Annotated in this window: 110 protein-coding genes, 1 pseudogene and 1 riboswitch (2 of these 112 only partly in view); of the genes and pseudogenes, 47 read left to right on the top strand and 64 right to left on the bottom strand. The window is 66.4% G+C overall.

Annotated elements, in window-relative coordinates:
- The 3 genes from AX767_RS10710 to AX767_RS10700 all read left to right on the top strand — a co-directional run.
- On the top strand, positions 1-2,167 hold the 3' portion of the coding sequence (locus AX767_RS10710) for an NADP-dependent malic enzyme (RefSeq protein WP_068631170.1). 182 nt of this gene lie to the left of the window's left edge; the window shows 2,167 of its 2,349 coding nt (coding positions 183-2,349); its start codon lies off the left edge, out of view; its stop codon occupies positions 2,165-2,167.
- A 205-nt stretch (positions 2,168-2,372) separates the two neighbouring features.
- Positions 2,373-2,786 (top strand): ribonuclease domain-containing protein, encoded by a 414-nt coding sequence (locus AX767_RS10705; RefSeq protein ID WP_068631168.1) that lies wholly within the window; start codon positions 2,373-2,375, stop codon positions 2,784-2,786.
- 86 nt (positions 2,787-2,872) lie between these two features.
- Positions 2,873-3,274 carry a barstar family protein gene (locus tag AX767_RS10700; protein WP_443082747.1) on the top strand — a complete coding sequence of 134 codons (402 nt, stop codon included), beginning with the start codon at positions 2,873-2,875 and terminating at the stop codon, positions 3,272-3,274.
- A 242-nt stretch (positions 3,275-3,516) separates the two neighbouring features.
- Here AX767_RS10700 and rsmA read toward each other — a convergent pair whose 3' ends face one another.
- Genes rsmA through AX767_RS10685 form a run of 3 tightly spaced genes read right to left on the bottom strand, consistent with a single transcriptional unit; the run spans position 3,517 to position 7,829 of the window.
- On the bottom strand, positions 3,517-4,290 hold the full coding sequence (rsmA, locus tag AX767_RS10695; protein ID WP_068631166.1) for a 16S rRNA (adenine(1518)-N(6)/adenine(1519)-N(6))-dimethyltransferase RsmA: 774 nt from the start codon (positions 4,288-4,290) through the stop codon (positions 3,517-3,519).
- Positions 4,291-4,294: 4 nt separating this feature from the next.
- Positions 4,295-5,401: a peptidylprolyl isomerase gene (locus AX767_RS10690; RefSeq protein ID WP_068631164.1), complete on the bottom strand. Its 1,107-nt coding sequence runs from the start codon at positions 5,399-5,401 to the stop codon at positions 4,295-4,297.
- Positions 5,402-5,417: 16 nt separating this feature from the next.
- Positions 5,418-7,829 carry an LPS-assembly protein LptD gene (locus tag AX767_RS10685; RefSeq protein WP_156481025.1) on the bottom strand — a complete coding sequence of 804 codons (2,412 nt, stop codon included), beginning with the start codon at positions 7,827-7,829 and terminating at the stop codon, positions 5,418-5,420.
- A gap of 94 nt (positions 7,830-7,923) precedes the next feature.
- Here AX767_RS10685 and AX767_RS10680 point away from each other — a divergent pair, with 94 nt between their 5' ends.
- The 5 genes from AX767_RS10680 to AX767_RS10660 all read left to right on the top strand — a co-directional run bounded on the left by AX767_RS10680 (position 7,924) and on the right by AX767_RS10660 (position 12,914).
- Entirely contained in the window at positions 7,924-9,003 is a 1,080-nt protein-coding gene (locus AX767_RS10680) for an aminoglycoside phosphotransferase family protein (RefSeq protein WP_068631162.1), read from the top strand.
- Positions 9,003-9,719: a 16S rRNA (uracil(1498)-N(3))-methyltransferase gene (locus AX767_RS10675; protein WP_068631160.1), complete on the top strand. Its 717-nt coding sequence runs from the start codon at positions 9,003-9,005 to the stop codon at positions 9,717-9,719. The genes AX767_RS10680 and AX767_RS10675 overlap by 1 nt, the downstream gene beginning before the upstream one ends.
- Before the next feature lie 40 nt (positions 9,720-9,759).
- Positions 9,760-11,118 carry a M20/M25/M40 family metallo-hydrolase gene (locus AX767_RS10670; RefSeq protein ID WP_068631158.1) on the top strand — a complete coding sequence of 453 codons (1,359 nt, stop codon included), beginning with the start codon at positions 9,760-9,762 and terminating at the stop codon, positions 11,116-11,118.
- Positions 11,119-11,214: 96 nt separating this feature from the next.
- Positions 11,215-11,679: a YidB family protein gene (locus tag AX767_RS10665; RefSeq protein ID WP_068633580.1), complete on the top strand. Its 465-nt coding sequence runs from the start codon at positions 11,215-11,217 to the stop codon at positions 11,677-11,679.
- Positions 11,680-11,744: 65 nt separating this feature from the next.
- Complete coding sequence (locus AX767_RS10660) at positions 11,745-12,914, top strand: MFS transporter (RefSeq protein WP_068631156.1); 1,170 nt, start codon at positions 11,745-11,747, stop codon at positions 12,912-12,914.
- A gap of 21 nt (positions 12,915-12,935) precedes the next feature.
- On the opposite strand, the gene AX767_RS10655 is transcribed toward AX767_RS10660, so the two are convergent.
- Positions 12,936-14,438: a M20 family metallopeptidase gene (locus AX767_RS10655; RefSeq protein WP_068631153.1), complete on the bottom strand. Its 1,503-nt coding sequence runs from the start codon at positions 14,436-14,438 to the stop codon at positions 12,936-12,938.
- 91 nt (positions 14,439-14,529) lie between these two features.
- Here AX767_RS10655 and AX767_RS10650 point away from each other — a divergent pair, with 91 nt between their 5' ends.
- Complete coding sequence (locus AX767_RS10650) at positions 14,530-15,309, top strand: DUF72 domain-containing protein (RefSeq protein WP_068633577.1); 780 nt, start codon at positions 14,530-14,532, stop codon at positions 15,307-15,309.
- Here the strand turns inward: AX767_RS10650 and AX767_RS10645 are convergent.
- Complete coding sequence (locus AX767_RS10645; protein WP_068631151.1) at positions 15,306-15,833, bottom strand: bactofilin family protein; 528 nt, start codon at positions 15,831-15,833, stop codon at positions 15,306-15,308. The two genes, AX767_RS10650 and AX767_RS10645, sit on opposite strands and share 4 nt — an antisense overlap.
- Positions 15,834-15,967: 134 nt before the next feature.
- Between AX767_RS10645 and AX767_RS10640 the strand changes: the two genes are divergently transcribed.
- Positions 15,968-16,882 (top strand): ion transporter, encoded by a 915-nt coding sequence (locus tag AX767_RS10640; RefSeq protein ID WP_068631149.1) that lies wholly within the window; start codon positions 15,968-15,970, stop codon positions 16,880-16,882.
- On the opposite strand, the gene AX767_RS10635 is transcribed toward AX767_RS10640, so the two are convergent.
- The 5 genes from AX767_RS10635 to AX767_RS10615 form a co-directional block, all read right to left on the bottom strand.
- A complete protein-coding gene (locus AX767_RS10635) occupies positions 16,827-17,414 on the bottom strand; it encodes an IMPACT family protein (RefSeq protein WP_068631146.1) in 588 nt (195 codons plus the stop codon). The genes AX767_RS10640 and AX767_RS10635 overlap by 56 nt on opposite strands.
- A gap of 16 nt (positions 17,415-17,430) precedes the next feature.
- The gene (otnI, locus tag AX767_RS10630; protein ID WP_068631144.1) at positions 17,431-18,237 is read right to left on the bottom strand and encodes a 2-oxo-tetronate isomerase; all 807 of its coding nucleotides are present in this window, start codon (positions 18,235-18,237) and stop codon (positions 17,431-17,433) included.
- A 24-nt stretch (positions 18,238-18,261) separates the two neighbouring features.
- Positions 18,262-18,846 carry a methionine biosynthesis protein MetW gene (gene metW, locus AX767_RS10625; RefSeq protein ID WP_068631142.1) on the bottom strand — a complete coding sequence of 195 codons (585 nt, stop codon included), beginning with the start codon at positions 18,844-18,846 and terminating at the stop codon, positions 18,262-18,264.
- Positions 18,843-19,994, bottom strand: coding sequence for a homoserine O-succinyltransferase MetX (gene metX, locus AX767_RS10620; RefSeq protein ID WP_068631140.1), 1,152 nt, complete (start codon positions 19,992-19,994; stop codon positions 18,843-18,845). Before metX ends, metW begins: the two co-directional genes overlap by 4 nt.
- A 112-nt stretch (positions 19,995-20,106) precedes the next feature.
- Positions 20,107-20,670 carry a TMEM165/GDT1 family protein gene (locus AX767_RS10615; protein ID WP_068631138.1) on the bottom strand — a complete coding sequence of 188 codons (564 nt, stop codon included), beginning with the start codon at positions 20,668-20,670 and terminating at the stop codon, positions 20,107-20,109.
- A gap of 11 nt (positions 20,671-20,681) precedes the next feature.
- Positions 20,682-20,864: riboswitch (yybP-ykoY riboswitch) on the bottom strand.
- A gap of 193 nt (positions 20,865-21,057) precedes the next feature.
- Here AX767_RS10615 and AX767_RS10610 point away from each other — a divergent pair.
- A complete protein-coding gene (locus AX767_RS10610) occupies positions 21,058-21,681 on the top strand; it encodes an RNA recognition motif domain-containing protein (protein WP_068631136.1) in 624 nt (207 codons plus the stop codon).
- A gap of 72 nt (positions 21,682-21,753) precedes the next feature.
- Here AX767_RS10610 and AX767_RS10605 read toward each other — a convergent pair whose 3' ends face one another.
- From AX767_RS10605 to AX767_RS10590, 4 genes are read right to left on the bottom strand one after another with little or no spacing between them, the layout of a single operon-like run.
- Positions 21,754-22,530 carry an SDR family oxidoreductase gene (locus AX767_RS10605; RefSeq protein ID WP_068631134.1) on the bottom strand — a complete coding sequence of 259 codons (777 nt, stop codon included), beginning with the start codon at positions 22,528-22,530 and terminating at the stop codon, positions 21,754-21,756.
- Between the two features lie 14 nt (positions 22,531-22,544).
- A complete protein-coding gene (lptC, locus tag AX767_RS10600; protein ID WP_068631132.1) occupies positions 22,545-23,186 on the bottom strand; it encodes an LPS export ABC transporter periplasmic protein LptC in 642 nt (213 codons plus the stop codon).
- A complete protein-coding gene (locus AX767_RS10595; RefSeq protein WP_068631130.1) occupies positions 23,183-23,731 on the bottom strand; it encodes a KdsC family phosphatase in 549 nt (182 codons plus the stop codon). Before AX767_RS10595 ends, lptC begins: the two co-directional genes overlap by 4 nt.
- Complete coding sequence (locus tag AX767_RS10590; RefSeq protein WP_068631128.1) at positions 23,731-24,732, bottom strand: KpsF/GutQ family sugar-phosphate isomerase; 1,002 nt, start codon at positions 24,730-24,732, stop codon at positions 23,731-23,733. The genes AX767_RS10595 and AX767_RS10590 overlap by 1 nt, the downstream gene beginning before the upstream one ends.
- Before the next feature lie 66 nt (positions 24,733-24,798).
- Between AX767_RS10590 and AX767_RS10585 the strand changes: the two genes are divergently transcribed.
- Positions 24,799-26,784, top strand: a complete 1,986-nt coding sequence (locus tag AX767_RS10585; protein ID WP_068631127.1) for a monovalent cation:proton antiporter family protein — start codon at positions 24,799-24,801, stop codon at positions 26,782-26,784.
- A 5-nt stretch (positions 26,785-26,789) separates the two neighbouring features.
- On the opposite strand, the gene AX767_RS10580 is transcribed toward AX767_RS10585, so the two are convergent.
- From AX767_RS10580 to rpmH, 8 genes are all read right to left on the bottom strand, one after another.
- On the bottom strand, positions 26,790-27,509 hold the full coding sequence (locus tag AX767_RS10580; RefSeq protein ID WP_068631125.1) for a hypothetical protein: 720 nt from the start codon (positions 27,507-27,509) through the stop codon (positions 26,790-26,792).
- 113 nt (positions 27,510-27,622) lie between these two features.
- Positions 27,623-28,138 carry a hypothetical protein gene (locus AX767_RS10575; protein ID WP_237288611.1) on the bottom strand — a complete coding sequence of 172 codons (516 nt, stop codon included), beginning with the start codon at positions 28,136-28,138 and terminating at the stop codon, positions 27,623-27,625.
- 372 nt (positions 28,139-28,510) lie between these two features.
- Entirely contained in the window at positions 28,511-28,978 is a 468-nt protein-coding gene (locus AX767_RS10570; RefSeq protein ID WP_068631121.1) for a Crp/Fnr family transcriptional regulator, read from the bottom strand.
- 86 nt (positions 28,979-29,064) lie between these two features.
- The gene (gene mnmE, locus AX767_RS10565) at positions 29,065-30,471 is read right to left on the bottom strand and encodes a tRNA uridine-5-carboxymethylaminomethyl(34) synthesis GTPase MnmE (RefSeq protein WP_068631119.1); all 1,407 of its coding nucleotides are present in this window, start codon (positions 30,469-30,471) and stop codon (positions 29,065-29,067) included.
- Positions 30,472-30,547: 76 nt separating this feature from the next.
- The gene (yidC, locus tag AX767_RS10560) at positions 30,548-32,284 is read right to left on the bottom strand and encodes a membrane protein insertase YidC (protein WP_068633575.1); all 1,737 of its coding nucleotides are present in this window, start codon (positions 32,282-32,284) and stop codon (positions 30,548-30,550) included.
- A 2-nt stretch (positions 32,285-32,286) separates the two neighbouring features.
- A complete protein-coding gene (gene yidD, locus AX767_RS10555; RefSeq protein WP_068631117.1) occupies positions 32,287-32,547 on the bottom strand; it encodes a membrane protein insertion efficiency factor YidD in 261 nt (86 codons plus the stop codon).
- A complete protein-coding gene (locus AX767_RS10550) occupies positions 32,544-32,936 on the bottom strand; it encodes a ribonuclease P protein component (RefSeq protein ID WP_068631115.1) in 393 nt (130 codons plus the stop codon). The genes yidD and AX767_RS10550 overlap by 4 nt, the downstream gene beginning before the upstream one ends.
- 26 nt (positions 32,937-32,962) lie before the next feature.
- A complete protein-coding gene (gene rpmH, locus AX767_RS10545) occupies positions 32,963-33,097 on the bottom strand; it encodes a 50S ribosomal protein L34 (protein ID WP_007834827.1) in 135 nt (44 codons plus the stop codon).
- Between the two features lie 296 nt (positions 33,098-33,393).
- On the opposite strand from rpmH, the gene dnaA reads away from it, so the two are divergent.
- The 3 genes and pseudogenes from dnaA to gyrB form a co-directional block, all read left to right on the top strand.
- Complete coding sequence (dnaA, locus tag AX767_RS10540; RefSeq protein WP_068631113.1) at positions 33,394-34,773, top strand: chromosomal replication initiator protein DnaA; 1,380 nt, start codon at positions 33,394-33,396, stop codon at positions 34,771-34,773.
- A 50-nt stretch (positions 34,774-34,823) separates the two neighbouring features.
- Entirely contained in the window at positions 34,824-35,930 is a 1,107-nt protein-coding gene (dnaN, locus tag AX767_RS10535) for a DNA polymerase III subunit beta (protein WP_068631111.1), read from the top strand.
- Positions 35,931-36,044: 114 nt separating this feature from the next.
- Positions 36,045-38,564 (top strand): annotated as a pseudogene (gyrB, locus tag AX767_RS10530) (DNA topoisomerase (ATP-hydrolyzing) subunit B); the annotation flags it as partial.
- A gap of 27 nt (positions 38,565-38,591) precedes the next feature.
- Here gyrB and AX767_RS10525 read toward each other — a convergent pair.
- On the bottom strand, positions 38,592-39,518 hold the full coding sequence (locus AX767_RS10525; RefSeq protein WP_068631106.1) for a universal stress protein: 927 nt from the start codon (positions 39,516-39,518) through the stop codon (positions 38,592-38,594).
- Positions 39,519-39,614: 96 nt separating this feature from the next.
- Positions 39,615-40,016 (bottom strand): GreA/GreB family elongation factor, encoded by a 402-nt coding sequence (locus AX767_RS10520; protein ID WP_068633574.1) that lies wholly within the window; start codon positions 40,014-40,016, stop codon positions 39,615-39,617.
- A 684-nt stretch (positions 40,017-40,700) separates the two neighbouring features.
- Between AX767_RS10520 and AX767_RS10515 the strand changes: the two genes are divergently transcribed.
- The 6 genes from AX767_RS10515 to AX767_RS10490 all read left to right on the top strand — a co-directional run bounded on the left by AX767_RS10515 (position 40,701) and on the right by AX767_RS10490 (position 46,432).
- A complete protein-coding gene (locus AX767_RS10515) occupies positions 40,701-41,582 on the top strand; it encodes a universal stress protein (RefSeq protein WP_068631104.1) in 882 nt (293 codons plus the stop codon).
- Positions 41,583-41,693: 111 nt separating this feature from the next.
- Entirely contained in the window at positions 41,694-42,827 is a 1,134-nt protein-coding gene (locus tag AX767_RS10510; protein ID WP_068631102.1) for an HPP family protein, read from the top strand.
- A gap of 167 nt (positions 42,828-42,994) precedes the next feature.
- Positions 42,995-43,501 carry a hypothetical protein gene (locus AX767_RS10505; RefSeq protein WP_237288610.1) on the top strand — a complete coding sequence of 169 codons (507 nt, stop codon included), beginning with the start codon at positions 42,995-42,997 and terminating at the stop codon, positions 43,499-43,501.
- A gap of 70 nt (positions 43,502-43,571) precedes the next feature.
- Positions 43,572-44,558: a magnesium and cobalt transport protein CorA gene (locus AX767_RS10500; protein WP_068631100.1), complete on the top strand. Its 987-nt coding sequence runs from the start codon at positions 43,572-43,574 to the stop codon at positions 44,556-44,558.
- Between the two features lie 75 nt (positions 44,559-44,633).
- The gene (locus AX767_RS10495) at positions 44,634-45,086 is read left to right on the top strand and encodes a hypothetical protein (RefSeq protein ID WP_068631098.1); all 453 of its coding nucleotides are present in this window, start codon (positions 44,634-44,636) and stop codon (positions 45,084-45,086) included.
- 89 nt (positions 45,087-45,175) lie between these two features.
- Complete coding sequence (locus tag AX767_RS10490; protein ID WP_068631096.1) at positions 45,176-46,432, top strand: metallophosphoesterase; 1,257 nt, start codon at positions 45,176-45,178, stop codon at positions 46,430-46,432.
- Positions 46,433-46,444: 12 nt separating this feature from the next.
- Here AX767_RS10490 and AX767_RS10485 read toward each other — a convergent pair whose 3' ends face one another.
- From AX767_RS10485 to AX767_RS10445, 9 genes are all read right to left on the bottom strand, one after another.
- The gene (locus tag AX767_RS10485) at positions 46,445-46,951 is read right to left on the bottom strand and encodes a polyhydroxyalkanoate granule-associated phasin (protein ID WP_068631094.1); all 507 of its coding nucleotides are present in this window, start codon (positions 46,949-46,951) and stop codon (positions 46,445-46,447) included.
- 139 nt (positions 46,952-47,090) lie between these two features.
- Positions 47,091-48,599 carry a UdgX family uracil-DNA binding protein gene (locus tag AX767_RS10480; protein ID WP_068631092.1) on the bottom strand — a complete coding sequence of 503 codons (1,509 nt, stop codon included), beginning with the start codon at positions 48,597-48,599 and terminating at the stop codon, positions 47,091-47,093.
- 74 nt (positions 48,600-48,673) lie between these two features.
- Positions 48,674-49,951, bottom strand: a complete 1,278-nt coding sequence (locus tag AX767_RS10475; RefSeq protein ID WP_068631089.1) for a putative DNA modification/repair radical SAM protein — start codon at positions 49,949-49,951, stop codon at positions 48,674-48,676.
- 60 nt (positions 49,952-50,011) lie between these two features.
- A complete protein-coding gene (locus AX767_RS10470) occupies positions 50,012-50,896 on the bottom strand; it encodes a 2-hydroxy-3-oxopropionate reductase (RefSeq protein ID WP_068631087.1) in 885 nt (294 codons plus the stop codon).
- A gap of 12 nt (positions 50,897-50,908) precedes the next feature.
- Positions 50,909-51,706, bottom strand: a complete 798-nt coding sequence (locus AX767_RS10465; RefSeq protein WP_068631086.1) for an HpcH/HpaI aldolase family protein — start codon at positions 51,704-51,706, stop codon at positions 50,909-50,911.
- 36 nt (positions 51,707-51,742) lie between these two features.
- Positions 51,743-53,074: a glucarate dehydratase gene (gudD, locus tag AX767_RS10460; protein WP_068631084.1), complete on the bottom strand. Its 1,332-nt coding sequence runs from the start codon at positions 53,072-53,074 to the stop codon at positions 51,743-51,745.
- A 55-nt stretch (positions 53,075-53,129) separates the two neighbouring features.
- On the bottom strand, positions 53,130-54,146 hold the full coding sequence (locus tag AX767_RS10455) for a lysylphosphatidylglycerol synthase transmembrane domain-containing protein (RefSeq protein WP_082754979.1): 1,017 nt from the start codon (positions 54,144-54,146) through the stop codon (positions 53,130-53,132).
- Positions 54,143-55,384, bottom strand: coding sequence for a cardiolipin synthase ClsB (gene clsB / locus AX767_RS10450; RefSeq protein WP_068631081.1), 1,242 nt, complete (start codon positions 55,382-55,384; stop codon positions 54,143-54,145). Before clsB ends, AX767_RS10455 begins: the two co-directional genes overlap by 4 nt.
- 9 nt (positions 55,385-55,393) lie before the next feature.
- Positions 55,394-56,122 (bottom strand): endonuclease/exonuclease/phosphatase family protein, encoded by a 729-nt coding sequence (locus AX767_RS10445; protein WP_068631080.1) that lies wholly within the window; start codon positions 56,120-56,122, stop codon positions 55,394-55,396.
- 207 nt (positions 56,123-56,329) lie between these two features.
- Here AX767_RS10445 and AX767_RS10440 point away from each other — a divergent pair, with 207 nt between their 5' ends.
- The gene (locus AX767_RS10440; protein ID WP_068631078.1) at positions 56,330-56,680 is read left to right on the top strand and encodes a hypothetical protein; all 351 of its coding nucleotides are present in this window, start codon (positions 56,330-56,332) and stop codon (positions 56,678-56,680) included.
- A gap of 75 nt (positions 56,681-56,755) precedes the next feature.
- Here AX767_RS10440 and AX767_RS10435 read toward each other — a convergent pair whose 3' ends face one another.
- From AX767_RS10435 to AX767_RS10385, 11 genes are all read right to left on the bottom strand, one after another.
- The gene (locus AX767_RS10435) at positions 56,756-57,343 is read right to left on the bottom strand and encodes a Spy/CpxP family protein refolding chaperone (RefSeq protein WP_068631076.1); all 588 of its coding nucleotides are present in this window, start codon (positions 57,341-57,343) and stop codon (positions 56,756-56,758) included.
- Positions 57,344-57,456: 113 nt separating this feature from the next.
- On the bottom strand, positions 57,457-58,188 hold the full coding sequence (locus AX767_RS10430) for an aspartate/glutamate racemase family protein (RefSeq protein ID WP_068631073.1): 732 nt from the start codon (positions 58,186-58,188) through the stop codon (positions 57,457-57,459).
- An 18-nt stretch (positions 58,189-58,206) separates the two neighbouring features.
- Positions 58,207-59,097: an ABC transporter permease gene (locus AX767_RS10425; RefSeq protein ID WP_068631071.1), complete on the bottom strand. Its 891-nt coding sequence runs from the start codon at positions 59,095-59,097 to the stop codon at positions 58,207-58,209.
- A gap of 3 nt (positions 59,098-59,100) precedes the next feature.
- Complete coding sequence (locus tag AX767_RS10420; RefSeq protein WP_082754977.1) at positions 59,101-60,018, bottom strand: ABC transporter permease; 918 nt, start codon at positions 60,016-60,018, stop codon at positions 59,101-59,103.
- A 7-nt stretch (positions 60,019-60,025) separates the two neighbouring features.
- A complete protein-coding gene (locus AX767_RS10415) occupies positions 60,026-61,306 on the bottom strand; it encodes an ABC transporter substrate-binding protein (protein ID WP_068631067.1) in 1,281 nt (426 codons plus the stop codon).
- A 65-nt stretch (positions 61,307-61,371) separates the two neighbouring features.
- Positions 61,372-62,463: an ABC transporter ATP-binding protein gene (locus AX767_RS10410; protein WP_068631065.1), complete on the bottom strand. Its 1,092-nt coding sequence runs from the start codon at positions 62,461-62,463 to the stop codon at positions 61,372-61,374.
- Positions 62,464-62,526: 63 nt separating this feature from the next.
- Positions 62,527-63,279: a GNAT family N-acetyltransferase gene (locus tag AX767_RS10405; protein ID WP_068631062.1), complete on the bottom strand. Its 753-nt coding sequence runs from the start codon at positions 63,277-63,279 to the stop codon at positions 62,527-62,529.
- Positions 63,276-64,523 carry a biosynthetic peptidoglycan transglycosylase gene (locus tag AX767_RS10400; protein WP_068631060.1) on the bottom strand — a complete coding sequence of 416 codons (1,248 nt, stop codon included), beginning with the start codon at positions 64,521-64,523 and terminating at the stop codon, positions 63,276-63,278. The genes AX767_RS10405 and AX767_RS10400 overlap by 4 nt, the downstream gene beginning before the upstream one ends.
- Before the next feature lie 12 nt (positions 64,524-64,535).
- Positions 64,536-65,105: a hypothetical protein gene (locus tag AX767_RS10395; protein ID WP_068631058.1), complete on the bottom strand. Its 570-nt coding sequence runs from the start codon at positions 65,103-65,105 to the stop codon at positions 64,536-64,538.
- Positions 65,086-65,955 (bottom strand): exosortase Q, encoded by an 870-nt coding sequence (gene xrtQ, locus AX767_RS10390; RefSeq protein WP_068631056.1) that lies wholly within the window; start codon positions 65,953-65,955, stop codon positions 65,086-65,088. The genes AX767_RS10395 and xrtQ overlap by 20 nt, the downstream gene beginning before the upstream one ends.
- 10 nt (positions 65,956-65,965) lie before the next feature.
- On the bottom strand, positions 65,966-68,053 hold the full coding sequence (locus AX767_RS10385) for a VIT and vWA domain-containing protein (protein ID WP_068631054.1): 2,088 nt from the start codon (positions 68,051-68,053) through the stop codon (positions 65,966-65,968).
- A gap of 188 nt (positions 68,054-68,241) precedes the next feature.
- Between AX767_RS10385 and creD the strand changes: the two genes are divergently transcribed.
- Positions 68,242-69,735 (top strand): cell envelope integrity protein CreD, encoded by a 1,494-nt coding sequence (creD, locus tag AX767_RS10380; protein WP_068631051.1) that lies wholly within the window; start codon positions 68,242-68,244, stop codon positions 69,733-69,735.
- 14 nt (positions 69,736-69,749) lie between these two features.
- Entirely contained in the window at positions 69,750-72,092 is a 2,343-nt protein-coding gene (locus tag AX767_RS10375) for a penicillin-binding protein 1A (protein WP_068631049.1), read from the top strand.
- Here the strand turns inward: AX767_RS10375 and creC are convergent.
- The 4 genes from creC to AX767_RS10355 all read right to left on the bottom strand — a co-directional run bounded on the left by creC (position 72,089) and on the right by AX767_RS10355 (position 75,412).
- A complete protein-coding gene (gene creC / locus AX767_RS10370; RefSeq protein ID WP_068631047.1) occupies positions 72,089-73,552 on the bottom strand; it encodes a two-component system sensor histidine kinase CreC in 1,464 nt (487 codons plus the stop codon). The genes AX767_RS10375 and creC overlap by 4 nt on opposite strands.
- Positions 73,549-74,313, bottom strand: a complete 765-nt coding sequence (gene creB / locus AX767_RS10365) for a two-component system response regulator CreB (RefSeq protein ID WP_068631044.1) — start codon at positions 74,311-74,313, stop codon at positions 73,549-73,551. The genes creC and creB overlap by 4 nt, the downstream gene beginning before the upstream one ends.
- Before the next feature lie 473 nt (positions 74,314-74,786).
- Positions 74,787-75,143, bottom strand: coding sequence for a MerR family DNA-binding protein (locus AX767_RS10360; RefSeq protein ID WP_237288639.1), 357 nt, complete (start codon positions 75,141-75,143; stop codon positions 74,787-74,789).
- Between the two features lie 68 nt (positions 75,144-75,211).
- On the bottom strand, positions 75,212-75,412 hold the full coding sequence (locus AX767_RS10355) for a heavy-metal-associated domain-containing protein (RefSeq protein ID WP_068631040.1): 201 nt from the start codon (positions 75,410-75,412) through the stop codon (positions 75,212-75,214).
- Between the two features lie 124 nt (positions 75,413-75,536).
- Here AX767_RS10355 and AX767_RS10350 point away from each other — a divergent pair, with 124 nt between their 5' ends.
- The 3 genes from AX767_RS10350 (at position 75,537) to AX767_RS10340 (ending at position 80,260) form a co-directional block, all read left to right on the top strand.
- A complete protein-coding gene (locus AX767_RS10350) occupies positions 75,537-77,744 on the top strand; it encodes a heavy metal translocating P-type ATPase (protein WP_068631038.1) in 2,208 nt (735 codons plus the stop codon).
- Between the two features lie 67 nt (positions 77,745-77,811).
- Positions 77,812-79,146 carry a HipA domain-containing protein gene (locus AX767_RS10345; RefSeq protein WP_068631036.1) on the top strand — a complete coding sequence of 445 codons (1,335 nt, stop codon included), beginning with the start codon at positions 77,812-77,814 and terminating at the stop codon, positions 79,144-79,146.
- Positions 79,147-79,219: 73 nt separating this feature from the next.
- On the top strand, positions 79,220-80,260 hold the full coding sequence (locus tag AX767_RS10340; protein WP_068631035.1) for an aldo/keto reductase: 1,041 nt from the start codon (positions 79,220-79,222) through the stop codon (positions 80,258-80,260).
- Between the two features lie 10 nt (positions 80,261-80,270).
- On the opposite strand, the gene AX767_RS10335 is transcribed toward AX767_RS10340, so the two are convergent.
- The 4 genes from AX767_RS10335 to AX767_RS10320 are packed head-to-tail and all read right to left on the bottom strand — an operon-like array spanning position 80,271 to position 83,793.
- Positions 80,271-81,401: a sterol desaturase family protein gene (locus AX767_RS10335; protein ID WP_068631033.1), complete on the bottom strand. Its 1,131-nt coding sequence runs from the start codon at positions 81,399-81,401 to the stop codon at positions 80,271-80,273.
- A gap of 7 nt (positions 81,402-81,408) precedes the next feature.
- Positions 81,409-82,641, bottom strand: coding sequence for a beta-ketoacyl-[acyl-carrier-protein] synthase family protein (locus AX767_RS10330; protein WP_068631031.1), 1,233 nt, complete (start codon positions 82,639-82,641; stop codon positions 81,409-81,411).
- Positions 82,638-82,928, bottom strand: a complete 291-nt coding sequence (locus AX767_RS10325) for a phosphopantetheine-binding protein (RefSeq protein ID WP_068633568.1) — start codon at positions 82,926-82,928, stop codon at positions 82,638-82,640. Before AX767_RS10325 ends, AX767_RS10330 begins: the two co-directional genes overlap by 4 nt.
- A gap of 25 nt (positions 82,929-82,953) precedes the next feature.
- The gene (locus AX767_RS10320; RefSeq protein WP_068631029.1) at positions 82,954-83,793 is read right to left on the bottom strand and encodes an alpha/beta hydrolase; all 840 of its coding nucleotides are present in this window, start codon (positions 83,791-83,793) and stop codon (positions 82,954-82,956) included.
- A 132-nt stretch (positions 83,794-83,925) separates the two neighbouring features.
- Between AX767_RS10320 and AX767_RS10315 the strand changes: the two genes are divergently transcribed.
- Positions 83,926-84,615: a response regulator transcription factor gene (locus AX767_RS10315; RefSeq protein WP_068631027.1), complete on the top strand. Its 690-nt coding sequence runs from the start codon at positions 83,926-83,928 to the stop codon at positions 84,613-84,615.
- A complete protein-coding gene (locus AX767_RS10310) occupies positions 84,612-85,970 on the top strand; it encodes a sensor histidine kinase (protein WP_068631025.1) in 1,359 nt (452 codons plus the stop codon). The genes AX767_RS10315 and AX767_RS10310 overlap by 4 nt, the downstream gene beginning before the upstream one ends.
- A 17-nt stretch (positions 85,971-85,987) precedes the next feature.
- Here AX767_RS10310 and AX767_RS10305 read toward each other — a convergent pair whose 3' ends face one another.
- Both AX767_RS10305 and AX767_RS10300 read right to left on the bottom strand, forming a co-directional pair.
- On the bottom strand, positions 85,988-87,091 hold the full coding sequence (locus AX767_RS10305) for an alkene reductase (RefSeq protein WP_068631023.1): 1,104 nt from the start codon (positions 87,089-87,091) through the stop codon (positions 85,988-85,990).
- Between the two features lie 259 nt (positions 87,092-87,350).
- Positions 87,351-88,091: an SDR family NAD(P)-dependent oxidoreductase gene (locus tag AX767_RS10300; RefSeq protein ID WP_068631021.1), complete on the bottom strand. Its 741-nt coding sequence runs from the start codon at positions 88,089-88,091 to the stop codon at positions 87,351-87,353.
- Between the two features lie 112 nt (positions 88,092-88,203).
- Between AX767_RS10300 and AX767_RS10295 the strand changes: the two genes are divergently transcribed.
- Complete coding sequence (locus tag AX767_RS10295; protein WP_237288609.1) at positions 88,204-89,085, top strand: LysR family transcriptional regulator; 882 nt, start codon at positions 88,204-88,206, stop codon at positions 89,083-89,085.
- An 8-nt stretch (positions 89,086-89,093) separates the two neighbouring features.
- Complete coding sequence (locus AX767_RS10290; protein ID WP_335338853.1) at positions 89,094-90,629, top strand: cryptochrome/photolyase family protein; 1,536 nt, start codon at positions 89,094-89,096, stop codon at positions 90,627-90,629.
- Here AX767_RS10290 and gstA read toward each other — a convergent pair whose 3' ends face one another.
- Positions 90,630-91,238, bottom strand: coding sequence for a glutathione transferase GstA (gene gstA / locus AX767_RS10285; protein WP_068631014.1), 609 nt, complete (start codon positions 91,236-91,238; stop codon positions 90,630-90,632). It lies immediately after the preceding gene.
- Between the two features lie 168 nt (positions 91,239-91,406).
- Here gstA and AX767_RS10280 point away from each other — a divergent pair, with 168 nt between their 5' ends.
- The 10 genes from AX767_RS10280 (at position 91,407) to AX767_RS10235 (ending at position 100,040) form a co-directional block, all read left to right on the top strand.
- Complete coding sequence (locus AX767_RS10280) at positions 91,407-91,592, top strand: DUF1328 family protein (RefSeq protein ID WP_068631012.1); 186 nt, start codon at positions 91,407-91,409, stop codon at positions 91,590-91,592.
- A gap of 12 nt (positions 91,593-91,604) precedes the next feature.
- The gene (locus AX767_RS10275) at positions 91,605-92,525 is read left to right on the top strand and encodes a transglutaminase-like domain-containing protein (RefSeq protein WP_068631010.1); all 921 of its coding nucleotides are present in this window, start codon (positions 91,605-91,607) and stop codon (positions 92,523-92,525) included.
- A gap of 168 nt (positions 92,526-92,693) precedes the next feature.
- Positions 92,694-94,640, top strand: coding sequence for a tRNA uridine-5-carboxymethylaminomethyl(34) synthesis enzyme MnmG (gene mnmG / locus AX767_RS10270; RefSeq protein WP_068631008.1), 1,947 nt, complete (start codon positions 92,694-92,696; stop codon positions 94,638-94,640).
- Complete coding sequence (rsmG, locus tag AX767_RS10265; RefSeq protein ID WP_068631006.1) at positions 94,637-95,302, top strand: 16S rRNA (guanine(527)-N(7))-methyltransferase RsmG; 666 nt, start codon at positions 94,637-94,639, stop codon at positions 95,300-95,302. The genes mnmG and rsmG overlap by 4 nt, the downstream gene beginning before the upstream one ends.
- Positions 95,278-95,970, top strand: coding sequence for a hypothetical protein (locus tag AX767_RS10260; protein ID WP_156481024.1), 693 nt, complete (start codon positions 95,278-95,280; stop codon positions 95,968-95,970). Before rsmG ends, AX767_RS10260 begins: the two co-directional genes overlap by 25 nt.
- Positions 95,971-96,060: 90 nt before the next feature.
- Positions 96,061-96,675 carry a LysE family transporter gene (locus AX767_RS10255; RefSeq protein WP_068631002.1) on the top strand — a complete coding sequence of 205 codons (615 nt, stop codon included), beginning with the start codon at positions 96,061-96,063 and terminating at the stop codon, positions 96,673-96,675.
- Between the two features lie 16 nt (positions 96,676-96,691).
- On the top strand, positions 96,692-97,564 hold the full coding sequence (locus AX767_RS10250) for a ParA family protein (protein WP_068631001.1): 873 nt from the start codon (positions 96,692-96,694) through the stop codon (positions 97,562-97,564).
- Positions 97,554-98,090, top strand: a complete 537-nt coding sequence (locus tag AX767_RS10245; RefSeq protein WP_068630998.1) for an RBBP9/YdeN family alpha/beta hydrolase — start codon at positions 97,554-97,556, stop codon at positions 98,088-98,090. The genes AX767_RS10250 and AX767_RS10245 overlap by 11 nt, the downstream gene beginning before the upstream one ends.
- A gap of 3 nt (positions 98,091-98,093) precedes the next feature.
- On the top strand, positions 98,094-99,038 hold the full coding sequence (locus tag AX767_RS10240; protein ID WP_068630996.1) for a ParB/RepB/Spo0J family partition protein: 945 nt from the start codon (positions 98,094-98,096) through the stop codon (positions 99,036-99,038).
- 105 nt (positions 99,039-99,143) lie between these two features.
- A complete protein-coding gene (locus AX767_RS10235; protein ID WP_068630993.1) occupies positions 99,144-100,040 on the top strand; it encodes a peptidoglycan-binding protein in 897 nt (298 codons plus the stop codon).
- A 43-nt stretch (positions 100,041-100,083) separates the two neighbouring features.
- On the opposite strand, the gene AX767_RS10230 is transcribed toward AX767_RS10235, so the two are convergent.
- Positions 100,084-101,508, bottom strand: coding sequence for an FAD-binding oxidoreductase (locus AX767_RS10230; protein WP_068630991.1), 1,425 nt, complete (start codon positions 101,506-101,508; stop codon positions 100,084-100,086).
- A gap of 60 nt (positions 101,509-101,568) precedes the next feature.
- Between AX767_RS10230 and AX767_RS10225 the strand changes: the two genes are divergently transcribed.
- A complete protein-coding gene (locus tag AX767_RS10225) occupies positions 101,569-102,144 on the top strand; it encodes a cob(I)yrinic acid a,c-diamide adenosyltransferase (protein WP_068630989.1) in 576 nt (191 codons plus the stop codon).
- A 9-nt stretch (positions 102,145-102,153) separates the two neighbouring features.
- Here AX767_RS10225 and AX767_RS10220 read toward each other — a convergent pair whose 3' ends face one another.
- Complete coding sequence (locus AX767_RS10220; protein ID WP_068630988.1) at positions 102,154-103,371, bottom strand: D-amino acid dehydrogenase; 1,218 nt, start codon at positions 103,369-103,371, stop codon at positions 102,154-102,156.
- Between the two features lie 105 nt (positions 103,372-103,476).
- On the opposite strand from AX767_RS10220, the gene AX767_RS10215 reads away from it, so the two are divergent.
- The gene (locus tag AX767_RS10215; protein ID WP_068630986.1) at positions 103,477-104,370 is read left to right on the top strand and encodes an amino acid ABC transporter substrate-binding protein; all 894 of its coding nucleotides are present in this window, start codon (positions 103,477-103,479) and stop codon (positions 104,368-104,370) included.
- A gap of 116 nt (positions 104,371-104,486) precedes the next feature.
- Positions 104,487-104,942: an RcnB family protein gene (locus AX767_RS10210; protein ID WP_068630984.1), complete on the top strand. Its 456-nt coding sequence runs from the start codon at positions 104,487-104,489 to the stop codon at positions 104,940-104,942.
- 47 nt (positions 104,943-104,989) lie between these two features.
- Here AX767_RS10210 and AX767_RS10205 read toward each other — a convergent pair whose 3' ends face one another.
- The 4 genes from AX767_RS10205 to minC form a co-directional block, all read right to left on the bottom strand.
- Entirely contained in the window at positions 104,990-105,247 is a 258-nt protein-coding gene (locus tag AX767_RS10205) for a hypothetical protein (RefSeq protein ID WP_068630982.1), read from the bottom strand.
- A 91-nt stretch (positions 105,248-105,338) separates the two neighbouring features.
- Positions 105,339-105,623, bottom strand: a complete 285-nt coding sequence (minE, locus tag AX767_RS10200; protein WP_068630980.1) for a cell division topological specificity factor MinE — start codon at positions 105,621-105,623, stop codon at positions 105,339-105,341.
- 3 nt (positions 105,624-105,626) lie between these two features.
- Entirely contained in the window at positions 105,627-106,442 is an 816-nt protein-coding gene (minD, locus tag AX767_RS10195; RefSeq protein WP_068633566.1) for a septum site-determining protein MinD, read from the bottom strand.
- A 24-nt stretch (positions 106,443-106,466) separates the two neighbouring features.
- Entirely contained in the window at positions 106,467-107,225 is a 759-nt protein-coding gene (minC, locus tag AX767_RS10190) for a septum site-determining protein MinC (RefSeq protein WP_068630978.1), read from the bottom strand.
- 201 nt (positions 107,226-107,426) lie between these two features.
- Between minC and AX767_RS10185 the strand changes: the two genes are divergently transcribed.
- Complete coding sequence (locus AX767_RS10185) at positions 107,427-107,756, top strand: hypothetical protein (protein WP_068630976.1); 330 nt, start codon at positions 107,427-107,429, stop codon at positions 107,754-107,756.
- A 19-nt stretch (positions 107,757-107,775) separates the two neighbouring features.
- Here the strand turns inward: AX767_RS10185 and AX767_RS10180 are convergent, their stop codons facing one another.
- Positions 107,776-109,062 (bottom strand): solute carrier family 23 protein, encoded by a 1,287-nt coding sequence (locus tag AX767_RS10180; RefSeq protein ID WP_068630974.1) that lies wholly within the window; start codon positions 109,060-109,062, stop codon positions 107,776-107,778.
- Between the two features lie 40 nt (positions 109,063-109,102).
- Complete coding sequence (locus AX767_RS10175; RefSeq protein WP_068630972.1) at positions 109,103-109,528, bottom strand: hotdog fold thioesterase; 426 nt, start codon at positions 109,526-109,528, stop codon at positions 109,103-109,105.
- A 100-nt stretch (positions 109,529-109,628) separates the two neighbouring features.
- Here AX767_RS10175 and AX767_RS10170 point away from each other — a divergent pair, with 100 nt between their 5' ends.
- Positions 109,629-110,933 (top strand): hypothetical protein, encoded by a 1,305-nt coding sequence (locus AX767_RS10170; protein ID WP_068630970.1) that lies wholly within the window; start codon positions 109,629-109,631, stop codon positions 110,931-110,933.
- Between the two features lie 16 nt (positions 110,934-110,949).
- On the opposite strand, the gene AX767_RS10165 is transcribed toward AX767_RS10170, so the two are convergent.
- Positions 110,950-111,657 (bottom strand): glutathione S-transferase N-terminal domain-containing protein, encoded by a 708-nt coding sequence (locus AX767_RS10165; protein WP_068630968.1) that lies wholly within the window; start codon positions 111,655-111,657, stop codon positions 110,950-110,952.
- A 101-nt stretch (positions 111,658-111,758) separates the two neighbouring features.
- On the opposite strand from AX767_RS10165, the gene AX767_RS10160 reads away from it, so the two are divergent.
- Positions 111,759-112,416, top strand: partial view of an acetoacetate--CoA ligase gene (locus AX767_RS10160; protein ID WP_068630966.1) — the start only. Its footprint extends 1,346 nt past the window's final position; only the first 658 of its 2,004 coding nucleotides appear in the window; its start codon is at positions 111,759-111,761; its stop codon lies off the right edge, out of view.

Genomic DNA, 112,416 nt, shown 5'->3' with positions numbered 1-112,416 from the left:
GCCCTGCGAAGAAATCGTCAAGGACCCACTCAACGCGTTCAAGTACACCTCGCGCGGCAACCTCGTGGGCGTCATCACCAACGGCACCGCGGTGCTCGGCCTCGGCAACATCGGCGCGCTGGCCTCCAAGCCGGTGATGGAAGGCAAGGGCGTGCTGTTCAAGAAGTTCGCCGGCGTCGACGTGTTCGACATCGAGATCGACGAGCAGGACCCGGCCAAGCTGGTCGAGATCATCGCGTCGCTGGAGCCGACCTTCGGCGCCATCAACCTCGAGGACATCAAGGCGCCTGACTGCTTCTATGTGGAGCGCGAACTGCGCAAGCGCATGAAGATTCCGGTGTTCCACGATGACCAGCACGGCACCGCGATCACCGTGGCGGCCGCGATGGTCAACGGCCTGAAAGTGGCCGGCAAGGACATCGCGAAGGTCAAGCTCGTCACGTCCGGCGCCGGCGCGGCCGCGCTGGCTTGCCTGAACCTGTTGCTCAAGGTCGGCCTGCGGCGCGAAAACGTGTTCGTGACCGACCTCGCCGGCGTGGTTTACGAAGGCCGCGAAGAGCTGATGGACGACGACAAGCGACAGTACATGCAGAAGACCGACCAGCGCAAGCTGGCCGAGGTGATCGAGGGCGCAGACGTGTTCCTCGGCCTCTCGGCCGGCGGCGTGCTCAAACCCGAGATGGTGTCGAAGATGGCGGCCAACCCGGTGATCTTCGCGCTGGCGAACCCGAACCCGGAGATCGCACCCGAAGACGCCCATGCGGTGCGCGGAGACATCATCATGGCGACGGGTCGCACCGACTACCCGAACCAGGTCAACAACGTCCTGTGCTTTCCCTACATCTTCCGCGGCGCGCTCGACTGCGGCGCCACGACGATCACCGACGAGATGGAGATCGCGGCGGTCTACGCCATCGCCGACCTGGCGCAGGCCGAGCAGAGCGAGCGGGTGGCCGCGGCCTACGTCGGCGAAAAGCTCAGTTTCGGTCCCGAATACCTGATTCCGAAACCCTTCGATCCGCGTCTCATGATGAAGATCGCGCCGGCTGTGGCCAAAGCGGCCGAGGAGAGCGGCGTCGCCATGCGCCCGATCAAGGACCTCGACGCCTACCGCGACAAGCTGCAGAGCTTCGTCTACGCATCGGGTACGACCATGAAGCCGATCTTCGACGCGGCAAAGCGCGCGACGAAAAAGCGCGTGGCCTACGCCGAAGGCGAAGAAGAGCGTGTGCTCCGCGCCGTGCAGATCGTGGTCGACGAGGGCATCGCCCGGCCGACGCTGATCGGCCGTCCGGCCATCATTGCGCAGCGCATCGAGAAGTTCGGCCTGCGCCTGAAGGAAGAGCTCGACTACGACATCGTCAACGTCGAGCAGGACCATCGCTACCGCGACTTCTGGCAGACCTACCATCGCATGACCGAGCGCATGGGCCAGACGGTGCAAACCGCCAAGATCGAAATGCGTCGCCGGCTCACGCTGATCGGCGCGATGCTTCTGCACAAGGGCGAGGTCGACGGCTTCATCTGCGGCACCTGGGGTACCACGCACACCCACCTGCACTACATCGACCAGGTCATCGGCAAGCACCCCGGCGGGGCGGACAGCACCACGCAAAACGTGCCGGTGTATGCCTGCATGAACGGCCTCCTGCTGCCGGATCGCCAGGTCTTCCTGGTCGACACGCACGTCAACTACGACCCGACGCCCGAACAGCTGTGCGAGATCACGGCGCTCGCTGCCGAGGAAATGATGCGTTTCGGTCTGAAACCCAAGGCCGCGCTGCTGTCGCACTCGAACTTCGGCACCAGCAATGAGCCGAGCGCGCTGAAGATGCGCCAGACGCTGGCGCTGCTGCGCGAACAGGCGCCCTGGCTGGAAGTCGACGGCGAAATGCACGGCGACGTCGCGCTCGACGGCAAGCAGCGCGGCGCGGTCATGCCGCACAGCGCACTGGCCGGCGACGCCAACCTTCTGGTTTTTCCGAACATCGATGCGGCGAACATTTCCTACAACCTGCTCAAAACGGCAGCAGGCGGCAACATCGCCATCGGCCCCGTGCTGCTCGGGGCGGCCAAACCTGTGCACATTTTGACGGCCAGCGCCACCGTGCGCCGCATCGTGAACATGACGGCGCTCACGGTCGCGGACGCCAACGCCGATCGATAAAGCGTTCAGCGCAAAGCGGGCGCTAACTCTGACACTTCTCTGCCAAGGCAGCGCATGCTCATTTCTTGAGCACGTCGCTTGCTATTCGCGCGCATGTGGTGCACACTGGCGGGCTTGAATTTTCGGGTTAACCCCAAGGGCAATGCCGGGGTTAACCACCGGATTATTCCGGTTTCGACTCCCGTTCTTTTCTGTCTGGTGCCCCATGGCGGCTTACGCCTCACTCACGTCTTTTGCCTCCAAGTTAGCGCTCACCAGCCTGTTGCTGGCCGTTCTGACTCCCGGCGCGGAAGCACGCGAATGGTTCGGACACCGTGACAGTCAATCGGCGAAAGAGTCGATTTCGCTGGCCGAACTGCCTCAGCAGGGTCGGCGAACCTACGAAGCGATTTTGAACGGCGGCCCGTTTCCGCATGAAAAGGACGGCTCGGTTTTCGGCAATCGCGAACGCCAGTTGCCCAGCGAGCGGCGGGGCCACTACCGCGAGTACACGGTCGATACGCCCGGTTCGCGAGACCGTGGTGCGCGGCGCATCGTGTGCGGCGGCGAGCGCCGGGCACCCGACCGGTGTTGGTACACGGCGGACCACTACGCAAGTTTCAGGCGCATCGCCCCATGAGCGATGAACTGATGACGGGAGCGGCGCCTCGCAGCGCCCCGACGAAAGAAGAGATGTTGATGACAACTTTGGAAAGACCCGCGGAGATGACCTTATCCCTTCGTTCCGTGCGACCGAACATCGTGCAGTCGATTCGCGCTTTCCGCGTGAACGACCTGCAGGAAGCGGCGCACGCGGCCAACCAGCACTTCTTGTATGCGAACCTGGGCAACGCCCAGACCAAGCAGGACATTCTGGATCTGATCGCCCAGCAGTTCACGTTCCCTGCGCACTTCGGCAAGAACTTCGATGCGCTGTACGACTGCATGACCGACCCGTTGCACAAGTCGGGCCCGCAGCCTGGCTTCGTGATCGTGCTCGAGCAGATTCCGGCCAACGCCAAATTCGACAAGGAAGCGCGCGAGCAGCTGCTCGACATCTTCCGTGACGCCTCCGACTACTGGGGAGACCGGAAGATACCGTTCAGGTGCTTCTATTCTTTTCTGTAGCCCGTTCTGCATCCACCAGCCAAGCAGAACGGGCGAATGAGGCTTCGCAGGGCACTGACGTGCTCGCAGGGATCGACTTGAGTGCCGATCCCGCCGCCGAAAAAATGCCGACCGATAAACTGGTCGACGTCTCGCCGTTGGCGCTGCGCATGAGCAGCCCCTTCAACGCCGGGTACTGGCTGGCCGCAGCCTGAGGTTGCGCCCCGCCGGAAATTAAAAAGCCCGTCGACGACGGGCTTTTTTCATGGGGGAACAGCCTGGGCAAGTGCGACGTATTCAGCCACCGGCACTTCTTCGGCACGGCGCTGCACGTCGAACCCGCCGGAAAAGCCGTGCGCCTCGAGCCATTTGCCGAGCGTGTGCCGCATGATCTTGCGGCGTTGGCTGAACGCCACCTGCACGATTTCGCCGAGCCGCGCTGCATCGACTTTCGGCGGCACCGCCAGCGGCACCATGCGCACCACAGCACTGTCGACCCGCGGCGGCGGCTCGAAACTTTCGGGCGGCACGAAGAGCACGTTGGCCATCGTGTAGCGCCACTGCAGCATCACGCTAAGCCGGCTGTAATCCGACGTCGACGGGTGCGCGACCATGCGGTCGATCACTTCCTTTTGCAGCATGAAGTGCTGGTCGGCGATGAGGTGCGCGAAGCTCAGCAGGTGAAACAGGATGGGCGTGGAGATGTTGTACGGCAAGTTGCCCACGACGCGCAGGGCGGTCGCAGGCGGCACCACCAGCTTGGCGGCGAGTTCGGCGAAATCGACCCGCAGCACGTCGGATTCGATCACGTCGAGCTGGCCGTGACCGCGCAGGCGCTGCGCCAGATCGCGGTCCAGTTCGATCACGGTGAGCCGGCCCAGCCGCTCAACCAGCGGCTGCGTCAGCGCCGCGAGCCCCGGCCCGATCTCGACCATCGCATCGCCCGGCTGTGGCGCGATCTCCCGCACGATCGCGTCGATGATGCCGCCGTCGGACAAAAAATGCTGTCCGAAGCGCTTGCGCGCGATGTGCTTCACGCGATCAACTCTGGGGGGGTTCGCGGTATTCGACGTAGGCGCGTGCGCGCGTCTCCTGCGCCCAGGTCTGGAAGGCGTCCTCGGTCTTCTTTTCCTTGAGTTCGACGCGCGCGGCATCGCGCTGCTCGGCCTGACTCAGCTTGGTGTCGCGGCGCGCGACGACCTGGATCAGATGGACGCCGAAACGCGACACGACGGGATCGCTGATCTCGCCGGGCTTCAAGCGGTCCAGCGCTTCCTCGAACTCGGGCACGAACTGGCCGGGGCTGGTCCAGCCGAGGTCGCCGCCGTCCTTGGCACTGCCGTCCTGCGAGTTGTCACGCGCCAAGCCTACGAAGTCGGAACCGCCCGCCTGAATCCGCTTCTTGAATTCGGCCAGCTGCGCAACGGCTTCGGCGGTCGTGCGCTTGGGGTCGTTGCGCAGCAGAATGTGACGCGCCTGCGTCTGGGTGACCGTGGCTTGCACGTTCTTGTTGGCAGTGGGCAACTCGCGCTGTTCGCGGATGTACTGGTCCACTTCGGTGTCACTGACCTTGACCTTGCTGTCGACTTCCCGGTCGCGCACCTTGGTGAGCGTGAGCTGGTCGCGCAGGTCGCGGCGGAAGTCGGCCAGCGCGATGCCTTCAGCGGCCACGCGCCGACGCAATTCGACCAGCGTGATCTGGTTTTGTCGCGCCACGGTCGCTTCGGCCTGATCAATGGCGACATCGTCGATGTCGATGCGGTAGTCCTTGGCGATCTGCAGCTGGGCACGCTCGGAGATCAGGCGCTCCAGCACCAGCCGCGTGAGCTCGGGACGGGGAATCTTGGTCGCCTCGGCGCCGTTCTCCCGGACGATGCGCTCCACACGCGATTGCACGTCGCTGTTGGTGATCGGCTCGGAATTGACGAGTGCCACGATGTACTCCGCCGACCGCTGCACGGCCGGACCGGCCGTCGCCGGGCGGTTCGAAGGCACGGCGGGCGGGGCCGTGACGCCGCCGCGAACGATGTCGGTGATACCCCGGCCGCTGCCCGTCCGGAAACCCTGCGCCTGCGCATGCACCGCGGAGGCCGCGGCGAGCGCCGCGACACAGGCCAGCGTCAGGGTGGTGATACGGAAGTGTTTCATGGGCATGTGCTCTGTCTCAGTCGTAATTGGTGAAGCGGCTCGCGCCGGCATAAGGCTGGCGCAGCGGCTGGTAGCGCTGGATGTTCTGGGTGAGCGTGCGCTGGGGATTGGTCCCGATGCTCGCGAAGCCGACGAATTCCAGCTGGAACATGATCCGCTTGTTGGCTGTGACCTGGCCGGTGCTCAATTGTTCCAGCACGACACGGCCGATCCAGCAGCAACCGTCGTACTCGATGCCGAGCACGCCGTCGGTCAGCTTGCGGTCTTGCATGCTGTAGTTCAGGCGTCCGACGGCATACCAGCGGCCGCCGCCCGCGCCGCGACCCGGGCCGAGGTCCTTGCCCTTGTCACCCCACAGGTCGTTGAGCGGCCACTGCCATCCGAAGTCGATCGACTTGTTGCCGTCGGTGCCGCCGGGCAGCGTCGGTGCCTGGTAGCGATACGACGCGGTGAAGTTGTGGTACGGCTCCGGGCTGTACCGGCCGGTGACCGCGCTGCGCACCGAGCGGCGCGTGTCGGGGTTGTACTGGAAGGTGGTGTCCACGCTCCACTTGGACGTCCAGTTGATCTGCGCGCCGAGCAGCAGATCGCTGACCCCTTCCCTGGCCACAGCCGTCGCGGCGGTTTGCCCGGTGGTGGGCAACGTCACGTTCTGGTCCTTGAGGCGGTAGCGTTGCGCGATGCCGAAGCGCGCGGCCTGCTCGCCCGTCTCCGAGTCGTACAGCCGGGTGGAGACGCCGACCGTCAGTGCGTTCGTCGCCGAAATGCGATCGTGGCCGGAGAATTCGTTTTCGTTGTAGACGGTCGCGAAATTGAAGTCGTTGGCTGCGGTGTCGTAGACCGGCAGGTTGCTCTGGTTGCGGTACGGCGTGTTGACGTAGTAGGCGCGCGGCTCCAGCGTTTGCCGGAACGCGCGGCCGAAATAATTCGCGTCGCGCTCGAACACCATGCCGCTGTCGAGACTGATGGTCGGGATCGTGCTCGTGGCGCTCGTCGCACCGTTGGCCAGCGGCCCGTCGAACTGGTAGGTCGCCGTGTGCAGCTTGAGCTTCGGGATGATGAAGGTGCCCGGCGTGAGGAACGGCCGGCTGATCTCCGCCTGCGCAAACACGCGATCGCCATTCGGCTGCAGCTGGACCGTCGGGTCCGCCCGGAAGCGCGAATAGTCGGTGTTGAACGCGATGTCGAAGCCCTTCCAGTCGTACTTGGCGTAATTCGCAGTGATCTGCGGCAGCCGGTCGTACGGCGGAATGACCGGCGCCTGGTCGTACTGCAGCGTCTGGTATTTGGTCGCGCCGAAGAAGCCGTTCCAGTCGCCGGTGGCCCAGTTGAGCGAGCCGTTGCTGTTGAGCAGACGCGTGGTGAGCGACGGCGTGCGCGTGAAGTCGCGCCAGTAGTCGTTGTCGCTCACGCGGTTGATGTTGAGCGTGGCGCTGAGCGAATCGAGGCCGAACGGCTTCGGATCGAAGGTCTGCTCGTGGTGCGTCCACGCGCCCCAGCGGCTGCGATCGCGCAACGAATCGCTCGGCATGTAGTCGAAGCGCGCGGTGCCGTTGTATTTGTCTTCGAGGTACCGGAACTCGCTGCCCAGGTTGATGCCGCGCTTGCTCATCAGGTTGGGGTAGAAGGTCGCGTCGCGATTGGGCGCGATGTTCCAGTAGTACGGCACCGTCACGTCGACGCCGTTCACGTTGTCGATGCCGATGGTCGGTGGCAGGAAGCCGCTCTTGCGGTCGTTGTTGAGCGGGAAACTGATGCTCGGGAACGCCGGCGTGCTGATGCCCATGAAGGTGAGGCGCGCGTCGGTCGCGACGCCCACGTTCTCTTCGGTGTCGGTGGTCAGCGTGGCCGCACTCAGCAGCCAGGCGGGCATCCAGCCCGGGAAATCTTCGCGGCGGCAGGTGGTGTAGGTGGCGCGCCGCGCGACCGACACGTTGCTGTCGACGAAATCGATGCGGTCGGCGTCGCCATGGCCGCCGGTCGCGAGAAAGCGATAGCGCACGTTGTTGAAGAAACCCTCAAAGCTTTCGAGCTTCAGCTCGAGCTCGGGGCCCTCGTACACATTGCCACCCTGGTTCACGCGCACATTGCCGCGGGCCTTCGCCAGGTCGTCGGGCTGGTAGTACTCCAGCCGGTCGGCATTGATGACCGTGTCGCCGCGGCGCAACGAGGCGTTGCCTTCAACGATGGTTTCCAGATCGGGACGCCCCGAAATCCGGTTGCCGTCCACGAAGCTCGGCAACTGGCCCCGCAGCTCGGGCGGAATCGTTTCGGTGAGTTCGGGCGTGCGCTTGAGGATCAGCGGGGCATCGACAGGCGCGCCCTGGGCCGCAGCGCCCTGCGCGTGCAACAACGCCAGCGACAATGCGGCCAACGGCAGCGGCGCGCGGCACCGCTGCCACCACAAGGCTCGGTTCAGTTCAGGCATCGGCAAGGGACAAAGTTCTTGGGGAAGCGGCGCAGCGGGCCGGGGGGGGTTTGCAGGGGAGCAGCGCCAGGCGCGTTTGTAGAATCGATTATCCATGACAGCCTCCCTGCCACCGGCCTTGACGGCCCCTCTCTGGGCCGATCCCGCCCGCGCCGAAGCATTCGAACGCTGGCTGACCGGCATCGCAGGCCCGCAACGACTTCGCCCCGAGACGGTGCGACTCGCTTCGGCAGACGCCAGCTTCCGCCGCTACTTCCGTGTCGACACCACCGATCCCGGGCTCGCCCGCATCGTGATGGACGCGCCGCCGGACAAGGAAAACAGCGCCCCGTTCGTGCAGATCGCCCAGCTGATGGCCGAAGCCGGCGTCAGCGCGCCACAGGTGCTCGACTGGGACTCGGCGCACGGCTTTCTGCTGCTCGACGACCTCGGTCACCAGACCATGCTCGACGTCATCGACCCGACCGACGCCATGGCCAACCGCCCGCTGTACGACGAAGCGATCGACGCGCTCGTCCGCTGGCAACTCGCCTCGAAGCCCGGTGTGCTGCCGCCCTACGACCGTGCACTGTTGACGCGCGAGCTGGCGCTGTTTCCCGACTGGTACATCGCGCAGCACCGCGGCATCGCCGTCGAGGGCAAGTTGAAAGACCGGCTGGACCGCGCCTTCGGTCTGATCGTCGAGAACAACCTCGCCTCGCCCAGTGTCTACGTGCACCGCGACTTCATGCCGCGCAACCTGATGGTGAAGGAGGGAACTTCCACGCTCGGCGTGCTCGACTTCCAGGACGCTGTCTACGGACCGATCACGTACGACATCGCCAGCCTGATGCGCGACGCCTTCCTGAGCTGGGACGAGGAGTTCGTGCTCGAGGTCACCGTGCGCTATTGGCTGGCCGCTCGCAAGGCAAAGCTTCCGGTCGACGCCGACTTCGGCGCTTTCTACCGCGCGGTCGAGTGGATGGGCCTGCAGCGCCACCTCAAGGTCGCCGGCATCTTCGCGCGCTTGACCCTGCGCGACGGCAAGCCGAAATACCTGGCTGACGCCCCCCGCTTCATCGCCTACATCCGCGCCACCGCGGGCCGCTACATGGAGCTGACGCCGCTGGTCCGCGTGATCGACGAGATCGAAGGCAACACCGCGCCCGGCGGCTTCGCCTACGGTCGGGTCTGATGCCGCGTTTCCACTGCGCCATTCCGCTTTCTGCCGGCACGTCGCTCGCGCTGCCACCGGGCGCGGCGCGCCATGTCCAGGTGTTGCGCCTGCAACCGGGCGATGCGATCACGCTGTTCGACGGCGCAGGCGGCGAATACAACGCCACGGTCGAGCGCATGGGCCGCAGCGACGTTGATGTGGTCGTGGGCGCGCACCACGCGGTCGAGCGCGAAGCGGCGCGCGCGGTGCACCTCGCGGTCGGCATGCCGGCCAACGAGCGCATGGATTGGCTGGTCGAAAAGGCCACCGAGCTCGGCGTCGCGAGCATCCAGCCGCTGATGACCGCGCACGGCGTGCTGCGCCTCGCCGGAGAGCGCGCCGACAAGAAACGCGCGCATTGGGAAGCGATCGCGATCGCTTCGTGCGAGCAGTGCGGCCGCAATCGCGTGCCGGCGATCCATCCGGTGCGGCCGTTCGCGGGCTGGCTCGCCACCGCCGACGACAGCCACGCGCGCCTGATCCTCAGCCTGGCCGACGGCACCGCATCGGTGACCGAGGTGGCCGCCACGCTCGGCGAGCGCAGCGTGCAGGTCCTGAGCGGGCCTGAAGGCGGCCTCAGTCCGGGCGAAGAAAAAGACGCCGTGGCGCGCGGCTTCGCCCCGCTCACGCTCGGCCCGCGCGTGCTGCGCGCCGAAACCGCCGCACTGTCGACGCTGATCTTGCTGGGCCGTTAGTTCGTCCTTTCGGTTTACCCTTTTTTTCGACTTCACGTCCATGAAACCACTCCCACGCCTCGCTGCCATCACCCTCGCCATGCTTTGCAGCGCCGGTGCCGCCCACGCCCAGGGCTTCAACGCCGTCGCGCCGACGCCGTCCCAGGTGCAGCCCGCGGTCGACAAGGCCTACACGCAACTGATGGCCGCACCGGACATCCAGAAGCTGCTCGAGGCGGTCAAGGCCGACCACGCCCGCGCCATCGACGACCTGAAGCTCCTGACCGAGATCGAGGCGCCGCCGTTCAAGGAACAGAAGCGCGCCGAAGCCTTTCTCGCGCGCATGAAGGCGCTCGGCCTGGCCGACGCGAAGATTGATGCCGAGGGCAATGTGGTCGGGCTGCGCAAGGGCACGGGCAACGGGCCCAAGCTGCTGATTTCCGCGCACCTCGACACCGTGTTCCCGACCGGCACCGACGTGAAGGTCAAGGAGCGCGACGGTCGGCTCTACGCGCCCGGCATTTCCGACGACACGCGCGGCCTCGCGGTACTGCTGTCCTGGCTCAAGGTGCTCAACGATCAGAAGGTTCAGACCGTCGGCGACCTGCTGTTCGTCGGCAACGTGGGCGAAGAAGAGCTCGGCAACCTGCGTGGCATGAAGAAGATCTTCGCCGACCACCTCGACCTCGACGGCATGGTCGGAATCGAGCCGGCACCCGATGGCGCGGTGCTGGTGCTCGGCACCGCCAGCCATCGCTACGAAGTGACTTTCAAGGGCCCCGGCGGCCACAGCTACGGCGCCTTCGGCCAGGTGCCGAGCGCGATCCACGGCATGGGCCGCGCTATCGCGAAGATCGCCGACGTCAAGACGCCGAGCTTTCCCAAGACCACCTTCACCGTCGGCACGGTCGGCGGTGGCACATCGGTCAACACCATCGCGCCGGACGCGCGCATGGCGGTCGACATTCGTTCCGACGAAATGCAGCCGCTGCTCGATACCGAAAAGAAGATCCTCGCCGCGATCGACGAAGCCGTGGTCGAGGAGAACAAGCGCTGGGGCGTGGACACGCTCAGCGTGTCGACCAAACTCATCGGCGACCGGCCGGGCGGCCGCACACCGTCGGACTCGGTCATGGTCGAAGCGGCCGTGCGCGCCAACACCGCGTTCGGCCACAAGACGCTGATGAGCGGCGCGAGCACCGATGCCAACGTACCGATGTCGCTGGGCATTCCGGCCATCATCATCGGTGGCGGCGGCAAGACCGGCGGTTTCCACGCGCTCAGCGAATGGATCGATCTGACCGATGCCTGGAGGGGCGCGCAGAACTCGCTGGTCACGGTGCTGGGCCTGGTGGGGGTGCAAGGCGTGAGCGAGCCGCTGCTTCCCAAACGCGCACCGCGCGCGCAAACTGCGAAGTAATTCTTCACGACGCCACCGGAAAACAAACGGCAGCGTATTGTTTATTCCGCCCACCGTTCGAGAATGGTGGCTCTGTCACACATCAAGGGAAAAACCATGGGATTGCTCGATTCGGTTCTCGGTCAGGTGATCGGCGGTCTGGGAACGCAGCAATCACCGCAAGGCGGCGCTGCGGGACCCGCCGGGGGTCTGGGCGACATGGGTGCCATCGCCGGCGCGCTGGGCGGGCTGCTGGCCAACAACGGCTCGCAGGGCGGTCTTGGCGGCCTGGTCAGCAAGTTCGAGCAGGCCGGCATGGGCGACGTGATCGGCTCGTGGATCGGCAAGGGCGACAACGCGCCGATCTCGGGCGGCCAGTTGGGCAACGTGCTCGGCAGCGACGCGATTTCCAGCATCGCAAGCAAGCTGGGCGTCAACGCCACGACGCTGTTGCCGATGCTCGCGGCCATGCTGCCGCAGCTCATCAATCAGCTGACGCCGCAGGGCAAGGCGCCCGAAGGGGGGCTTGGAACGCATGACGACCTGCTGGCTTCGCTGAGCGGTCTGCTGCAAAAAGGTTAGTCTTTTTTCATCGCAAGTTGGGCGCCCCGCAAGGGCGCCTTTTTTTTGCCCGTGACAATACGCGGATGAACCGCAACCTCTGGCTGCTCGCCCTGTGTCAGGGGCTTTTTCTCACCAACAACGTCACCTTCATCGCGATCAACGGGCTTGTGGGTTTCAGCCTCGCGCCACGCGGCTGGATGGCGACCTTGCCGGTGATGGGCTACGTGATCGGCGGTGCGCTGTCGACCGGGGTGGTCGCGCACACCCAGCGGCGCTTCGGTCGACGCGGCTCCTTCCAGCTCGGACTCGCGGTTGCATTCGGCTCCGCGCTGTTGTGCGCCTGGGCCGCTTTTACCCAGAACTTCTGGCTGTTGTGCTTCGCCACGGTGGTGGCCGGCTACTACGCAGCCAACGCCAGCCTCTACCGGTTCGCGGCGGCCGAGCTGGCCGCACCGACCTGGCGCGAGAAGGCGGTGTCGGTCGTGATGGCCGGCGGGCTGATCGGTGCGGTGGTCGGGCCCAACCTCGCGGCTGTCACGCGCCAGCTCTTCGTGGTGCCATTTGCCGGCGCCTACCTCGCGCTTGCGGCGATCGCGTTGCTCGCCATGACCTTGATGCGCTTCATCGACTTTCCACCACCGCTCACCAAACAGCAGGCTGCTGGCGGGCGACCGCTGGGCGAGATCATGCGGCAGCCGGCTTTCATCGTCGCCGCCGTCGCGGGCTCGCTCGGCTACGGCGTGATGAACCTGCTGATGGCCGCAACCCCGCTCGCCATGCAGGTGTGCAGCCTGCCGTTCTCCGACATCGCGCTGGTGCTCGAATGGCACGTGATCGGCATGTTCGCGCCCGGCTTTTTCACCGGGCACCTGATCCGGCGCTTCGGCACGCTGCCGGTGATGGGCGTGGGCCTCGCGCTGGAGCTGGGCTGCATCGCCGTGGCGCTGACGGGGGTCGACCTGCACCAGTTCCTGATCGCGCTGACGCTGCTCGGCGTCGGCTGGAACTTCCTTTTCACCGGCGCGACGACGCTGTCGCTCTCGGCCTATGCGCCGGAAGAAAAGGACCGCGCGCAGGGCGCGTTGAACTTCTGCATGTTCGCGACGCTGGCCGTCACGTCCTTCGCTTCGGGCGTGCTGGTGACGACGCAGGGCTGGCGGCTGCTCAACCTGGGGTCGCTGGTGCCGGTGGCGCTGACGGGCATCGCGTTGCTGTGGTTGGCAGCGCGGCAACGGCGCGTGACGCCGGGCTGATCACCCGCGCTTCGACGCCTTTCAGGCCGTTGCCGCTTCGGCCGCGTGCGCCACCGGCAGCGCGGCGATCACCTCGGCCACGGCCGCCGTCAGCTTCTTGGCATACGGCACATGCAGGAACTCGTTCGGGCCGTGCGCATTGCTCTTGGGGCCGAGCACGCCACACACCATCATTTGCGCGGTTGGGAAACCGGCGCTCAGCATGTTCATGAGCGGGATCGTGCCGCCCTGGCCGATGTAGCCGCAGGGCGCGCCGAAATGCGCCTGCGATGCCGCGTTGAGCGCGCGCTCGAACCACGGGGTGATCGTGGGCGCGTTCCACCCGGTCGCGCCGCCGCCGTGCTCGAAGGTCACGCGCGCCTGGTAGGGCGCGTTGTCTTCCAGCAGCTTCTTCATCTCGGCCACGGCCGCATCGGCCTCGACCAGCGGTGGCAGGCGCAGCGACAGCTTGAAGGCGGTGTAGGGACGCAGCACGTTGCCCGCATCCTTCAGCGCCGGAAAACCCTCAGCCCCGGTGACGCTGAGCGTGGGCTTCCAGGTGCGGTTGAGCAGCGCCTCGACCGGATCGGTGGTGGTCGGCAGCGCGAACTGGGTCGAGCCGCCGCAGTCGTAGTGCGCCCACGGGAAGCGCTTGTAGACCTCGTCGCCGAGGATCGCGGCGGTGGCTCTGGCTTGCGCGAGGCGATCGGCCGGCACTTCGCAATGAAAGCTCGCCGGCAGCATGCGGCCGGTGGCGCTGTCTTCGAGGCGGTCGAGCACCTGCCGCATGATCCGGAAACTCGAAGGCACAAGCCCCGACGCGTCGCCCGAATGGATGCCTTCGGTGAGCACTTCGACCTTGAGCGTTCCGCTGGCCATGCCGCGCAGCGACGTGGTGAGCCAGAGCTGGTCGTAGTTGCCGGCACCGGAGTCCAGGCAGATCACGAGGCCGACGTCGCCGAGGCGGTCTTTCAGCGCAGTGACGTAGGGCAGCAGGTCGTACGAGCCGCTCTCCTCGCAGGTTTCGATGAGTCCGACGATGCGCGGATGCGCGGCGCCCTGCGCCTTGAGCGCCTGCAGCGCAGCGACGCTCGCGTAGACCGCGTAGCCGTCGTCCGCACCGCCGCGGCCGTAGAGCAGGCCGTCCTGGTACTTGGGCGTCCACGGTCCGAGGTCGTTGCGCCAGCCGGTGAACTCGGGCTGCTTGTCGAGGTGGCCGTACATGAGCACGGTGTCGGTCATCGCGGTGCCGGTGGCGGGCACTTCGAAGAACAGCACCGGCGTGCGGCCTTCGAGGCGGACGATCTCCAGCTTGAGGCCCTCGACCTTCTGCGCCTCGACCCACACGGCCGCGTTACGCAGCACGGTCTCGAGGTAGCCGTTGGCCGACCAGTCCTTGTCGAAGCCGGGCGACTTGGCCGGGATCTCGATGTAGCGGGTGAGTTGCTTGACGATGTCGGTGTCCCATTGCGTGGTGACATCGGAGAGGGCGCGTTCGGCGTCGAGGACGCCGGCCGGGATCTCTCGGTGCAGGGGAGCATTCATGGTGTGGGGTTCTCCGCAGGTGAGGAAAAAAGCATTTTGCGCTCGCAGGCCGGGCTGCGTAGAGTGCGTGGACATCAACCCGGAGACTGACGTGAGCAAAGCATCGGCGAGCAACATTCGCGTGGGCGTGGGCGGCTGGACCTTCGCGCCCTGGCGCGACAATTTCTATCCGAAGGGCTTGTCGCACGCGAAGGAGCTGGGCTACGCGAGCCGGCAGCTGAGCGCCATCGAGGTCAATGGCACCTACTACAGCACGATGAAGCCAGAGAGCTTCAGGAAGTGGCATGACGAGACGCCCGACGACTTCGTCTTCTCGCTCAAGGCCTCGCGCTATGCGACCAACCGCAAGGTGCTGGCGGAGGCCGGCGATTCCATCGCACGTTTCGTCGGCAGCGGCCTGGCCGAACTCGGCGACAAGCTCGGGCCCATCGTCTGGCAGTTCATGCCGACCAAGCCGTTCGATGCCGAAGACTTCGAGGCCTTCCTCGCGCTGTTGCCGAAGAAGGAAGGCAGCCGCACCTTGCGCCACGTAATGGATGTGCGGCACGAAAGCTTCATCGTGCCGGCCTATCAAAAGCTCGCGAAGAAGTACAAGGTGTCGACGGTGTTCACCGATTCCGACAAGTTTCCCTCGTTCGACGAGCCCGAAGGCGAGGTCGCCTATGCGCGCCTCATGATGGCCGACGCGACAGTCCAGACGGGCTACGCGCCCAAGGCGCTCGACGCGTGGGCCGAACGCGGGCTGGCGTGGTCCACGGCGCCGAAGAAGCGCGACGTGTTCATGTGCTTCATCAACGGCGCCAAAGAAAAAGCACCGGCCGCGGCCGGTGCTTTGCTGGAACGGTTGGGCTGGAAGCCCGAAGCGGCTTAAGCGGCGGCTTGCAGCGCCGGCTTGCTGTCGCTCTTGTTGCTGGTGCCGAAGCTGACTTCGCCCGAGAGCTGGCCGCCTTCTTCGATCACGATCTTGCTGTAGCGAATCTTGCCGGTGACCTTGCCGGTGCCGTGGATCACGAGCTTCTCGCGCACCGTGAGGTTGCCGTCGAACACACCGCGAATTTCAGCGATGTCGATTTCGGCAGACCCCTTGAACGCGCCCTGCTCGGCGATCTGCATCAAGCGCGAGTCCATCGTCGCTTCGACCAGGCCCTCGACGATCAGCGTATCGCAATCGGTGATCTCAACGCCCTTGAGCTTGATGTTCGGGCCGACCGTGAGCTTGCTGCCGCCTTCCTTGACGGGCGCGACCGCAATGGGCGCGGCCGAGGTGGTCAGAGACGAGGGATTCACGGGACTACCCGACAGATTGGTGGGCGAGCCGGCCAGCGGGGCGGGGCGGGACGTGAGGGAGTCGGAGTCGCTGGTGCGCTTGCCGAAGAAAGGGGACTGTGTGGCCAAAGGGGAGCTCCTCAAGAAAGAGGACTATCGTAAGAACGCACTTACGGCCCGCGGCACTTCATTGCGCAAGAAGAGTAACCGAATAAATCGGTTCGCCGCAGTGTTGGTACTTTCGATTGAGACAATGGCTACCCATGCATTCCAACGACCCGCGAATTCTCGACACCCCTGAAGACGACGCTCGTTTCGGCAAGCCGACGCACGGCTGGCGACGCACGCTCTTCACAGTGATCTTCGAATCGGAAACGCGTGCAGGCCTGCTGTTCGACCTGGCCTTGATCGCTCTGATCGTGGCCAGCGTTGTGGTCGTCATTCTCGACAGCGTACAGTCGATCCGCGCGCACTTCGGCAATGTGTTCGGCGTGCTCGAATGGGTCTTCACCGCGCTCTTCACGCTCGAATACATCGGTCGGTTGTTGTGCGTGCGGCGCCCGCTGCACTACGCGTTGAGCTTCTATGGCGTCATCGACCTGCTCGCACTGCTGCCGACCTTCCTGATCCTGCTGGTGCCGGAAGCGGCCGCGCTGATCGACGTGCGCATTCTGCGGCTCTTGCGCGTGTTCCGCATCTTCAAGCTGTCGCGCTATTCGGAGGAGTACCGCACGCTGGTCGGCGCGGTCGCGGCGAGCCGCCGCAAGATCACCGTGTTCGTCGGCTTCGTGATGCTCGTCGTGCTGGTGATGGGCACGCTGATCTACGTGGTCGAAGGGCCGCAGCACGGCTTCACCAGCATCCCGGTCGCGGTGTACTGGGCGATCTCGACGATGGCGACGGTCGGCTTCGGCGACCTGGTGCCCAAGACCGACCTGGGCCGGCTGATTGCCTCCGTGATGATGCTGCTCGGCTGGGGCGTGCTCGCCGTGCCGACGGGCATCGTCACGGCCGAGATGGCGCGGCGCGGACCGGACGATGCGCCCTTGCCATTCGCGGCGCGCGGCGTGCTCGGGCTGACCGTCGCCGAGCCGCCGGCGCCCAAGGCGCCCGCCAGGCGGCTCACGCCTGCTGCCAGACGACGCGCCCTTGCGCAGCGTTCCCGATCGACTCGATGAGCCCGGCGGCGGCCGGCTCGGGCACGGTGAACGCGACGTGCACATCGGTCTCGTGGCGCACATCGCCCAGCGCGGCACCGACCGCCGCAAGCTCGCGTCGCACCGCGCCTTCGAGCGCATACGGCACGCTGCACGCCAGGGCGCGCTGGCGCACCTGCGCGATCGTCGTGGCCCCGAGCAACGCTTGCGCGATCGCGTCGGTGTAGGCGCGCACCAGGCCGCCCGCGCCCAGCTTCACGCCGCCGAAGTAGCGCACCACGGTCGCGAGCACGCCGTCGAGGTGCTGGTGCCGGAGCACTTCGAGCATGGGGCGACCGGCGGTGCCACCGGGTTCGCCATCGTCGTTCGCCGCCGACTGGCCGCCGGCCATGAGCGCCCAGCACACGTGCGCGGCACCGGGGTGTTCGGCGCGCAAGGCGTCGACGACCAGCAACGCCGCCGCACGGTCAGCGACCGGTTGCACGCATCCGATGAAGCGACTCTTCTTGATGACACGCTCGCTGTGCACGGCAGCGCCCAGCGTGAAATTCATGGATGCAGTGCGGTCGCTAGCGCGTCGACAGGAAGTCGTGCGCCCAGCCGAGACCCTCGTGTGCGGTGCCGCGCGGGCGGTACTCGCAGCCGATCCAGCCGTCCCAGGCGCCGTTGGCCGACAGTTCGTCGATCAACGCGAAGAGATAGCCGTAGTTCAGCTCACCGCCATCGGGCTCGTTGCGCTCGGGCACACTGGCGATCTGCAGGTGACCGACGCGGCCGGTCGGCAGGTACTGGCGCAGCTTCATCGCCACATCGCCTTCGACGATTTGGCAGTGGTAGAGGTCCATCTGCACCTGCAGGTTGAGCGCGCCGACGGCCGCCACGATGTCGTGCGCCTGGTCTTGCCGGTTGAGAAAGAAGCGCGGGATGTCGCGCGTGTTGATCGGCTCGATCAGCAGGCCGACGCCTTCTTTCGCGGCTTGCACGGCGGCCCAGTGGAGGTTCTCGACATAGGTCGGCTGCAGCGTCTCGCGCAGCGTGCCGTCGTCGGGCACCAGGCCCGCCATCACGTGCACGCGCGGGCAGCCGAGCGCTTTCGCATAGGTGAGCGCCTTCTCGATGCCAGCGCGGAATTCCTCTTCGCGACCGGGCAGGCAGGCGATGCCGCGATCGCCCTGGTCCCAGTCGCCGGGCGGCGCGTTGAAGAGCACTTGCTGCAGGCCGTTGTCCTTCAACCGCTTGACGATTTCTTCGGCCGGCCAATCGTAGGGAAACAGGTACTCGACCGCCTCGAACCCGTCTTTGGCGGCCGCTTCGAAGCGATCTAGAAAGGGCAATTCGTGATAGAGAAAACTCAGGTTGGCGGCAAACTTCGGCATGGCGGTTTCCTGTCTCAGTGGCGGTCAGGCGCGTTCGAATTTGAAGACCGCCGTGCTGGCGCGCGCGTTGGGCAACCAGCGTACCTCACGGTCGTCCTGCACGCCGAAGGCGTCGAGCACACGCAGCTTGTTCTTGCCGGCCAGCACCTCGAAATCCTTGAAGGTGCCCACGCGGATGTTGGGCGTGTCGTACCACTGGTACGGCAGGCGCCTCGTGACGGGCATCCGGCCGCGCGCGATGCTCAGGCGGTTGGGCCAGTGCGCGAAGTTCGGGAACGCCACGATGCCGATGCGCCCGACGCGCGCGGTCTCGCGCAGCATGACTTCGGCATTGCGCAGGTGCTGCAGCGTGTCGATCTGCAGCACCACGTCGAAGGTGGCGTCGTCGAACATCGCGAGGCCTTCGTCGAGGTTGAGCTGGATCACGTCGACGCCGCGGCGGATGCACTGGAGCACGTTGCCGTCGGCGATCTCCACGCCGTATCCGGTGCAGCCGCGCTCGCGCTGGAGGCGGTCGAGCAGGGCGCCGTCGCCGCAGCCGAGGTCGAGCACGCGTGCCCCTTCGGGCACCAGTGCGGCGATGAGTTTCTGGGTGTCGACATCGCTCACTGCGAAAGCTCCTTGGCGACGCGCTCGAAGTACGAGGCGACCACGCCGGTGTAGCGCACGTCATCGAGCAGGAAGGCATCGTGGCCGTGCGGCGCGTCGATCTCGGCGTAGCTCACGTGGCGACGGTTGTCGAGCAGCGCCTTCACGATCTCGCGGCTGCGCGCGGGCGAGAAGCGCCAGTCGGTCTTGAAGCTCACGAGCAGGAATTTGGCCGTGGCTTTCGCCAGGGCAGCGCTGAGGTTGCCGCCGTGCGCACGCGCCGGATCGAAGTAGTCGAGTGCTCGCGTGATCAGCAAGTAGGTGTTGGCATCGAAGTATTCGCTGAACTTGTCGCCCTGGTAGCGCAGGTAGCTCTCGATCTGGAACTCGACCTCCTGCGTGGAGTAGCGGTAGCCGCTCCGTTCGGCCTCGCCTTCCACTGCACTCCGGAGCATGCGGCCGAACTTCTCATTCATCACATCGTCGCTCAGGTAGGTGATGTGGCCGATCATCCGCGCGATGCGCAAACCCCGCTTGGGGATGACGCCGTGTTCGTAGAAGTGGCCGCCGTGGAAGTCGGGATCGGTCACGATGGCGCGGCGCGCGACCTCGTTGAACGCGATGTTTTCGGCCGTGAGGTTCGGCGCGCTTGCGATGACCACCGCATGGCCGACGCGCTCCGGGTACTGCAGCGTCCAGCTCAGCGCCTGCATGCCGCCGAGGCTCCCGCCCATCACGGCCGCAAGGCGCTCGATGCCCAACGCGTCGAGCAGCACCGCTTGCGCATCGACCCAGTCTTCTACCGTCACGACCGGAAAATCGGCGCCGTAGATGCGGCCGGTGTCGGGGTGGGTGTGCATCGGGCCGGTCGAGCCGAAACAGGAGCCGAGATTGTTGACCCCGATGACGAAGAAGCGGTCGGTGTCGAGCGGCTTGCCCGGCCCGATCATGTTGTCCCACCAGCCCTCGGATTTCGGTTGGCCCGCGTACACGCCCGCCACGTGGTGCGACGCGTTGAGCGCGTGGCACACAAGCACCGCGTTGCTCCTGGCGGCGTTGAGCGTGCCGTAGGTTTCGTAGGCAAGCGCGTAGTCGCGGATCGACGCGCCGCTGCGCAAGGCCAGCGGCCCCGCGAAGGACATCGATTGGGAAACGACTTCAAAAGACATGAAAAAACCCGGCCTCGCTAAAAAACGAGCCGGGTTCGGCCACGGTCTTTAGCTGAATTTATAGAGCGCCCGCAAGCTGTAGCAAATCGGCGCCGGGCGAGTATAGCCCCGCCTACCAGCCGGCGATCATGACCGCGCCTAGCACCAGGAAGATCGCCGCCGAGATGCCGTGTACCCGCTTGATGGGCACGCGCTTGACGAGCTTGTCGCCCAGCCAGACCACCGGCGCGTTGGCCAGCATCATGCCGAGCGTGGTGCCCGCCACCACCCAGACATAGTCGCCGACGAAGCGGGCCGCCAGCATCACCGTGGCGATCTGGGTCTTGTCGCCCATCTCGGCCAGGAAGAACGCGATGACCGTGGTGCCGAAGACGCCGAAGTGCGACGACTTCGGCGCATCGTCGTCGTCCAGCTTGTCGGGAATGAGCATCCAGATCGCCATCGCGATGAACGAGCCGCCGAGGATCCAGCGCAAGGCGGTTTCGCCCAGCATGTGCGTCACCCAGGCGCCGACCGCGCCCGCGAGCGCGTGGTTGACGATCGTCGCCGTGAAGATCCCGAGCACGATCGGCCAGGGTTTGCGAAATCGTGCGGCGAGCAAGAGCGCAAGCAGCTGGGTCTTGTCGCCCATTTCGGCAAGCGCGACGATGCCGGTTGAAACGAGAAAGGCTTCCATGGTGAAACGGGGAGTTCCTTGGGCCGAAGGACGCAATTGACCGTGCAACACCTTCGGCCATCTTCCGAAGTTGCACGGTCAAAGGTCTCGCCAGGTGAAACACTGCGCACGCCATGTCCCGTGTGGGGCAGGACAAGTCTGTTGACGTGAGCCCTTCTCTCGACGGAAGGCGGCTACTCCCCAATGACGGCGCGATTCTAGCGGGGCCGCCGCCCACCCGAAAATCCGGTTTGCGTTCGTGATATTTCACCCATAATAAATGGGCCTCCCTTCAAATTCTGGAGGCGCATTCGGTGATCGGTCAGTTTCGCGCAGCAGGGCGGGGTCCGTCCGGAAGTGCTATCGGGACTCCATCGCTTTTCTTGATGTGTTTTGAGGAGTCCCTTGATGGGCAACAAACTGTACGTCGGCAACCTGCCTTATTCGGTACGCGACGGTGACCTCGAACAGGCCTTCGGCCAGTTCGGTTCGGTGACCAGCGCCAAAGTCATGATGGAACGTGACACGGGCCGCTCGAAGGGCTTCGGCTTCGTCGAAATGGGCGACGACGCCGAAGCGCAAGCCGCCATCAATGGCATGAACGGTCAGCCTCTGGGCGGTCGCAGCGTGGTCGTCAATGAAGCGCGTCCCATGGAAGCACGTCCGCCCCGCAGCGGCGGTTATGGCGGCGGCGGGGGTTACGGCGGCGGTGGCAGCGGTGGTGGTGGCTACGGCGGCGGTGGTGGCGGCAATGGAGGCGGAGGCTACGGCGGCGGGGGAAGTGGTGGCGGCGGCTACGGCGGTGGTGGTGGTGGCCGCAGCGGTGGCGGTGGCGGCGGCTACGGCGGCGGTCCTGGCGGCGGCGGTGGCGGCGGCGGCCGCAGTGGGGGTGGCTACGGTGGCGGCGGCGGTGGCGGCGATGGCGGGTTCCGCAGCCCTTACGGCGCTGGCCCACGCGGTGGCGGTCGCAGCGGCGGCGGTGGTGGTGGCTATGGCGGTAACAACAATGGCGGCGGCAATAGCGGCTATTGAGCGTCGGGCGCACAGCACCCCAAAAACAAAGGCTCCTCGCGGAGCCTTTTTTCATGCGTCAGAGGCCGAAGCTCAGCTGCCGTCGCTGCGCTTCTTGCGGGCGCGCCCTTGCATGGCGCGGTCGAACAGCGCATTCGGCATCAGGCGCATCAGCTTGGCGACCACGCCCATCTGCCACGGAATGACCCGGTAGCTGGCGCCGGCTTCGATCGTGCGGAACGCCTGCTCGGCAAAGTCGTCCGGCTGCATCAGGAACGGCATGCCGTAGCGGTTGCCTTGCGTGAGCGGTGTGTCGATGTAGCCGGGGCACACGGTCACCACCTTCACGCCGCTCGCCCGCAATTCGCCGCGCAGGCTTTCGCAGTACGCGACCACGCCGGCCTTGCTCGCGCAATAGGCGCCGTGACCGGGGAGGCCCCGGATCGCAGCCACACTGCCGATGCCCACCAGCCGTCCGCTGCCGCGCTTGGCCATGGCCGCGACAAATGGATGAAACGTCGCGGCCAGGCCGATGTTGTTGGTCGCCAGCGTGCGGGCCAGCACATCGAGGTCGGCGCGCACGGCCGTGTCGATACCGATGCTGACACCGGCATTCGCGATCACCACATCGGGCAGGCCCTGCTGCGCAATGCACGCGGCGCCGGCGGCCACGATGCTCTCGGTGTCGGACACGTCCGCACCGTAGATCCGGTAGCGATCCGCGCCGATGCCCCGGCCCTGGGCCCACGCGTCGATCTCGGCCGTGCGGCGCGCCACGAGGGCGAGGTCGTAGCCGGCGTCGTGAAAACGCGCTGCCAGGGCCTGCCCGATGCCGCTCGATGCGCCGGTGATGAAAACGAGGGATGCCATGCGTGGTTCCGGTCTCAGCGTTTGCCGCCCGGTTGTGCGACGCCCGGCACCAGCTGCCCCCGCACCCGGCCCTGCAGGTTGGCCACGCCGGACAGGTTGTCGTAATCCAGCGTGTCGGCCGTGAAGCGGTCTGCACCGCGTATCAAGGTCACCGGCTTGTTCGACGTCACGCGTTCGGTGTCGACGAAGGCGTGCAGAAACTCGCCGCGAAATTCGAGCCGGGGCACCGGCTGGCCGTTGCGTCCGGGAGACGCTTGGCGCGTGACGACGGCGTCGCCGAACAGCTGCACCTCGCTGCCGTCGGCATTCGACAACCCACGGTTGGCAGTGGCGCGTGTCGTCAAGCCTTGCGGATTGATGGCGCGCAGCCGGACCCCGTCGACTTCGAGCGTGTCGGTGTCGGGATAGTGACGGCCTTCCTTGCCGAAGAGCTCGCTGCGCAACTCGCCGTTGGCCAGGAAATTCCGGATCACGAAGTCGCGCATGAAATAGTCCGGCTCGTGCACGGCCGCCGTCTTGGCGGTCGGCCCGACCAGCTTGGGCGCGTTGCGCACGAGCCAGTAAGTGCCCAATGCCAGCACCGCCACCACGATGATCGGCAGGTAGATCGTGATGCGGTCGAACACGTCGCGCACCGTATTCAAGGGGGACTTCATGCCACTGGCCCCCGCGCGGCGTCGAGCAGCCGGCGGTAGTGGCCGCCTGCCGTGAGCAGCAAGTCGCAGAACTCCCGCGCGGCGCCTTCGCCGCCGCGTGCCTGCGTCACGTAGTGCGCGATCGCGCGCACCTCGTGGTGCGCATTGGCCGGGGCCACCGCAAGCGCGGCGCGTGCCAGAACGGGCAGATCAGGCCAGTCGTCGCCGATCGCTGCGGCTTGCGACCACGCCAGATTCAGCGCACCAAGGATCGCCTCGGCCGCGGGCAACTTGTCTTCGGTGCCGTAGCGCACATGCTCGATCCCGAGCGCCGCGAGTCGCACCCGCAGGGGCTTCGAATCGCGCCCGGTGATCACCACCGGCGTGATGCCCACGCTGCGCAGCAGCTTGAGTCCGTAGCCGTCGAGGATGCTGAAGCGCTTGAGCGTTTCGCCCTGCTCGCTGAAGTAGACGCCGCCGTCGGTGAGCACACCGTCAACATCGAAGAAAGCCACCCGGATGTCCTGCGCGGCCAGCAGGGTCTCGGCCTCGAACGCCATCGGCATCAGATGACCTTCGCGCGCATGAGGTCGTTGATGCTCAACGCGCCGATGAGCACACCCGATGCGTCGACCACCAGCACGCTGGTGATGCGGGCGAGCTCCATGAGCTCGGCCGCCTCGACACCCAGCGCGTCGGCGCGAATGGTGCGAGGGCCGGCGTGCATGACGTTCGCAGCGGTCAGTGCCCGGAGGTCGGCGCCGGTTTCGATGAGGCGACGCAGGTCACCGTCGGTGAAGACGCCGATCGCGCGGCCCTCCGCGTCGACCACGGCCGCGGCGCCGAGGCCCTTGGAACTCATCTCGCGCATCAGCGCACTCATGCTGGCCTCGCGCGTGACGCGCGGCACGCCGTCGCCGCTGCGCATCAGGTCGCTCACATGCGTGAGCAGCTTGCGGCCGAGTGCGCCGCCCGGATGCGAGCGCGCGAAGTCTTCGGTGCCGAAACCACGCGCGTCGAGCAGCGCGACGGCGAGCGCATCGCCGAGCGCCATCTGCGCGGTGGTGCTGGCGGTCGGCGCGAGGTTGAGCGGGCAGGCTTCCTTTTCGACACCGCTGTCGAGCACGAGATCGGCATGGCGCGCCAGCATCGAGTCGCGCCCGCCGGTCATGGCGATCAGCGGCACGCCCTGGCGCTTGACCACCGGCAGGATGGCGGCGAGTTCGTCGCTCTCGCCGCTGTTCGAAATGGCAAGCACCAGGTCGACCGCCTTGATCATGCCGAGGTCGCCGTGGCTGGCTTCGGCCGGATGCACGAACATCGCCGGCGTGCCGGTGGATGCCAGCGTCGCGGCGATCTTGCGACCCACGTGGCCGCTCTTGCCCATGCCCATGACGACCACGCGGCCGCGCACGTTGAGGATCTTTTCGACCGCCGCGACGAAGCTGGGGCCCACGCGGTCCTTCAGGCCGAGCACGGCGGCGGCTTCGATGTCGAAGGTCGTGCGGGCACGCGCCAGCAGCTTGTCGGGATCGACCACGGGGGCCAGAGGAAGGCGGGAGCTCATCGTGCGATTTTATGGCGCGTGGATGCCTGCCCCTGCCGTGCGCATGGTGCTTGCTAGCATCAACCCATGTCTTCCTTCGAACTCACGCTGCTTTACCTGCTCGCTGCAGTGATCGGCGTGGTGGGTTGCCGCATGCTGAAGCTGCCACCGATGCTCGGCTATCTGGTCGCCGGCGTGCTCATCGGCCCACACGCGCTCGCTTTGGCGCAGAACTCCGAAGGCATCCAGCATCTGGGCGAATTCGGCGTGGTATTCCTGATGTTCGTGATCGGGCTGGAATTCAACCTGCCGAAGCTGCGGGCCATGCGCAAGCACGTGTTCGGCCTCGGGCTGCTGCAGGTGCTGCTCACGATGACGATCGCCACCGCCGGTGCGCTGACGATCAGCACATTGCTGCCGGCGGCCTGGCATCTCGGCTGGCAAACGGCGCTGGCGCTGTCGGGCGCGCTCACGATGAGCAGCACCGCCATCGTCGTCAAGCTGATGGCCGAGCGCCTCGAGATGGAAAGCGAGCACGGCAAGCGCGTGATGGGCGTGCTGCTGTTCCAGGATCTCGCGGTGGTGCCGCTGCTGGTGCTGATCCCGGCGCTCGGCGCGCCGCCCGAAGCGCTGGCCAAGGCGCTCGGCATCGCGCTGCTGAAGGCGACCTTCCTGATCGGCGTGCTGCTCTATGGCGGGCCGCGCGTGATGCGCTGGTGGCTCACCATCGTGGCGCGGCGCCGCAGCGAAGAGCTCTTCATCCTCAACGTGCTGCTGGTCACGCTCGGGCTGGCGTGGCTCACCGAGCTCGCCGGCCTGTCGCTCGCGCTCGGCGCCTTCATCGCGGGCATGCTGATCTCCGAGACCGAATACAAGCACCAGGTCGAGACCGACATCCGCCCGTTCCACGACGTGCTGCTGGGCTTGTTCTTCATCACCATCGGCATGTCGCTCGACTGGCACATCGTGGTCGACCGCTGGATGCTGGTGGCGGTGCTGCTGGTGATGCCGCTGCTCTTCAAGCTCGGGCTGGTGATGCTGCTTGCGCGCCTGCTGGGCGCGACGGCCGGCGTGTCGCTGCGCACCGCGCTTTATCTGGCGCAGGCCGGTGAATTCGGCTTCGTGCTGCTGACGCTGGCGCAGGGCCGCGACCTGTTGCCGGCGTGGCTGGCCAGCCCCGTGCTCGCGTCGATGGTGTTGTCGATGCTGGCGACGCCTTTCATCATTCTTTACAGCAACGCCATCGTGCGAAAGCTGGTGGCGAGCGACTGGATGCAGCAGTCGCTGCAAATGACCAGCATCGCGCGCAAGACCATCAACACCGCAAAGCACGTGATCATCTGCGGCTACGGCCGCTGCGGGCAGAACCTGGCGCGCATCCTCGAGCGCGAAGGCATTCCCTACATGGCGCTCGACCTCGACCCCGATCGCGTGCGGCAAGCCGCTGCCGCCGGCGACTCGGTGGTGTTCGGCGATGCGGCGCGGCTGCAGGCGCTGATGGCGGCCGGCCTCGCACGCGCGAGCGCGGTCGTCGTGACGTACCTCGACGTGCCCGGCGCACTCAAGGTGCTGGCCAACACGCGCACCCACGCGCCGCAGGTGCCGGTGATCGTGCGCACGCAGGACGACCACGACCTCGAAAAACTGCAGGCCGCCGGTGCGACCGAAGTGGTGCCCGAAGCGATCGAAGGCTCGTTGATGCTGGCGAGCCACGCGCTGGCGCTGGTCGGCGTGCCGATGCGGCGCGTGATCCGCGTGGTGCAGGACCAGCGCGACGCGCGCTACAACCTGCTGCGCGGCTACTTCCACGGCGCCGACGACGACAACGCCGACGAGATCGACCACGAGCGGCTCAACTCCTTCACGCTGACACCGGGTGCCCGTGCGATCGGCCAGCCATTGGCCCGGCTGGCGCTGCACGCCCTCGGCGTGCGCGTGGCGAGCCTGCGGCATCAGGACGGGAAGGCGAGCGCACCGGCCGACGACCTGGTGCTGGCCGATGGCGACACGCTCGTGCTGTCGGGCAAGCCCGGCGCGCTGGCGGTCGCCATCGACAAATTGCAGAAGGGCTGATCCCGCTACATCGCGGCCGGGCGCGACGGCGGTCGGTCGGCCAGATCGCCGGGCACCCAGCGCTTGTCGATGTGCACGAAATTCTTGCGCTGCGTGAGGCGCCAGCCGTCGGCCGCCGTTTGCCACCGCGCACTGCGCCAGCTCGGCAGTTCGCGCACCAGCGCCTCGCTGACCTCCGGCTTGGCGAGCCAGGGCGCCGGCTCGTCGAGCACCCAGCGCACGTCGGCCGGCACGCCGGTGTAGCGCTTGCCGCGCAACCGCATGTCTTCCACGCGGCCGACGTTGCCCACGTCCACCAGCTTGACGCCCTTGGCGATGCACAGCCGCCGCGCGCCGCCCCATTCCGCGAGCAGAGGCAAGGGCTTGTAGACCAGGATGGGTTGCGACGTGAGGCCACCCGACACGCTGTTTTCGGGCGGTTCGTACAGCTTCGCCTCGACCAGCACGTTCATCCACGAGACCGTGACGGCGTTGTCGGCCTGCACGTTCACCGGCTCCTGGTCGTAAGCCAGGCCGTTCGCGACGCAAACGGGGTCGCGCCCCGGAAGGTCGCCGCCCGCCATCGCCTGGCGCATGGCCGCCTGCAATGCATCGGCCGTGACGGAAGGCCGCGACGGCCACCAGATGAGGCCCGCGGTGATGACGAGGAACACCGCGGCCGCGCCGGCAAACAGGACGCGCCGCGACCATGTCGACGAGAACCGCTCGGGCTCGATCGCGGCCAATTGAGACGGCGACGCGCACTGCGCGGCCCCGCACTGATCGCAGTACGGTGCATTGGCATCCGTCTGCCGGGAACAGGCTGCGCACCACACGGTCGTTTTGCCTTTGAGGTCGGTCAATAGAGATTGCGACGCTCGTCTTCACGCCGCTGCTGCTGGCGCACCGCTTCGCATTGCGGGTGTGCCATGAACTCGGCCTTCAGACATTGCGCCGCCATGCACTGGGCCATTGCAATGAAATTGCGCCCGGCGCAGGCGGCTTGCGGCACGACGGGCGGTGCGGGTTCCGGCACGGGTGCGGGAACAGGTGGCGGTGCCGGTGGCACGACGGCGACGGCAGCAGGCGCGGCGACTTTGCGCACTTTCGGCGCGGCGGGCGCTGCCGTTGCGCGCGTGGGTGCCGCGGGCGCCGCCGGCGGCAGCGGCGGCGCGGCGGCGATGGGCGCCGACACCGGCGGCGTCGACGGCGTCACGGGCTCGGGCGGCACCGCGGGCACAGGCGCCGACACGGCCGCGATCGGCGCCGGCTCGACGGTTGTTGCCACGGCCGTGCGGGTTCGACCGGCGTACACGTACCAGCCACCGGCGGCCGCGAGCGACAGCGCCACGACCATCCCGCCGAGGCCGAGCAACAGCCCGTTCGATCGCGTGGGCGGGCGAGAGCCGGGTGTGTCAGGGGCGGCTGGCTGTGTTGACGCCGCCGCCGGGCGAACGCTGGCGGGGACGCCAGCAGCTCGCAGTGGCGCGGGCGCCGTTGTGGCCCAGTCGTCATCTGACCCGACAGGCGTAGACACAACGCCGGCCAGTTTGCCGCCGCAGCCTTTGCAAAAACGCGCGCCATCACGGTTTTCCGTGACGCAGGCGGGGCATACCACAGCCATTTCTGACCTTCCGAACTATTTGTAACGATACCCAATTCGTTTCGACCGCCGAGGGCTCGAAAGCGGCTGCATTGTTACAGCGCTGTCCCGCCAGAAGTCGTCGCGACCGGCAGACCGGAAAATTCAGGTCACCGCCACGCGCTTGGGCTTGTTGACCATGCGTTTGGCAATGACGGCGCCGAGCGCCATCACCAGTTCGAGCGCCAGGTTCGGTTGTCGGTTCGACATTTCAGCGAACCGGATTGGGGTCATGCGCCAGACGCGCGCCGGACCGGTCGCCACCACGTTGGCCGAGCGCGGCAAGCGCGAGAAGAAGGAGCCCTCGCCCACGACGGAGCCCGGGTTCAAGATGGCCAACTGCATCTGGCCCTTGTCGCCGACCACATGGACGCTCAATGCGCCGCTCTCGATGAAAAAGACAGCCCGGTCCTGGGCGCCCTGGTCGATGAGCACCTGACCCGGCGGCAGATCGATGGCCTGCAGATAACCCACCAGCGTGTCCCATTGCGGCAGCGTGAACACGGGCGCAAATGCGTCGTAACTGGTGTTCTGCGCGATCGCGCGACACAATTCCTGGAGGGGGGAGGACATGTTTTTCAGCCTTGCTGTCGATCGGGCGAGTATGGCGGTTACTCAAATTGACAGCGACAAATGTCACATTTATGAGCGATTTTGTATCACTTTCCGATGCAAAAGCGGGAAAAAATCACGCCCAAAAGATCGTCCGACCCGAATTCGCCGGTGATTTCGTTCAACGCGTTCTGCGCAAGCCGCAGTTCTTCTGCCAAGAGGTCGAGCGACTGGGCGCGCGCCGCCAAGTGCATTGCCGCGATCCCGAGGTGTTCGCCCACCCGCGCCAGCGCCTGCACGTGGCGTGCACGCGCGAGGTAGACGCCTTCGGGCACGGCTTGCCAACCCGCCACCGCCAGAAGCTCATCGCGCAGCGCCTCGATGCCCGCGCCTGTTTTCGCGGACAGCACGATCCCGGCCCGCGTCGTCGACGACGCGATGGCGTCCTGCTTGTTCCAGATGTCGAGCACCGGGACGGCGGCGGGCAACTTCTCGCGCAGCCCCTGCAGGATGACCGCGTCGGCAGCGGCGTAGTCCGCGTTGTCGGCCCGCGTCAGGTCGTGCAGGAACAGCACGGCGTCCGCGCCCTCGATCTGGTCCCAGGCACGCGCCACGCCGATCTGCTCGACTTCGTCGTTGCTGTCGCGCAGCCCGGCGGTGTCCGCCACATGCAACGGGACGCCGTGGATCTGGATGGTCTGCGAAACGACGTCGCGCGTGGTGCCCGCCACCGCACTGACGATCGCCAGTTCGGCACCGGCCAGCGCATTGAGCAACGAACTCTTGCCGGCATTGGGCTGCCCCGCGATCACGACCTTGATGCCTTCGCGCAGCAAGGCGCCTAGTCGTGCGCGCTGCTGGACGGCGCCCAGTTGGCGCTGCAGCGAAACGAGTTGCCCCGTGGCATCGGCTTTCTGCAGGAAATCGATTTCTTCTTCCGGAAAGTCGAGCGTGGCTTCGACCAGCATGCGCAGCTGGATCAGCGCATCGCGCAACGTGTGGATCTCCCGGGAAAACGCGCCCGCCAGCGACCGTCCGGCACTGCGTGCCGCCGCCTCGGTACTGGCGTCGATCAGGTCGGCGATCGCCTCGGCCTGCGCCAGATCGATCTTGCCGTTGAGAAAAGCCCGCTGACTGAATTCGCCGGGCTCTGCCACACGCAGGCCGGGAAGCCGCGCGCGGCCCGTCCCGGGATCGGGCTCGGCGGCGGCCTCCAGGCAGCGAGCGACGAGCAGCTGCAACACCACCGCACCCCCGTGCGCCTGCAGCTCGAGCACGTCTTCCCCGGTAAAGGAGTTCGGCGACGGAAAGTGGATCGCCAGACCGTGGTCGATCGGCTCGCTGGCGGCATCGCGAAAGGGCAGGTAGGTCGCTTCGCGCGGCTTGAGCGGTCGCGCGCAGAGCGCGTCGATCAACGGTGCCAGGTCCTGGCCCGACACCCGCACGATGCCGACGGCGCCGCGCCCCGGTGCGGTGGCCACGGCAACGATCGGGTCGGAAGTGCGGGCGAGCATGGCGTCGATTCTTTCAGTTTCTGGAAACGACAAGGGCCGCTTTCGCGGCCCTCGGGGGACATGGGTGGTGGCGGGCTTACTTGCCGAGCACGCCAAGACGCTTGTTGATGAACCACTGCTGCGCGATTGACAACGTGTTGTTCGTGATCCAGTACAGCACCAGACCGGCCGGAAAGAAAAGGAACATCACGCTGAACGCAAGCGGCATGATCCACATCAGCTTGGCCTGCATCGGATCGGGCGGCGTCGGGTTGAGCCAGGTCTGGAACAACGACGTCGCGGTCATGACGACCGGCAGGATGAACCATGGGTCGGGTGCCGAGAGGTCATGGATCCAGCCGATCCAGGGTGCATGGCGCATTTCGACCGACGAGAGCAGCACCCAGTAGAGCGCGATGAACACCGGGATCTGGATCACGATCGGGAAGCAGCCACCCATCGGGTTGACCTTTTCTTCCTTGTAGATCCGCATCATTTCCTGCTGCATCTCTTGCGGCTTGTCCTTCAGGCGCTCGCGCATCTCGGTGATGCGCGGGCTGATGCCCTTCATCTTGGCCATGCTCGCGTAGGCCTTGGCGTTGAGCCAGTAAAAGGCCGCCTTCAGCAGCACCACGAGCGCGACGATGGACCAGCCCCAGTTGCCCAGAATGTTGTGCAGCTGGTTGAGCAGCCAGTAGAGCGGCTTGGAGATGATCGCGAAGATGCCGTAGTCCTTGACCAGGTCGAGGCCAGGCGCGAGCGCCTCCAGCTTCTTTTCTTCTTCGGGGCCGGCGAACAGCGTGGTGTTCACCGTCTCGGTGGCGCCCGGTGCGATCTTCGGCAGATTGGCCACCATGGCGATGGTGAAGAGGTTGTCGCCCAGATCGCGCACGCGGAACTCGCGCTTGAGTGCACCATTGCCCTCACCCTGCAGCAACCAGGCGGTCGCGAAGTAATGCTGAACCATCGCGATCCAGCCGTTGTCGGCGGGCGGCGGCACTTCGGCCTTCCCCTTGGCGATGTCCTTGAAGTCGATCTTGTGGAACTTCTTTTCGTTGGTGTAGGCCGCCGGGCCGGCGAAGGTGTTGGTGCCGAACATCGTGCCTGCTGCCACCGTGCCATGACGCAGCAACTGCAGGTAGAGCTGCGTGTCGCGCGGCTGGTCGCCGACGTTCACGACATCGTGCTTCACGCGGATCGAGTAGTCGTTGCGGGTGAAGGTATAGGTCTTGATGTACTTGATGCCGTTGACCGGCTGCGACTCGAACGCCACGTCGAGCGTGTTCTGGCCATCGGCCAATTCGCGCGGACCGCTCTTCGCGGTCATCTGGCTGAACTGGTCGGGAAAGCGCTCGTTCGGATTGGCCGCATTCAGCAGGCCGGTTTGCGCGACGTAGCGGGTCGCGGGCGAGCCGTCTTCCATCAACGTCACGTCCTTCACCTCGTTGGGCGGGACCGGGTAGCCGAACATCTTGCGGACCGTTTCGACCAGGCCGCCGTTGTTGGTCTGGTCGTCGAACTTGCGCAACTGGAGCTGCGACACCGTGCCGCCCTGACTGTCCAGCGTCGCCTTGAACAAATCGGTGGTCACGGCGATCTTCTCGCTCGCCGCTACCGGCGCGCCTTGCGTCGGCACGGCGCCGGAGGCCGCATTGGCTGCCGGGGCACCACTGACAGGCGAGGTCCCGGCTTGCGGCGCCGGCGCTGCCACGGGCGGATGCGCCGACGGCAGGAACGTGGCCTTGTTGCCGTTGAAGACTTGCCATTGATCCCACAGCAGGACCAGCGAAAAACCGAAGATCACCCAGAGGACCGTTCGGCGGATATCGAGCATGTTCATGACGAAGACTTCTTGTCGGGAGAAACGAAAGCGAACAATGCTTTCGGAGGAACGGGATCGTGGCCGCCCGCGCAATAAGGCTGGCAACGGACCAGCCGCTTGAGTGTCAGGTAGCTGCCCATTCCGGCGCCGTGCACTTCAAGCGCCTCGATGGCATAGACGGAGCAAGTCGGCGAGAACCGGCACGATGCGCCGAGCCAGGGGCTCAGCAACAAGCGATAGGCCTTGACGATGCCGATGAGCAGCCGCCGAATCATGTGCGCGCTCCGGCGGCTGCCCGTGCGAGCAACTGCTGAAGCTCGGTCCGGATGGCCGCTTTGAGCTTGGCGGAACTGGCGCTCACGAATTCCTTGCGATCGAATGTCGCGCGCAGTCGCACCACGTGGGCAGCCGCCGGCAAGGAAACGTCAGGTGCTGCGCTCACGGAATAGATCTGTCGCTTGATGGCGTTGCGCGTAACGGCGCGGCGTGCCCAGCGCTTGGGCACCATGGCGCCCAGCCACACCTCCGGCAAACCGAAGAGGGCCGCGACTTGGCCCGCTGGCGCGTCGAGCGGACAGCGGTGCAAGGCGAAGTGGGTGGTGCGCGCCACGGTGGCACCTGCGAGGACGGCCTGGAATTGCGCGCGGGTCTTGAGCCGCTGCATGTCCGGCAAAGGCGCGCTGTCTGACGTCAGACGGCCAGGCGCTTGCGGCCCTTGGCGCGGCGTGCGTTGATCACGGCGCGACCACCGCGGGTCTTCATGCGAACGAGGAAGCCGTGGGTACGGGCGCGGCGGACTTTGGATGCTTGGTAAGTGCGTTTCATGATGCTTTTCCTGATGAACCGTGCCGATGAACGATTGCGCCGGCAGGTGGGTGACTCGATGTCTTTCTGACGTTCTTACCCCGAAACGCTCAAGAGCTTTTCAGGGAAACCCGCGATTATCGCAAACATTTGAGAGAGCGACAATATTGGCACCATTCCGCAACGGTTTCGTGACGGTCAGGCGCCATGTGGATAAGGTTTTGACAAGTTAGAATGCCGGGCTGCCTTGCGGCAAGAATATCCACAATATAAAGAACGAGAGATGCCCGCGGGATTCCCTACATTTTCAAGCACCCATGTCGACTGACGGCATCGGTGCAAGCCTCTGGCAAGCCTGCGTTGACCAACTCGCGCAAGAGCTGTCGGAACAGCAGTTCAATACCTGGATCAAGCCGCTGACGGCACACGTCGCGGACGACCTGTCACGCATCACGGTGTTCGTCGCCAACCGCTTCAAGCTCGACTGGATTCGCGCCCAGTACGCAGGCAAGATCGCCTCCATGGCCGAGAAGATGTACGGCCAGCCCGTCATCGTTGAGTTAGCGCTCGCTCAGCGCGAGGCGCCCGCCCGTGCTGCGCCAATGGCAGTGATGTCTGAAACAGATGTGCCGCGCGACGTGGCTGGCCAGGGCGAAGATCCGGCAGCGGCCGCGTTCAAGAACCGCCTCAACTCCGGGCTCACTTTCGACACGCTGGTCGAGGGCACCGCCAACCGCATGGCGCGCGCTGCGGCGATGCACGTGGCCGGCATGCCGGGCCACCTCTACAACCCGCTTTTCATCTACGGCGGGGTCGGCCTGGGCAAGACCCACTTGATGCACGCCGTGGGCAATCGCCTGCTGGCCGACCGGCCCGATTCCAAAGTTCTCTACATCCACGCGGAGCAGTTCGTGTCGGATGTGGTCAAGGCCTACCAGCGCAAGACTTTCGACGAGTTCAAGGAGCGCTACCACTCGCTCGATCTGCTCCTCATTGACGACGTCCAGTTCTTCGCCAACAAGGACCGGACGCAGGAAGAATTCTTCAATGCATTCGAGGCGCTGCTCGCCAAGAAGTCGCACATCGTGATGACCAGCGACACCTATCCGAAGGGCCTGGCCGACATCCACGAGCGGCTGGTGTCGCGTTTCGATTCGGGCCTGACGGTGGCCATCGAGCCGCCCGAGCTCGAAATGCGCGTGGCGATCCTGATCAACAAGGCGCGCGTCGAATCGGTCGAGATGCCCGAAGAGGTGGCCTTCTTCGTCGCCAAGAACGTGCGCTCGAACGTGCGTGAACTCGAAGGCGCGCTGCGCAAGATCCTCGCGTACTCGCGCTTCAACCAGAAAGAGATTTCGATCGCCCTGGCGCGCGAAGCGCTGCGCGATTTGCTGTCGATCCAGAATCGCCAGATCTCTGTGGAAAACATCCAGAAGACGGTAGCCGACTACTACAAGATCAAGGTCGCCGACATGTACAGCAAGAAGCGCCCGGCCAGCATCGCGCGGCCGCGCCAGATTGCGATGTACCTGGCCAAAGAGCTGACCCAGAAGAGCCTGCCGGAAATTGGCGAGCTGTTCGGGGGCCGCGATCACACGACGGTGCTGCATGCGGTGCGCAAGATTTCGGGCGAGCGCCAGCAGCTCACCGAACTGAACCAGCAACTGCACGTGCTCGAGCAGACCTTAAAAGGCTGAAGCGTTTCGACGCAAGGCAACGCATCCAAAAAAGATAGGAAGAGGTAAACATGATCGTCCTGAAGGCAACCCAAGACAAAGTCCTCGCCGCGCTGCAGTCCGTCGCCGGCATTGTCGAGCGCCGCCACACGCTGCCGATCCTGGCCAATGTGCTGATCCGCAAGACGGGCGGCCAGTTGCAGCTCACCACGAGCGATCTGGAAATCCAGATCCGCACGACGGCCGAACTCGGCGGTGACGAGGGCAACTTCACGACGACCATCGGTGCGCGCAAGCTCATCGACATCCTGCGCACCATGCCGGCCGACCAGACCGTGAGCCTCGAATCGTCGGCTGCCAAGCTGGTGCTCAAGGGTGGCAAGAGCCGCTTCACGCTGCAGTCGCTGCCGGCCGAAGACTTCCCGCTGGTGCAGGAAGCCGCCAACTTCGGCCCCGTGTTCAGCGTGCCGCAGAAAACACTCAAGGACCTGCTCTCGCAAGTGTCGTTCGCGATGGCGGTGCACGACATCCGTTATTACCTCAACGGCATCCTGTTCGTGGCCGAAGGCAAGCAACTGAGCCTGGTCGCGACCGACGGCCACCGCCTGGCCTTCGCCTCCGCCACGCTCGACGTCGAAGTGCCGCGCCAAGAAGTGATCCTGCCGCGCAAGACGGTGCTCGAAATGCAGCGCCTGCTGTCCGACGCCGAAGGCGCGATCGAGATGCAGTTCGCCAACAACCAGGCGAAGTTCAGCTTCGGCGGCATGGAGTTCGTCACCAAGCTGGTCGAGGGCAAGTTCCCCGACTACAACCGCGTGATTCCGAAGAACCACAAGAACACCGTCACGCTCGGCCGCGCACCGCTGCTCGCCAGCCTGCAACGCACCGCCATCCTGACCAGCGAGAAGTTCAAGGGCGTGCGCCTGAACCTCGAACCCGGCACCTTGCGCATCGCATCGAACAATGCCGAGCAGGAAGAGGCCGTCGACGAGCTCGACATCGACTACGGCGGCGAGGCCATCGAGATCGGCTTCAACGTCACCTACCTGATCGATGCGCTGGCCAACATGGGCCAGGACATGGTCCAGCTGGACCTGGCCGACTCGAACAGTTCGGCACTGCTCACGATTCCCGAGAACGCGAGCTTCAAGTACGTCGTCATGCCGATGCGGATTTAAGAGGGAGAACCGATGAGCGAAGAAAATAAGCCAGAAGTGCCGCACACCGAGCCGGTCTACACCGCCGAAATCGACAGCGCGATTCCGATCGAAGTCACGCCGCCCGACACCTCGTACGGTGAAGGCTCGATCACGATCCTCGAAGGCCTGGAGGCGGTGCGCAAGCGGCCCGGCATGTACATCGGCGACACCTCCGACGGCACCGGCCTGCACCACCTCGTGTTCGAAGTGGTCGACAACTCGATCGACGAGGCGCTGGCCGGTTACTGCGACGACATCGTCGTCACCATCCATTCCGACAATTCGATCTCCGTCACCGACAACGGCCGCGGGATTCCGACCGGCGTGAAGATGGATGACAAGCACGAGCCCAAGCGCTCGGCTGCTGAAATCGCACTGACCGAGCTGCATGCCGGCGGCAAATTCAACCAGAACAGCTACAAGGTGTCGGGCGGCCTGCACGGCGTGGGCGTGAGCTGCGTGAACGCGCTGAGCGTGATGCTGCGGCTGGTGGTGCGCCGCGAAGGCAAGATCCACGAACTCGAATTCAGCCGCGGCTTCGTGCAGAACCGCTTGCTCGAAACGGTGAACGGCGTCGAAGTCTCGCCGATGAAGATCGTCGGCGACACCGACAAGCGCGGCACCGAAGTGCACTTCCTGCCCGACACCACCATCTTCATCGAGAACGCGGACTTCCATTACGAGATCCTTTCCAAGCGCCTGCGCGAGCTGAGCTTCCTGAACAACGGCGTGCGCATCCGCCTGCTCGACGAACGCACCGGCAAGGAAGACGACTTCTCGGGCGCGGGCGGCGTGCGCGGCTTTGTCGAGTTCATCAACAAGGGCAAGACCGTCCTGCATCCGAACGTGTTCTACGCAGAGGGCCGGCGCCCGGCCGAAACGTACGGCGGCATCCCCGGCACCGAAATCGGCGTCGAAGTCGCGATGCAGTGGAACAGCGGCTACAACGAACAGGTGCTGTGCTTCACCAACAACATCCCGCAGCGGGATGGCGGCACCCACCTGACCGGCCTGCGCGCCGCGATGACCCGCATCATCAACAAGTACATCGACGAGAACGACTTCGCCAAGAAGGCGAAGGTCGAAGTGACCGGCGACGACATGCGCGAAGGCCTGTGCTGCGTGCTGAGCGTGAAGGTGCCCGAGCCCAAGTTCTCCAGCCAGACCAAGGACAAGCTGGTGTCCAGCGAAGTGCGCGCGCCGGTGGAAGACATCGTCGGTAAGCTGCTCTCGGACTACCTGCAGGAACGCCCGGCCGATGCCAAGATCATCTGCGGAAAGATCGTCGAAGCGGCGCGTGCGCGCGAAGCGGCCCGCAAGGCGCGCGAAATGACGCGCCGCAAGGGCGTGCTCGACGGCATGGGCCTGCCCGGCAAGCTGGCCGACTGCCAGGAAAAAGATCCGGCGCTGTGCGAGGTGTATCTGGTGGAGGGCGACTCCGCCGGCGGCTCCGCCAAGCAGGGTCGCGACCGGAAGTTCCAGGCCATCCTGCCGCTGCGCGGCAAGATCCTGAACGTCGAAAAAGCGCGCTATGAAAAGCTGCTGACCAGCAACGAAATTCTCGTGATGATCACTGCGCTCGGCACCGGCATCGGCCGCGCGGGCGGCAGCACGGCGGGCGGCGGCGCGGACGACTTCAACGTCGCCAAGCTGCGCTACCACCGCATCATCATCATGACCGACGCCGACGTCGACGGCGCCCACATCCGCACGCTGCTGCTGACCTTCTTCTACCGGCAGATGCCGGAGCTGGTCGAGCGCGGCCATATCTACATCGCGCAGCCGCCGCTCTACAAGGTGAAGGTCGGCAAGGAAGAGCAGTACCTGAAAGACGGTCCGGCGCTCGATGCGTTTCTGCTCAAGGTCGCGCTGCAAAACGCGAGCATCGAAACCGGTGGCGCCAACGCCACCACGCTGACCGGCGACACCTTGTCTGAGCTCGCGCGCAAGCACCAGGTGGCCGAAGCCGTCATCGCGCGGCTGCGCAACTTCATGGACGCCGAAGCGCTGCGCGCCATCGCCGACGGCGTGACGCTCGATCTCGACACCACGCCCGCCGCCGAGGCCTCGGCCGTCGCGCTGCAGGTCAAGCTGCGCGAGCTGAACACCACCGGCATCCCCGCCGAGGTGACCAGCGAATTCGACGTGCGCACCGACAAGCCGCTGTTGCGCATCAGCCGCCGCCACCACGGCAACATCAAGAGCAGCGTCATCACGCAAGACTTCGTGCACGGCGCCGACTACGCGGCGCTGGCCCTGGCCGCCAACACCTTCCGCGACCTGCTGAGCCCCGAAGGCGCCGTGGTGAAGCGTGGCGAAGGCGAACGCGCGAAGGAAGAAAAGGTCGCCGACTTCCGCATCGCCATGAAGTGGCTGATCAGCGAAGCCGAACGCGTGACCGCGCGCCAGCGCTACAAGGGCCTGGGCGAAATGAACCCCGAGCAGCTGTGGGAAACCACGATGGACCCGAACGTGCGCCGCCTCCTGCGCGTGCAGATCGACGACGCCATCGAAGCCGATCGCGTGTTCACGATGCTGATGGGGGACGAGGTGGAGCCGCGTCGGCAGTTCATCGAGCAGAACGCGCTGCGGGCGGCGAATATCGATGTGTGAAGTGCCGCGAAAAGAGATTGCGCGCGTTCACAGAATCCGCTGCCTGCCTGGCAGGTAAGCGCCTTGTCCGTCTCCCATTTCAGCGGCAATGCGCCGCTTCGCTGCGGCACGGGTGGAGGACCGCCGGTCGTGCGGCACGATCAGCACGTCCGATGTTGACCAAGCGAGAACGCGACTGGAAACCGCCCCGCATAAAAACTCCATGGCGACCGAGCGCCGCGCCTTTCCGACGACGATCAGTGCTGCCCCGCTGGCCTGTTGATGCAGTGACGTCTGGCGTCCCGGTTCGCCACTGCCCGTCGAGAGGCCCGGTGCCCGCCCGCCGGTGTCGACCGACAGCGCCAGTGCATCGAGGCGGCTTCGGGCTTGAGCCTCCTGATGTTCACGGAATGCCTTGACCACGTCCCACGAAACGTCTGCGGAGCGAAGCTTGGCCTCGTCCGTCCTGCTGATCGCGTGGAACAACTCAAGCGCCGCACGATCATCCACTCGGCCCGCGTGCACCACGAGATGCCGAGCGGCCTCCGTGAAATCGACGGCCACCACAATCTTGGCGTAAGGCAAGCGTCCTTTCGAGCGCGTCAAGAGCAAAGGACAACGCGTCAGTCGCATGACACGCTGGTGCCATTCGCCCTTGAAGAAGGTTCCGACTTGGCGCTCGCGTCGATACGTGGACACCAGCAAGTCGGCGCAGTTCGCCTCGGCTGCGATGTCCTCCGGGGAGGCTCCGCAACGGCGAGCCACCCTCACGGAGAGCCCGGCCGCGCTGGCGACGGTGCGAGCAAGCTCGCTCAGATGAGCGCCGTAGTAAGGCCACACCGGATTGTCAGCAACCGGGACATACATCAACCGGAGTTCGGCCCCGCAATTGGCAGCGACGACGGCCGCACGTTGGACGGCTTCGTTTCCCGATGCTGAAAGATCGGTGACCGCGAGAATGGTCTTGTAGTGCATCGAAGGGGGTCCTCATTCGGAAATGGGTGAGCGCGCCTGTCCATGGCCTGGACGGGCGTGTGAAGTCACGGATGAGCGCGACGGCGCCGCAGCGTTCTACGTCGTGTAGTCGCCGCTGGCCTCGGGTTGGAAGAGGACGGACACCACCTCTGCCGAGCACGCCTCGCCGCTGGGCGTCAGCCATCGCGCGACCGCACCTTCGCGCAAGCCGATCAGGCTGAGGCCGACGGGGGAGAGCACGGAAATGAAACCGGCGGCAGGCTCGGCGTCGCCTGGAAAACAGATCGTCAGCTTCTGCCGGCGCAGCGTGTGGGCATCGACCAGTTCGACCTGTGAATACATCGTGACGAGATCGGCTGACACATCGCGCGACGGCACGACTTCGGTGCCCGACAAGAGGTCTGCCAGGTCGGCCGGCAGCTGGCCGCCGTACAACTTGGCGAGACGTGAGAAATCCAGTTCGGTGAGCATTCGCTCGCCGTGAATCGTTGCATGCATGACGCACTCCATTCGAATTCGCAGACGCCGCACGGGCGGTCGCCCACTGTCGCGCGGGGCAGGTGCCCGGCGATCAGTGATTGCGCAGAAAGGTGGAGTGGATCGCCGGGCTCAAGGATGTGCGGCCGGCTGTCGAAGTCCCAGCGTGACCACCTGGCACCAAACGCACGATCGGAGGCTCGCCGCACAAGGCAAGATCGTCGTGAAAGCGTCGAGGCGACAGCAGGAGAGCGGGGTTCGCATGGCGCGAGTCTAGGTGGCGAGAGCCGCCCGGGGCAAGGCATGGCCCCACCTTCCTTGCCAGAATGATCGGAGCGGATACCTGAAGCACTGGGGTCCCATAGACTGAATGCATGCAAACCCAGGCGCACATCGTTTACACAGTCCGAGGCCAGGTCGGCCTCGGACTGTGGGCGATGACCACATCGCGCGCCTTGACGTTCGTTCGACCCACTGCCGGGTCACCACAGACCCTCGCACTTTCCTGAGCCCGGCGGTCAGCCTCCCCCTTCCAGCGCCATCCATCGACCGTCGGGCACCAGCCCAGCGTTAGCGATCCGGATTCTCCGCGCGGACTCCGTTCGACGCGATCGCCCTTGCCCCTTATCAGCGTGCAGACAAGTCGAGCACGGCTGGCGCTTGCCGCCACCGCCTCTGCCGCCCCTCGCCTACAGGAGAACAACAATGAAGCTTCAATCCATCCTCGCCATCACCGATCTTTCCGCGCAGGGCAACCGCACCGTCATCCGTGCCGCAATGCTCGCAGCGCAGCATCGCGCGCTGCTGAAGATCATGTATGCGCCCAAGGATTGGCTGCCTTCTCAAAACGCCGACATGCACGACGATGTCAGACGACTCGCCGCGGAGATCCGTACACGCTTCGACATTCTGGTGAAGCACGTGGTCGACACCAGCGGCCACCTGCACGCGGTGGCCGCAGAAGCCCGATGGGCCGATCTGCTGGTCATCGGCGAGCATCGTGAACGCTCAGTCACGGCGTTCTTCTGCGGCCAACCCATCGAGCGCTTGCAGCGCGCTGTCCGTTGCCCGATCCTGCTGGCCCGACTGGAGGCATTTCATCGCTATCGACACATCCTCGTGGCGGTCGATTTCACGCCCGAGTCCAAGCTTCTGGTGAAGTTGGCCTGGTCCCTCGATGGCCATGCGCAAGTCGAGTTGTTCCATGCATTGAACACGATGCACGAAGGCAAGCTGCGGTACGCGGATGTGTCGGAGCAAGCGATGAAGGCCTACCGGCACGAGAGCATGCTCGAAGCACGCGAGCGCTTGTTCTGGCTGAGCGACTCGTCGACGGCGCGCCGCAACCGCGTGGTCGCCGCCATCGGCAAGGGGGATGCAGCGCGCCAGGCCGTGATTCAGCAGCAACATGCCAACGCAGAGCTTCTGGTGGTTGGCAAACGTCGGCGTTCGGGCTTCTCTGACTTCCTGCTGGGCAGCGTCGCACAACGCGTGCTGTGGTGGTCGAGCGGAGACCTCCTCCTGGTGCCGCACGATTGGCGCATCGACGCGAAGGCCGAGGGGCATCTGGTCGGGACGACTGCATGACGACCGTTCGCCTGCCGACAAGCGCATCAGCTGGACAAAGAACGCCAGGCGAGCCCCCGACACCGGCACGGTTCGCGCATTAAGCTGTCGTTTTGTCAGTCGGTCCAGAAGATGTTCGCTAGAAGAATCGTCGATGTCGTTGGGCAGTTCTGGCCCGCTCGCACGCGCGTCGGGTGGCGTGAACGGTTCCGGGTCATTCTGGGCGCTGGCTTGGGAATCCTGGCAACGGCGTTGCTCGCGCGGTGGTGGGCCGGCTTCGCCCGTCCTGAAGCTTTCTGGCTTGCAGCGCCTCTGGGCGCGAGCGCCGTGCTGGTGTTTGCGGTTCCCGCCAGTCCGCTGGCCCAACCTTGGGCGGTGATCGGTGGGAATGTCTTGTCAGCGCTGGTTGGCTCGGCCTGCGCCGTCTTGATCCCCGATCCGGCGTGGGCTGGCGCAGCAGCGGTCGCTTTGGCCATCGCCCTCATGTTCTCGCTGCGATGCCTGCATCCCCCTGGTGGAGCCACTGCACTGCTTGCAGCCATGAGTGCCGCGAACTGGCACTTCGCCGTCTTTCCGATGCTGGCGAACTCGGTGCTGCTGGTCGCAGGCGGCATTCTGTACAACACCGCGACCGGTCGGCGCTATCCGCACGGTCAGGCAAGACCGCTTCCCTCCGCAACGCCGTTGGGGCGATTCAGCGAAGCGGACCTCGACGCCGCGCTCGCGCACTACAACCAGTTCCTGGATGTGAGCCGCGACGATCTTGGCGACCTGCTGCGCTTCGCAGAAACCGCAGCCTACGAGCGCAATTTCGGCAACCTCATGTGTCGCGACATCATGTCGCGGGAGCCATTGGCGGCCCAGTTCGGCGACCGGCTTGACGAAGCGTGGGCGCTGATGCGTGAGCGGCGGATCAAGGCGCTCCCGGTCACGGATCGCTCGCGCCGCGTGGTCGGCATCGTGACCGTGGCCGACTTTCTCGAGCACGCCGGATTCGAGCGGACCGAGGGCATCGGGCAGCGACTTCGTTCGCTGATCCGCAGAGAGGGTGCCGTGCATTCGGACAAGCCTGAGACCGTCGGCCAGATCATGACGCGCGAGGTGCGCATCGCCAGCGAAGACCGCGCGGTGGCGGAACTCGTACCGCTTTTCTCGGAAGATGGGCACCATCACATTCCGATCATCGATCGTGACAAGCGCCTGGTCGGAATCATCACGCAATCGGATCTGGTGCGGGCTTTGTACAGAGCGACGAAAGCCGTTTGAAGAGTCGATGGAAAGCACTTGGCAATACGGCGAACCGGCGACCCCCTACGGCTCCCGCGTCCGACGCCTGCCGCGCCAGTTGCTATCAAAAAAATAGCGTCTCGGTGTTTGTGCTCTCCCTGGCCCGGTCCTTGCCACTGAAGAATCCTCGCCAGCAAGGACTTCACGTGAACACAAACTGGATTCGGTCTTCGGTCACTTTTTCAGCGCTCGCGCTGTTCGGCACTTTGGCAGCGGCGCAAACGTCGCTGATCCCGCCGTCGATCCGCATGGCGCCGCAAGGCGTCGAGTACATGTGCGGCGGCAGCGCGAAAGACGAGGCGGCCTTCATGCACATGGTGGCGCCGCGCTGGGCGGCGAGTTTCGAGTTCGCGGTCAACGACAAGGGCCACCACCACCTGCCCGTCGCCGCCCGCGTGAAGGTGCGCAACCCGTACAACGGCGACGTGGTGCTCGACGTGCCCTCGGCCGGCCCGATGATGCTGGCGCGGCTCGAGCCGGGCAGCTACGAGGTCGACGTGACGCTGGGCGGTCTCACGCTCACCCAGCCGATCAACGTGCTGATCGGGCAGCCGGCGCGCGCGGTGTTCCTGTGGCCGTCGAATTTCGACATGGCTTCGGCGATGCCGCGCAGCGGCGGGCAGACGACGGCGCTGTTGTCGACGCGCGAATAAGACTCGAATCCGAAGGCGCGGCGAGCGGCGCGCGCCGACAATCGCGGCTCACCGACCACCCGGAGCCACGATGCTGATCAATTGCGTTGCGTACGAAGACGGGGCCAAGCTGGCCGATATTGAGGTCGAGGACATCAGCGACTACGTCGCGCGGCCGAACTGCTTCGTGTGGGTTGCGCTGAGCGACCCGGTGCCTGAAGAGCTCGCAGCCCTGCAGGAAGAGTTCGGGCTGCACGAGCTGGCCGTTGAAGACGCGAGCCACGGCCATCAGCGGCCCAAGGTGGAGGAATACGGCAACTCGCTCTTCGTGGTGATGCACCTGGTGGAGCCGGTGATGACACGCGGCAAGGTCGAGGAAGATTTCAATGTGGGCGAGGTCGATGTGTTCGTCGGCCGCAACTACGTGGTCTCGGTGCGCAGCCGCAGCAAGGCCGGCTTTTTGGGTGTGCGCGAGCGCTGCGAGCGCGAGCCCGAGCTGCTGCGCAACGGCTCTGGCTTCGTGCTTTACGCACTGATGGATGCGGTCGTCGACCGCTATTTTCCGGTGATCGATTCGCTCGAGGTGGAGTTGGAATCGATCGAGAAGCAGATCTTCGACCAGGGCGGCGCCCCGCGCGAGAGCATCAAGCATCTGTACGAGCTGAAGCAGCGCGCCATGGTGCTCAAGCACGCGGTCGCGCCGCTGCTCGAAGGCGCGGGCAAGCTGCATGGTGGGCGGGTGCCGCAGATCTGCGCGGGCTCGCAGGAATACTTTCGCGACGTGGTGGACCATCTGACACGCATGAACGCCTCCATCGAGTCGATCCGCGACACGATCAGCACGGCGATCCACGTGAACCTGTCGATGGTGACCATCTCCGACGGCGAGGTGACCAAGCGGCTCGCGGCCTGGGCCTCCATCTTCGCGGTGTGCACCGCCTTCGCCGGGATCTGGGGCATGAACTTCGAGGCGATGCCCGAACTGAAATGGCGTTACGGGTACCTGATGGCGCTCGGCCTCATCGTCGGCACCTGCGGCTTTTTGTACTGGCGATTTCGGAAGGCCGGCTGGCTCTGATTCGGCCCGGCGCGTTCAGGTTGGCTTAAGTCGTGCATCGCACAGTGGCCCCGACTTTTTTCAAAGGACGCTTCGATGAACCGGCTTTTTCCTTCTCTTCTTCTGTGCAGCGCGGCGCTGCTCGGTGCCGCCGCCACGGCCCAGGCGGCGGTCAACCCGCCGATTCGCGTGACGCACGGCGTCGAGTACATGAGCGGAGGCATCGGCAAGGACGAAGCCGAACTCATGGAAACCGTCGCACCGCGCTGGGCCGCGAGCTTCGAATTCGCCACCAAAGATCGCAAGGGCGTCGACTTCGCGGCCGATGTGCGCGTGACGGTGCGCGACAGCGGCGGCGCCGCGGTGCTCGACAACGTCATCTCTGGCGGGCCTTTCATGGTCGCGCGGCTCGAACCCGGCGACTACCAAATCGAGGCGCAGCTCGGCGGCCAGATGCTCAAGCAGCCGCTGCACGTGGTGGCGGGTGAGTCGGCCAGGGCGACCTTCCTCTTTCCGGCCGGCACCGGCATGGCGTCCGCCGCCCGATAACCCCACTCGGCGCCCGCCAGGCGCGAGTCGACATGATTCGAGCGACATCGAGCGACATCGACCGACACGATGTGCCGACGCCATCTTGAATGCCCGGCACGCGCCTTGCACCTGATGTCCCCCGGGCACCGCCCGCCTCGATTGCTCCGATGCCAATTCGCTCCATGAGTGTCCTGACCGCCCTGTTGCACGTGTACATCGCGCTGCGCCTGGTGCCGGCACTCGCTTCCTTTCCGCCGCTCGCGCCGCTGTGGCCGCTGCTGCTGCTCGCGCTGGTGGTGTCCGCCGCCACGATTCCGCTGCCATTCGTCTCGCGCCGAATCGCGCGCACGGTGTCGACGGCCGACGTGCTGAAGTGGGTCGGCCTCATCGCGATGGGCTGGTTCTCGTCGATGTTCGTGCTCACGGCGCTGCGCGACATCGCGTTGTTGCTGACGCTCGGCGTCGGCGCGATCGGCGGCATCGCCATCGACTGGCACGCGCTGCTGCCCTCGAGCGCCGCGGGCGTGATGGGCATCGCGACCGCAACCTCGCTCATCGGCTTCGTCAACGCGCGCCGCACGGCGGGCGTGAAGCACGTCGATGTGCCGATCAACGGGCTCCCGGCCGCGCTCAACGGCTTCACCATCGCGCAGCTGAGCGACATCCACGTGGGGCCGACCATCCAGCGCGGCTACATCCAGCGCATCGTCGATGCGGTGAACGGCCTGGGTGCCGACGTGATCGCGATCACCGGCGACCTGGTCGACGGCAGCGTGCCCGAATTGCGCGACCACATCGCGCCGCTGGCCGACCTGCGCGCGCGCCACGGCACCTTCGTCGTGACAGGCAATCACGAGTACTACGCCGGTGCGCCGGCGTGGATCGCCGAGTTGCGGCGGCTCGGGCTCACCGTGCTGCTCAACGAACACGTGCTGCTGCAGGGACGCGCGAGGCGCGGTGCCCAAACCGACGAGGAAGAAAACGCCAACTCGCTGGTGCTTGCCGGCGTGACCGACTTCACTGCCGGCCACTTCGATGCGGCACAGGCCAGCGATCCGCGCGGTTCGCTGGCAGGCGCGCCGCCCGAAGCCACCACGCGCGTGCTGCTCGCGCACCAGCCGCGCAGCGCGCCCGCCGCAGCCGACGCGGGCTTCGCCCTTCAATTGTCGGGTCACACGCACGGCGGTCAGTTCTTTCCGTGGAACCTGTTCGTGCCCTTGCAGCAACCCTTCACCGCCGGGCTGCACAAGCTCCGCGACATGTGGGTGTACGTGAGCCGCGGCACCGGCTACTGGGGTCCGCCGAAGCGCTTCGGCGCGCCGTCGGAAATCACGCTGGTGCGGCTGGTGCCGCAGCGCGGTTAGCGCGGCGCGGAATCAGACCGACAACGGAAGTGGCGCCGCAAGGCGCCGCGCGTTCGACGTCGCCTTCGCATGAATCGGCTTCAGCGCGCTGTGCGCAACGTGCGCACCGGCGCTGGAAATATGGCTCACGACGGCGGCCGAGCGGGTCGCGGCGCTGATGAATTCGCCGTGGCGTTCGATCGCCTCGGCCGGCGTGGTGGCGACGACGAGCGCGAAGAAGGCGCTGACGCTGCCGATCCAGTGCTGCACCGCGTGCCCCATCAGCGCGACCTGGCGCGTACCGAGCTCATGCGCCAGGGCGGCATTGGATTCGTTGGCGGCGTCGAGCTTCTCCTGGCCCATGAGCTGGAACTCGGCCAGGTCTGTCGCGCTGGGCGTGAGCCCGGCGGCCGCCATGCGTTGGGTGCGCGCCTGGATGACGGAGCCGGAGGAGACCAGCATCTCCCCGGTCTTGAGCGCGACGTCGGTCCACACCATGAGGGGGTTGATGAAGTGCGAAGACGAAGCGGTGGAGGACATGTGCGAGCCGGTGGAGAGAGACGCCCCACTATAGGCCTCTACCGCCGTTTTTGCTGCACTGCAGCATGACTCCATGGCCGGTTTGGGGGTGGCCTCCTACTTTCCGGGCAACCAACCGTGACATTGTGGGCGCGCGACTTCAGTCTGTGGGCGCAAGCGTCAACCACTCGCTGGCCAATGCGAGGTCGTCGAGCCAGCCCTGGTAGGCCTGCGCGTACTCCGCCGGGTCGCCGCGCAACAGCGCCGACGGGTGCAACGTGACGAGCACCTTGCGGCCCTGCGCATCCTCGTGCCACTGGCCGCGCTCTTTCATGACGGCCACCGACCGGCCGAGCAAGGCGCGCGCGGCCGTGGCACCGAGCGCGACGAGGGCGCGCGGCCGCACCTGTTGCTTCTCGCTTTCAAGCCAGTGCAAGCAGGCTGCCGCCTCGCGCTGGGTCGGGGTCTTGTGGATGCGCCGCTTGCCGCGCAGCTCGAACTTGAAATGCTTGACCGCGTTCGTCACATAGAGCTGGTCGCGCGGCCAGCCGAGCTGCGCGATCGCCTGGTCGAACAGTTGGCCGGCCGGGCCGACGAAAGGTCGACCCCGCAAATCCTCCTGATCGCCCGGCTGCTCGCCCACGACCATGAGCGCGGCGCGCACCGGGCCTTCGCCGAACACCGACTGCGTGGCGTGCTCGCCGATCGGGCATTCGCGGCAGCGGTTGGTCGCCTGCTTCAAGACGCCCAGCGCTTCGGCCGGGTCGGCAGGAAGTTCGGGCGTGGGATTGGACAGGGCGACTTCCGACGCGATCGGCAGCACACGCGACGCGGCGCGCACCGAGATGCGCCGCGCCGGCGTGGTGGGCGCCGCATCGACCATGCGGCCGCTGCGCGCCATCGCGCCCGCCGTGAGGCCGCTGATAAGTTCGGCCTCGGGCAGATTGCGCCAGTACTTCACCGGCATTTCCTTCTTCATCATCGCGACCTTGAGCCGCGCGGGATTGAAGATGTGCGCGTAGTAGGTGAGCCACAGCGCCTCGCCGGCGTCGGGCGGTGGCGCATCGCGGCGCTCGCCGCCGGGGCCGAATTGCAGATGCTCGCCATCCCAGTGCACCGAGCGCTCCGGCGTGAGGATGGCCCATTCCATCTGGGTGAAGCGCCGCGTGAAGAACGGCGCGACCGCTTCGACGATGTAGTGGTCGGGCTCGAACCACGCAACGTGCAGCGGCGACTGCGCTTCGCCACGTTCGATGGTGCGAAAGCGCACGAAGGCCTTCATCTTGTGCATGTCGCGGCGCACCGCCTGCGCCATGTGCTGCGCGTCCACGCGGTCCGCGTCGAGCGGATCGTGGCGCAGCAAGGGCTCGTGCACCAGCCGCCACAGGATGCGATAGAGCAGGCCGAAGCGGCCGGGATCATTGTGCAGGATGACGGCCTCGCACAAGGTGACGAACGACGAGGGCACGACCAGGTTCATGGCGCCGTGCGCAGGGTGCGATGCCACCACCGCCCCATCCGATTCGCAGAACAGGTCGGCCGCACCGCTGGCCGGCGTGTGCCAGGTGACCGCCTCGGGCGCCACCAGCGCAGCCAGCAAGGCACGCGCCTGCTGCCGGAAACCGGGCCAGTCGGTTTCGCTTGCAAGGGTGACGGTGCGCTGGGCCATGGACCGCAAGGTATGCCGCGTCGCAGTGGGCGGATGTAGGTGCGCGGCGCGCGGCAGCGTGCGGCGTGTGTCGCTCAGTTGTCGAACAGCGCCGCCTGCACGGGCGACGGCCGCAACTGCGCGGCGAGCCGGTCGCCGTCGAGCGCGCGCGCGGGCCGATGGTCGGCCAGCACGACGAAGGGCATGACCTTTTTCAGCGGCACATGCAGCCGGGACAGATCACTGCTGCCCAGGCGCCGCACGCGCCGCGCAATGAGCAATCGGTCGACCGCCTTCACGCCGAGCCCCGGCACGCGCAGCAGCATTTCGCGCGGCGCCGCGTTCAGGTCGACCGGGAAGCGCTCGCGGTGCGCCAGCGCCCAGGCAAGCTTGGGATCGACGTCGAGCGCCAGCATGCCGCCCTGCGTTGTCGGGACGATCTCATCGTGCGAGAAACCGTAGAAGCGCATGAGCCAATCGGCTTGATAGAGCCGGTGCTCGCGCACCATCGGCGGCGCCTTCAGCGGCAGCGCCGACGAGGCGTCGGGGATCGGGCTGAAGGCCGAGTAGTACACGCGGCGCAGCCGATAGGCACCGTAGAGATTGGCGCTGGTGGAAAGAATGGTCGCGTCGTCGGTCGCATCCGCCCCGACGATCATTTGCGTGCTCTGGCCGGCGGGCGCGAATTTGGGCGCCTTCGCGCGCTTGGGCGTGGCCTTGGGCATCGACACGATGGACGTCGCCGCGCTGTCGCGCGCGGCGCCCTTGGCATCGTCGATGTGCACCGCCAGACGCGCCATCGAACGGCGGATCGCCGTGCCGTCCTTCTCGGGCGCCAGCGCTTCGAGCCCCTGCAGCGTCGGCAGCTCGATGTTGATGCTGAGCCGGTCGGCGTAGCGGCCGGCTTTCTGCAGCAACTCGGGCGAGGCGTCGGGAATCGTCTTCAGGTGGATGTAGCCCCGAAAGTCGTGCACCTCGCGCAGCACCCGCGCGACCTCGACGACCTGCTCCATCGTGTAATCAGGGCTCTGGATGATGCCGCTCGACAGGAACAGGCCCTCGATGCAGTTGCGACGGTAGAAGTCGAGCGTGAGCGCCACGACCTCGTCGACCGTGAAGCGGGCGCGCTGCACGTTGCTCGTGACACGGTTCACGCAGTAGAGGCAGTCGTACTGGCAGAAGTTGGTGAGCAGGATCTTCAGCAGCGAGATGCAGCGCCCGTCGGGGGCATAACTGTGGCAGATGCCCGAGCCCTCGGTGGAGCCGATGCCGCGGCCACCGACTGAGCTGCGCTGGCTCGTGCCGCTGGACGCGCAGGAGGCATCGTATTTGGCGGCGTCGGCCAGCACGGCGAGTTTTTGTTGAAGATCCACTGTATGAATTTACAGTGATCCGCAACCCCGCTCAATGCCTTCCGTCGGAAGACCCCACGCTCAGCCGGGTGCGACCTCGTGCTTCGCGAGAAGCTCCAGCGCCTTGACCAGCGCCGAGTGATCGAGCTGGTCCCAGCCGTTGGCTGCACACGCGCCCATGAGCTGCGCCGCGCCTGCCGTCTGTGGCAGCGACACGCCGATGGCCTTGGCGCCCGCGAGCGCGAGGTTCAAATCCTTCTGGTGCAGCCCGATGCGAAAGCCCGGATTGAAGGTGCGCTTGATCATGCGTTCGCCGTGCACTTCGAGGATGCGGCTGGCCGCGAAGCCGCCCATCAACGCCTGCCGCACCTTGGCCGGATCGGCGCCCGCCTTGCTCGCGAACAGCAGCGCCTCGCCGACCGCTGCGATGTTGAGCGCCACGATGATCTGGTTGGCCACCTTCGTGGTCTGGCCGTCGCCCGTGCCGCCGACGTGCGTGATGTTCTTGCCCATCAGTTCGAACAGCGGCTTCGCCCTGGCGAACGCTTCTTCCGTGCCGCCGACCATGATGGTCAGGCTCGCAGCCTTGGCGCCGACTTCGCCGCCGGACACCGGCGCGTCGAGGTAGTCGCAACCGAGGTCGACGATCTTTTTCGCGAACACCTTGGTCTCGATCGGCGAGATGCTGCTCATGTCGATCACGGTCTTGCCCTTCGACAAGCCGGCGGCCACGCCGTCGGCGCCGAACAGCACGGCCTCGACATCGGGCGTGTCCGGCACCATGAGGATGATCACGTCCGACTGCTGCGCGACTTCTTTCGCGGTGGCACAGGCCTTCGCGCTGCTGGCCGCGATGTCGGCGTTGACCTTGCTGCGTTTCACATAGGCCAGCTCGTGGCCGGCGTGGACGAGGTGCAGCGCCATGGGCGCGCCCATGATGCCCAGGCCGATGAATCCGATCTTCATGTCGAGTCCTTTTCAGTAGGTGGAGGCGCCGGAGGAACTGACCTTCGGCGGCGCAGGGCGCATGGTGGAAAGAATCTGCTGCGCACCAGCGGCCATCAGCCGCGCATCCGAGCTGACGGTGACGAACTGGAAGCCGGCCGCGATGCGCGCCATGGCGCCTTCGGGCGTGCCGTTGTGGATGCCGGCCACCAGGCCGTGCGCCTTCGCGCGTTCGAGGATGTGGTCGATGGCCTGCTGCGCCTTCGGATCGACATCGTCGAACACCGGCCGGCAACCGAGCGCCAGCGACAGGTCCGACGGGCCGATGTACACCGCGTCGAGCCCCTCGACCGACATGATCGCGTCGAGGTTGTCGAGCGCCTCGGCGGTCTCGATCATCGCGAAGGTCACGATGCTGTCGTTGGCGTGCGTGGCGTAATCGGCGCCGCTGTACAGCACGGCGCGAATCGGCCCGAAGCTGCGCGTGCCGTGCGGCGCGTAGTGCGTGTACGCCACCAGTTGCTGCGCTTGCTCGCGCGTGCTGATCATCGGGCAGATGACCGCGGCGGCGCCGGCGTCGAGCGCCTTCATGAGCGCGCTCGGGTCGAGCCACGGCACGCGCACCACGGGCACCGTGTCGGTGGTCGAGATGGCTTGCAGCATCGGCACCATCGCCTGGTCATCGACCACGCCGTGCTGCAGGTCGATGGTGAGCGAATCCCAGCCCTGGTGCGCCATGGTCTCGGCCGAAAAGCTGTTGCCGATGGCGAGCCAGCCGTTGATGGCGGCGCCGCCGGATTGCCAGAGGGTGCGCAGGCGGTTTTCTCTCATGATGGGCTTTCGAGTGGTTGTCGTGGGGAGAGGATGTCAGCGGTCCAGCGCGGGCCGCTTCGGGTCGAACTTCCAGCCGGGCACGAGGAACTGCATCGCCATCGCGTCGTCGCGCGCGCCGAGGCCGTGCTGCTTGTAGAGCTGATGCGCCTTCTCGACCTCGACCATGTCGAGCTCGACGCCCAGGCCCGGCTTCTTCGGCACCTGCACGTGGCCGCCGACGATCTGCAGCGGGTCTTTGGTCAGGCGCTGGCCGTCCTGCCAGATCCAGTGCGTGTCGATGGCGGTCACCTTGCCCGGTGCAGCGGCGCCGACGTGGGTGAACATCGCGAGCGACACGTCGAAGTGGTTGTTCGAATGCGAGCCCCAGGTCAGGCCCCAGTCGCGGCAGGTCTGCGCGACGCGCACCGAGCCGGCCATGGTCCAGAAGTGCGGATCGGCCAGCGGGATGTCGACCGACTGCAGCGCGAGCGCGTGGGCGAGCTGGCGCCAGTCGGTCGCGATCATGTTGGTGGCCGTCGGCAAGCCGGTCGCGCGGCGGAACTCGGCCATCACTTCGCGGCCCGAGAACCCGTCTTCGGCGCCGCACGGGTCTTCGGCATACGCGACCACGCCGCGCATGTCACGCATGAGGCGGATCGCGTCTTTCAAGAGCCAGCCGCCGTTCGGGTCGAGCGTCACGCGCGCCTCTGGGAAGCGCTCGTGCAGCGCGACGATGGCTTCGATTTCTTCGTCGGCGCGCAGCGCGCCACCCTTGAGCTTGAAGTCGTTGAAGCCGTATTTTTCGCGCGCCGCTTCGGCGAGCCGCACGATGGCTTCGGGCGTCATCGCCGTCTCGTGCCGCAGGCGGAACCAGTCGTTGTCGGCACCCGGATCGCTGGCGTAGGGCAGGTCGGTCTTCGCCTTGTCGCCCACGTAGAAAAGGTAGCCCAGCATCTCGACCGCGTCGCGCTGCTGGCCTTCGCCGAGCAGCGCCGCGACCGGCACGCCAAGGTGCTGGCCCAGCAGGTCGAGCAGCGCCGATTCGATGGCCGTCACCGCATGAATGGTGGTGCGCAGGTCGAAGGTCTGTTGCCCGCGGCCGCCGCTGTCGCGGTCGGCGAAGGCCGTCTGCACTTCCTGCAGCACGCGCTGCTGCGAGCCGAGCGGCTGGCCGACGACGAGCGGGCGCGCGTCTTCGAGCGTTTGCCGGATCTTCTCGCCGCCCGGCACCTCGCCGACGCCGGTGCGGCCGGCACTGTCGGAGAGGATGAGCAGGTTGCGCGTGAAGAACGGGCCGTGCGCACCGCTCAGGTTGAGCAGCATGCTGTCGCGACCCGCGACGGGGATCACGCGCAGTTCGGTGATGGTGGGAGTGGTGCTGGACATGACGCCGATCTTGCCGCGGCATGCGCCGCTTCGCCACCGCGTCAGCCCTAAGTTGCTAGGCCGATGCCGTGGCGTCCGTTGCCAGCTTCTTCGCGTTCGCTTCCATCACCAGGTAAAGCACCACGGCCACCGCGAGCGGCGCCCAGTAGTACACCGCGCGATAGCAGAGCACCGCGGCGATGAGGGCGGTGTCCGACAGCGGCGGTGCGAGCAGCGCGACGAACACCGCCTCGAGCACGCCCAGCCCCGCCGGCACGCGCGACAGCAAGCCCGCGACCGCGCCGATGAGCAGCACGCCGAGCACCATCGGATACGCGACCTTGCCTTGCAGCAGCACGTACATGGTCGCACCCATCACCGCCCAGTTGGCGCATGAAAGCAGCAGTTGCACCCCCGCCACGCGCAGGCCGGGCAGCGAGATCTCCTGGCCGCGCAACGTCCACTCGCGCCGCGTCGAAAAAGCGCACAACAACAGGTACGCGATCGCCGCCAGCACCAGCGCGCCACCCAGAACGCGAAACGCCACGGCGCCGATGTGCCAGCTGTCGGGCAATGCGAGCGGCCAGAACAAAAACGCGACGCCGGCCAGCAGGCAGTAGCCGAGCCAGTTGGTGAGCATGCTGGTGCCGACCACGCGCGCGATGACGGCGGGCTCCAGACCCAGCCGCGAATACAGGCGCACCCGCATGCCGACGGCGCCGACGAGCGTGCCCAGGTTGAGGTTGAACGCGTAGCTCACGAAAGTGATCGCCATCACGGTCGGTGCCGGCAACGTGTGGCCGGTGTAGTGCCGGCCGATGAGGTCGAAGGTGCTGTAGACCAGATGACTCAAGGCGGCAAAGGCCGCGCCGATCAACAGCGTGCGCACCGGGTAGGCGCGCATCGCGTCGAACACTTCGGCCCACTCGATGGAGCGGGCCTGCAACGTCAGCAACACCACCACGAACACGAGGAAGCCGAGCACCACGATGCGCCGCGCCCAGGGAAACCAGGGCTTGCGCGTCAGGCTGGCGAGCCAGTGCGTCGACTGGCGTTTGCGCTCCGGCGCCGGGGCCTCGATCGCAGCGGTCATGCGGCTTCGGTTTGCGTGGCGCCGGCGGTTGCACTCGGCGAACCGTGCGGCCCCACTTCGACGGGAATCAACTTGGGCGCATGCCGCGGCAGCCAGCCGACCCACGCCGGATACCAGCGCAGCACGTGGAAGATGAAGAAGCTGCGCACCAGACGCCAGGCGCTCCAGTCGGTCAGATCGCTGGTCTGGATCTGCTTGCAGCTGTTCTGCATCAAATGGTCGAGCCGGCCGGACAGCACTTCGTTGAAGGCTTTGTCGCGCACGATCACGTTGGCTTCGAGATTGAGCGACAGGCTCAGCGGATCGAGGTTGCTCGAACCCACCGTGCTCCAGTGGTCGTCCATCACCGCGACCTTGCCGTGCAGCGGCCGTTCGCAGTATTCGTAGATCTTCACGCCCGCGTGCAGCAGGTGGTGATAGAGCATGCTGGCCGCGACCTTCACGATCGGCATGTCGGGCTCTCCCTGCAGGATGAGGCGCACATCGACGCCACGCCGCGCCGCGCGCCGCATTTCCTTGATAAGCCGATAGCCCGGGAAAAAATAGGCGTTGGCGATCACCACGCGGCTCCGCGCAGTGCGGATCGCCGCGCGGTACCGCCGTTCGATGTCGGTGGTGTGGCGGCGATTGTCGCGGACGACGAACAGCGCTTCGGCCTCGCCCGCCGGCGCGACATCGTCTTCCTTCGCGGCCCGCAAACGCCGGCGGAACCAGCTCGGCCCCTTGCCGCCCACCGCGATGGCGTGCAGCACGAAGCGATGGATTTCCGCCACGATGGGGCCGCGCAATTCGACCGCGTAGTCCTGCTTGGACATCGGGCCGGAAGCGATCATGTGGTCGACCGAATAGTTGATGCCGCCCACGAACGCAGCGGTGCCGTCGACCACCACGATCTTGCGGTGCATGCGCCGGAACACGTTGAGCCGCTTGCCGAAAAAGCGCTTGCCCGGGTCGAACACCCGCACCTTGACGCCCGCGCCGGTCAGGCCGCCCATGAACGCGGGCGACAGGTCGGGGGAACCGAATCCGTCGATCAACAGGTCGACCTTCACGCCGCGCCTGGCCGCCGTGATGAGGGCCGTGCGCAGGTCTTGCCCGACCGGGTCGTCGAACAGGATGAAGGTTTCGACGATCACTTCGCGCTGGGCGGTGGCGATGACTTCGAACACGCGCGGGAAGAAGCCCTCGCCGTTTTCCAGCAGGTCGACCTTGTTGCCGGTGGTCCAGCCCTTGTTCATGAAAACCTCTTACAACTCGATCTCGGCGACCAGCGGCGCGTGGTCCGACAGGTGCGACCAGGGACGGCGCGGCAGCACGACGGGCGAATGCACACCCGCGTTGCGCACGTAGATGCGGTCCAGCGACAGCAGCGGAAAGCGCGACGGGAAGGTGCGGGCGGCGCTGCCGTTCGCCTGCACGAACACTTCGCGCAGCGCGGCGCCGCGTTCGAGCACCGCATGAGCGCGACCGCGCCAGTCATTGAAGTCGCCGGCCACGATCAGCGGCGCATCGGCCGGCACCTCGTCGCGCACGATGTGGCACAGCAGTTCGAGCTGCTGTTGGCGATGCGACTCGGCCAGGCCCAGGTGCGCGCAGATCGCATGCACGTCGATCGGCCGGCCCGGCAAGCGCAGCACGCAATGCAACAGGCCGCGCTTCTCGGGGCCGATGATCGACACGTCGTGGTTCTTGAAATGGACGATCGGGAATTTCGACAGCACTGCGTTGCCGTGGTGGCCCTTCGGATACACCGCATTGCGGCCGTATGCGAACTGCGGCCACATGGTGTCGGCCAGGAATTCATAGTGCGGCGCCTCGGGCCAGTTCTGGTGCTTGCGCGCATGACGTTCATGGGTGCCTTGGACTTCCTGCAGGAAGACCACGTCGGCGCCCACGGTGCGCACGGCTTCGCGCAACTCCGGAAGAATGAACTTGCGGTTGAGCGCGGTGAACCCTTTGTGGGTGTTCACCGTCATGACTTTGAGGGAGGTGGGAGCGTTCGGAATCACGTTCGGTCGTTTTTAAAGCGTCACCGCTTGGAGCACTGTAGGAACGGGCCACCTTCTCGGTGTGCCTGCAACCGAGGTCGTCTCGCTCCTACAGGGAGGGCGCCCCTGTCCCGACACAGGTCGACCTTTCGCGGTCTACGGTGAAAGCACCGAAACCCGAAACAGGAGACATCCATGAAGTTCCACACCCGTTTTGCATCGTCGATCCTGACCACAGCGCTACTTGCGCTGAGCAGCGTCAGTTCTCTTGCGCAAGCGCCCACCGCTGCCGATCAGTCCGCTCCGGCGTCGCGCGACTCGGTGCGCTCGGAGGCACGGGCGGCCAATCGCGCCAACGCCATTCCGAAGGGCGAAGTCACGACGCTGGTCGACAAGCAACCCAACGCCATGGCCCAGCCCACGGGCGCCATGTCGCGTGCCCAGGTCAAGTCCGACGCCAAGCCGGTCAAGCGTCCGTTCGGCAACCCGGGCGAACGGCCGGAAGTGCCGACCAATCCCAAGGACAGCACCGGCACACCGAAATAAACAAGCCGGCACGACCCTGAAAAAAGCCCCGCGGCGAACAAGGCGCCGCGGGGCTATTTTTCGGGCGCTCGGCAATCAGCTTTTTGCCGGTGGGGCGGTGCGCTGGCCGCCATGGCCGCCATGGCCGCCATGGCCGCGATGGTGGCCGCCCCGGCCGTGGCCGAAGTGCGCGGTTTCCGCGTCGAAGGTCTTCTGCTGGTCGGCGGTCAGTGCCGCGTAGAAACTCTTCGTCGCATCGGCGCGCTTGGCGAACATCGCGCTGCGCTCGGCCTGACGCGCCTGCATGCGTTCGAGGCGTTGCGGCGTCGTCAGCTTGGCGAACTCGGCACGGTCGGCACGCGGTGGGCGGGCACCCGCGGGCGGCTGGCTCGACGCGGTAAAGCTGCTCCACGCGCCTTCCTGCGCGGTGGTCAGGTTGAGCTTGGTCTTCAGCGCGGCCATCCGCTTGGCGCGGTGCGCCTGCATGCGTTCGAAGCGCTTGGCCGGATCGGCGCGCTCCATGCGCTTGCCCTGCGCCTGGGGTGCGACGCCAGCTTGCGGCTGCACTTGCGCAGCGGGAACGGCAGGCGTGACCGAAGGGGTCTGCGCGATGGCACCGGCCGAAGCGAAGGTGGCGGTTGCCAGCATGCTGGCCCAGAGAACACGTTGGCGAAGAGAGATCATGGTTTGCTTCCTTTGGAGCCCGCCACCGAAGGGCAGCAGGTGAGGGCAAGTGTGGAAGCCCCGTGTATCGTTTCCGTGAGCCCGGCGTGAGCGCGGGTAAAGATCGGGTGAACTCAGGGCAGCGCCGCGAGCGCCGGTGACACGTTGTGCCAGGCCACGCCGAAGCCGGTGGAGGACACCGAACGCGACTGTGCACGCAGTGCATCGATGGCCCATTCCGCGCCGGCGGTCACGCTGTCGATCAGCGGCACCGGCACCTGGATCGCGATGTCGGCGGCCATGCCCGCCAGCCCGGCACCGCCGAGGATCACGGCCTGCGCCTTGAAGCGCTCTGCCGCCTGGCAGCACGCGTCGGCGAGCAGCTTGCGCGCGCCGACCGGATCGGCCGCGAGCTGCGCGCCGCTCGGTGCGACGGTATGGATGCCCGCGAGCGTTTGCCCGTGGCCCAGCGCGCCAGCCAGACGTTGAAGCATCGGCCGCCAGCGGTCGCCGCCCGTGACGATTGCGAAACGTCCGTGCCACGCAGCCGCCGCGAATGCCGCTTCGGCCAGGCCGCTCACCGGGACGCCAGCGCCGTCGCGCAACGCGAAGAGGCCCGGATCGCCGAAGCAGCCGATCAACACCGCATCGGGCTTCACAACCTGTGCATGGGCCACGGCCCACGCGTCGAGAACCCCATGGTTGGCAACCGCGTAGCTCGACTCGCACGCGATGTAGGGCGCACCGAAACGGGCCGTGAGGCAGTGCACTTCAAGCGCGGTGCCCACGGCCGCCTGCACATGTTTTTGCAGCAGCGCGGTGACGCTGTCCGATGTGTTGGGATTGATGACGAGCAGGCGAGGCATGGGTCGTGGTACGGAGGCTCAACGCGGCCGCGCCGCACGCCGTCGCAGCAATGCCGCCGCGCCGAGCGCGATCGCCATCACGGCGAACGACACGATGGTCGTGACCGTGCCCAGCGCGTAGATCGACGGCGTGGTCACCGTCGAGGTGAGGCCCTGCAGTTCGAGCGGCAGCGTGTTGACATCGCCGATGGCTTGCGAAGTGCGCGCGATCTCGTCCCAGCTCAGCGTGAAACCGAACATGCCGATGCCGACGATGGAGGGGCCGATCAGCGGCAGGACGACGAAGCGGAAGGCTTGCCACGGCGTCGCGCCGAGGTCGCGTGCTGCTTCTTCGTAGGCCGGATTGAAGCGGTTGAACACCGCGAACATGATGAGCAGGCCGAACGGCAGGGTCCAGGTCAGGTGCGCGCCAAGGGCCGAGGTGAACAGGCCGAGCGCCGTGCCGTAGCCCTCGAGCATATCGGTCGCACCCATCGCGGTGAGCGCGTCCTTGATGCCGGTGTCGAGCAAACGGAACTGAAGGCCAATGCCCAGCGAGATGATGATCGACGGCATGATCAGGCTGGCCACAGTGATGAAGAACAGCGCGTTGCTGCCGGCCAGCTTCTTGCGGAAGGCCAGGCCTGCGAGCACCGACAGCACGACGGTGAACGCCATGACCACGGCGCCGAGCGCGAGCGAACGTCTGAAGGCTGCGCCGATGTCGACCGTGCCCAGCCCTTCGGCCAGTTTGTAGAACCAGTGCAGCGACACGCCGCGCAGCGGGAAGGTCAGGCCGCCCTCGGGGCCCTGGAAGCTGAGCACGAAGATCGTGATCATCGGGCCGTAAAGGAAGACCACGAAGAGCGCAAACACCATGGCCAGCGGCCAGAAGCCGGGGCTGCGTTGTTCGCCGATGCGGTTGCTCATGCCTCAGAGCTCCTTGCGGATGTCGACGAGGCGCGTGAGGCCCCAGATGATCATCAGCACCACGGCCAGCAGGATCATCGCGTTGGCCGCGGCCAGCGGGAACTGCAGGTACGAGGTCTGCACCTGGATGATCTTGCCGATGGAGGCGATCTGCTGGCCGCCCATCACGCCGATGGTGACGAAGTCGCCCATGACGATCGTGATGACGAAGATGGAACCGATCAGGATGCCGGTGCGCGACAGCGGCACGATCACGTTCCACAGCGTCTGCCAGCCGGAGGCGCCGGAGTCGCTGGCGGCTTCGAGCAGCGAGCGGTCGATGCGCATCATGCTGTTGAAGATCGGCACGATCATGAACATCGTGTAGAGATGCACGAAGGCGAGCACCACCGAAAAATCGGAGAACAGCAGCCAGTCGAGCGGCTGGTTCACCACGCCCAGACTCACGAGCGCCTGGTTGACCAGCCCGTTGCGGCCCAGCAGCGGCACCCACGAAATCATCCGGATCACGTTCGACGTCCAGAACGGCACGGTACACAGGACGAAAAGAGCCGTCTGCATGGCGGGCGACCGCACGTGGAACGCGAGGAAGTACGCGACCGAAAAGCCAATGAGCAGCGTGATGCCCCAGACCAGCACGCAGAACTTGAGCGTACTGAGATAGGTGCTGAGCGTGACGCACAGGTCACCGTTGTCGGTGAGCTGCGTGCAGCCTTCGAAAATGCTGAAGTAGTTGCGCAGCGTGAATGCGGGGATCAGCTCGTACTCGTTGAAATTCCACAGGCTGACCAACGCGATCAGCGCCAGCGGGATCAGGAAGAACAGCAGGAACACCAGCGCGAACGGTGCCGCCTGCCACCAGGCCTTCACGGCATGCATGGGCGCGGTGGCAGCGTGGCCAGTTGCGGCGGGTGCACTCACGACGGGATCAGGCCGCGACGAACTCGTTCCACTTCCTGACCATGTATTCGTTCTCGTCCATCACCGCGTTCCAGCAGGCGATGCCGCCCATGCGCTGTTCGTAGCTGCCGCCGTCGCGCACCGAACCGGCCTTGGCGATCACGTCGCCCTGCGGGCTCTTGATGTCCTGGGCGGCCGGCTTGCCTTCCATCCAGTACGCCCACTCGTAGCCTTCCATCTTGGTCTTGGCGGTGTCGAGCACGGCGCTGTAGTAGCCCTGGCGGTTGAGGTACGCGCCGGCCCAGCCGTCGAGGAACCAGTTGATGAATTCGTAGGCACCGTCGAGCTTCTTGCCCGAGAGCGTGGCCGGCAGGCCGAAGCCCGAGGCCCAGGCGCGATACCCTTCCTTGAGCGGCTGGAAGGTGCAGTCGATGCCCTTGCTGCGCACCGCCGTCACGGCCGGCGACCACATCGACTGGATCACGACTTCGCCCGACGCCATCAGGTTCACCGACTCGTTGAAGTCCTTCCACAGCGCGCGGAACTGGCCGGCCTTCTTGGCTTCGATCAAGGTCTTGATCGTCAGGTCGATCTCGGCCTTGGTCATGTTGCCCTTGTCCTTGTACTTGTGGATGCCCTTGGCCTCCACCACCATCGCCGCGTCCATGATGCCGATCGACGGAATGTTCAGGATCGCAGTCTTGCCCTTGAACTCGGGGTTCAGCAGTTCGGCCCACGAAGAGATCGGGCGCTTGATGAGGTCGGGTCGGATGCCCAGCGTGTCGGCGTTGTAGGTGGTCGGGATGAGCGACATGAACTGCGTGGCCGACTTGGCGAAGACCTTGCTTTTCTCGCCTTCGAGGTAGATCACCTTGACCGGCGCCGTGCCCTGGTCGCCCACCTTCTTGCCGGCCACTTCGCCCTTGGTGAACAGCGAGGTGATCTTGTCGGCGTTCTTCACGCGCTTGCTGTCGATGCCCTTGAGGTTGCCGGTCGGCACGATCTTCTTGAGCGAGAAGAACTCGGTGTCGATCAGGTCGAAGCTGTTGGGTGCGGTGACGGCGCGTTTGGTCACGTCGTCGGTGGTCACGGCCACGTACTGGATCTCGATGCCGGTGTCGGCCTTGAACTTGTCGGCGATCGCCTTGTCCTGGTTCACCGCGGTGCCCAGGTAGCGCAGCACGATCTTTTCCTGCGCCTGCACGAAGGGCGCAACGCCTGCGGCCAGGATGCCGGCCATGCCGGTGGCGCCTTGCAAGAGGGTGCGGCGCTTGACGCCATTGGCGAAAGAGTCGATCGGGTCGGACATGAGGAGGCCTCCAGAGTGGGTGTGGGAACAGGGATTCGAAAGAAATGAAACCAGGGGCGCGACCGTCAGGCAGGCACGGCGATGCGCCTCGGTGCCGGGGCCGGCGTGCCGCCGGGTTCGCCGGGTCGCTTGACGCCCGGACCGAGGACTCGCGCATCGGCCTCGGACCACGACAGCACGACCTGATCGCCTTGCGCATAGGGTTGCGCCAGGAACACCGCTTCGTTGAGCAACACCGACACCCCTTTGCGGCCGGCAGCGGCCGCGGTCACTTCGAGGCCGAGCAGCACGTAAGTGCCCTGGTACTCGACGTCAGTCACCGTCGCGGCCACGCCAGGCGCGCCGGCGGAGGCCTGAGCGATCTGCATGTGGTCGCTGCGCACGGCGATCGAACCGGTCGGCGTGTCGAGCACGTCGTGGCCGCCCATGAAGCGCGCGACGAATTCGCTGGCCGGGTGGTTGTAGACCTGGTGCGGCGAGCCGACCTGTTCGATCAGCCCGTGGTTCATCACGACCATCGTGTCGGCCAGCGCCATCGCTTCTTCCTGCGAATGCGTGACGTGGATGAAAGTCAGTCCGAGCTCCTTCTGCCAGCGCCGCAGTTCGGCGCGCATCTGGATGCGCAGGAACGGATCGAGGGCAGACAAGGGCTCGTCGAGCAGCAGCACGCGCGGCTGCGTGATGAGCGCGCGGGCCAGCGCCACACGCTGCTGCTGTCCGCCGGACAGTTCGCCGGGCTTGCGCTCGGCCAGGTGGCCCATGGCGACGCGCTCGAGCAGGTCGCCTGCGCGCTTGTGGCGCTCGACCTTCGAGACGCCCTTCATCTTCAGGCTGAAGGCCACGTTGTCGAGCGCCGAGAGGTGCGGAAAGAGCGCAAAGCTCTGGAACATCATCGCGGTGCCGCGTGCCGCCGCCGGCAGGTTCGTGATGTTGCGGTTGTCGAGCAGGATGTCGCCGCTCGACACCGATTCGTGCCCGGCCACCATCCGCAGCGTCGTGCTCTTGCCGCAGCCCGACGGGCCCAGCAGACAGCAGTAACTTCCGCTGGCGATGCGCAGATCGATCTGGTCGACGGCAGCGGGCGTGCCCGCTGCATAGCGCTTGCTCAGCGAGACGATTTCAACGGCCGCGGGGGGCAGGGCAGTGACAGCATCCATTGCACCGGGTTGTGCAAGACATGTGCCAGCCCGGGGTGCACCGCGACGGTGCGCGACGCTCGCTCAATCGGGGTGCTGCCAGTAGCGATAGCGCCAGGCATCGCTGAAGCTGGCGCGGCGGTAGAGCGAGCGCGCCGCCGCGTTGTTTTCCTCGACCTGCAGGAAGACGCGCTCGACGCCGCGTGCCCGTGCGACTTCGGCCATGGTCGCGAGCACCCGGCCGGCCAGCCCGCGACCGCGCTCGGCCATGTCGGTTCGCATGCCGTGCACGCTGGCCCAGCCGTGGCCGAACGCCAGCATGCCGCACGCCACTGCGCGGCCGCCGTCCCGCACGCTGACATAGCGCGCATCGATGGCCCGGCGCAGCGATGCCACGCGGCTCGCGCCGTCGACCGGATCGACGCCCTCGCCCAGGAAGAGCGCCGCCCAGGCATCGTCGGCCGCCGGGTCGACCGTGGCGGATGCGGATTCCGAAACGCGCCGCATCGCCTGTGCGCGGGCCGTCAGCACCCAGGTCGGCCGGTCGGCGATCCAGCCCTTGTGCTGCAAGGCGCTGCGCATCGGCCCGAGCGACGGCACGTCCGCCAGCCGGAACAACGTCGGCATGCCCCGCGCCCCGTAGCGCGCCTGGACGAAATCGACGGTCTCGGCCGGCGAGGCGTCGAACGCGCCGTGGCCGAGCGGCACGGCCGCCTTGGCGCGCGCGATCGTGCCGGTGTCGAAGGGAAGCAGCCAGCCGCCGTGTTCCTCGACGGCTTGCGCACCGAGTGCCGCCACGGTGGCGCGCTCGATCGCTTTCACGTCGCAATCGTTCATGGCGCAGCGAACCTGGCCGCCGCCACGCTCTTCAGCAAGCTCTCGCGCTGCACCTTGGTGATGCCCCGCACGCCGTCGGCCACCCATTTCGCGCGCGCGGCGTCGATGCTGCCTTCGCGCTGCCACTTCTCGAATGCGGCCTGCGGGTTGTTGAGCATCGCGGCGAGCCACACGGCCTGCGCGGGTTCGAGCTTGGACGCACTGCGCTTGAAGTAGCGCCTTGCCGCGGCCTCGGCGCCGCACGCGCCGTCGCCCCAGGGCGCGTTGTCCAGATAGAGCTGCAGGATGCGCGCCTTGCCCAGCGTCTGTTCCATCTCGACTGCGTAGAGCAGTTCGCGCAGCTTGCGCTCGCCGGTGCGCTCGCTGCCGGTCACCAGCAGCTTGACGAGCTGTTGCGTGAGGGTGCTGCCGCCGCGCTCGACCTGGCCGGCTTTCTGGTTGGCGGCCGCAGCGGCGCCGAGCTCGGTGAGGTCGTAGCCCGGGTGCTGGAAGAAGCGCTGGTCTTCGGCCGCGAGTACGGCGCGGGCCAACCAGCTCTCAACGCCGAGCCGGGCCGATGGGCCGCAGCTGGTGCGCGCATTCAGCATGGCTTCGGTGCCGAGCCCCTCCACGGCGAACTGCGACAGTGTCGGCTGCAGCGTGAAGCTGTCGGCCGGCAGCGCGAGCTGGGCCTTGAGCGCCAGCGTGCCACCGATGCGGGCGCGTTTCAGCTCGGGCAGCTGCGGCAAGAACACCGCGTACCACTGCGCGATCGGCGCTTCAGCCATGTCGATGTCGAGCTGCAGCGTCTTCTGCGTGAGGCGACCATCCCAGCGCCCTCGCAGCGGTGGCGCGCTGTCGTGGGTGGCTTCGAGCGTTCCGTTGAGAACGGCGACGTCGCGCCGGGCAGTGATCAGCAGCCGCTCCAGCCGGATCGGGTTCGCGCCGAGCGCGGGCACTGTGGCGCTGCAGGGCGCGCAGACCAGTTCGAGTGTCTGGCTGGCTTCGCGCCATGCAAAGCGCACCGGGCCGTAGCGCGTGTCGATCGAATGGCCGTCGAGCCGCGGCGCGAACCAGGGCGCGGTGGCCACGCGGAGTGCCGTCGGCACGCCCATGTCGAACGCCACCGGGCCTGCCTGCACCCGGCTCGACCATTCGCCCGCGGCCGGTGCCAGCACGATCTTGACGATCAGCACGACGGCGACGATGGCGGTCACCACCAATGCCAGGCACACGAACAGCAGGGAGCGCAGGATCTTCTTCAAGGGGTCGATTCTTCAAAGCGGGGTCGCGGTGGTGACGGCTTGCCACGGGCCTTTCGATTGTCCGCTCGCAGCCGCCCAGTACCAGGCTGAAGTGTCGGTGAAAGCGAGCCCGTCGGCACCCACGATGCGCTCGCACACACGCAGGGTTTGCCCGCGGCCGCGTTGCGCCTCGAAACACCGCCAGAGCCGCGCCTGGGCATCTCGCTCCAACCGCGCTTGAAGAATGCGGTAGCCGAGCGCGCGGTAGCAGTCGGCCGCCGGGTGAAGCATGCGCGTCGGTGCGACGACCTGGCGCAGCACGAGCATCTGCTGGCCGTCGGTCATGCGGGCGATCGCACCGGGAAACTGCTGCGCGAAACGGTGTTCGACCGCGCTCAGCGCCAACGGCCGCAACGGCGCCCCATCCCATTCCTTCGGCCATTCGTGGAACGCCGCCACGGCGCCCGGGGCGGCGGCGGGCCGCCATGCGCTCACGGTCGCCAGGGCCAGGCACATCAGCATCGCGCCGCCGAAGACCGCCTTGTGCAACGCGCGGTTGACGAAGCGATTGGCGAACCAGCGATCAAAGAGCGGTATCGACACGGCGGCCTCCGATGAATGTCAGGGCGATGCCGCCGCACACGCCGGCGAGCACCACGAGGCCGAAAGCACTGTGCGCCCACGGCACGAGCGGATCGCCGGCGCCCTCGAACGCCACGAGCACGGCGTTGCGCAGGATGTTGCCGCCGAGCACCAGCAGGCCCACGATTGGCAACCTGGACAGGAACGCGCGGTCCGTGCGTTGCGCCCACAGCGCGACGACGCAGGCCGTGAAGTAGCCGAGCCACACCATCTGCACGCCCGAGCACGGCGCATCGACGATGACCAGCCGCCCATCGACCAGCAAGGTGGTGCCTTCACGCAGCACGGTGAACGCCGGCGCGAGCAGCCAGCGACTGGCCTCGGCGGTGACCACGCGCAGCGGGTAGCCCGCGTAGAACTGCAGCGACGACAACAACGGCAACGCCAGCACCGCGAGGCCGACGACCGGCAACGCGGCGATGCGGCGCGGCAGGAACGCCAGCAAGCCGCACGCCAGCGCGAGCACCGCGACGAGCCCGGCGGCCAGTGGCGGCAGCGCCGGCACCGGGCCGAGGCCGGTGCGGCAGAGCGCGGCGAGCAGCGTGCCGCCGGTGGCGAGCGCCAGCCAGCCGAGCCGCGGTGCCGCGCGCAACTGCGAGCGCACTTGCCAGACCAGTGCCACCAGCGCGGCCAGCGCCAGCGCACCGAGCGGGTCGTCCGAGCCGTCGCGCATGCGCTGCACCATCCACACCCAGGTGGGCGTGAGGGCCGCGAACTGCAGCGCGAGCCAGCCGGCCGCCGGCAGGCGGTCGATGCGAATGCTCCAGTCCACCACGCGGGGACGGTGCAGGGCCATTTCAGCGAGCGACATGACCCCCTCCTCAGGCGGTGAAACGACGGACATCGTTGCGACGTGCACGCCGGCGCAGCATGGCCAGCATCGACAACACGACCGCCATCGCGCCGAGCACCTCCGGCTCCGGCGTGCTGGGCACTTCGGCGCCCAGCGTGGCACCGCCGACCGCGAGTTCGCTCACGCCCTTGGGCAGCGGCACTGGCTGGTTCACCGTCGTGCTGTCGGCGGGTGCCAGGTTGCGCACCACCTGGTCGACCGCGATGAAGCTCGTGTACTGCGTGAGCAGGCTGTACTGCAGGCCGAGATCGGTGATGCGCTGCTTGAACGCATCGCCGCCCTCGAGCGTCTCCTGGTCGCTCAGCGACGCGATGCGGTGGCGCGCCCACAGGCTGCGCAGCGCGGCGGTGTCCTGGCGCAGCGACGCATCGACCTTCAGTTCCTGGCGATACGGGCCGTCGGCGCTCCGGCCTTCGATGACGATGCGCCCTTTGGGCTCGCCACGCCATTTGCCGAACACGATGACCGGGCGTTCGCCGAGCACGTCGGGCAGCGCAGCGGGTTCGACGTCATAGACGTCGAGGCCTTCGAACTTCGCCTTCACGCTGGTGAGCACCGGCGATTCGATCATTCGGCGAAAGCGTGCGGCCTGTTCGGTCGCCTGGACCGGGTCGGTGATGACGAACGGCTCGCCCATACCGGCCCGTGCGATGCCTTCCATCAGGCTGCGGTTCACCGACGAACCGATGCCGAACGAGAACACGTTGGCTTGCGAGAGGTTTTTGCGCACCAGCTCGAAGGCTTCGCGCTCGACCGTGACATAGCCGTCGGTCACGACCACCACGGTGCGCGACACGTCAGCCGGCTTCGGCTCGGCGTAGACGCGCTTCAAGGCAGGAATCAGTTCGGTGCTGCCGCTGCCCTGAAAATTCTGGATCGTCGACAACGCCTGGTCGATGTTGGCGCGCGTCGCCGGCACCGAATGCGGCGACAGCATCTTGTTGCTGCCCGAGAACAGCAGCACGTTGAAGGTGTCGCTCGGGCGCAGGCCACCGATGAGTTCCTTCAGCACCACCTTGGCGGTGTCGAGCGGAAAGCCGTGCATCGAGCCCGAGATGTCGACCACGAAGATGTAGTCGCGCGGAGTGACGACGTTGGCAGCGACCGACTTGGGCGGCTCGATCATCGCGAGAAAGAAGTTCTCCGCGTTGTCACCCTGGCCCTTGTAGAGCATCAACCCCGATTCGATCTTCTCGCCGGCCAGGCGGTAGTCGAGCACGAAGTCGCGGTTGTCGGCCGGCTCGCCGCGCCGGGCGAGCGCCACGTCGGCGTGCCTGTCTTCATCGCCTGTCGTCACGTCGATGCCATGCGTGCGCGAGCGCACTTCCTTGATGCCGAGCGGCGTGTCGATCGCGACCTTCATGGCGAAGGTGGTGTTGGGTGCCACGTCGGCGCGCAGCACCGGCTGCGCGACCCAGCCCGCATTCGCCTGCGACGACTGCGGGCTGTTGTAGCGCGGGCCGACCACCGTCGGAAACACGAACTGGTAGTTGCCGGCTTGCGGCACCAGCAACTCGGTGTAGCGCAGCTCGACCTGGATGTCGTCGCCCGGCAGGATGTTGGCGACGTTCATCTGGAACACGTTGGGCAGATGCTGTTCGAGCAGCGCCGCGGTCTTGCCTTCCTTCTTGGCGGTGTCGTACTCGATCTGCGCCTGCTTCTTCTCGCGGATCTGCGCGGTGATGAGGCGATCGGCCAGCCGCACGTTGAGGCCGTTCACGGCCGCCTTGGTCGAGCCCGGGAACACGTACTTCGCCTCGATGGCACGGCTGCCTTCATTGCGGTAGCGCTGCGTCACCGTGACGTCGGCGATCACGCCGGAGATGTGGACCTTGACCTCGGTGCCCTTGAGCGGCAGCCGGTCGGTCGACGGATCGTCGCTCTTCACGAAAAAGTACGGGCTCTCTGTTTTCAGACGCGGGCCTGGCGCTTCCTGCGCGTGCAACGGCCGCACGCCGAGGGCGACGAAGCCCAGCGTGGCCAGGCTCATGGTGGCGAGCCAGAGCCAGCGGCCCGGGCGGGTGGAGGGGAAGGCGGCTTCGGCGGCGGCTGGCATGACGGGTGTTCTCCTTCGGTTCGTGCGACGGTGCACAAAAGCGACTGTCGAAGCCGCGCGAGAAGCCACGAGGAAGGCGAGAAGAGGCTGTGTGAAGTCTGTGTGAAGTGCACCGTGGCGCCACTTCATACGGGCTTCGGATGCGGCGGCGAGCATCGGCTGCATCGACATCCAGGAAGAGAGAAAACATGTTCCAGACCCTGCGCAATTCAGTGCTGGTCAAGGTCGCCGCGCTGGTGCTGTTGACCTTGCTGCTGTGCATCCCGCTGTCCGAAATCGGCTCGCTGATCCGCGAGCGCGGCAACAGCCGCAACGAGGCTGCACAGGAGCTCGCCCAGACCTATGCCGGCTCACAAACGCTGGTCGGCCCGCTGCTCGTGGTGCCCTACACCGAGCGCTGGACCGAAGACGAGCGCAACGACAAGGGCCGTGTCACCGGCCGCGTCGCACGCAGTGCCGAACGGGCACATATCGTGTTCCCCGACAAGCTGGCGATCGACGGCAGCATGACGCCGCAGGAACGCTATCGCGGTATCTTCAAGATTCCGTTCTACACGCTCGATGCCACACTGGAAGGTGGCTTCTCGGCCTTCGACACGAAGACACTGCCGCACCTGCAGAAGAACTCGACCGTCGAGCTTGGCGGCAAGACGCCGTTCATGCTGCTCTCGGTCACCGACCTGCGCGGCCTCGATGGCTCACCGACGTTCACGTTGGGCGAGCAATCACTGCGCTTTGCGCAAGGCGTGCCCGACATCGCCGGCATCGCCGCGCCGGCGCAAGGCATTCACGCACCGCTCTCGGGCAGCGCGCTCGTCGCCTGGCAGAAGGGCGAGGCATTGCCGTTCAAGCTCAAGCTCGGCCTCGTGGGCCAACAGACGCTCTCGATGGTGCCCGCCGCTGAGGAGACCACGGCACACATCACGTCGCCCTGGGCGCACCCGAGTTTCGGCGGCCGCTTCCTGGCGTCGGAACGCAGCGTGACGACTGAAGGCTTCGATGCACGCTGGCGCGTCAGCGCGCTCGTGAGTTCGGCACGCGAGCAAGTGCGATCGGCCATGGCCGCCGGTGTCGTCGATGAGGGCTCGACCGAAGCCACGGCCGACGCGATCGACGCGGCACGCCCGGTGGCACGTCGCGCCGGCGACCGCACCCAGCTCGACACTTTCAATGTCGCGCTGGCCGAGCCGCTCAACGTGTATGCGATGTCGACCCGTGCGGTGAAGTACGGCGCGCTCTTCGGCGGCCTGGTGCTGATGGCGGGCTTCATGTTCGAACTTTTCCGAAAGCTGCGGCTCCATCCGGTGCAGTACGGGCTCGTGGGCCTGTCGATCGCGCTGTTTTTCCTATTGCTCGTGGCGCTGTCCGAGAAACTGCTGTTTTGGCAGGCCTATGCCGTCGCCGCCAGCGCGAGTGTGTTGCTGCTCGCTGTGTACTTCAGCGCAGCCCTGCAGGGCTGGCGGCGCGGCGCTTCTTTCGCAGCTTACGTGGCGTTGCTGTACGGCGCACTCTACGGTCTGCTCGCGTCGGAAAGCAATGCGCTGCTGCTCGGTGCGCTGCTGGTGTTCGGCATGTTGGCGGCGTTGATGGTGGCCACGCGCAAGGTCGACTGGTATGCGCTGTCCGCACCCGCCGTGCCGACGGCATCGGCAGCGGCGTCCCCGATGGTGCTTTCGCCATGATTTCAGGAACAGGCATGACCCCGATTCGCAAGGTGTTGAAGTGGGGCGCGATCGGCGCCGTGTCGGGCGCGGCCGCACTCGCGCTGGTCGGGGGCATCGCGCTGGCGGTGATCTACCCGAAGGTGCCGGACGTCTCGGCGTTGTCTGATTACCGGCCCAAGCTCCCGCTGCGCATCTATTCCGCGGAGGGCACGCTGATCGGCGAGTTCGGCGAAGAGCGTCGCAAGCTCATGCCGATCGAGGCGATCCCGAAGGTCTTGAAGGACGCGGTGCTCGCGGTGGAAGACGCCCGCTTCTATTCGCACGGCGGCATCGACTCGCTCGGCCTGTTGCGCGCCGTGGTGTCGAATCTGCGGCACGGCATGCGCCAGGGTGCGTCCACCCTCACGCAGCAGGTCGCGCGCAATGTGTACCTGAGCGCCGAGCGCACGCTGAGCCGCAAGGTCTACGAAGCGATCCTCGCCTTCAAGCTGGAGCACCAGTTGAGCAAGGACCAGATCTTCGAGATCTACCTGAACCAGATCTACCTCGGCCAGCGCGCCTACGGTTTCGCTTCAGCGGCAGAAGCGTACTTCGGCAAGTCGTTGCAGGACCTCACGCTCGCCGAAGCGGCCATGCTCGCGGGCCTGCCAAAGGCGCCCGTGACCAACAACCCGATCGTCAATCCGGTGCGTGCGCGCAGCCGGCAGCTGCACGTGCTCTTTCGCATGCAGGAGAACGGCTTCGCCACGGCCGAGCAGGTGGCAGAAGCGAAGAAGGAATCGCTGCATCTGCGCGCGGCGAACGATCCGAACAGTCCGCACGCCGAATACGTGGCCGAGACGGTGCGCAAGCTCATGCATGCGCAGTACGGCGACAGCATCTACACACGCGGACTCACGGTGCAAACCACGCTGGTCGCGGCCGACCAGCAGGCCGCCTACCGATCGCTACGCAAGGGCATCATGGATTACGAACGCCGTCAGCCCTACCGCGGGCCCGAGGCGTTCGTCGACTTGCCGAACGCGCCAGCCGCCCTCGACGACGCCGTCGACGACGCGCTGGCCGATCATCCGGACAACGACGACATCGTGGCGGCCGTCGTGCTCGAAGCCGATGGCAAAGGCATCGAGGCCGTGCGCGCGAACGGCGACACCGTGCACATCGCTGGCGACGGCTTGCGATTGGCACGCCAGGCCTTGTCCGACCGTGCCGCGCCGAACATCCGGCTGCGGCGTGGCGCGGTGATCCGCGTGATGAAGGGCGCGAACGGCATCACCTGGGACCTCACGCAACTGCCCGAAGTCGAAGGTGCCTTCGTGGCGCTCGATCCGCAAAGCGGCGCCGTGAAGGCGATGGTCGGTGGCTTCGATTTCGGCAAGAGCCAACTGAACCGCACGACGCAGGCATGGCGGCAGCCGGGCTCCAGCTTCAAGCCCTTCATCTACTCGGCCGCACTCGAAAAAGGCTTCACGCCCGGCACGGTGGTGAACGATGCCCCGTTGTTCTACGACGCGGCCGCCACCGGCAGCCAGCCCTGGGAGCCGAAGAACTACGACGGCACGTTCGACGGCCCGATGTCGCTGCGGCGGGCGCTGCAGCAGTCGAAGAACATGGTGACGATCCGCCTGCTCGAATCCATCGGCACCGGCTATGCGCAGGACTGGATCACGCGCTTCGGCTTCGATCGCGACAAGCACCCGGCCTACCTGCCGATGGCGCTCGGCGCGGGCTCGGTCACACCGATGCAGATGGCCACGGCCTACGCGGTGTTCGCGAACGGCGGCTACAAGGTCGACCCCTATCTCGTCACGCGCGTCACCGATCGCGATGGCAAGGTACTGAGCGAAGCCACGCCGCCGGTGCGCGACGAAACCCATCGTGCGATTCCCGAACGCAATGCCTTTCTGATGGCCAGCCTCCTGCAAAGCGTGGTGAGAGGCGGCACCGCGACCAAGGCCTGGCAAGCGCTCAAGCGCGACGACCTGTACGGCAAGACAGGGACGACCAACGATTCGGTCGACACCTGGTTCGCCGGCTTCCAGCCTTCGATGGTCGGCATCGCGTGGGTCGGCTACGACACGCCGCGCCAGCTCGGCGTGCGCGGCGAAACCGGCGGCAGCCTGAGCCTGCCGATCTGGAGCGGCTACATGCAGACCGCGCTGAAGGGCGTGCCGGTCGCAGAAGTGAGCGAGCCCTCAGGACTGGTGCACGTCGACGGCGAAACCTACTTCGACGACTACGGACCCGGCCGCGGCGTGGCGAGCCTGGGCCTCGACAACCTGCCGACGCCCGCCGCCGAAACGCTGGCCGCCGCCCCGGTCAGCCCGATGCCGCAGGCCGAGGAGCGCAACCGCATCCTCGAGTGGTTTCGCTAGAGCCCGAGGCGGTCGGAGTGGCGCGGCAGGTGACTGACCGGCAGGGTCAAGGTGGCGACCGCACCGCCGCCTTTCGCGTTCGCGATGTCGATGCGCCCGCGGTGCAGCGCCGCGATTTCCTTGACGAACGCGAGCCCGAGCCCCGTGCTCTTTTTCTGGCTGTGCGGACGCGCAAGCGAATAGAACTTCTGGAACACCTTGTCCTGCGCGTAGTCGGGAATGCCCTGGCCGTGGTCTCGCACCGCCACGCGCACATGCTTGTGGGTGGCCGCCAGCGTCAACAGCACCTCGCTGTCGGCCGGTGAGAAATCGATCGCGTTGTCGAGCAGGTTGCTGACGGCACGCCGAAGCAGGAACGCGTCGCCTTCGGTCGCCGCATCGTTCTGGATGTCCAGCCGCAAGCGGATGCCGCGCGCCAACGCTGCCGCATGCGCGCTGGTGGCGATGTCGTCGAGCAAGGAACCGAGCGGCACGATCTCGATGCGGTCGAGCACACGGCGCGTTTCGAGCGCGGTGAGTTCCATCATGCGATCGACGATTTCCTGGATGCGCTGCGTCTCGCGCGTGATGTTCGCGAGGAAACGTTCGCGCTCTTCATGCGGCATCGACGGTTCCTGCAACAGTTCGGCCGCACCGCGAATCGCCGACAGCGGGCTCTTCACTTCGTGCGTGAAGGTCTGCACGTAGTCTGCGACGTAGTTGCGACCGGTGAGCGTGTCGCGCATTTCCCCGATGCCGCTGCGCACCGCATCGACCGCGCGCCGCGCCATGGCGCGCAGGCTCAGCGTGCGCTGCGCCCGCACCCATGCGAAGTAGTCGGCAACGAGCCCGAACGGACGCACCAGCCAGACCGACACGATGATGGCGAGCACCAGCAGCGCCAGCGCCGAACCGACGCCGACGGCCAGCGTGCGCGCACGTGCGTCTTCGATGAACTGCCCGAAGCTCTGAACCGGCTTGCCGACGCCGACCATGCCGACGATCTCGTTGTTCCAGCGAATCGGCGCACCGACGAACATCACCGAAGTGCGCGCGTCGTTCTCCACGTCGCGCGAGGTGCGGGCGCCGTACAGGCCGGCGAGCGAGCGGCTCACATCGGTCCACTGCGAATAGTCGGCACCGGTCGCGCGACCGAGCGAATCGAACAGCACGCGGCCGCTGCGGTCGGTGACGTAGGCGCGCAGCTCGACGCGGTTCTTGTGCAGGTTGTAGATCTGCGCCGAGAACTCGCGCGCGTAGAGCGAGCGGAACAACGGCTCGAGCCGTGCCGTGTTGATCGCTCCGGCGATCACGTCCTGCTCGACCAGGCTGGCCATGAGCTGGGTCGTTTCCACCAGCGACTCCTCGGCCGATTCGCGGTAGCGCGGATCGATGTCGAGCACCACGCGGTACAGCAGGAAGGCAATGCCCGCCGTGTAGATCAGCAGGATGCCGATGAAGATGCGGGTGCGGCGGCTCACGACGAGGTGGTGGGCAGGTCTTCGTTCAGCGCGTAGCCGGTACCGCGCAGCGTGCGGATCGGCTCGATGTCGGGCGCAATCGCCTTGAGCTTGGCGCGCAACGTCTTGACGTGCGCATCGACGGTACGGTCGAAGCTGTCGCTCGCGTCGTCCCACACGTGCTCCAGCAACTCGTCCCGGGTGAAGACGCGTCCGGGCCGTTGCACCAGCAGGCGCAGCAGGCCGTACTCGTAGCGCGACAGGTCGAGCAGGCGACCGTAGTAACGGATCTGCATGCGCTCGGCGTCGAGCGCAAAGGGCGTCGAGGGCAACTCTGCGGGCTCAGCCGTTGCCAGCACTGCTGGCGGTGCCGATGGCCCTGCATTGCCTTGCCGCGCACTGCGCCGAAGGATGGTTCGCACGCGCGCCACCAGCTCGCGCGGCGAGAACGGCTTGGCAATGTAGTCGTCCGCACCGAGCTCCAGCCCGACGACCCGGTCGATCTCGTCGCTGCGGGCGGTCAGGAAGACCATGGGCACCTCTGGCGCCCCGGTGCTCTGCGAGATGGCCTGGAGCCTCTTGAAGAGCTCGAAGCCGTTCAGGTCGGGTAACCCTACGTCCAGGATCGCCAGAGCCGGTGGCGAGGCGCTGAACGACGCGATGGCCTCGGCCGCCGTCGCGCACCAGACCGGATCGAAGCCGTCGGTCTTCAAAACGTACCGAAGGGTGTCGGCGATGCCCGATTCGTCTTCGGCGATCAGGATTCGGGGCTTGGGCGACATGGGTTGCATCGTAGCCGTGGCATCCGTGCCGCAACGGTTTGCGCAATCTTTCGAAATCGCCTCCGGCCTTGTTCTTATCTCTTATTTCTTCTATTTAAGTTAGTAGTAGTAGATAAGGGACGCGCCTGTCTGTGGACAGGCTGCTTTTCCTGAATGCTGACAACGACTTGGCCTGCTCCGCCGGCTGTGTGCACCCCCGCTTCCGTGCTGTACCGCCAAAAGGGATAACAAACGGGGAAGGCACCGCCCTGTGGATAACCGACCGCTTATGCCGGAACGCTCCCCAGAGTTGTCCTTTGACAGGGCTCCGCAATTCTGCGAAAGGGCGTTTCCCGACAGAAATGTGCACTGCACAATTTTTAAGCGATGTGTTGATTTCCTTTTGAAATCAACGGCTTGTGCAAGCCTTACAAGAAAGCACTTGAGTTATCCACAAAGTTACCCAGAGATCGTGGGGAGAACCCGCAGCGGGTTCAGCGCGGCTGCATTCCGTGGGCCAGGTCTTCCAGAATTGGGCATTCCGGTCGCGCATCGCCGTGGCAGCAGTGCACCAGGTGCGACAGCGTGCCGTGCAGGGTCTGCATCGCGCCGATGCGTTGTTCCAGTTCGACCAGGTGTTTTTGCGCGATGCGCTTGACGCTCGCGCTGGCGCGCCGCCGGTTGTGCCAAAGGCCGACGAGTTCGCCGATCTCTTCCATCGAGAAGCCCAGATCGCGCGCCCGTTTGATGAATCGCAGGCTGTGCACGTCGGCTTCGCTGTACTGGCGGTAACCGCTTTCAGTGCGCGCCACGCCGGGCAGCAGGCCGAGGCCTTCGTAGTGCCGCACCATGCGCGCCGACACGCCCGATTGCTGCGCGGCCCGGCCGATCGCGACGGTGGCCCCGGTCGTCGCTGCCGTCACGCCGGTTGCACCCCATAGCCGGCGTTCTCGATCGCGGCGACCAGGTCGGCACGCGGTTGCGGGCTCAGCACGTCGACGTGGCCGGTGGCAAGGTCGACCGTGACCTGCGCCTCCGGGTCCACCGTCTGCACTGCGTTCTGCACGGCGTTGACGCAATGGGCGCAGCTCATGCCGGTCACGTTGAATGTCTGGGTCATTCGAATCTCCTGGTGATGAAGGTGAAAACGCCAGTCTGAACCTTCTCACGATGTCAATGTCCAGCACGCGGTCATTGGCTTGAAGGCTTGACCTTGCCATCGTGTGAAGCTTTAGCCTTCGGTCATGGATGCTTTTCAGACCCTGGATATTTCCGTCGGCGGCATGACCTGCGCCTCATGCGTGGGGCGTGTCGAGCGCGCGCTGCGCGCCGTGCCCGGCGTGCAGGCGGCCAGCGTGAACCTGGCGACCGAATCGGCGCGCGTCACGGCGGGGCCGGGTGACGACGTCGATGCGTTGCTGCGGCGCGCGGTGCGGGTCGCCGGTTACGAGCCCCGTGAAGCGGCCGAAGCGGACGCGGCAGCGAGCGCGTCCGCCTGGCAGGGCTTTGCGCCGGTGGCGATCGGCATCGCGCTGTCGCTGCCGCTGCTGGCGCCGATGTTGTTGGCCCCCTTCGGCATCGACTTCATGCTGCCGCCGTGGCTGCAGTTCGTGCTGGCAACGCCGGTGCAGTTTTTCCTCGGCGCGCGCTTCTACCGCGCGGGTTGGCATGCGATGAAGGCACGTGCCGGCAACATGGACCTGCTGGTCGCGCTCGGCACCAGTGCCGCGTTCGGCCTGTCGCTCTGGTTGTGGTGGCGGTCGGTGGCAGGCGACCACGCCGACGGCATGGCGCCGCATTTGTACTTCGAGGCCTCGGCCGTCGTCATCACGCTCGTGCTGCTTGGCAAGTGGCTGGAAGCGCGCGCCAAGCGCCAGGCGACGTCGGCGATCCGGGCCTTGCAACAGCTGCGACCCGAGTTGGCGCACCTGGTTGGGCCGCGCGGAGCGGAAAGCGACGTGCCGGTGCGCGAGCTGATGAAAGGCGATCGTCTCGCCGTGCGGCCCGGGGATCGGGTGCCGGCCGATGCGCGCGTGCTCGAAGGCGAGTCGGAAGTCGACGAGTCGATGCTCACCGGCGAGCCGCTGCCGGTGGCCAAGGGACCGGGCGCGCTGTTAACGGGCGGTGCGGTCAACGGTGCAGGCCGGCTCGTGGTCGAGGTGCGTGCGACGGGCGCCGAAAGCGTGCTCGCGCGAATCATCCGGCTGGTCGAAGACGCGCAGGCCGCGAAAGCGCCGATCCAGCGACTGGTCGATCGCGTCGCCGCGGTGTTCGTGCCGGTCGTGCTGGTCATCGCGTTGGCGACGCTGGTCGGCTGGCTGCTCGCCGGCGTCGGCGTCGAAACCGCGCTGGTGCATGCGGTGGCCGTGCTGGTGATCGCTTGCCCATGCGCACTGGGGCTGGCGACGCCCGTGGCGGTGATGGCCGGCACCGGCGTGGCGGCCAAGAACGGCATTCTGATCCGCGACGCGAGCGCGCTGGAGCTGGCGCACCGCGTCGACACCGTCGCGTTCGACAAGACCGGCACCCTGACCGCGGGCCGCCCGGGGCTGCGCGCGCTGATCCCGCTGCAGGCGCAGGACGACGCGATGTTGCTGGGCGCGGCGGCCAGTTTGCAAAGCGGCAGCGAGCACCCACTGGCGCGGGCCGTGGTGACGGCAGCGATGGCGCGCGGTCTCTTGCTGCAGTCGGCGCCCGATTTGCAGTCCCTGCCCGGTCGCGGGGTGCGCGGACAGGTCGATGGACAGCCGTGGGCGATCGCCAGCCCGCGCTGGTGCGAAGAGCTCGGCGTCGCGTTGCCGACGGCTGAACTCGAACGCTTGCAAACGCAGGGCGACACCGTGTCCGCGCTGCTGCGTTTCGACGCCGCGGGCATCGCCGGGGCACAAGCGCTGCTCGCGTTCAGCGACGAACCCAAGCCGGGCGCTGCCGAGGCCGTGGCGGCGCTGTGCGCGCGCGGCTTGCGCGTCGTGATGATCTCGGGCGACAACCGGCGCGCGGCCGAAGCGATGGCGCGGCGCGTCGGCATTCCCGAAGAAGACGTGCGCGCCGACGTGCTGCCCGCCGACAAGGCGGCGCAGGTCGCGGCGCTCAAGGCCGGCGGGCATGTCGTCGCGATGGTGGGCGACGGCACCAACGATGCGCCCGCGCTGGCCGCGGCCGACGTCGGCATCGCGATGGCCAACGGCACCGACGTCGCGATGGAAGCCGCCGGCATCACGCTGATGCGCGGCGACCTGGCGCTGGTCGCCGATGCCTTCGACCTTTCCGCGCGCACCGTCGCCAAGATCCGCCAGAACCTGTTCTGGGCCTTCGCCTACAACGTCGCCGGCATCCCGCTCGCGGCCTTCGGGTTGCTGAGCCCTGTGGTGGCCGGTGCCGCGATGGCGGCATCGAGCGTGAGCGTGATGGCGAATGCGTTGCTGTTGCGCACATGGGCCAGGAAAATCTAGTCAGCTATTCAAAAGTAAGTGAATTAACTCATTGATTTTATTGAATCTATTAAAATAAAATCTATGCATGAATATCCCGAATAAGCAAGTCGCTTCGGCCGTGCGCGCCTTGTTGGGCACCCGCGGACTGCTGAGCAGCGTGGAATTGCAGCGTGCCACGGGCAAAACGCAGTCGACCGTTTCCCGTGCCCTGGCCGCGCTGGCACCGGAGGTCCAGGCGGTCGGTCGCGCGCGCGCCACGCGCTATGCGTTGCTGCGGGACATCATGGGTCACGCAGCGCGCCAGCCCGTGTTCGTGACCGATGCAGTCGGCTTGGCCACCCAGTGGGGTGAACTGCTCTTTCTGGAAGGGGAGCGACTGCATCTGAAGGGCGCCAACGTCGACATCGGCACCCTGCGTGAGTTGCCGTGGTTTCTGGACCCGCTGCGGTCGCAGGGTTTTCTGGGCCGGTTGCGCGGCAGCACGATGGGATTCGCCGACGGCAACCCGGACCACTGGACGCTGGAGCAACAGCTCTACGTCCTGCTCGCGTTCGAGCACGATGGGCCCGGTGCCTTCACCCTCGGAGAGCTTCGCGGAGAATTGCTCCCCGAAGCGCCGCTCGATGTATCGGCCCGCGCGGACCACTACGACCGGCTCGCGCGCGATGTGGCGAGCACGTTGCCGGCCGGCTCTTCGGCGGGTGGAGAACAGCCGAAATTCCTGGTCCATCTGGAAACCCCGCAGGGTTACCAGCGCTTGATCGTCAAGTTCTCCCCACCGCGCGGCACGCCCTTCGGTGAGCGCTGGCACGACCTGCTGCATGCCGAGGCGTTGGCACTCGGCTTGTTGCAAGCCCATGGCATTGCGACTGCTGCCACGCGCGTCGTCGAGAGTCCGCAGCGCACTTACCTGGAGTCGGTGCGCTTCGACCGCATCGGGCTGAATGGAAAACGCCATGTGGTGCCGCTGTCTGCCGTGCACAGGGCCTTCATCGGCGGCGCGCCGCGCCATTGGGCGGCCAGCGGAGACGCGCTCGCGGCGCAGGGAAAGTTGTCGGGCGAAGATGCCCGCACGGTCAGGGTGTTGCGCGCGTTCGGACGCCTGATCGGCAACAACGACATGCACACCGGCAATCTGAGCTTCTTTCTGGAAGATCCGATGGCGCTGGCATCGCCCCGTTTTGTTCTGGCACCTGCGTACGACATGTTGCCCATGGGTTTCAAACCCGGCGAGTTTCGCGACGAGATGGGCTACACGCCATTGGCCCTCCCCGACGCCGAGGCGGGAGCCAGCGACGTCGCACGGCTGGCGCGTGACATGGCGATGGCGTTCTGGTCGCAGCTCGCGCTGCATCCGAAGGTCAGCGAGGCCCTGCGCCAGACAGCATCGGCGCAGGCAGAAATGCTGTCGAAGCCATAGCGGTTCGCAAGGCAGCGACCTGCGTCGTGTGGCGTTCTGTCCTATGCTGGCCGACTCTCCAAGGAACCCCACCATGCGCTATCACGCTCTCGGCCGCACCGGCCTTTTCGTCTCCGAACTCTGTCTCGGCACCATGACCTTCGGCGGGGGCGGCGGCATCTGGTCGCAGATCGGCGACCTGCAGCAGGCCGACGCCGATCGTCTCGTCGGCCAGGCGCTGGATGCCGGCATCAACTTCATCGACACGGCCGACGTGTACTCGGGCGGACTCTCCGAAGAGATCACCGGGCAGGCCCTGAAGAACCTCCAGGTGCCGCGCGACCAGGTGGTGGTCGCAACCAAGGTGTTCGGCGAAACCGGCAGCGGCCCCAACGCACGCGGTTTGACCCGAAGCCACATCCTCGATGGCGTGAAGGCGAGCCTGAAACGGCTGCAGCTGGACCACATCGATCTCTACCAGGTCCACGGCTTCGATCCGGCCACGCCGATCGAGGAAACGCTGCGCGCGCTCGACCAGCTGGTGCGCCACGGCCACGTGCGCTACGTCGGCGTGTCGAACTGGGCGGCCTGGCAGATCGTGAAGGCGCTCGGCATGTCGGAGCGGCTCGGCCTCGCGCGTTTCGAGTCGCTGCAGGCGTACTACACCGTGGCTGGCCGCGATCTGGAGCGCGAGCTGGTGCCGATGCTCCAGAGCGAAGGCGTCGGCCTGATGGTGTGGAGTCCGCTGGCGGGCGGTTTGCTGAGCGGCAAGTACGGCCGCGCGCAGCAGGGCGAGGCCGGCAGCCGGCGCGCGAGCTTCGACTTTCCGCCGGTCGACAAGGAGCGCGCCTGGGACTGCGTCGATGCGATGCGCCCGATCGCCGACGCCAAGGGCGTGTCGGTCGCGCAGATCGCATTGGCCTGGCTGTTGCACCAGCCGCAGGTGACGAGCGTGATCGTCGGCGCGAAGCGGCCCGACCAACTTGCCGACAACATTGGCGCGACGAAGGTGACGTTGTCGGCGGACGAGCTTGCGCAGATCGATGCCGCGAGCCGGCTGCCGGCCGAGTACCCGGGCTGGATGTTCGAGCGGCAGGGCGAGCACCGCCGCAAGCAATTGAGCGGCACGGCCTGAACGGCCGGCCTCAGCCGCGGGCGAGGAGGCCCGCGGCGAGTGCCAGCAGCAGCGCCTGCAGCGCCCAGCTCCAGCGCAGCCGCATCGTCGATCCGAGTACCGCGCCGGTGAGCCACAACCCGGCCGCGGCGCAGCCCAGCAGCGCGACATCGACACCGACGGACAGCGCATCGGCCTGCCACAGGTACGCCAGGGTCGCCGCGGTCCACAGCACGAACTGGAGCGCCGCGCTCCATTGCTGCGCGCGCGACAGCGGCGGGTCGTAGCGCTGCACGGCGTCGAGGGCGAAGGTTGGTTCCGGGAAGCGCACGGCCACGTCGGCCGGCCGCCAGCCCGGCGCTTTGAACCACACGCCGAGCTTGTCGCGCCAGCGTCGTGTGTGCCAGGCGTCGCGCAGCAGTGGCACGTAGGGGCTGAACACGGCGCGCAGCGGATCCCAGCTGTCGAGCGGTTGGCGCGTGCCGTAGACGCACGGCGCGCGCTCTTCGGCGAAGGTGCTGAAGAGGCGGTCCCAGATCACCAGCATGCCGCCGTAGTTGCGGTCGAGGTATTCGTCGTTGACGGCGTGGTGCACGCGGTGATTCGAGGGCGACGAGAAGACGCGGTCGAACCAGCCCAGCTTGCCGATGTGCTCGGTGTGGATCCAGAACTGGTAGACCAGCACGATGAGGCCGGCGATGCCGAACAGATCGGGTGGCACGCCGATCACGGCCATCGGCAGATAGAAGGGCCAGCCGAGCAGCGCGACGGTGCTCTCCTGGCGCAACGCGGTCGAGAGGTTGAAGTCCTGGCTTTGGTGATGCACCGAGTGCGCGGCCCAGAACACGGCCGATTCATGGCCTGTGCGGTGCAACCAGTAGTCGCAGAAATCGAACAGCACCACGGCCGTGACCCAGCCCGTGGCGCTGTCCCAGAACGCGGTGTGCGGCCAGCGCGCCGCGAGCGGAAACACCATCGCGTACAGGCCGATCTGGAACACCTGGGTGCACACCGCCACGGCCTGGCTCAGCAGCCCCTGGCTCAGACTGCCGATGCTGTCGTTGAGGCGCCAGGTGTTGTGCCCCTTTACCCAGCCCCAGCCGAATTCGCAGGCCATCAGCAGCGCGAACACCGGCACCGCGAAAACGACGAGCCGGTGCACTGCGCGTTCAGGCCGACTGGCTGGCGATCAACACCGCGTTCGTGCCGCCGAACGCGAAGGAGTTCGACATCGCGTGGCGCAGGCCCCGTGCCGACCGCGCCGCGCCGCGCACGAAGTCGAGCGAGAAGGCCGGATCGGGCGTCTCCAGGTGGGCGGTGGGTGGCAGCTTCTCGTGGTCCAGCGCGCGCAAGATCGCGATGAGCTCGACCACGCCCCCGCCGCCCAGCAGATGGCCGTGGATCGCCTTGGTGCTGCTGATCGGCGTGCCGGTGCCGAAGAGGTCCAACACCGAGGTGGCTTCCGCCGCGTCGCCGGCACCGGTCGCGGTGCCGTGCGCGTTGATGTAGCCGATCTGATCCGGCGTGAGCCCGGCGTCCTTCAGCGCGGCGCGCATCGCGCGCACCTGACCACCGGGATCGGGATTGGTCATGTGCACGCTGTCGCAGTTGGTCGCGTAGCCGGAGAGAAACTGCGACGCGCGGGCACCGCGTGCCAGTGCATGCGTTTCGGATTCGATGATCAACGCAGCCGCGCCCTCGCCCAGCGCGAAGCCTGCGCGATCGACCGAGAACGGGCGGCATGCGCTGGCTGGGGCGTCGGCGGGCGGCGGTGCCGTCACACGCATCGAATGCCAGGCCGCCATCGTGGCGGGCGTGAGCATCGCGTCGTGTCCGCCGACGATCGCGATGTCGAGCCAGCCGCCGCGGATCGCACGCATCGCTTCCCCGATCGCCACGGCGGAAGACGCACAGGCACACGCATAGCTGAGCGCCGCACCGCGCGCGCCGAACAGCAGGCCGATCTCGGCGACGGCGGCGTTCGGCATCGTGGTGAGCACCGCCGTCGGGCGGATGCGGCGCTGGTCGCGATAAAGCGCTTGCGAGGTGGCGTCGAAGCTCGCCGCGCCGCCCATGCCGCTGCCCCAGTACACGCCGAGCCGCTCGCCATCGGGCGGCGTCTCGTCGAGGCCGGCGTGTTTCCAGGCGCTGCGTGCCGCGGCGATCGCCATGGCCGTACCGCGGTCCAGCGGCAGGCGCGACATGCTTTTTTCGGAGTCGTCGAAATCACAGGCCGCAACCGCCAGCAGCATCGCATCGAGTCCGGCGATCTCCAGCGTCTGCGCCGTCACGGCAGAGCGACCCGCGAAGAGCGCATCGTCGAAGGCGCTGAGCGTGTGGCCCATCGGCGTCACCAGCCCGATGCCGGTGACGCCGATGCGTGGCGAGGCCTGGGGGCTCATGCGTGGGCGAGTGCCGGTGGCTGTGTCTGCATCGGCGGCGAGTGGGCAGGCAACGCGTCGATCACTTCGCACAGGCGCTGCAGCGTGATGCCGGCTTCGCGCGGGTCGAGCTTGTCTTCGGGGATGCGCAGGTGGAACGCGTCTTCGACGGCGAACACGAACTCCATCAGCGCGAGCGAGTCGAGTCCGAGCTCGGCCAGTGCGACGGGGGGCGCGATGACCTCGGGCGCCACGTGGAAGTCTTTTTGCAGGATGCCGGAGAGGGTGTTGAACGTGGGGTTGGACATGCGGGTTTCCTTCTTCATCAATCAATCAATCGGTGCTGCGCGCCAGCGCGTCGGCGAATTCGACCGTCTCGCGAACCACCTGCTGGCGGTCGTTGTCGATGGTGATCATGTGATAGCTGTTGCCGAGCACGACGCTGCGAAACGAGGCGCAGCGCAGGCCGCGCGCCAGCACGTCGAGATTGGAGACGCTGGCAACTTCGTCCTCGCGTGCATGAAGAGCAAGCACGCGACTGCACACCACCTTGCCGAGGTTGCGACGCACATGACGCATCAGCCGGTCGTGTTCGCGCAGGTGGCCAATGCCGATGACGGAGCTGCCGGCGCTGGAGATGCGACGGGTGCGCAACTCGCGCTCGATCCAGGCCCGCACGCGCTCGTTCTTCACGCCGAACGGTGCGCGCTCCCGGTACTTCCAGAAGCGGCCAAGCGGGGTGTAGAGCACGAGCGGCAGCAGCCACTGGCTGCGCGGAATCGCCCAGCCGTCGAACTGCAGCGTGGTCGACATCAGCAGCAATGCATCGACGCGCTCGGCGCAGCGGATCGCTGCGCCGAGCGCGAGCGATGCCCCGGCCGAGATGCCCACCAGCAGGACGTGGCGATGCGTGGTGCGCAGCGCATTGACCCGCGTTTCGATCGAGTCGATCCACTGCTCGTACGGCGCCGCTTCCTGGTGATCGGCGTTGCTGTCGAAAGAGTAACCATCGATCGACATCGGGTGCACCGTGTAGCCAAGGCGATGCAATGTGCCTTGCACCGACAACAGTTCGTCGGGCGTGCTGCACAGACCATGCATCAGCACGACAGCCGTGCCGGCGCCGGCACGATCGTTGGCGAGAGCGTCCACGAAAGCGGGGCGAGCACTCATGCCGAGGGGAAGAGTTGGTTGCGCATGCGGCGATGATCGGCGCGACGTGCTGACCTCTTGCTGACCCTCCGGATGCGTATAACTGCGTATAAAGACGTACCCGATCGACACCCATTTCTTGCGAGAACGACGATGCGAATCCTCCTGGTTGAAGACGATGCCGTGCTGCGCGAAGTGATGCTCCGCAGCCTGATGGATGCCGGTCATCGCGTCGATGTCGCCACCAACGTCGACGACGCCGATCACCTTTGGCGCGTGCAGCCGTTCGATGCGGTGCTGCTCGATCTGAACCTGCCCGTCACGGCCGCGCAGGGCAGTGCCACCGGCAGCGGGCTCACCGCATTGCGCCATGCGCGCTCGCGCGGCGACCGCACGCCGGTGCTGGTGCTCACCGCGCGCGACCGAACCGACGAACGCGTGGCCGGGCTCGACGCAGGTGCCGACGACTACCTCGGCAAGCCCTTCGAACTCGCCGAAGTCGAAGCCCGCCTGCGCGCGCTCGTGCGGCGCGCCAAAGGCACTGAAGACCTGGTCACGCTCGGTCATCTGAAGCTCGATCGCAAGGCGCGGCGCTTCTCCGTCGGCAGCATCCCGCTCGAGCTGCCGGCCCGCGAATTCGAAGTGCTGTGGGAGCTCATGAGCCCGCCCGGCCATGCGGTGAGCAAGCGTGCGCTGTCCGACAAACTCTCGTCCTTCGACGAAGCCCTCGGCGACAACGCACTCGAGGCGTTCATCTCGAGGCTGCGCAAGAAACTGGTCGACACCGGCGCCAGCATCCGCACGCTGCGCGGCATCGGCTACCTGCTGGAAGCAGAGCAGTGAGCGTGGACGGCGTGCTGGCGCCGTCGCTCACGCAACGCGTCCTCAAGGGCGTGCTGCTGCCGCTGGCGCTCACCTGGCTCATCGGCACGGTCATCGCGATCGGCATCGCCAACTACCTCACTGAACAGGCCTTCGATCACGCGATGCTCGACGACGCGCATTCGGTGTCGGCCAACGTTCAGGTGAGCGACACGGGCATCGAACTGCTGCTGTCGCCGCGCGAGGTGACGACCGTGCTGTTCGACCAGGTCGAGTCGGTCTACTTCGCGGTGCTGCGACCCGACGGGTCGGTGCTCGCGGGCAATCCCGCGCTGCGCGCGCCGGCACCGGAAGGCGGTGCGCAGGCGCGCTTTTCCGACATCGTTTTCCAGGACCAATCCCTGCGCGCGGTGGTGCTCCAGAACGAAGCGCCGAATGCGTTCAAGGTGGTCATCGCGCAAACCACGCATGCCCGCGCCACCCTGATCGACCGGCTGCTGGCCTACGCGCTCACGCCGCAGTTGTTGCTGCTGGCACTGCTCGCGGCATGGGTTTGGTATCGCGTCGGCAAGGACCTGCGTCCGCTCGGCGAACTGCAACTCGCACTCGACCGGCGCGATGCGCGCGACCTCACGCCGGTGCCGGTGGTGCACACCTCGCGTGAAGTGGAACGGTTGGGCGATGCGGTCAATGCGTTGTTCGAACGGCTCGACCACAGCGTCAGCGCGCAGCGGGAATTCGCAGGCAACGTGGCGCACGAATTGCGCACGCCGCTGGCCGGCATCCGGGCGCTCGCCGAATACGGTCTGGCGCAGCAGACGCCGGCGGTCTGGCGCGAACAGCTCGAGCGCATCGCGGCCAGCCAGTCGCGCGCGAGCCGCCTGATCGACCAGCTGCTCGGCCTTGCACTCGCCGACGAGGCCAACACGGGCTTGAAGCGCGAGGCGGTGCGGCTCGACCAATTGGTCGAACACACCGTGATGCGGCACCTGGCCCGCGCCGATGCGCGCGGCGTCGACCTCGGCGCGCGCGGACTCGACGAGCCGGTGACGGTGCAGGCCAACGTCGCGCTGGTCGAAGGCATCCTCGACAACCTGATCGACAACGCGCTGCGCTATGGCGGTCGCACGCTCACCATCGAGCTCGCGGGCAAGACGCTGAGCGTGGTCGACGACGGCCCCGGCATCGCGCCCGAAGCGCAGCGCGACCTGGTGCAGCGCTGGTCGCAGGGCGCGGCCGGGCAGCAGCTCGGGCAGGGCTCAGGTCTCGGCCTGAGCATCGTGTCGCGCTACGCGAAGCTGCTCGGCGCAGCGCTCACCGTCGAGAACGACGCCGTCTCCGGCGGTCTGCGCGTGAGTCTGCGCTTCGGCGGCTGATCCGCCGAGTCGGCCGTTCAGGCCAGCGCCGGATAGTCCGTATACCCCTTGGCGCCGCCACCGTACATCGTCGCTTTGTCGAGTTCGTTCAGCGGTGCGTTCTCGCGCAGGCGGCGCACGAGGTCGGGGTTGGCGATGTACGGACGGCCGAAGGCGACGAGGTCGTCGCCTTCCTTCACGGCGGTCTCGGCCAGTGGCTTGTCGTAACCGTTGTTCACCATCCATGCCGCTTTGCCGCCGGCCTGGCGGTAGGCCGCCTTCAGCGCTTCGTAGTCGAACGGACGATCGGCGATTTCGCGCGGGCCGCCGGTGGCGCCTTCGATGATGTGGATGTAGGCCAGGTTGAGCGTGGCCAGGTGCTTCACGACATAGGTGAAAAGCGCCTGCGGATCGGCGTCCTCGATGCCGTTGGCCGGGGTCACGGGCGACAGGCGAATGCCGGTCTTGCCGCCGCCGACGGCATCGACCACCGCACGCGTCACTTCGAGCGTGAAGCGCGCGCGGTTCTCGATGCTGCCGCCGTAGTCGTCGGTGCGCACGTTGCTGCCGGTCTTCAGGAACTGGTCGAGCAGGTAGCCGTTGGCACCATGGATCTCGACACCGTCGAAGCCCGCGGTTTCCACCGCGTTGCGTGCGGCGGTCGCGAAGGCGTGAACGATGCCGGGAATTTCTTCGGCATCGAGCGCGCGGGGCTCCGACGTGTCGACGAAGCCCGGCACGCCATCTTTGATGAGCACCGTCTTGGTCTTGGCCGTGATGGCCGAGGGCGCCACCGGCTTGCCGCCTTCGGGCTGCAGGTCGACGTGCGACACGCGGCCCACATGCCAGAGCTGCACCACGATCTTGCCGCCCGCGGCGTGCACCGACTCGGTCACCTTCTTCCATGAATCGAGCTGCTCGGTGCCGTAGAGGCCCGGCACGTCGGAGTAGCCCTGGCCCTGCTGGCTGATGGCCGTGGCTTCGGTGATCAGCAGGCCGGCGGTGGCGCGCTGGGTGTAGTAGTCGACGGCGATGGCGGGCGGGATGGCGTTCGGCGAGCGGTTGCGCGTGAGCGGCGCCATGACGATGCGGTTGGCCAGTTGAAGGTCACCGGCGGTGACGGGGTCGAAGAGGGTAGGCATTCTGGGGAGGGGTGACGTTGGAAAAAAGGGGACGGCGCAGCGTAAGCGGGCAGGGCCGGGCCTGCTGCGGCGGGGTTGTCGGGTTTCGTGTAGACGGGGTTGGACGTGCACCGCAGGTTGTGCGGCTTGCCGGATCTTCAAGTTCTTTGCGAGGTGGTTCGCGAAACCGTCGACCTTCTGCGACCAGCCGGCCCGAGCGCGCCAGTCGCGCGGTGCTTGCAGTGCCGGTCCTTGCGCGTCTTGCGCGACCCTCCGTGCCCTAGAACACCATGCCGCCCGAGACGTCGATCGTCGTGCCCGTGATCCATCCGGCGTCGTCCGACACGGCGAAAGCCACCGCCGCAGCGATGTCCATCGGCATGCCGACCCGACCCAGCGGCGTCTTGCCGACCAGGAAGTCGGTCATGTCCTTTGCGGACTCGGCGTTGCCCTCGGTCTTCACGAAGCCTGGCGCGATGCCGACCACGCGGATGCGGCGCGGACCGAGTTCCATGCCCAGTGAACGGGTCAGCGTGTCGACCGCGCCCTTGGTCGACGAGTACACGTGCACCACCGGGTAGGGGCTCTTCGCGAGGCCCGAACTGATGTTGACGATGACGCCACCGGCGGGCAGCACGCGCGCTGCCGCCTGCGTGGCCAGGAGAAGGCCGCGCACGTTGAGCGCGAAGTGCGCGTCGAAGCTCTCGGCCGTCAGTGAATCCAGCGAGTCGGGCTGGTAGATGCCGGCGTTGTTCACGAGGATGTCGAGCTGCCCGAAGTGCGCGACGGCCGCGTCGATCAGCGGCTGGATCTGCGCGGGATCGGAAAGGTCCGCCTTGACGGCGGTGGCTTGCCCGCCGGCCGCCGCGATCCGGCGCACGACGACGTCTGCGTCTTGCGCGCTGCGCGAATAGTTGACGACGACCGCGGCGCCATCGGCCGCCAGTCTTTCTGCGATGCCGGCACCGATGCCCTTGGATGACCCGGTGACGATGGCGACTTTGCCTGTGAGTTTGCGCATGAAGTGTTCCTTGGAAAAGACCCGACGTTAGGCAAAAAACACTGGCAGATAAAGCGAGGCTCGCGGGATGCGGCGTGAAGCGAGGCTTCATAATGAAACGATGTCGTCGGACTTGCTCGCTCCCATCGCCGCTTTTGCACGCGTCGCGCACCATGCGAGCTTCACGCGTGCCGCGGCCGAGCTCGGCGTGTCGCCATCCGCGCTGTCGCAAACGCTTCGCAAGCTCGAGCGCAGCCTCGGCGTGCGGCTGCTCGACCGCTCGACCCGACGCGTCGGCGTGACGGAAATGGGACAGCGCTTTTTGGCGCAAACCCAGCCGAGTCTGGCCTCGCTCGCGCTCGCGATCGAAGGGCTGAACGAATCGCGCGACCAGCCGTCGGGCGTGCTGCGGATCAACCTTTCGCGCACCGCGGCTGACATCGTGGTGATGCCGCACCTAACGGCCTTCCTCGACGCGTTCCCCGACATCACGTTGGACCTGCATTGCGACAACGCGCTGCTCGACATCGTGGCGGGCGGTTTCGATGCCGGCATCCGGCTCGGCGAAAACCTGGCCCAGGACGTGGTGGCGGTGCCGCTGGGCGGCCGGCATCGCATCGCGACCGTGGCGTCGCCGCGTTACCTCGCAGGGCGCACGGTGCCGCGCACGCCGCACGACCTGGCCGGCCATCGCTGCCTCAATGCGCGCCTGGGCGGCGGCATCTACCGCTGGGAGTATTCGCACAATGGCCGCGATGTGGAGATCGAAGTGCAGGGCCCGCTGATCTCGAACGACGGCGACACGCTGCTCGCGGCCGTGCGCGCCGGTGCCGGCATCGCCTGCGCGTTCGGGGTGCAGGTCGAAGACGACATCGCCGCAGGCCGGCTGATGCCGCTGCTCAAACCGTGGTGGCCGACGTTCCCGGGCTTCTGCCTGTATCACCCCAGCCGGGCGCACGTGCCGCGCAAGTTGCGGGTGTTCATCGACTTCATGCAGGCGCGTTTGCAGCGATGAAGCGGCACTTGCGTCACCTCGTGCTCGTGCTCGGCGACCAGCTGAGTGTCGACAGCGCGGCGTTCGAAGGCTTTGATCCGCTGTGCGATCGGGTGCTCATGGTCGAGGCGCGCGATGAATCCGAGCACGTGCCGAGCACGAAGATGCGCACGGCGGTGTTCCTCTCGGCGATGCGGCACTTCGCCGAAGCCGTCACGGCGCGCGCCTGGCCGCTCGACTACCTGCGGCTCGGCACGCACCGCTTCGACACGGTGGCCGATGCGCTCGCCGATGCGCTGGCGCGCCACCGGCCCGACGCGCTGGTGATGGTCGAGGCCGGCGAGTGGCGGCTCGAACAGGCGATCGCCGGCTGTTGCGCCGAGGCCGGCGTGCGCGTCGACATGCGCGACGATTTGCACTTCATGGCCTCGCGCCGCGACTTCATCGACGACGCGCGCGGCAAGCAGCGCCTCGTGATGGAGGCGTTCTACCGGCGCATGCGCAAGGTGCACGGCGTGCTCATGACGCCCGAGGGCGAGCCGGTGGGCGGGGCGTGGAACTACGACCACGAGAACCGCGGCGCGTTCGGTCGGCAGGGGCCGGGGCTGCTGCCCGCGCCGCCCTCGTTTCCGCCAGACGCGATCACCCGCGAAGTGCTGCGCGATGTGGTGCAGCACTTCGGTGATCACTATGGACAATGCGATGCGTTCGACTGGCCGGTCACGCGCGCCGACGCATTGGTCGCGTTGCGAGACTTCATGCAGCACCGGCTGCAGGACTTCGGCCAGTTCCAGGATGCGATGTGGACGGGCGAGCCCTTCCTGTATCACGCGCTGATTTCGGCAGCGCTCAATTTGAAGTTGCTCGACCCGCGCGAGGTCGTCGCGGCAGCCGTCGCGCAGTACGAAGCCGGTTCGGCACCCCTCGCTGCGGTGGAAGGTTTCGTGCGGCAGATCCTCGGGTGGCGCGAGTTCATCCGCGGCGTGTACTGGTGGCGCATGCCGAAGCTGCTCGAAGCCAATGCGCTCGATCACCACGCGCCGCTGCCCGATTGGTACTGGACCGGCGAGGTGCAGATGAACTGCATGCACAACGCCATCGGCCAGACGTTGAAGCATGGCTACGCGCACCACATCCAGCGGCTGATGGTCACCGGCAATTTCGCGCTCACCTTCGGCATGGCACCCGCCGAGGTGCACGCCTGGTATCTCTCGGTGTACGTCGATGCGGTGGAGTGGGTCGAGGCGCCGAACACGCTCGGCATGGCGCTTTACGCCGACGGCGCGCGCTTCGTGACCAAGCCGTATGCCGCGGGCGGCGCCTACATCCAGCGCATGAGCAACTACTGCAAGGGGTGTCGCTACCAGCCCACGCAGCGCACCGGCGACGATGCCTGCCCGATGACGGTGATGTACTGGGACTTCGTGGCGCGCCACGCACCGATGCTGGAGAAGAATCCGCGCACGGTGATGATGGTCAAGAACCTCGCCCGCTTCGGCGCCGACGAGGTGGCGGCGATCCGCGAGACGGCGCAGCGCATGCGCGACCAGCCGGACCGCCTCTGATTACTTGTTGAGGCCTTCGGCCTTGAGCGCTTCCTGCACCGCGGGGCGCGCGCCCACGCGGGCGTGCCACGCTTGGACGTTCGGGAACGCAGACAGGTCGACGCCCGTCCTGCCGGCCCAGTTGGTCACCGTGAACAGGTAGGCGTCGGCGACGCTGAAGGTGTCGCCCATCAGGTACTCCTTTTGCGCAAGTTCCTTGTCGAGCCAGGTATAGCGCGACTTGAGTTTGTCTTTGACCACGACCTTGTAGTCGTCGGGCGTGGCGGGGTTGAACAGCGGGCTGAAACCCTTGTGCATTTCGGTGCCGATGAAGTTCAGCCATTCCTGCAGGCGGTAGCGAGGCAGCGTGCCGTTCGCGGGCGCGAGGTTCTTGAGCGGCACCTGGTCGGCGATGTACTGCAGGATGGCCGGGCCTTCCCGCAGGTGGGTGCCGTCGTCCAGTTCGAGCAGCGGCACGTAGCCCAGCGGGTTGATGCCGTAGTAGTCGGTGCCATCGTCCAGCTTGTGGGTCTTGGTGCTGGCGAGCACGGGTTCGAAGGCGAGGCCGGCTTCGCGCAACGCGATGTGGGGCGACAGCGAGCAGGCGCCCGGCGAGTAATACAGCTTCATGTCGAAGAACTCCGTTGATTGGACGCCGGATGCTAAACGTTTGTGCGCGCGGCGTTTTTGTCCTACGGCGGCATGCGCGCGTCGGCTATCGGCGGCCTGGCCGCATGTTCCTAAGCTATGGGAGCTTCGGGCGGGTGCCCGCGAGCACCCGTGAGCAAGGAGCTTTCCATGTTGAAGTACGCCATCATTTTTGCCGTTGTCTCTGTGATCGCCGGAGCCCTCGGGTTCGGCGGTGTTGCGGCAGGCGCGGCCGGCATTGCCAAGGTGCTGTTCGGCCTGTTCCTGATCCTCGCGGTTGTGTTCCTCGTGCTGGCGGCGCTCGGCGTCGGCGCGGTTCGCAAAGCGATCGACTGACTTTTTCCCCCAATGCATCTGTCCCACATTGAAACGGTGCTGGAGTACCGCGTCGCGGCGCCGGCTCATTTGCTGCTGAACATCGAGGCGGCCCGCGCCGGGTTGCAAACCGTGAGCAGCGAGCACCTCGTGATCGAGCCGCCGGTGCAGATGCAGACCTTTTGCGACGAAAGCAGTGGCAATCGCTTCGTGCGCTTCGACGCCGCCCCCGGGCCGCTGAAGATCAGCTACAAGGCCACCGTGCAGCGCGCGCCGTACCTCGTGCCGGCGGGCCTGGCCGAGGTGCCGGTCAACCAGGTGCCGAACGATGTTCTGCACTATCTGATGCCCACGCGCTATTGCGAGTCGGACCTCATGTCGCGTGCGGCGCAGCAGCTCTTCGGCTACCTGCCGACCGGCATTGGCCGGGTGCAGGCGGTGGTGGACTGGATTCACGAAAGCATCACTTACGAGCCCGGCAGCAGCGACTCGACGACCACCGCGCGCGAGGTGTTCGTGCAGCGCGCGGGCGTGTGTCGCGACTTCGCGCACCTGGGCATCACGCTGTGTCGGGCGCTCAACATCCCGGCCCGGCTGGTGGTCGGCTACGTGTTTTTCGACGAACCGCCGCAGGATTTCCACGCGGTCTTCGAAGCGTATGTCGGCGGCCAGTGGGTGCTGTTCGATCCGACCCGGATGGCGCCGATCGACCGGCTGGTGCGGGTCGGCACCGGGCGCGATGCCAAGGACGTCGCCTTCTGCACGATCTTCGGCGCGGTGAGCATGAGCGGCAAGGCGATCGCCGTGCGCGAAGTGCAGGACGAGGCGGCAGCGAAACCGGTCGAACCCGAGGCCACCGGCGCGCTGGTCGGCATCGAGAAGCCGGTGGCCGTCCGGCGCGATCCGGCCGACAGCCAGCAGGACGCCGCGCATTCGGTGACGCTGACCGACTGACCTGCGTTCGCTATCGAAAAGATAGCAGATCGATCAGGCGGGGCGGGGAATACGGCCGCTTCAGGCTCAAAAGGCTAATCCGATTGGCAGGGTGCGCAAATGGAGGTGCCCGATTAAAATCGGAGCTCCGTTTTCCTGGCGAACGCTCAATGTTCGCATCGCTCACCCATGTTGTATCCCGAAGAATTCGATGTGATCGTCGTCGGCGGCGGCCATGCCGGCACCGAGGCGGCGTTGGCGTCCGCCCGCATGGGAGCCAAGACGCTCTTGCTGTCGCACAACATCGAGACGCTCGGGCAGATGAGCTGCAATCCGTCGATCGGCGGCATCGGCAAGGGCCACCTCGTGAAGGAGGTGGACGCCATGGGCGGCGCGATGGCGATCGCCACGGACGAGGCGGGCATTCAATTCCGCATCTTGAATTCGAGCAAGGGTCCGGCAGTGCGCGCCACGCGCGCCCAGGCCGACCGCGTTCTGTACAAGGCGGCGATCCGCCACCGGCTGGAAAACCAGCCCAATCTCTCGCTTTTCCAGCAAGCCGTCGACGACCTGCTGATCGAAGGCGACCGCGTGGTCGGCGCCGTCACGCAAGTGGGCGTTGGCTTCCGCGCGCGCACCGTGGTGCTGACGGCCGGGACGTTTCTCGACGGGCGCATTCACGTGGGCCTCGACAACTACCAGGCCGGCCGCGCCGGTGACCCCCCGGCGATCAGTTTGTCGGCGCGCCTGAAGGAGCTCAAGCTGCCGCAGGGTCGGCTCAAGACCGGGACGCCGCCACGGTTGGACGGCCGCACCATCGACTTTTCGAGATGTGCCGAGCAGCCCGGCGACGGCATGCCGGGCGGGGCAGGGCCGATGCCGGTGTTCAGTTTCATGGGTCGCACCGACATGCATCCGCAGCAAATGGCTTGCTGGGTGACGCACACCAACGAACGCACGCACGACATCATTCGCTCGGGCTTCGACCGCAGCCCGATGTTCACCGGCAAGATCGACGGCGTCGGCCCGCGCTATTGCCCGAGCGTCGAGGACAAGATCAACCGATTCGCCGACAAGGAAAGCCATCAGATCTTTCTGGAGCCCGAAGGCCTGACGACGAACGAGTATTACCCCAACGGCATTTCGACCAGCCTGCCGTTCGACATCCAGTACAGCTTGGTTCGCTCGATGGTGGGGCTGGAAAACGCCCACATCCTGCGGCCCGGCTATGCGATCGAGTACGACTACTTCGATCCGCGCGCGCTGCGCAGCAACTTCGAAACCCGGGCGATCAAGGGTCTGTTTTTCGCGGGCCAGATCAACGGCACCACAGGCTACGAAGAAGCCGCAGCCCAAGGCATGTTCGCGGGCATCAACGCCGCGTTGCAATGCCGCGGGGATGACGCATGGTTGCCGCGGCGCGACGAAGCCTATCTGGGCGTGCTGGTCGACGATCTCATCACCAAGGGCGTGACCGAGCCGTATCGCATGTTCACGAGCCGCGCTGAATTCAGGCTTCAGCTTCGGGAAGACAACGCCGACATGCGGTTGACCGAGACAGGGCGCAAGTTGGGGCTGGTCGACGACGCGCGATGGGACGCTTTCAGCCGAAAGCGCGACGTTGTTTCACGTGAAACAGAACGGCTGAAGTCGGTCTGGGTGAATCCGCGCAACCTGCCGGCGTCGGAGTCGGAGCGCGTGCTGGGCAAGGCCATCGAGCACGAGTACAACCTGGCAGACCTGCTCCGGCGCCCAGATGTGAGCTATCGATCGCTCATGTCGCTGGACGGTGGCAAATACAACCTGGGCGCGGCGCTGGGTGACGTCGAGATCGAGCAGATCGAGATCTCTGCCAAGTATTCGGGCTACATCGACCGCCAGCATGATGAGGTCGAGCGCGCGGCGCATTTCGAGAATCTGAAGCTGCCGGACGATTTCGACTACGGGCTGGTTCCGGCGCTGAGTTTTGAAGTGCGTCAAACGCTGGCCAAACACCGACCTGAAACACTGGGCTTGGCATCGCGCATTTCCGGTGTGACGCCCGCGGCCATCTCGCTCTTGCTGGTACACCTGCGCAAGAGCGGGCATCGCGCTTTCGCGAAAGACGCCACGCCAACGGTGCAGGAGGCATCGTGACGCTGGTCGTCGCCCCAGCGGCACCGACGCTGAAAGAGGGCGCCGCCGCCCTCGGCGTCGCGCTCACCGATCCCCAAACCGAGCAGCTTCTGGCCTACGGTCGACTGATCCTGAAGTGGAACAAGGTCTACAACCTGACCGCGCTGCGCGACCCGGAGAGCGTGCTGACCCACCATTTGCTGGACAGCCTCGCCGTGGTCGCGCCGTTGCAGCGTGAATTGGCAAGTCGTCAGCGCATCGAGGCCAAGTTGCTGGACGTCGGTTCGGGCGCCGGGTTGCCGGGCGCCGTGATCGCGATTCTTTGCCCGACTGTCGATGTCACCTGTGTGGATGCGGTCGCAAAGAAGGTTGCCTTTGTCCAGCAAGTCGCTGCGGAACTGAAGCTGCCCAACCTGCGCGGCCTGCACATTCGCATCGAGGCGCTGACCGGGGCCTACGACGTGATCAGCTCCCGTGCCTTTGCATCGCTTGCTGATTTCGTCGAAGTGTCGGCGCAGGTGCTGGCCGATCAAGGCATCTGGCTTGCCATGAAGGGCAGGGCGCCCGACGATGAACTGTCTTTGCTGCCGCCCATCGCCAAGATGTTTCACGTGGAACATCTGACCGTTCCGGGCCTGGACGCGGAGCGCTGCATCGTGTGGATGCGCAAGGCAGCAGGGTGAAAGCCGCATTCCTGGTGACGTCCGCGATACGGACCGACCTGGGAAGCTACGATGCCGCGACGCGCCTGCATCAAACCTTTGCCACCATCGCATCGATCAGGCAGCGCGTGCGTGGCGCACAGATCGCGCTGCTCGAACTCTCTGCCACCGCCCTCGATGAAGAATGGATCGACCAGCTTTCGGCGCGCGTCGACTGGTTCGTCACCCTGTCGCATCCCCTGCTCGACGACATGAGGGGGTTGTCCTGCTCGCCGCGCACGATCAAGAGCGTGACCGAGCTGGCGTGCCTTCATCTCTTTCTCGGGCATGCGGCGCAGGCGAATCTGCTCGCCGATGCCGACCGTGTCTTCAAACTGTCCGGCCGCTATGTGCTGACGGAAGACTTCGAACTGGCTCATTTCGATGCGCCGGGCCGATACGTCTTCAAGCATGCGCATGCCCTGCAGCACAGCCCGCGTCTCTGGTCCTTTGACTCGGCGTTGCTCGGCGACGCGCACTCTCGACTGGGGAAGATGTTGGCGGACTGCACCGATGCGCTGGCCGGCCACGCGCAGGTGGACATCGGCGTCATGCTGCAACGGCATGTTCCGGCCGACCTCAAGCGCACGATCGCGATGCTCGGTCTCCAGGGGTATCCGGGCTCGCTGGGCGAATTGATCATCGACTGAGCCTGAATATCCGGTGAAGCCAGCGGCAGCCGGACCGAAACCGCCGACGGCGTGCGTACACTCGGTGCTTCCCCTTTTCTGGTCCTTCCCATGTTCGGCATCGCTGACTACGGCGCATTCGTCGCCGCCATCGTCTTGTTCCTCCTGATTCCCGGCCCGGGCAATCTGGCGCTGATCACGTCGACCGGCAAGGGCGGCATCCGTGCCGGACTGTCCGCAACCTTCGGGCTGATCGCCGGAGACCAGGTGCTGATGTGGGCCGCGGTGGCAGGGGTGGCGGCGCTGCTGCACGCCTACCCGACCGCTTTCTCGGCGGTCCAATGGCTGGGCGCCGGCTACCTCGCCTGGTTGGGCTTTCGCATGTTGCTGGCCAAGCCCGGCGCCGCGCCCATCCTGAATATCCGCCCGCGGCACTTCTTCCGTCAGGCCGTGATGATCACGCTGCTGAACCCGAAGGCGATCGTCTTCTACATGGCATTTTTTCCGCTCTTCATCGATCCGGTGCAGCACCAGGGCATGCTGACCTTCGGCGTCATGGCGCTGACCATCGCCGTGCTCACCTTTGTCTATGGCTTGACCGCGACGCTGCTCACCTACTTCCTGGCCGAGCGTCTGCGCGCCAACCCCAAGGTGTCGAGCGCGCTCGAAAAGCTCGCCGGCGTCTTCCTGATCGGGTTCGGCGTCAAGCTGGCCCTGTCGCGCTGAGCAAGCGAAACGAGCCATGGCCAAGATCTTCTGCATTGCGAATCAAAAAGGCGGCGTCGGCAAGACGACCACCACCGTCAACCTGGCCGCGGGGCTGGCCAAGGTCGGCCAGCGCGTGCTGATGATTGACCTCGATCCCCAAGGCAACGCCACGATGGGCTCGGGTATCGACAAGCGCAGCCTGAAGCTGACGGTGTACGACGTACTCCTCGAATCGGCCACCGTCGCCGAAGCGCGCGTCAAGGCCGAGAAGTGCGGCTACGACGTGTTGGGCGCCAACCGCGAACTGGCCGGCGCCGAAGTCGAGATGGTGGCCCTCGACCGCCGCGAGAAGCGCCTGCGCACCGCGCTGGCCTCGGTCGGCGCGGAGTACGATTTCATCCTCATCGACTGTCCGCCGTCGCTCAGCCTGCTCACGCTCAACGGGCTGTGCGCGGCGCACGGAGTGGTGGTGCCGATGCAGTGCGAATACTTCGCGCTCGAAGGGCTGACCGACCTGGTCAACACCATCAAGCAGGTGCACGCGAACCTCAACAAGAACCTGCAGATCATCGGCTTGCTGCGCGTCATGTTCGACCCGCGCATCACCTTGCAGCAGCAGGTGAGCGAGCAGCTCAAGGCGCATTTCGGCGAGAAGGTGTTCGACACCGTGATCCCCCGCAATGTGCGGCTGGCCGAAGCGCCGAGCTACGGGCTGCCGGGCGTGATCTTCGACACGGCGGCCAAGGGCAGCCAGGCCTACATTGCCTTCGCCCAGGAAATGGTCGAGAAAATGCCGCCGGCCAGTGCGCTCCAGGCCCCGGCGCCCCCGCCGCCGGAGGTCGTGCCTGAAGCCTTGGCCCAGATGCCCGCGCCCGCTGCTGAAGCGCAAGACCAGAATGGCGCCTGACGTCCTGCTGCTGCCCGGCTGGCAGAACAGCGACCCCGCGCATTGGCAAAGTCGCTGGGAGGCCCTCCATGGCGACCGTCGCGTCGAGCAGCACGACTGGATGCGCCCGCTGCGCGGCGACTGGTCGGCGCAACTCGAAGAAGCGGTGCTGGCTGCGAACGGTCCGGTGGTGCTGGTGGCGCACAGCCTGGGGTGCATCCTGGTGGCGGCTTGGGCCGCGCATTCGCGCAACACGCATCGCGTGCAGTTCGCGCTGCTCGTGGCGCCCGGCGACCTGGAGCGGGACGACCTGCGCCAGATGATTCCGGGCTGGGCGCCGATCGTGCGGACGCCGCTGCCTTTTCCGTCCTGCCTCGTGGCCGCCGATAACGACGTTTACTGCGCGGCAGACCGCTCGCGCCAGCTCGCTGCCGATTGGGGCGCACGCTTGGTCGACGCCGGTCCGCGCGGGCACCTGAACAGCGACTCCGGCCTGGGCGATTGGCCAGAAGGCCGCGCGCTCCTGCCCCCGATTTTGAAAGACTGATTCATGGCCACCAAAAAACCAAAGGGTCTCGGCCGCGGACTCGATGCCATCTTCTACCCGGAGGACGGTGCCGGGAGCGACACGCTGGGCGACGTCGGCGCCGCGCCCAATCCGACCGTGCTGAAGCTCGATCAGATGGTCCCCGGCGTCTACCAGCCGCGCACGCGGATGGACGAGGGCGCACTCTACGAGTTGGCCGAAAGCATCAAGGTGCAGGGCATCATGCAGCCGATCCTGGTGCGGCGGCTCGATGCGGAATCGGCGGCGGCCAAGCAGGCCGAGTTCGAGATCATCGCGGGCGAGCGACGCTATCGCGCAGCCAAACTGGCGGGCCTGGAAAGCGTGCCCGTGCTGGTGCGCGACGTGCCGAACGAAGCGGCGGCCGCGATGTCGCTGATCGAGAACATCCAGCGCGAAGACCTGAATCCGCTTGAAGAAGCGCAGGGTCTGCAACGACTGGTCGCAGAGTTTGGGCTCACTCACGAAATGGCTGCGCAGGCCGTGGGCCGCTCCCGCAGCGCCGCCAGCAACCTGTTGCGGTTGCTCAATTTGGCCGAGCCGGCGCAGGCGATGTTGATGGCCGGTGACATCGACATGGGGCACGCACGCGCGTTGTTGTCGCTCGATCGCGGCACGCAGATCACCGCCGCCAACCAGATCGCCGGCAAGAAGATGTCGGTGCGGGAGGCCGAGGCGTTGGTGAAAAAGCTCGCCGCGGAGTTCAGCCTGTCCCCATCGCCGCGCCGGGGCAACGCCGGCGAGAAGTCGCGCGACCTGCAGCGCGTTGAAGAGGAACTGGCCGACCTGTTGACCGCCGAGGTCGAAGTGCGCATCAAGAAGCGCACGAAACGCAACGGCAAGCTCGAAGAAAGCGGCGAACTGGCGATTCACTTCGGCACGCTGGACGCCTTGAACGGTCTCATCGAACGCATTCGCCGAACGGCCTAGTCGACGATCGCCAAACCATGACTTTCGGCAATTGATCGGTCGACGACTTTGCGTTTATCCTCGCAGGTTACTTTTCCTGACCAAAGTTTCCGAAGGCAAGCCAGCATGAAAACCATCCGATTTCCCCTCGCTGCCATCGCCGCGGGCGCGCTCCTTCTCACCGGTTGCCAGACCACCGACATGCAGATGGGCAGCCAGTCTGCCAAGACCGTCGCCACCGGCAGCGCCGCCGGCAGTTCGTCGGCCAACGCCAGCAGCGCGCTCGAGCGCTGCGCATCGCCGCTCGGCACGGTGTCGCTGATCGAGAACCAGTCGGCCGGCTGGTACACCATCATCACCGGCGAGTACCGGTTGCCGCCCACGTCGACCTTGCTGCGCCTGTTGATCCAGCAGTCGAACTGTTTCATCGTGGTCGAACGCGGTGCGGCCGGCATGAACGCCATGAATCGCGAGCGCGCGCTCATGCAGTCCGGTGAAATGCGCCAGGGCAGCAATTTCGGCGCCGGCCAGATGGTGGCGTCGGATTACGGCATTTCCCCGGAGGTCGTCATCAACAACAGCGATGCCGGCGGCATGGGTGCCGCGCTCGGCGGCATCGTCGGACGCGGCCGCTACGGCGCTGCGCTGGCCGGCCTCGGCGGCAGCCTTCAGACCAAGGAAGCCAGCACGCTGCTGACGCTCATCGACAACCGTTCGGGCGTGCAGGTCGGCGTTTCTGAAGGCAGCGCCAGCAAGACCGACTTCGGTGGCTTCCTCAGCGGCGTCGGCGGCGGTGCCGCAGGCGGCATCGGCGGCTATTCCCGCACGCCGCAGGGCAAGGTGATCGCGGCCGCCTTCATGGATTCGTACAACCAGCTCGTGGTGTCGCTGCGCAACTACAAGGCGCAGTCGGTGAACGGCCAGGGCCTGGGCGGCGGCGGAAGGTTGGGCGTCGACGGTGGTGCAGCCCCGTCGCAAACGTCGGCACCCGGCGCGAAGTCGCCGGCCCGCCGCAAGAAGTAAGCGCGGCGCCCGCCTGTGAAAAAGCCCGGCAGCTCGGGCTTTTTCACATCGAGAAGATCTTTCCCGGATTCATGATGTTCTTGGGGTCGAGTGCGCGCTTGATGGTTCGCATCATGTCGACAGCGCCGGCCCCTGCTTCGTCGACGAGGAAACCCATCTTGTGCAGCCCGATGCCGTGCTCGCCGCTGCAGGTTCCCTCGAGCGCGATCGCGCGCATCACCAGCGCATGGTTCAGCGCCTCGGCCTTGGCGCGCTCTTCTGCGTCGTTGGGGTCGATCAGGTAGCCGAAGTGGAAGTTGCCGTCGCCCACGTGGCCGACGAGGAAGTAGGGGATGCCGCTGGCGTCGACCTCGGCCACCGATTCGAGCAGGCAGTCGGCCAGGCGCGAGATCGGCACGCAGGTGTCGGTGCTGATCGCGCGGCAGCCGGGCCGCGACTGGATCGCCGCGAAGTAGCTGTTGTGGCGCGCGGTCCAGAGACGCGTGCGCTCTTCGGGTGTGCTGGCCCATTCGAAGGCGTTGCCGCCGTGGCCGCTGGCCAGTTCCTGCACGGTCTCGGCCTGTTCCTTCACGCCGGCCGGCGAGCCGTGGAATTCCATCAGAAGCATCGGCTCTTCGCGCAGCGCGAGCTTGGAATAGGCGTTGACCATGCGCACCGTGTTCACGTCGATCAGTTCCACGCGCGCGATCGGCACGCCGAGCTGGATCATCTCGATGGTGGTGCGCACGGCGGCCTCGATGCTCGGGAACGAGCAGATCGCCGCCGAGACTGCCTCGGGCAGCGGGTAGATGCGCAGCGTGATCTCGGTGACCACGCCGAGCGTGCCTTCGCTGCCCACCATGAGCCGCGTGAGGTCGTAGCCGGCCGACGACTTCTTGGCGCGCGTGCCGGTGCGGATGACCTCGCCTGCAGCCGTGACGACTTCGAGCGCGAGCACGTTCTCGCGCATCGTGCCGTAGCGCACCGCGTTCGTGCCGCTGGCGCGCGTGGCGGTCATGCCGCCGATGGAGGCGTCCGCGCCGGGGTCGATCGGGAAGAAGAGGCCGGTGCTCTTGATCTCTTCGTTGAGTTGCTTCCGCGTCACGCCGGGCTGCACCGTCACCGTGAGGTCGTCGGCGTTGATCGACAGCACGCGGTTCATGCGCGACACGTCGACGCTGATGCCGCCCTGCACCGCGAGCAGATGCCCTTCGAGCGAGGAGCCGACGCCGAACGGGATCACCGGCACGCTGTGCTCGCTTGCGAGCTTCACGGCATCAGCGACGTCCTGTGTGTTCTCGGCGAACACCACGGCGGACGGCGGCGGTGCCTCGAAGGACGATTCGTCGCGCCCGTGCTGCGTGCGCACGGCGAGCGCCGTGGAACACTGGATGCCGAAGCGCGCCTTGAGCGCTTCGATCAGCGCCTCCGGCACGTGGCGAAGGGCGAGTTCGGGCGTGAGGTGGGCGAGGACAGTGGGCGCATTCATCGTGTGGGTCTCCTGAGGCGGTCTACCATTCTAAGAACCGCACTTCAGAAAGCCACCTTTATGGGCAATCGCCTCACCCAGATCGCCACCCGCACCGGCGACGACGGCACCACCGGCCTCGGCGACAACACGCGCGTGCCCAAAGACCACCTGCGCGTGCACGCGATGGGCGACGTCGACGAGCTCAACTCGAACATCGGCGTGCTGCTGTGCGAGCCCATGCCCGACGCGGTGCGTGCGCTGCTGGTCGACGTGCAGCACCAGCTCTTCAACCTCGGCGGCGAATTGTCGATGCCGGGCTACACGCTGCTCAAGCCCGACGCGCTGCTGCAGATCGACAATGCACTCGCCGAGCACAACGCCGCGTTGCCGCGGCTGGCCGAGTTCATCCTGCCGGCCGGCACGCGCGCCGCCTCGCTCTCCCACGTGTGCCGCACCGTCGCGCGCCGCGCCGAACGTGCGGTGGTCGCGCTCGGCGCCGACACCGACATCAACGACGCGCTGCGCCAGTACCTGAACCGGCTCAGCGACCTGCTCTTCGTGCTCGCGCGCGTGCTGAACCGGGTGGACGGTGGCGACGACGTGTACTGGAAGAGCGAGCGCATGGCACGCGCTGCAGCGGCCGAAGCGGAATAGCGCGGGCTTTCAGAGGATCGCTGCGATCGCCTCGTTCAGTTCCTGTGCGGAGCCAAACGCCAGCGTGAACCCGAGCGCGCCGTGCCCCGTGTTGAACAGCACGTTGGCCGGCGCCCCCTCGACGCGGCCGATGATCGGCACGCCCGTCGGCGTGGCCGGCCGCATGCCCGTCCACGGCGTGCGCTCGACGAAGTCACTGCACCTCGGAAAGACCGCGCGGGTCGCCGCGACCAGCGCGTCGATGCGGCCTTCCGGAATGCGACCGTCATGGCCGACCAGCTCCGCCATGCCGGCGACGCGCAGGCGCTTGCCCAGGCGCGCGAACACCGTCTTGCGGGCGCTGTCGGTCACGCTCACCGTCGGCGCTGCGCCGGGCGATGGATCGACATCGAGCGTGATGCTGTAGCCCTTGAGCGGATAGACCGGCAGGTAGGCACCGAGTTGCCGGCCGAAGCGCGGTGACGCGGAGCCGAGCGACATCACGAAGGCATCGGCCTGCACCGCGCCGCCCGCCGTTTGCACCGCGTGCACGCGTCCGGCCTTCAGGTCGAACGTCTCGATGTCGGCGCCCAGCACGAAGGCGACGCCGCGCGCGCGCAGGGCGACTTCGAGCGCCTCGCAGACCTTCAGGCAATCGGCGGCGCATTCGCTCGGCGTGTGCACTGCGCCGGCGATCTCGCGGTGGTAGCCGCGCAGCGCGGGTTCGATCGCCACGCACTCCTCGGGCGTCACCATGCGCTGCACCGCGCCCATTTCGCGCTGCAGGTCGACCTGCCGGCTCGCGGCCGACACGCTGGCGGCGCTGCGGTAGAGCACGAGCTTGCCCGAGGCGGTGAAGTCGCAGGCCGGATCGATCTCCGAGCGCATCGCCTCGAAGCCGGCCCGGCTGCGCGCGGCCAGTCCGAGTAGTCGCGCGGTGGTGGTCGCCGCGGTGCGCGCATTGCACGCGGCCAGGAAAGCGAGCGCCCAGCGCCATTGCTGCGGATCGAGCTGCGGCCGCAGCTTGAGCGGCGAGGCCGGCGACAGCACCAGGTGCGGGAGCTGCGCCCAGATCGACGCATCGGCCAGCGGCGCGACGTACGAATAGCTGAGCTGGGCGCCGTTGCCGGCACTCGCGCCGCGGCCGGGCGCCGCGCGGTCGATCACGGTCACCGCGTGGCCGGCGCGCGAGAGCTCCCAGGCGGTGGCGAGGCCGACGATGCCGGCGCCGAGCACGGTAACGTGCATTGCTGAACCTTTCGGGGGTTGGGTTGGTGCTGTTCTTGCGTTTGTTGCGAGCACCGTGCCAGACTGGCGCGCCCATTGTCCTCACTGTTCAATCGAAGGGATTCCATGATGACCAACACGCTTTCCGCGCTGACCGCCGCGCTCCTCTTCGCGCTCGGCGCCTCCGGCGCACAGGCCGCCGACACGCTGGCCAAGGTCGCCGAGACCGGCAAGCTCACGCTCGCTTACCGCGAATCGTCGGTGCCGTTCAGCTACATCAACGGACCGGGCAAACCGGTCGGTTTTTCGGTCGACGTGGCCAACGCAGTGGCCGCCGAGATCAAGCGCACGATCAACAAGCCCTTCCTGGAAATCGACTGGATGCCAGTCACCTCGCAGAACCGCATCCCGCTGCTCACCAACGGCACCGTCGACCTCGAATGCGGTTCGACCACCAACAACAGTGCGCGCGGCAAGGACGTGGCCTTCGCCATCAATCATTTCTACACGGGCACCCGCCTTCTGGTGAAGAAGACGTCGGGCATCAAGGACTACGCCGACCTCAAGGGCAAGAAGGTCGCGATCACCACCGGCACCACCAACACGCTCGTGGTGCGCAAGTACAACGAAGAGAAGAAGCTCGACATCGACATCGTGCCGACCAAAGACCATGCCGATGCGCTGCTGCTGGTCGAGAGCGACCGCGCGATGGCGTTCGCGATGGACGACATCCTGTTGTTCGGCCTGAAGGCCACAGCCAAGAATCCGGGCGCGCTCGACGTGGTCGGCACCGCGCTGCAGGTCGAGCCCTACGCCTGCATGCTGCGCAAGGACGACCCGAAGTTCAAGGCGCTGGTCGATGGCGTGATCGTCGGTCTCATGAAGTCCGGCGAGTTCGAGAAGATGTACACCAAGTGGTTCATGAAGCCGATCCCGCCGACCAATCAGGCGGTGGGCTTGCCCATGAACGAACAGCTCAAGGACAACATCAAGACGCCGAGCGACAAGCCGGCGACCTGATCGCTGGCAAGGTGCATGCGCTCGCGGGTCTTTACCTGACGGTCACCTGAACTCCGCATGCGCGACATTGACAGGCACAACAATGAACCTGTCATCAACGCAAGAAGGAGTTTCAAATGAACCAGTCGATCACCAGGACCCTCAGCGTCGCCGCTGCGGCACTCACGCTCTGCATGGCCACGGGCGGCGCCTTCGCGCAAGACCGCCGCGACGATCGCGGCCCCCATCGCTTCCAGCAGCAACAGCCGCAATACCACCAGGGCCCCGGCGCTCGCCATGATCCACGTGGCGGCGCCGGCTACCGTGGCAACAACGGCTACCGCGGCGACCGCCAGGATTTCCGTCCCGGTCGCGAGATGGACCGTCGCGGCTTCCCGAATCCGCATGCCGAATGGCGTCGTGGCGGCCGCGTGCCGTCCGAGTACCGTGGCCGCAACTACGTGGTCGACGACTACCGCATGCACCGCCTGAACCCGCCGCCGCGCGGCTACCAGTGGGTTGGCGTCGGCGGCGACTTCGTGCTCGCTGCCGTGGCGACAGGCATCATTGCGCAGATCATCGCCGGCCAGTAGGCCAGCGGGTTCGCTCATGAAAAAGGCGCCGGAGACGGCGCCTTTTTTTATACTTCGGAGACCACGACCGCTGGCGTCATCTGCGCACAGACGTTCTTGCCGGTGATGGTGAGGCGCAGTCCACCGCCTTGCCATTCGAGCCAGTTCAGTGCGACATACGCTTCGATGTCGTCCGCGTCGATCTGATCGGCATGCCGCAGTTTGAGCTGCGACACGACCTCGGGCAGCGCAAGCCGCAAACGATCGCGGCGCGCCGTTTCGGGAGAGACAGAATCCTTCGGCGCAACTTTTCGGCTCAAAGCCATGGCGTGTCCATTCTGGAAGCTGGGAACTGGCGCCCAATGTACGCCGTGTTCCCGCCAGGGACCGCGCCTTTTTTCACAAGGCGGAAAAATATCAGCGGGCGGGAACGACCGCCTTCGCAGTCTTCTCGGGGAGCTCGATCTTGATGTCGAGCACTTCCAGGTCGTCCTGGCGTTCCACGTTCACCTTGATGTCTTCCGGGCGGATCGACACGTACTTCGAGATGACGGCGATCAGCTCGCGCTGCAGATCGGCCAGGTATTCGGGCCGCTTGCCGCCGAGGCTGCCGCGCTCGTGCGCGAGGATGATCTGCAGCCTCTCTTTTGCGACGCTCGCCGTCTTCTTCTTTTCGCCGAGCAGAAAGGAGAAAAAGGACATGGCTTACTTGCCTCCGAAAATACGCTTGAAGAAGCCGGGCTTTTCGGCATCGACGAAACGCATCGGCTTGTCTTCCCCCAGAAAGCGCGCGATCACGTCGCTGTACGCCTCGGACACATCGGTGCCCTTGTCGTGGATCGCGGGCACGCCCTGGTTCGATGCGTTCAGCACGGTTTCCGATTCCGGGATCACGCCGATCAGCTTGATGCGCAGGATGTCCTGGATGTCTTCGAGCGACAGCATCTGTCCGCCCGCCACCCGGTTGGGGTTGTAGCGCGTGATGAGCAGGTGTTCCTTGATCGGGTCGCCGCCCTCTTTGGCGCGCTTGGTCTTGCTGCCGAGCATGCCCAGGATGCGATCGGAGTCGCGCACCGAAGAGACTTCGGGGTTGGTCACGATCAGCGCTTCGTCGGCGAAGTACATCGCCATCATCGCGCCGGTTTCGATGCCGGCCGGCGAGTCGCAGATGATGTATTCGAAGTCCATGTCGGCGAGGTCCTTGAGGATCTTCTCGACGCCTTCCTGCGTGAGCGCTTCCTTGTCGCGTGTCTGCGAGGCCGCCAGCACGAACAGGTTCTCGCACTGCTTGTCCTTGATGAGCGCCTGGTGCAGGTTGGCTTCGCCCTGGATCACGTTGATGAGGTCGTACACCACGCGGCGTTCGCAGCCCATGATCAGGTCGAGGTTGCGCAGGCCGACGTCGAAGTCGATCACGGCCGTTTTCTTGCCTGCGAGCGCAAGGCCCGACGCGAAGCTCGCGCTCGTGGTCGTCTTGCCGACGCCGCCCTTGCCCGATGTCACCACCACAATTTTTGCCATGGCCATTCCTTCTTTATTGATTGTTCAGGCGATCGGATCGATCACCAGCTTTTTGCCGTCGAGGCGAATCTGTGCGGACTTGCCGAGCACGTTGTCCGGCAGCGGCACTTCGGCCGTGCGGTAGATGCCCGCGATGGCCACGAGCTGCGCTTCGAGGCAGGTTGAATAGATGCGGGCTTCGGTGTTGCCGCGTGCGCCGGCGATCGCCTTGCCGCGCAGCGGCGCATACACGTGGATGTTGCCGTCGGCGATCACTTCGGCGCCGAAGCTCACGACCGCGTTCACGATGACGTCGCCGCCGCGGGCGTAGACCTGCTGTCCCGAGCGCAACGGCTTGTCGATGACCAGCGTGCCGCTGGCCGGCACCGGCACCTCGCGAACGATCTGCGGGGCTTCGGCGGGCGCGGCTTCGGCTGGCGTCGTGCGCGGGGTCGGCGTGACCGGCATGGCGGCGAGCGAAAGCCCTGCAGCGCGCGCGGCGATGTTTTGGGTGGCGGTGCCGCCGCGCACGGCGATCGGTTGCGTCTGGTGGCGTGCGAGGAGGCTGCGCAGAACGGGAAAGTCGATCTCGGCGCCGTCTTCCTCGTCTTCGGCATGCAGGAGCGACAGGTCGATGACCACCGGTTCCTGCTCGAAGAAATCGGGGGAATCGGCAAGCTGGGCGTCAAGCGCCTCCGCCAGAACGTCCAGGTCGGCCGTCTTGAGGATGACCGCGATCAGCGGCAGCGTCGCGCTCTTGAATTCGAAAACCGCCTTGGTGCGCGCGGCGGATGCATCGGCCATTGGAAAACGTCGTCCGAAAAGCGTTGGAGTCTACCGGGCCCCACAGGGCGCTTCGAGGGGAAGCGGACCTCTGGAAGCGCCAGCGCGTACAGCTGTTGCATGCCGTTGCACTTTTTCTGCTGTGCAAAGTCGGGTTGCGCCTACACGCATGACGGCCAAGTCTCCGGAAACTGCGGCCTCCGAATCAAACCTGGAAGCGCGATGCAGCCGATTCTCGATCTCCGCAGGGCCGGCAGCGATGCTTTCACCTATTCGCTCAGTGCCCAGCTCCTGGCAACGCTTCCCAAACCGCAGGAGTTGTTCGCCTCGACCGAGCGCTGTCTCTACGACGCCGGCAAGGCGCTCCAGCACTACTTCGAGAGCGTGCACATCCGATACGACGGGATTTCGCTGGGCGACTATCCGGTGTCGCGACTGGTGCGCGACCCGCTCGGGTTGTACGACGAGCTCATGCAGCGGTTGATCGCGACCTTCCGCATGCGCACCCGAAGCCACGCGACCGCCGCCCGGCCGGGCGCCGGCGCTCTCTAGACTCAACTGACTGGGCGACTCAGGCGTTGCGCGAACGCCCGAGCAAGGCCCACAGCAGGATGGCACCGAAGGTCGCGGTGCCGATGCCGCCCAATGCGAACTGGCCGAACTTGAGCGTGAAGTCGCCGGTGCCGATGATCAGCGTGATCGCGGCAACGATGAGGTTGCGGTTCTCGGAAAAGTCGACCTTGTTGTCGACCCAGATCTTGGCGCCCGCCACCGCAATCAACCCAAACACCACGATGCTCACGCCACCCATCACCGGCAGTGGAATGGCCTGGATCAGCGCGCCGAACTTGGGCGAGAACCCCAGCAACAGGGCAATCAGGGCTGCCACCACGAAGACCGCCGTCGAGTAGATGCGCGTCGCCGCCATCACCCCGATGTTCTCGGCATAGGTGGTCACGCCCGTGCCGCCGACCCCGCCGCTGACCACCGTCGCCACGCCGTCGCCGATGAAGGCGCGGCCCATGTAGCGGTCGAGGTTGCGGCCGGTCATGGCGGTCACGGCTTTCAGGTGGCCGAGGTTTTCGGCCACGAGGATGATCGCGACCGGCGCGATCAGCAGCATCGCATTGCCGGTGAAGACCGGCGTGGTGAAGGCCGGCAGGCCAAACCAGGCCGCGCTCGCGATGCCGGAGAGATCGACCGGCTTGCCGAGCGCGAGGCCGTTCGTCAATACCGCGTAGACCAGCGTCGCGAGGACGAGCCCGACGAGGATCAGGAGCCGCTGGACCATCCCACGCGCGAACACCGCGACCAGGCCGACGCACAGGAAGGTGACCGCCTGCATCCATGCATCGAAGTTGCCGGCGGCCATGTTCTTGACCGGCACGCTCGCCAGGTTGAGTCCGATCACCGCGACCACCGCACCGGTCACCACCGGCGGCATGAAGCGCTCGATCCAGCCGGTGCCGATTGCCTGCACCAGCACGCCGATCAGGAGGTAGACCGCGCCGCACGCCACGATGCCGCCCAGCGCGACCGCGATGTTCGTGTTCGGCCCCTTGCCGGCGTAGCCGCTGGCCGCGATCACCACGCCGATGAACGCGAAGCTGGAGCCCAGATAACTCGGCACCCGTCCGCCGGTGATGAAGAAGAAGATGAGCGTGCCGACGCCGCTCATCAGGATTGCGATGTTGGGACTGAACCCCATCAGGATCGGCGCCAGCACCGTCGCGCCGAACATCGCGATGACGTGTTGCACGCCCATGGCGGCGGTTTGCGGCCAAGGCAGGCGCTCGTCGGGCGCGACGACGCTGCCCGGCGTCATGGCGACTTCGCGCCAGCTGAAAAGTGCACTCATTTTTTGTCTCTCGTTGTGGTTTTCGTCGAAGAGGCCGCTGCTACTTTCGCGGCAGCAACATCGCCATCGTGATGCGCGAAACGCAGGTCAGCTCGCCCGCATCGTTCGTCATGTCGATCTGCCAGACCTGCGTGGTCCGGCCGCGGTGCACCGGGCGCGCGGTGCCGGTGACCCAGCCACTGGTTGCCGAACGCAGGTGGTTGGCGTTGATGTCGAGCCCGACGGCCCGGTGGCCTTCGGGCGACGCGTAATAGGCGCCCATCGAGCCGAGCGTTTCGGCCAGCACGACCGACACGCCGCCGTGCAGCAGGCCGAAGGGCTGCACGGTGCGCTTGTCGACCGGCACGCGCGCCCGAAGGAAGTCATCGCCGAATTCGAGGAACTCGATGCCGAGATGGGACACGGCCGTATTGGCGCTGTGCGAATTCAGCTCGTCGACAGACACGGGTTTTTGCCAGATGGGCATGAACGCTCCAGAGAAAGATTGGCAAAACTATAGCGGTCGGCACCGTTGTCGGGCGCGCCGCCGACAGCCGCCGCCGCCCGGCGCGCGCTAAGCTTGGGCGATGACCCGTGCGCAACGATGGACCGCCAGCGTGCTTGCCGTGCTCGTGCTGCTCATGCTCGTGACCGCGGGGCTGGTGGCGTGGTGGCTTCCGAGCGATGCCGAACTGGCGGCGCGCCTGCAGACCGAATTCGAAAAGCGCTCCGGCATCGGACTGAAGGTCGACCGCGTCCACTGGGCGCTCCGGCCGGTGCCGGTGGTGGTGATCGACGGCATCGCCACCGTGCAGGACAAGCCGATCACCGTGCGCCGCATCGCGCTGCGTCCGCAGCTGAGTGCGCTGTGGAACCGGCGCGTTGCCATCGACGAGATCGACATCGACGGCGCGGTGTTCCCGCGCGATTCGGTGCGCGCCTTCCGCGGGCGCGGGGACGGCGCCGTGGAGGCAGCCGCCACCGGCAACGGCTGGGCGCTGGCCGAGCGGCCCGTCGAGCGCGTGCAGTTCACCGACCTGACATGGATCGATCGCCGCGGCATCGCGCTCGCGTACGAAGGCGATGTCGAGTTCGATCCCGGCTGGCGTCCGCGCCGCGCCGAGGGCCGCCGTGCGAACGTCGACCCGATGACCCGGCTGCGCCTCGAGCGCGAGGGCGACGCTGATCGCTGGCGCACCTTGATCGATGTGGGAGGCGGCACGTGGAACGGCACGACCACGCTCGACATCGGCGGCAAGACGGGCCTCTCGGCGCATGCGGAACTCGAAGCCGTCAACGTCGACATCGCGCAACTGGTCGCTGCTTTTGGACGCAACAGCGCAGTGAAAGGCAAGCTGCAAGGGCGCACGGAGATCGACGCCAGCGGCGAAGACCCGGCCGCCATGGCGCGGTCGCTGCACACCCGCACGCGCTTCGTCGTCAAGCCGGCCACCGTGCTGCGCTTCGACCTCGCCAAGGCGGTGCGCACGGCCGGCATGGAGCGCGACGGCCAGACCGTGCTCGACGCGCTCACCGGCACGCTCGACACCCAGGCCACCGACGATGGCATGGCGCTGCGCTACACCGGCATGCGCGCCCGTTCCGGCCTGCTCACCGCCACCGGCAGTGCGCGCGTGCTCAACCGCCAGCTCGACGGCGATGTGGCGGTCGACCTGGTCGACGGCGTGGTCGGGGTGCCGCTCAAGCTGGGCGGCACGCTCGATGCGCCGCAGCTGTCGATCACGGGCGGCGCGCTCACCGGCGCGGCCATCGGCAGTGCGGTGATGCCGGGCGTGGGCACCGCGATCGGCGCGCGCATCGGGCAGCAGGTCGAGCAGATCTTCGGCGGCAAGCCGGACCCGAAGCCGGCGAGGTCCGCGCGGACGCCCTAGCGACTGCCTGCCGGCGTCAGACCGGCGCGGGCGGAATCGCGAGGCCGCGGGCCACCGCCGGCCGCGCGACAAAGGCGGCCAGCACGCGCGCCACGTTCGCGAAATCCTGGAAGCCGACCAGCTCGCCCGCTTCGTAGAAGCCGATGAGGTTGCGGATCCACGGGAAGGTCGCGATGTCGGCGATCGTGTAGTCGTCGCCCATGATCCAGTCACGGCCGGCGAGGTGCTGGTCGAGCACGCCGAGCAGGCGCTTCGATTCGGCGACGTAGCGGTCGCGTGGACGTTTGTCTTCGTAATCCTTGCCGGCGAACTTGTTGAAGAAGCCGAGCTGGCCGAACATCGGACCGACGCCGCCCATCTGCCACATCACCCATTGAATGGTCTGGTAGCGCGCAGCTGCACCCTTGGGCAGAAACTGGCCGGTTTTCTCGGCGAGGTACAGCAGGATTGCACCCGATTCGAACAGTGCCAGCGGCTGGCCGCCGGGCCCGTCCGGATCGAGGATGGCCGGGATCTTGTTGTTCGGATAGAGCGACAGGAACTCCGGCGAGGTCTGGTCGTTGGCACCAAAGTCGACACGGTGCACTTCGTAGGCGAGGCCGCTCTCCTCCAGCATGATCGACGCCTTGACGCCGTTGGGGGTCGGCAGCGAGTAGAGCTGGAGGCGGTCCGGGTGCAGGGCGGGCCACTTCTTCGTGATGGGGAAGGTCGAGAGATCGTTCATGCCGGCCACTGTAGCGCGGGGCGTGCGATGGCGTCGCCCGCGGGACAGATGGGGCATTCCCGCTCACACCGCGGGCGCCGGGCTCGGTACCCTCGGGCGCCATGACAGCGCCCCACATTCCCCAGATCCGTCTCTATCAAAACTGGCTGCGCGACACGCGCGGCCTCACCTTCGATTCCTACGACGCGCTGTGGCGCTGGTCGGTTACCGATCTCGATGCCTTCTGGCAGAGCATCTGGGACTACCACCGCATGCAATCGCCCACGCCGCACACCGCGGTGCTGGTCGAAGAGAAGATGCCCGGCGCCGTGTGGTTCCCCGGCGCCAAGGCCAACTACGCGCGTGAAGTGCTGCGCCATGTCGAGGCGGCCCATGCGGCCGGCATGCCGGCGATCGTCAGCGACAACGAACTCGGCGAGGTGCGCGAGATGTCGTGGCCCGAGCTCAAGCGCCAGATCGCCTCGGTCGCGCTCACGCTGAAGTCGCTCGGCGTCGAGCGCGGCGACCGCGTCGCGGCCTACCTGCCGAACGTGCCCGAAACGATGGTCGCGTTCCTCGCGTGTTCGAGCATCGGCGCGGTGTGGAGCGTGTGTGCGCCCGACATGGGCACCGCCGCGGTGGTCGACCGCTTCCGCCAGATCGAACCCAAGGTGCTGATCGCCGCCGACGGCGTGCACTACGGCGGCAAGGCCATCGACCGCAGCGCCGTCGTGCGCGAACTGCGCGCTGCGTTGCCGAGCGTGAAGAAACTGTTGCTGC

The sequence above is a fragment of the Variovorax sp. PAMC 28711 genome (assembly GCF_001577265.1).
Lineage (GTDB): Bacteria > Pseudomonadota > Gammaproteobacteria > Burkholderiales > Burkholderiaceae_C > Variovorax.
Note: the sequence above shows the minus strand (reverse complement) of the source record. Positions and strands in the feature narration are given on the sequence as shown.

Excerpts from the sequence above, each read along its gene's own strand:
- AX767_RS10385 (WP_068631054.1), bottom strand. The coding sequence starts at position 68,053 with ATGCCAGCCGCCGCCGAAGCCGCCTTCCCCTCCACCCGCCCGGGCCGC.
- AX767_RS10690 (WP_068631164.1), bottom strand. The coding sequence starts at position 5,401 with ATGAAACACTTCCGTATCACCACCCTGACGCTGGCCTGTGTCGCGGCG.
- AX767_RS10180 (WP_068630974.1), bottom strand. The coding sequence starts at position 109,062 with ATGAGTGCACTTTTCAGCTGGCGCGAAGTCGCCATGACGCCGGGCAGC.
- clsB (WP_068631081.1), bottom strand. The coding sequence starts at position 55,384 with ATGAACAAGGGCTGGACCACCGGCAACAAGGTCGACCTGCTGGAAAAC.
- AX767_RS10490 (WP_068631096.1), top strand. The coding sequence starts at position 45,176 with ATGCCCGGCACGCGCCTTGCACCTGATGTCCCCCGGGCACCGCCCGCC.
- AX767_RS10655 (WP_068631153.1), bottom strand. The coding sequence starts at position 14,438 with ATGAATGCTCCCCTGCACCGAGAGATCCCGGCCGGCGTCCTCGACGCC.
- dnaA (WP_068631113.1), top strand. The coding sequence starts at position 33,394 with ATGTCGACTGACGGCATCGGTGCAAGCCTCTGGCAAGCCTGCGTTGAC.
- AX767_RS10320 (WP_068631029.1), bottom strand. The coding sequence starts at position 83,793 with ATGAGTGCTCGCCCCGCTTTCGTGGACGCTCTCGCCAACGATCGTGCC.
- AX767_RS10590 (WP_068631128.1), bottom strand. The coding sequence starts at position 24,732 with ATGAGCTCCCGCCTTCCTCTGGCCCCCGTGGTCGATCCCGACAAGCTG.
- AX767_RS10500 (WP_068631100.1), top strand. The coding sequence starts at position 43,572 with ATGCTGATCAATTGCGTTGCGTACGAAGACGGGGCCAAGCTGGCCGAT.
- AX767_RS10235 (WP_068630993.1), top strand. The coding sequence starts at position 99,144 with ATGAAAACCATCCGATTTCCCCTCGCTGCCATCGCCGCGGGCGCGCTC.
- AX767_RS10465 (WP_068631086.1), bottom strand. The coding sequence starts at position 51,706 with ATGAGAGAAAACCGCCTGCGCACCCTCTGGCAATCCGGCGGCGCCGCC.
- AX767_RS10330 (WP_068631031.1), bottom strand. The coding sequence starts at position 82,641 with ATGAGCCCCCAGGCCTCGCCACGCATCGGCGTCACCGGCATCGGGCTG.
- yidD (WP_068631117.1), bottom strand. The coding sequence starts at position 32,547 with ATGATTCGGCGGCTGCTCATCGGCATCGTCAAGGCCTATCGCTTGTTG.
- AX767_RS10225 (WP_068630989.1), top strand. The coding sequence starts at position 101,569 with ATGGGCAATCGCCTCACCCAGATCGCCACCCGCACCGGCGACGACGGC.
- minC (WP_068630978.1), bottom strand. The coding sequence starts at position 107,225 with ATGGCCGATGCATCCGCCGCGCGCACCAAGGCGGTTTTCGAATTCAAG.
- AX767_RS10665 (WP_068633580.1), top strand. The coding sequence starts at position 11,215 with ATGGGATTGCTCGATTCGGTTCTCGGTCAGGTGATCGGCGGTCTGGGA.
- AX767_RS10175 (WP_068630972.1), bottom strand. The coding sequence starts at position 109,528 with ATGCCCATCTGGCAAAAACCCGTGTCTGTCGACGAGCTGAATTCGCAC.
- AX767_RS10250 (WP_068631001.1), top strand. The coding sequence starts at position 96,692 with ATGGCCAAGATCTTCTGCATTGCGAATCAAAAAGGCGGCGTCGGCAAG.
- AX767_RS10355 (WP_068631040.1), bottom strand. The coding sequence starts at position 75,412 with ATGACCCAGACATTCAACGTGACCGGCATGAGCTGCGCCCATTGCGTC.
- AX767_RS10410 (WP_068631065.1), bottom strand. The coding sequence starts at position 62,463 with ATGGATGCTGTCACTGCCCTGCCCCCCGCGGCCGTTGAAATCGTCTCG.
- yidC (WP_068633575.1), bottom strand. The coding sequence starts at position 32,284 with ATGCTCGATATCCGCCGAACGGTCCTCTGGGTGATCTTCGGTTTTTCG.
- gudD (WP_068631084.1), bottom strand. The coding sequence starts at position 53,074 with ATGTCCAGCACCACTCCCACCATCACCGAACTGCGCGTGATCCCCGTC.
- AX767_RS10550 (WP_068631115.1), bottom strand. The coding sequence starts at position 32,936 with ATGCAGCGGCTCAAGACCCGCGCGCAATTCCAGGCCGTCCTCGCAGGT.
- AX767_RS10215 (WP_068630986.1), top strand. The coding sequence starts at position 103,477 with ATGATGACCAACACGCTTTCCGCGCTGACCGCCGCGCTCCTCTTCGCG.
- AX767_RS10305 (WP_068631023.1), bottom strand. The coding sequence starts at position 87,091 with ATGCCTACCCTCTTCGACCCCGTCACCGCCGGTGACCTTCAACTGGCC.
- AX767_RS10255 (WP_068631002.1), top strand. The coding sequence starts at position 96,061 with ATGTTCGGCATCGCTGACTACGGCGCATTCGTCGCCGCCATCGTCTTG.
- AX767_RS10570 (WP_068631121.1), bottom strand. The coding sequence starts at position 28,978 with ATGTCCTCCCCCCTCCAGGAATTGTGTCGCGCGATCGCGCAGAACACC.
- AX767_RS10595 (WP_068631130.1), bottom strand. The coding sequence starts at position 23,731 with ATGCCGATGGCGTTCGAGGCCGAGACCCTGCTGGCCGCGCAGGACATC.
- AX767_RS10245 (WP_068630998.1), top strand. The coding sequence starts at position 97,554 with ATGGCGCCTGACGTCCTGCTGCTGCCCGGCTGGCAGAACAGCGACCCC.
- AX767_RS10495 (WP_068631098.1), top strand. The coding sequence starts at position 44,634 with ATGAACCGGCTTTTTCCTTCTCTTCTTCTGTGCAGCGCGGCGCTGCTC.
- AX767_RS10455 (WP_082754979.1), bottom strand. The coding sequence starts at position 54,146 with ATGACCGCTGCGATCGAGGCCCCGGCGCCGGAGCGCAAACGCCAGTCG.
- AX767_RS10675 (WP_068631160.1), top strand. The coding sequence starts at position 9,003 with ATGCCGCGTTTCCACTGCGCCATTCCGCTTTCTGCCGGCACGTCGCTC.
- AX767_RS10430 (WP_068631073.1), bottom strand. The coding sequence starts at position 58,188 with ATGCCTCGCCTGCTCGTCATCAATCCCAACACATCGGACAGCGTCACC.
- AX767_RS10470 (WP_068631087.1), bottom strand. The coding sequence starts at position 50,896 with ATGAAGATCGGATTCATCGGCCTGGGCATCATGGGCGCGCCCATGGCG.
- AX767_RS10170 (WP_068630970.1), top strand. The coding sequence starts at position 109,629 with ATGACCCGTGCGCAACGATGGACCGCCAGCGTGCTTGCCGTGCTCGTG.
- dnaN (WP_068631111.1), top strand. The coding sequence starts at position 34,824 with ATGATCGTCCTGAAGGCAACCCAAGACAAAGTCCTCGCCGCGCTGCAG.
- AX767_RS10425 (WP_068631071.1), bottom strand. The coding sequence starts at position 59,097 with ATGAGCAACCGCATCGGCGAACAACGCAGCCCCGGCTTCTGGCCGCTG.
- AX767_RS10660 (WP_068631156.1), top strand. The coding sequence starts at position 11,745 with ATGAACCGCAACCTCTGGCTGCTCGCCCTGTGTCAGGGGCTTTTTCTC.
- AX767_RS10325 (WP_068633568.1), bottom strand. The coding sequence starts at position 82,928 with ATGTCCAACCCCACGTTCAACACCCTCTCCGGCATCCTGCAAAAAGAC.
- mnmG (WP_068631008.1), top strand. The coding sequence starts at position 92,694 with ATGTTGTATCCCGAAGAATTCGATGTGATCGTCGTCGGCGGCGGCCAT.
- AX767_RS10220 (WP_068630988.1), bottom strand. The coding sequence starts at position 103,371 with ATGCACGTTACCGTGCTCGGCGCCGGCATCGTCGGCCTCGCCACCGCC.
- AX767_RS10610 (WP_068631136.1), top strand. The coding sequence starts at position 21,058 with ATGGGCAACAAACTGTACGTCGGCAACCTGCCTTATTCGGTACGCGAC.
- AX767_RS10345 (WP_068631036.1), top strand. The coding sequence starts at position 77,812 with ATGAATATCCCGAATAAGCAAGTCGCTTCGGCCGTGCGCGCCTTGTTG.
- AX767_RS10375 (WP_068631049.1), top strand. The coding sequence starts at position 69,750 with ATGACCCCGATTCGCAAGGTGTTGAAGTGGGGCGCGATCGGCGCCGTG.
- AX767_RS10635 (WP_068631146.1), bottom strand. The coding sequence starts at position 17,414 with ATGAATTTCACGCTGGGCGCTGCCGTGCACAGCGAGCGTGTCATCAAG.
- AX767_RS10405 (WP_068631062.1), bottom strand. The coding sequence starts at position 63,279 with ATGAACGATTGCGACGTGAAAGCGATCGAGCGCGCCACCGTGGCGGCA.
- AX767_RS10185 (WP_068630976.1), top strand. The coding sequence starts at position 107,427 with ATGCAGCCGATTCTCGATCTCCGCAGGGCCGGCAGCGATGCTTTCACC.
- AX767_RS10230 (WP_068630991.1), bottom strand. The coding sequence starts at position 101,508 with ATGAATGCGCCCACTGTCCTCGCCCACCTCACGCCCGAACTCGCCCTT.
- AX767_RS10440 (WP_068631078.1), top strand. The coding sequence starts at position 56,330 with ATGAAGTTCCACACCCGTTTTGCATCGTCGATCCTGACCACAGCGCTA.
- AX767_RS10670 (WP_068631158.1), top strand. The coding sequence starts at position 9,760 with ATGAAACCACTCCCACGCCTCGCTGCCATCACCCTCGCCATGCTTTGC.
- AX767_RS10615 (WP_068631138.1), bottom strand. The coding sequence starts at position 20,670 with ATGGAAGCCTTTCTCGTTTCAACCGGCATCGTCGCGCTTGCCGAAATG.
- AX767_RS10205 (WP_068630982.1), bottom strand. The coding sequence starts at position 105,247 with ATGGCTTTGAGCCGAAAAGTTGCGCCGAAGGATTCTGTCTCTCCCGAA.
- AX767_RS10510 (WP_068631102.1), top strand. The coding sequence starts at position 41,694 with ATGTTCGCTAGAAGAATCGTCGATGTCGTTGGGCAGTTCTGGCCCGCT.
- mnmE (WP_068631119.1), bottom strand. The coding sequence starts at position 30,471 with ATGCTCGCCCGCACTTCCGACCCGATCGTTGCCGTGGCCACCGCACCG.
- AX767_RS10605 (WP_068631134.1), bottom strand. The coding sequence starts at position 22,530 with ATGGCATCCCTCGTTTTCATCACCGGCGCATCGAGCGGCATCGGGCAG.
- AX767_RS10165 (WP_068630968.1), bottom strand. The coding sequence starts at position 111,657 with ATGAACGATCTCTCGACCTTCCCCATCACGAAGAAGTGGCCCGCCCTG.
- AX767_RS10415 (WP_068631067.1), bottom strand. The coding sequence starts at position 61,306 with ATGTCCGACCCGATCGACTCTTTCGCCAATGGCGTCAAGCGCCGCACC.
- rpmH (WP_007834827.1), bottom strand. The coding sequence starts at position 33,097 with ATGAAACGCACTTACCAAGCATCCAAAGTCCGCCGCGCCCGTACCCAC.
- AX767_RS10340 (WP_068631035.1), top strand. The coding sequence starts at position 79,220 with ATGCGCTATCACGCTCTCGGCCGCACCGGCCTTTTCGTCTCCGAACTC.
- minD (WP_068633566.1), bottom strand. The coding sequence starts at position 106,442 with ATGGCAAAAATTGTGGTGGTGACATCGGGCAAGGGCGGCGTCGGCAAG.
- AX767_RS10520 (WP_068633574.1), bottom strand. The coding sequence starts at position 40,016 with ATGCATGCAACGATTCACGGCGAGCGAATGCTCACCGAACTGGATTTC.
- AX767_RS10705 (WP_068631168.1), top strand. The coding sequence starts at position 2,373 with ATGGCGGCTTACGCCTCACTCACGTCTTTTGCCTCCAAGTTAGCGCTC.
- AX767_RS10315 (WP_068631027.1), top strand. The coding sequence starts at position 83,926 with ATGCGAATCCTCCTGGTTGAAGACGATGCCGTGCTGCGCGAAGTGATG.
- AX767_RS10700 (WP_443082747.1), top strand. The coding sequence starts at position 2,873 with ATGACCTTATCCCTTCGTTCCGTGCGACCGAACATCGTGCAGTCGATT.
- AX767_RS10300 (WP_068631021.1), bottom strand. The coding sequence starts at position 88,091 with ATGCGCAAACTCACAGGCAAAGTCGCCATCGTCACCGGGTCATCCAAG.
- AX767_RS10275 (WP_068631010.1), top strand. The coding sequence starts at position 91,605 with ATGCATCTGTCCCACATTGAAACGGTGCTGGAGTACCGCGTCGCGGCG.
- xrtQ (WP_068631056.1), bottom strand. The coding sequence starts at position 65,955 with ATGTCGCTCGCTGAAATGGCCCTGCACCGTCCCCGCGTGGTGGACTGG.
- AX767_RS10210 (WP_068630984.1), top strand. The coding sequence starts at position 104,487 with ATGAACCAGTCGATCACCAGGACCCTCAGCGTCGCCGCTGCGGCACTC.
- creD (WP_068631051.1), top strand. The coding sequence starts at position 68,242 with ATGTTCCAGACCCTGCGCAATTCAGTGCTGGTCAAGGTCGCCGCGCTG.
- AX767_RS10525 (WP_068631106.1), bottom strand. The coding sequence starts at position 39,518 with ATGCACTACAAGACCATTCTCGCGGTCACCGATCTTTCAGCATCGGGA.
- otnI (WP_068631144.1), bottom strand. The coding sequence starts at position 18,237 with ATGCCGAAGTTTGCCGCCAACCTGAGTTTTCTCTATCACGAATTGCCC.
- AX767_RS10585 (WP_068631127.1), top strand. The coding sequence starts at position 24,799 with ATGTCTTCCTTCGAACTCACGCTGCTTTACCTGCTCGCTGCAGTGATC.
- AX767_RS10680 (WP_068631162.1), top strand. The coding sequence starts at position 7,924 with ATGACAGCCTCCCTGCCACCGGCCTTGACGGCCCCTCTCTGGGCCGAT.
- AX767_RS10640 (WP_068631149.1), top strand. The coding sequence starts at position 15,968 with ATGCATTCCAACGACCCGCGAATTCTCGACACCCCTGAAGACGACGCT.
- AX767_RS10445 (WP_068631080.1), bottom strand. The coding sequence starts at position 56,122 with ATGACGGTGAACACCCACAAAGGGTTCACCGCGCTCAACCGCAAGTTC.
- AX767_RS10350 (WP_068631038.1), top strand. The coding sequence starts at position 75,537 with ATGGATGCTTTTCAGACCCTGGATATTTCCGTCGGCGGCATGACCTGC.
- AX767_RS10515 (WP_068631104.1), top strand. The coding sequence starts at position 40,701 with ATGAAGCTTCAATCCATCCTCGCCATCACCGATCTTTCCGCGCAGGGC.
- AX767_RS10480 (WP_068631092.1), bottom strand. The coding sequence starts at position 48,599 with ATGGCCCAGCGCACCGTCACCCTTGCAAGCGAAACCGACTGGCCCGGT.
- AX767_RS10435 (WP_068631076.1), bottom strand. The coding sequence starts at position 57,343 with ATGATCTCTCTTCGCCAACGTGTTCTCTGGGCCAGCATGCTGGCAACC.
- lptC (WP_068631132.1), bottom strand. The coding sequence starts at position 23,186 with ATGAAGTCCCCCTTGAATACGGTGCGCGACGTGTTCGACCGCATCACG.
- AX767_RS10685 (WP_156481025.1), bottom strand. The coding sequence starts at position 7,829 with ATGCCTGAACTGAACCGAGCCTTGTGGTGGCAGCGGTGCCGCGCGCCG.
- AX767_RS10360 (WP_237288639.1), bottom strand. The coding sequence starts at position 75,143 with ATGGTGCGGCACTACGAAGGCCTCGGCCTGCTGCCCGGCGTGGCGCGC.
- AX767_RS10280 (WP_068631012.1), top strand. The coding sequence starts at position 91,407 with ATGTTGAAGTACGCCATCATTTTTGCCGTTGTCTCTGTGATCGCCGGA.
- AX767_RS10485 (WP_068631094.1), bottom strand. The coding sequence starts at position 46,951 with ATGTCCTCCACCGCTTCGTCTTCGCACTTCATCAACCCCCTCATGGTG.
- metX (WP_068631140.1), bottom strand. The coding sequence starts at position 19,994 with ATGTCTTTTGAAGTCGTTTCCCAATCGATGTCCTTCGCGGGGCCGCTG.
- AX767_RS10240 (WP_068630996.1), top strand. The coding sequence starts at position 98,094 with ATGGCCACCAAAAAACCAAAGGGTCTCGGCCGCGGACTCGATGCCATC.
- creB (WP_068631044.1), bottom strand. The coding sequence starts at position 74,313 with ATGTCGCCCAAGCCCCGAATCCTGATCGCCGAAGACGAATCGGGCATC.
- gstA (WP_068631014.1), bottom strand. The coding sequence starts at position 91,238 with ATGAAGCTGTATTACTCGCCGGGCGCCTGCTCGCTGTCGCCCCACATC.
- minE (WP_068630980.1), bottom strand. The coding sequence starts at position 105,623 with ATGTCCTTTTTCTCCTTTCTGCTCGGCGAAAAGAAGAAGACGGCGAGC.